At 61.9% G+C, this 115,343-nt stretch carries 115 protein-coding genes (2 of these 115 running past the window's edge); 29 read left to right on the plus strand and 86 right to left on the minus strand.

Features of this window, described 5'->3' with window-relative positions; genetic code table 11:
* Positions 1–1,223 carry the 3' portion of a serine/threonine protein kinase gene (locus tag J5M73_RS12415; protein WP_102863976.1) on the plus strand. 76 nt of this gene lie to the left of the window's left edge, so the window shows 1,223 of its 1,299 coding nt (coding positions 77–1,299); the start codon falls outside the window, past its left edge; its stop codon occupies positions 1,221–1,223.
* Positions 1,216–2,004 (plus strand): VacJ family lipoprotein, encoded by a 789-nt coding sequence (locus J5M73_RS12420; protein ID WP_102863977.1) that lies wholly within the window; start codon positions 1,216–1,218, stop codon positions 2,002–2,004. The genes J5M73_RS12415 and J5M73_RS12420 overlap by 8 nt, the downstream gene beginning before the upstream one ends.
* Positions 2,005–2,055: 51 nt before the next feature.
* Here J5M73_RS12420 and J5M73_RS12425 read toward each other — a convergent pair whose 3' ends face one another.
* On the minus strand, positions 2,056–2,979 hold the full coding sequence (locus J5M73_RS12425; RefSeq protein WP_102863978.1) for a DUF808 domain-containing protein: 924 nt from the start codon (positions 2,977–2,979) through the stop codon (positions 2,056–2,058).
* Between the two features lie 168 nt (positions 2,980–3,147).
* Here J5M73_RS12425 and J5M73_RS12430 point away from each other — a divergent pair, with 168 nt between their 5' ends.
* On the plus strand, positions 3,148–3,756 hold the full coding sequence (locus J5M73_RS12430; protein WP_102863979.1) for a TetR/AcrR family transcriptional regulator: 609 nt from the start codon (positions 3,148–3,150) through the stop codon (positions 3,754–3,756).
* Positions 3,757–3,906: 150 nt separating this feature from the next.
* On the opposite strand, the gene J5M73_RS12435 is transcribed toward J5M73_RS12430, so the two are convergent.
* The gene (locus tag J5M73_RS12435) at positions 3,907–4,347 is read right to left on the minus strand and encodes a heme-binding protein (RefSeq protein WP_102863980.1); all 441 of its coding nucleotides are present in this window, start codon (positions 4,345–4,347) and stop codon (positions 3,907–3,909) included.
* 268 nt (positions 4,348–4,615) lie between these two features.
* Here J5M73_RS12435 and gcl point away from each other — a divergent pair, with 268 nt between their 5' ends.
* The 8 genes from gcl (at position 4,616) to J5M73_RS12475 (ending at position 14,136) form a co-directional block, all read left to right on the plus strand.
* Positions 4,616–6,391: a glyoxylate carboligase gene (gene gcl, locus J5M73_RS12440; protein WP_102863981.1), complete on the plus strand. Its 1,776-nt coding sequence runs from the start codon at positions 4,616–4,618 to the stop codon at positions 6,389–6,391.
* Between the two features lie 146 nt (positions 6,392–6,537).
* Entirely contained in the window at positions 6,538–7,320 is a 783-nt protein-coding gene (gene hyi / locus J5M73_RS12445; protein ID WP_102863982.1) for a hydroxypyruvate isomerase, read from the plus strand.
* Positions 7,321–7,444: 124 nt separating this feature from the next.
* A complete protein-coding gene (locus tag J5M73_RS12450; protein WP_102863983.1) occupies positions 7,445–8,338 on the plus strand; it encodes a 2-hydroxy-3-oxopropionate reductase in 894 nt (297 codons plus the stop codon).
* 153 nt (positions 8,339–8,491) lie between these two features.
* A complete protein-coding gene (locus J5M73_RS12455; RefSeq protein ID WP_102863984.1) occupies positions 8,492–9,772 on the plus strand; it encodes a glycerate kinase in 1,281 nt (426 codons plus the stop codon).
* Positions 9,762–11,177, plus strand: coding sequence for a pyruvate kinase (gene pyk / locus J5M73_RS12460; protein ID WP_102863985.1), 1,416 nt, complete (start codon positions 9,762–9,764; stop codon positions 11,175–11,177). Before J5M73_RS12455 ends, pyk begins: the two co-directional genes overlap by 11 nt.
* A 100-nt stretch (positions 11,178–11,277) precedes the next feature.
* Positions 11,278–12,198 carry an urea transporter gene (locus tag J5M73_RS12465; protein WP_207815731.1) on the plus strand — a complete coding sequence of 307 codons (921 nt, stop codon included), beginning with the start codon at positions 11,278–11,280 and terminating at the stop codon, positions 12,196–12,198.
* 21 nt (positions 12,199–12,219) lie between these two features.
* On the plus strand, positions 12,220–13,044 hold the full coding sequence (locus tag J5M73_RS12470) for an ion transporter (protein WP_102863987.1): 825 nt from the start codon (positions 12,220–12,222) through the stop codon (positions 13,042–13,044).
* Between the two features lie 90 nt (positions 13,045–13,134).
* A complete protein-coding gene (locus J5M73_RS12475; protein WP_058433729.1) occupies positions 13,135–14,136 on the plus strand; it encodes a sulfate ABC transporter substrate-binding protein in 1,002 nt (333 codons plus the stop codon).
* A gap of 63 nt (positions 14,137–14,199) precedes the next feature.
* Here the strand turns inward: J5M73_RS12475 and J5M73_RS12480 are convergent, their stop codons facing one another.
* Positions 14,200–14,649, minus strand: coding sequence for a Rid family hydrolase (locus tag J5M73_RS12480; protein WP_102863988.1), 450 nt, complete (start codon positions 14,647–14,649; stop codon positions 14,200–14,202).
* Between the two features lie 346 nt (positions 14,650–14,995).
* On the opposite strand from J5M73_RS12480, the gene J5M73_RS12485 reads away from it, so the two are divergent.
* Positions 14,996–16,204 carry an MFS transporter gene (locus J5M73_RS12485; RefSeq protein WP_102863989.1) on the plus strand — a complete coding sequence of 403 codons (1,209 nt, stop codon included), beginning with the start codon at positions 14,996–14,998 and terminating at the stop codon, positions 16,202–16,204.
* A 78-nt stretch (positions 16,205–16,282) separates the two neighbouring features.
* Entirely contained in the window at positions 16,283–17,167 is an 885-nt protein-coding gene (locus J5M73_RS12490) for a LysR family transcriptional regulator (RefSeq protein WP_102863990.1), read from the plus strand.
* Positions 17,168–17,177: 10 nt separating this feature from the next.
* Here the strand turns inward: J5M73_RS12490 and J5M73_RS12495 are convergent, their stop codons facing one another.
* The 11 genes from J5M73_RS12495 to ccmA all read right to left on the minus strand — a co-directional run bounded on the left by J5M73_RS12495 (position 17,178) and on the right by ccmA (position 25,833).
* Positions 17,178–18,320 (minus strand): hypothetical protein, encoded by a 1,143-nt coding sequence (locus J5M73_RS12495; protein ID WP_207815733.1) that lies wholly within the window; start codon positions 18,318–18,320, stop codon positions 17,178–17,180.
* A gap of 138 nt (positions 18,321–18,458) precedes the next feature.
* Positions 18,459–18,866: a hypothetical protein gene (locus J5M73_RS12500; RefSeq protein ID WP_102863992.1), complete on the minus strand. Its 408-nt coding sequence runs from the start codon at positions 18,864–18,866 to the stop codon at positions 18,459–18,461.
* Positions 18,867–18,880: 14 nt separating this feature from the next.
* Positions 18,881–20,086, minus strand: coding sequence for a c-type cytochrome biogenesis protein CcmI (ccmI, locus tag J5M73_RS12505; RefSeq protein WP_102863993.1), 1,206 nt, complete (start codon positions 20,084–20,086; stop codon positions 18,881–18,883).
* Positions 20,079–20,552: a cytochrome c-type biogenesis protein gene (locus J5M73_RS12510; RefSeq protein ID WP_102863994.1), complete on the minus strand. Its 474-nt coding sequence runs from the start codon at positions 20,550–20,552 to the stop codon at positions 20,079–20,081. The genes ccmI and J5M73_RS12510 overlap by 8 nt, the downstream gene beginning before the upstream one ends.
* Complete coding sequence (locus tag J5M73_RS12515) at positions 20,549–21,085, minus strand: DsbE family thiol:disulfide interchange protein (protein WP_060838164.1); 537 nt, start codon at positions 21,083–21,085, stop codon at positions 20,549–20,551. The genes J5M73_RS12510 and J5M73_RS12515 overlap by 4 nt, the downstream gene beginning before the upstream one ends.
* Positions 21,082–23,070: a heme lyase CcmF/NrfE family subunit gene (locus tag J5M73_RS12520; protein WP_207815735.1), complete on the minus strand. Its 1,989-nt coding sequence runs from the start codon at positions 23,068–23,070 to the stop codon at positions 21,082–21,084. Before J5M73_RS12520 ends, J5M73_RS12515 begins: the two co-directional genes overlap by 4 nt.
* Positions 23,071–23,073: 3 nt before the next feature.
* A complete protein-coding gene (gene ccmE / locus J5M73_RS12525) occupies positions 23,074–23,529 on the minus strand; it encodes a cytochrome c maturation protein CcmE (protein ID WP_102863996.1) in 456 nt (151 codons plus the stop codon).
* Positions 23,526–23,702, minus strand: coding sequence for a heme exporter protein CcmD (gene ccmD, locus J5M73_RS12530; protein WP_011060018.1), 177 nt, complete (start codon positions 23,700–23,702; stop codon positions 23,526–23,528). Before ccmD ends, ccmE begins: the two co-directional genes overlap by 4 nt.
* Positions 23,699–24,454, minus strand: a complete 756-nt coding sequence (locus tag J5M73_RS12535; RefSeq protein ID WP_102863997.1) for a heme ABC transporter permease — start codon at positions 24,452–24,454, stop codon at positions 23,699–23,701. The genes ccmD and J5M73_RS12535 overlap by 4 nt, the downstream gene beginning before the upstream one ends.
* A gap of 78 nt (positions 24,455–24,532) precedes the next feature.
* Positions 24,533–25,201: a heme exporter protein CcmB gene (gene ccmB, locus J5M73_RS12540; RefSeq protein WP_102864110.1), complete on the minus strand. Its 669-nt coding sequence runs from the start codon at positions 25,199–25,201 to the stop codon at positions 24,533–24,535.
* A complete protein-coding gene (gene ccmA / locus J5M73_RS12545; protein WP_102863998.1) occupies positions 25,198–25,833 on the minus strand; it encodes a cytochrome c biogenesis heme-transporting ATPase CcmA in 636 nt (211 codons plus the stop codon). Before ccmA ends, ccmB begins: the two co-directional genes overlap by 4 nt.
* A 196-nt stretch (positions 25,834–26,029) precedes the next feature.
* Between ccmA and J5M73_RS12550 the strand changes: the two genes are divergently transcribed.
* Together J5M73_RS12550 and J5M73_RS12555 are read left to right on the plus strand one after the other, a co-directional pair.
* A complete protein-coding gene (locus tag J5M73_RS12550; RefSeq protein ID WP_207815736.1) occupies positions 26,030–27,613 on the plus strand; it encodes a flagellar hook-length control protein FliK in 1,584 nt (527 codons plus the stop codon).
* Complete coding sequence (locus J5M73_RS12555; RefSeq protein ID WP_207815740.1) at positions 27,610–27,939, plus strand: EscU/YscU/HrcU family type III secretion system export apparatus switch protein; 330 nt, start codon at positions 27,610–27,612, stop codon at positions 27,937–27,939. Before J5M73_RS12550 ends, J5M73_RS12555 begins: the two co-directional genes overlap by 4 nt.
* A 59-nt stretch (positions 27,940–27,998) precedes the next feature.
* On the opposite strand, the gene J5M73_RS12560 is transcribed toward J5M73_RS12555, so the two are convergent.
* The 64 genes from J5M73_RS12560 to J5M73_RS12875 form a co-directional block, all read right to left on the minus strand.
* Entirely contained in the window at positions 27,999–28,391 is a 393-nt protein-coding gene (locus J5M73_RS12560) for a DUF2802 domain-containing protein (protein ID WP_102864001.1), read from the minus strand.
* Entirely contained in the window at positions 28,392–28,874 is a 483-nt protein-coding gene (locus J5M73_RS12565) for a chemotaxis protein CheW (RefSeq protein WP_011060011.1), read from the minus strand.
* Positions 28,875–28,953: 79 nt separating this feature from the next.
* A complete protein-coding gene (locus J5M73_RS12570) occupies positions 28,954–29,856 on the minus strand; it encodes a CheW domain-containing protein (RefSeq protein ID WP_207815741.1) in 903 nt (300 codons plus the stop codon).
* An 84-nt stretch (positions 29,857–29,940) separates the two neighbouring features.
* On the minus strand, positions 29,941–30,729 hold the full coding sequence (locus tag J5M73_RS12575) for a ParA family protein (protein ID WP_102864003.1): 789 nt from the start codon (positions 30,727–30,729) through the stop codon (positions 29,941–29,943).
* 50 nt (positions 30,730–30,779) lie between these two features.
* Positions 30,780–31,664 carry a flagellar motor protein MotD gene (gene motD, locus J5M73_RS12580; RefSeq protein WP_102864004.1) on the minus strand — a complete coding sequence of 295 codons (885 nt, stop codon included), beginning with the start codon at positions 31,662–31,664 and terminating at the stop codon, positions 30,780–30,782.
* 2 nt (positions 31,665–31,666) lie between these two features.
* Entirely contained in the window at positions 31,667–32,407 is a 741-nt protein-coding gene (locus J5M73_RS12585; RefSeq protein WP_102864005.1) for a flagellar motor protein, read from the minus strand.
* Positions 32,407–33,522, minus strand: a complete 1,116-nt coding sequence (locus J5M73_RS12590) for a chemotaxis response regulator protein-glutamate methylesterase (protein WP_102864006.1) — start codon at positions 33,520–33,522, stop codon at positions 32,407–32,409. The genes J5M73_RS12585 and J5M73_RS12590 overlap by 1 nt, the downstream gene beginning before the upstream one ends.
* A 47-nt stretch (positions 33,523–33,569) precedes the next feature.
* Positions 33,570–35,843, minus strand: coding sequence for a chemotaxis protein CheA (locus tag J5M73_RS12595; protein ID WP_207815743.1), 2,274 nt, complete (start codon positions 35,841–35,843; stop codon positions 33,570–33,572).
* Between the two features lie 12 nt (positions 35,844–35,855).
* On the minus strand, positions 35,856–36,644 hold the full coding sequence (locus J5M73_RS12600) for a protein phosphatase CheZ (protein ID WP_102864008.1): 789 nt from the start codon (positions 36,642–36,644) through the stop codon (positions 35,856–35,858).
* A 30-nt stretch (positions 36,645–36,674) separates the two neighbouring features.
* The gene (locus tag J5M73_RS12605) at positions 36,675–37,046 is read right to left on the minus strand and encodes a chemotaxis response regulator CheY (RefSeq protein WP_003183998.1); all 372 of its coding nucleotides are present in this window, start codon (positions 37,044–37,046) and stop codon (positions 36,675–36,677) included.
* A gap of 165 nt (positions 37,047–37,211) precedes the next feature.
* Positions 37,212–37,952: an RNA polymerase sigma factor FliA gene (gene fliA / locus J5M73_RS12610; protein ID WP_011060003.1), complete on the minus strand. Its 741-nt coding sequence runs from the start codon at positions 37,950–37,952 to the stop codon at positions 37,212–37,214.
* The gene (gene fleN, locus J5M73_RS12615) at positions 37,949–38,779 is read right to left on the minus strand and encodes a flagellar synthesis regulator FleN (protein WP_016963180.1); all 831 of its coding nucleotides are present in this window, start codon (positions 38,777–38,779) and stop codon (positions 37,949–37,951) included. The genes fliA and fleN overlap by 4 nt, the downstream gene beginning before the upstream one ends.
* Before the next feature lie 118 nt (positions 38,780–38,897).
* Complete coding sequence (flhF, locus tag J5M73_RS12620; RefSeq protein ID WP_102864009.1) at positions 38,898–40,220, minus strand: flagellar biosynthesis protein FlhF; 1,323 nt, start codon at positions 40,218–40,220, stop codon at positions 38,898–38,900.
* An 11-nt stretch (positions 40,221–40,231) separates the two neighbouring features.
* Positions 40,232–42,361, minus strand: a complete 2,130-nt coding sequence (flhA, locus tag J5M73_RS12625) for a flagellar biosynthesis protein FlhA (RefSeq protein WP_102864010.1) — start codon at positions 42,359–42,361, stop codon at positions 40,232–40,234.
* Positions 42,362–42,643: 282 nt separating this feature from the next.
* A complete protein-coding gene (gene flhB / locus J5M73_RS12630; protein WP_102864011.1) occupies positions 42,644–43,819 on the minus strand; it encodes a flagellar biosynthesis protein FlhB in 1,176 nt (391 codons plus the stop codon).
* Positions 43,820–43,822: 3 nt separating this feature from the next.
* On the minus strand, positions 43,823–44,605 hold the full coding sequence (fliR, locus tag J5M73_RS12635; RefSeq protein ID WP_102864012.1) for a flagellar biosynthetic protein FliR: 783 nt from the start codon (positions 44,603–44,605) through the stop codon (positions 43,823–43,825).
* 4 nt (positions 44,606–44,609) lie between these two features.
* On the minus strand, positions 44,610–44,879 hold the full coding sequence (fliQ, locus tag J5M73_RS12640; protein WP_102864013.1) for a flagellar biosynthesis protein FliQ: 270 nt from the start codon (positions 44,877–44,879) through the stop codon (positions 44,610–44,612).
* Between the two features lie 24 nt (positions 44,880–44,903).
* The gene (gene fliP / locus J5M73_RS12645) at positions 44,904–45,653 is read right to left on the minus strand and encodes a flagellar type III secretion system pore protein FliP (RefSeq protein WP_102864014.1); all 750 of its coding nucleotides are present in this window, start codon (positions 45,651–45,653) and stop codon (positions 44,904–44,906) included.
* Positions 45,653–46,093, minus strand: coding sequence for a flagellar biosynthetic protein FliO (fliO, locus tag J5M73_RS12650; protein WP_102864015.1), 441 nt, complete (start codon positions 46,091–46,093; stop codon positions 45,653–45,655). The genes fliP and fliO overlap by 1 nt, the downstream gene beginning before the upstream one ends.
* Complete coding sequence (gene fliN / locus J5M73_RS12655; protein WP_102864016.1) at positions 46,094–46,555, minus strand: flagellar motor switch protein FliN; 462 nt, start codon at positions 46,553–46,555, stop codon at positions 46,094–46,096.
* Between the two features lie 55 nt (positions 46,556–46,610).
* Complete coding sequence (gene fliM / locus J5M73_RS12660; RefSeq protein ID WP_011059984.1) at positions 46,611–47,579, minus strand: flagellar motor switch protein FliM; 969 nt, start codon at positions 47,577–47,579, stop codon at positions 46,611–46,613.
* Positions 47,580–47,588: 9 nt separating this feature from the next.
* Positions 47,589–48,089, minus strand: coding sequence for a flagellar basal body-associated protein FliL (gene fliL / locus J5M73_RS12665; protein ID WP_102864017.1), 501 nt, complete (start codon positions 48,087–48,089; stop codon positions 47,589–47,591).
* A gap of 155 nt (positions 48,090–48,244) precedes the next feature.
* Complete coding sequence (locus J5M73_RS12670) at positions 48,245–49,648, minus strand: flagellar hook-length control protein FliK (protein WP_207815744.1); 1,404 nt, start codon at positions 49,646–49,648, stop codon at positions 48,245–48,247.
* 98 nt (positions 49,649–49,746) lie between these two features.
* Entirely contained in the window at positions 49,747–50,091 is a 345-nt protein-coding gene (locus tag J5M73_RS12675) for an Hpt domain-containing protein (RefSeq protein WP_102864019.1), read from the minus strand.
* Between the two features lie 30 nt (positions 50,092–50,121).
* Positions 50,122–51,828 carry a fused response regulator/phosphatase gene (locus J5M73_RS12680; protein WP_207815745.1) on the minus strand — a complete coding sequence of 569 codons (1,707 nt, stop codon included), beginning with the start codon at positions 51,826–51,828 and terminating at the stop codon, positions 50,122–50,124.
* 5 nt (positions 51,829–51,833) lie between these two features.
* Entirely contained in the window at positions 51,834–52,139 is a 306-nt protein-coding gene (locus J5M73_RS12685; RefSeq protein WP_011059979.1) for an STAS domain-containing protein, read from the minus strand.
* Between the two features lie 87 nt (positions 52,140–52,226).
* The gene (gene fliJ, locus J5M73_RS12690; protein ID WP_102864021.1) at positions 52,227–52,676 is read right to left on the minus strand and encodes a flagellar export protein FliJ; all 450 of its coding nucleotides are present in this window, start codon (positions 52,674–52,676) and stop codon (positions 52,227–52,229) included.
* 6 nt (positions 52,677–52,682) lie between these two features.
* Positions 52,683–54,041, minus strand: coding sequence for a flagellar protein export ATPase FliI (fliI, locus tag J5M73_RS12695; protein WP_102864022.1), 1,359 nt, complete (start codon positions 54,039–54,041; stop codon positions 52,683–52,685).
* Complete coding sequence (gene fliH, locus J5M73_RS12700) at positions 54,031–54,867, minus strand: flagellar assembly protein FliH (RefSeq protein ID WP_102864023.1); 837 nt, start codon at positions 54,865–54,867, stop codon at positions 54,031–54,033. The genes fliI and fliH overlap by 11 nt, the downstream gene beginning before the upstream one ends.
* A 9-nt stretch (positions 54,868–54,876) precedes the next feature.
* Positions 54,877–55,896 (minus strand): flagellar motor switch protein FliG, encoded by a 1,020-nt coding sequence (fliG, locus tag J5M73_RS12705; protein WP_011059975.1) that lies wholly within the window; start codon positions 55,894–55,896, stop codon positions 54,877–54,879.
* A complete protein-coding gene (fliF, locus tag J5M73_RS12710) occupies positions 55,889–57,676 on the minus strand; it encodes a flagellar basal-body MS-ring/collar protein FliF (RefSeq protein WP_102864024.1) in 1,788 nt (595 codons plus the stop codon). The genes fliG and fliF overlap by 8 nt, the downstream gene beginning before the upstream one ends.
* A gap of 15 nt (positions 57,677–57,691) precedes the next feature.
* Entirely contained in the window at positions 57,692–58,018 is a 327-nt protein-coding gene (fliE, locus tag J5M73_RS12715) for a flagellar hook-basal body complex protein FliE (protein WP_102864025.1), read from the minus strand.
* 129 nt (positions 58,019–58,147) lie between these two features.
* Positions 58,148–59,554, minus strand: a complete 1,407-nt coding sequence (locus J5M73_RS12720) for a sigma-54 dependent transcriptional regulator (protein WP_102864026.1) — start codon at positions 59,552–59,554, stop codon at positions 58,148–58,150.
* Between the two features lie 5 nt (positions 59,555–59,559).
* The gene (locus J5M73_RS12725) at positions 59,560–60,753 is read right to left on the minus strand and encodes an ATP-binding protein (RefSeq protein ID WP_162884116.1); all 1,194 of its coding nucleotides are present in this window, start codon (positions 60,751–60,753) and stop codon (positions 59,560–59,562) included.
* Positions 60,754–60,881: 128 nt separating this feature from the next.
* Positions 60,882–62,357 (minus strand): sigma-54 dependent transcriptional regulator, encoded by a 1,476-nt coding sequence (locus tag J5M73_RS12730; RefSeq protein WP_011059970.1) that lies wholly within the window; start codon positions 62,355–62,357, stop codon positions 60,882–60,884.
* A 170-nt stretch (positions 62,358–62,527) separates the two neighbouring features.
* Positions 62,528–62,824: a flagellar protein FliT gene (locus J5M73_RS12735; protein WP_102864028.1), complete on the minus strand. Its 297-nt coding sequence runs from the start codon at positions 62,822–62,824 to the stop codon at positions 62,528–62,530.
* Between the two features lie 11 nt (positions 62,825–62,835).
* The gene (fliS, locus tag J5M73_RS12740; RefSeq protein WP_102864029.1) at positions 62,836–63,231 is read right to left on the minus strand and encodes a flagellar export chaperone FliS; all 396 of its coding nucleotides are present in this window, start codon (positions 63,229–63,231) and stop codon (positions 62,836–62,838) included.
* A 129-nt stretch (positions 63,232–63,360) separates the two neighbouring features.
* A complete protein-coding gene (gene fliD / locus J5M73_RS12745; RefSeq protein ID WP_102864030.1) occupies positions 63,361–64,806 on the minus strand; it encodes a flagellar filament capping protein FliD in 1,446 nt (481 codons plus the stop codon).
* Between the two features lie 82 nt (positions 64,807–64,888).
* The gene (locus J5M73_RS12750; RefSeq protein WP_102864031.1) at positions 64,889–65,260 is read right to left on the minus strand and encodes a flagellar protein FlaG; all 372 of its coding nucleotides are present in this window, start codon (positions 65,258–65,260) and stop codon (positions 64,889–64,891) included.
* Positions 65,261–65,333: 73 nt separating this feature from the next.
* Positions 65,334–66,185, minus strand: coding sequence for a flagellin domain-containing protein (locus J5M73_RS12755; protein WP_102864032.1), 852 nt, complete (start codon positions 66,183–66,185; stop codon positions 65,334–65,336).
* A gap of 243 nt (positions 66,186–66,428) precedes the next feature.
* The gene (locus J5M73_RS12760) at positions 66,429–66,698 is read right to left on the minus strand and encodes a hypothetical protein (protein ID WP_102864033.1); all 270 of its coding nucleotides are present in this window, start codon (positions 66,696–66,698) and stop codon (positions 66,429–66,431) included.
* Positions 66,695–67,984, minus strand: coding sequence for a 6-hydroxymethylpterin diphosphokinase MptE-like protein (locus J5M73_RS12765; RefSeq protein WP_102864034.1), 1,290 nt, complete (start codon positions 67,982–67,984; stop codon positions 66,695–66,697). Before J5M73_RS12765 ends, J5M73_RS12760 begins: the two co-directional genes overlap by 4 nt.
* An 82-nt stretch (positions 67,985–68,066) precedes the next feature.
* Positions 68,067–68,993 carry a ketoacyl-ACP synthase III gene (locus J5M73_RS12770; RefSeq protein ID WP_102864035.1) on the minus strand — a complete coding sequence of 309 codons (927 nt, stop codon included), beginning with the start codon at positions 68,991–68,993 and terminating at the stop codon, positions 68,067–68,069.
* Positions 68,994–69,224: 231 nt separating this feature from the next.
* Positions 69,225–70,277 carry a pseudaminic acid synthase gene (pseI, locus tag J5M73_RS12775; RefSeq protein ID WP_102864036.1) on the minus strand — a complete coding sequence of 351 codons (1,053 nt, stop codon included), beginning with the start codon at positions 70,275–70,277 and terminating at the stop codon, positions 69,225–69,227.
* The gene (gene pseG, locus J5M73_RS12780) at positions 70,270–71,775 is read right to left on the minus strand and encodes a UDP-2,4-diacetamido-2,4,6-trideoxy-beta-L-altropyranose hydrolase (RefSeq protein WP_102864037.1); all 1,506 of its coding nucleotides are present in this window, start codon (positions 71,773–71,775) and stop codon (positions 70,270–70,272) included. Before pseG ends, pseI begins: the two co-directional genes overlap by 8 nt.
* A complete protein-coding gene (gene pseF / locus J5M73_RS12785) occupies positions 71,772–72,479 on the minus strand; it encodes a pseudaminic acid cytidylyltransferase (RefSeq protein ID WP_102864038.1) in 708 nt (235 codons plus the stop codon). Before pseF ends, pseG begins: the two co-directional genes overlap by 4 nt.
* A complete protein-coding gene (gene pseC, locus J5M73_RS12790) occupies positions 72,476–73,648 on the minus strand; it encodes a UDP-4-amino-4,6-dideoxy-N-acetyl-beta-L-altrosamine transaminase (RefSeq protein WP_102864039.1) in 1,173 nt (390 codons plus the stop codon). Before pseC ends, pseF begins: the two co-directional genes overlap by 4 nt.
* Positions 73,645–74,646 carry a UDP-N-acetylglucosamine 4,6-dehydratase (inverting) gene (gene pseB / locus J5M73_RS12795; RefSeq protein ID WP_102864040.1) on the minus strand — a complete coding sequence of 334 codons (1,002 nt, stop codon included), beginning with the start codon at positions 74,644–74,646 and terminating at the stop codon, positions 73,645–73,647. Before pseB ends, pseC begins: the two co-directional genes overlap by 4 nt.
* Before the next feature lie 10 nt (positions 74,647–74,656).
* Positions 74,657–77,590, minus strand: a complete 2,934-nt coding sequence (locus tag J5M73_RS12800; RefSeq protein WP_207815746.1) for a TIGR00180 family glycosyltransferase — start codon at positions 77,588–77,590, stop codon at positions 74,657–74,659.
* A 51-nt stretch (positions 77,591–77,641) separates the two neighbouring features.
* The gene (locus tag J5M73_RS12805; protein WP_102864042.1) at positions 77,642–78,379 is read right to left on the minus strand and encodes a cephalosporin hydroxylase family protein; all 738 of its coding nucleotides are present in this window, start codon (positions 78,377–78,379) and stop codon (positions 77,642–77,644) included.
* A gap of 20 nt (positions 78,380–78,399) precedes the next feature.
* A complete protein-coding gene (locus J5M73_RS12810; RefSeq protein ID WP_207815747.1) occupies positions 78,400–79,470 on the minus strand; it encodes a class I SAM-dependent methyltransferase in 1,071 nt (356 codons plus the stop codon).
* Positions 79,460–80,317, minus strand: coding sequence for an NAD(P)-dependent oxidoreductase (locus J5M73_RS12815; RefSeq protein WP_102864111.1), 858 nt, complete (start codon positions 80,315–80,317; stop codon positions 79,460–79,462). The genes J5M73_RS12810 and J5M73_RS12815 overlap by 11 nt, the downstream gene beginning before the upstream one ends.
* A gap of 5 nt (positions 80,318–80,322) precedes the next feature.
* Positions 80,323–81,549 (minus strand): class I SAM-dependent methyltransferase, encoded by a 1,227-nt coding sequence (locus J5M73_RS12820; protein WP_102864044.1) that lies wholly within the window; start codon positions 81,547–81,549, stop codon positions 80,323–80,325.
* On the minus strand, positions 81,546–82,106 hold the full coding sequence (gene rfbC, locus J5M73_RS12825; protein ID WP_102864045.1) for a dTDP-4-dehydrorhamnose 3,5-epimerase: 561 nt from the start codon (positions 82,104–82,106) through the stop codon (positions 81,546–81,548). The genes J5M73_RS12820 and rfbC overlap by 4 nt, the downstream gene beginning before the upstream one ends.
* Positions 82,103–83,185 (minus strand): CDP-glucose 4,6-dehydratase, encoded by a 1,083-nt coding sequence (gene rfbG, locus J5M73_RS12830; protein ID WP_102864046.1) that lies wholly within the window; start codon positions 83,183–83,185, stop codon positions 82,103–82,105. The genes rfbC and rfbG overlap by 4 nt, the downstream gene beginning before the upstream one ends.
* A complete protein-coding gene (gene rfbF / locus J5M73_RS12835; protein WP_102864047.1) occupies positions 83,167–83,940 on the minus strand; it encodes a glucose-1-phosphate cytidylyltransferase in 774 nt (257 codons plus the stop codon). The genes rfbG and rfbF overlap by 19 nt, the downstream gene beginning before the upstream one ends.
* Before the next feature lie 270 nt (positions 83,941–84,210).
* Complete coding sequence (locus J5M73_RS12840) at positions 84,211–87,783, minus strand: glycosyltransferase (protein WP_102864048.1); 3,573 nt, start codon at positions 87,781–87,783, stop codon at positions 84,211–84,213.
* A 121-nt stretch (positions 87,784–87,904) separates the two neighbouring features.
* The gene (locus tag J5M73_RS12845; protein WP_102864049.1) at positions 87,905–89,473 is read right to left on the minus strand and encodes a flagellar hook-associated protein 3; all 1,569 of its coding nucleotides are present in this window, start codon (positions 89,471–89,473) and stop codon (positions 87,905–87,907) included.
* 13 nt (positions 89,474–89,486) lie between these two features.
* Positions 89,487–91,538: a flagellar hook-associated protein FlgK gene (gene flgK, locus J5M73_RS12850; protein ID WP_102864050.1), complete on the minus strand. Its 2,052-nt coding sequence runs from the start codon at positions 91,536–91,538 to the stop codon at positions 89,487–89,489.
* A gap of 10 nt (positions 91,539–91,548) precedes the next feature.
* Positions 91,549–92,814 (minus strand): flagellar assembly peptidoglycan hydrolase FlgJ, encoded by a 1,266-nt coding sequence (gene flgJ / locus J5M73_RS12855; protein WP_102864051.1) that lies wholly within the window; start codon positions 92,812–92,814, stop codon positions 91,549–91,551.
* Positions 92,815–92,824: 10 nt separating this feature from the next.
* The gene (locus tag J5M73_RS12860; RefSeq protein ID WP_016963126.1) at positions 92,825–93,934 is read right to left on the minus strand and encodes a flagellar basal body P-ring protein FlgI; all 1,110 of its coding nucleotides are present in this window, start codon (positions 93,932–93,934) and stop codon (positions 92,825–92,827) included.
* Positions 93,935–93,949: 15 nt separating this feature from the next.
* A complete protein-coding gene (gene flgH / locus J5M73_RS12865) occupies positions 93,950–94,645 on the minus strand; it encodes a flagellar basal body L-ring protein FlgH (protein ID WP_102864052.1) in 696 nt (231 codons plus the stop codon).
* A gap of 61 nt (positions 94,646–94,706) precedes the next feature.
* Positions 94,707–95,492 (minus strand): flagellar basal-body rod protein FlgG, encoded by a 786-nt coding sequence (gene flgG, locus J5M73_RS12870; protein ID WP_102864053.1) that lies wholly within the window; start codon positions 95,490–95,492, stop codon positions 94,707–94,709.
* Positions 95,493–95,537: 45 nt separating this feature from the next.
* Positions 95,538–96,278 (minus strand): flagellar basal body rod protein FlgF, encoded by a 741-nt coding sequence (locus tag J5M73_RS12875; protein WP_102864054.1) that lies wholly within the window; start codon positions 96,276–96,278, stop codon positions 95,538–95,540.
* A 332-nt stretch (positions 96,279–96,610) separates the two neighbouring features.
* Here J5M73_RS12875 and J5M73_RS12880 point away from each other — a divergent pair, with 332 nt between their 5' ends.
* Together J5M73_RS12880 and J5M73_RS12885 are read left to right on the plus strand one after the other, a co-directional pair.
* A complete protein-coding gene (locus J5M73_RS12880) occupies positions 96,611–97,477 on the plus strand; it encodes a hypothetical protein (RefSeq protein WP_102864055.1) in 867 nt (288 codons plus the stop codon).
* Entirely contained in the window at positions 97,474–98,196 is a 723-nt protein-coding gene (locus tag J5M73_RS12885) for a TylF/MycF/NovP-related O-methyltransferase (protein WP_102864056.1), read from the plus strand. The genes J5M73_RS12880 and J5M73_RS12885 overlap by 4 nt, the downstream gene beginning before the upstream one ends.
* Before the next feature lie 54 nt (positions 98,197–98,250).
* On the opposite strand, the gene J5M73_RS12890 is transcribed toward J5M73_RS12885, so the two are convergent.
* Positions 98,251–99,813 (minus strand): sigma-54-dependent transcriptional regulator, encoded by a 1,563-nt coding sequence (locus J5M73_RS12890; RefSeq protein ID WP_102864112.1) that lies wholly within the window; start codon positions 99,811–99,813, stop codon positions 98,251–98,253.
* Positions 99,814–100,118: 305 nt separating this feature from the next.
* On the opposite strand from J5M73_RS12890, the gene phhA reads away from it, so the two are divergent.
* The 6 genes from phhA (at position 100,119) to J5M73_RS12915 (ending at position 104,447) form a co-directional block, all read left to right on the plus strand.
* A complete protein-coding gene (phhA, locus tag J5M73_RS12895) occupies positions 100,119–100,910 on the plus strand; it encodes a phenylalanine 4-monooxygenase (protein WP_102864057.1) in 792 nt (263 codons plus the stop codon).
* Positions 100,911–100,979: 69 nt separating this feature from the next.
* Complete coding sequence (locus tag J5M73_RS12900) at positions 100,980–101,336, plus strand: 4a-hydroxytetrahydrobiopterin dehydratase (protein WP_102864058.1); 357 nt, start codon at positions 100,980–100,982, stop codon at positions 101,334–101,336.
* A complete protein-coding gene (locus tag J5M73_RS12905) occupies positions 101,336–102,526 on the plus strand; it encodes an amino acid aminotransferase (protein ID WP_102864059.1) in 1,191 nt (396 codons plus the stop codon). Before J5M73_RS12900 ends, J5M73_RS12905 begins: the two co-directional genes overlap by 1 nt.
* A gap of 202 nt (positions 102,527–102,728) precedes the next feature.
* A complete protein-coding gene (locus J5M73_RS32060) occupies positions 102,729–102,860 on the plus strand; it encodes a hypothetical protein (RefSeq protein WP_258009278.1) in 132 nt (43 codons plus the stop codon).
* Positions 102,861–102,947: 87 nt separating this feature from the next.
* Complete coding sequence (locus J5M73_RS12910) at positions 102,948–103,130, plus strand: hypothetical protein (RefSeq protein WP_102864060.1); 183 nt, start codon at positions 102,948–102,950, stop codon at positions 103,128–103,130.
* A 117-nt stretch (positions 103,131–103,247) separates the two neighbouring features.
* Complete coding sequence (locus J5M73_RS12915) at positions 103,248–104,447, plus strand: MFS transporter (RefSeq protein ID WP_102864061.1); 1,200 nt, start codon at positions 103,248–103,250, stop codon at positions 104,445–104,447.
* Here the strand turns inward: J5M73_RS12915 and arfB are convergent.
* The gene (arfB, locus tag J5M73_RS12920) at positions 104,444–104,857 is read right to left on the minus strand and encodes an alternative ribosome rescue aminoacyl-tRNA hydrolase ArfB (protein ID WP_065363350.1); all 414 of its coding nucleotides are present in this window, start codon (positions 104,855–104,857) and stop codon (positions 104,444–104,446) included. The two genes, J5M73_RS12915 and arfB, sit on opposite strands and share 4 nt — an antisense overlap.
* 201 nt (positions 104,858–105,058) lie before the next feature.
* Positions 105,059–106,480 (minus strand): amino acid permease, encoded by a 1,422-nt coding sequence (locus tag J5M73_RS12925; protein ID WP_102864062.1) that lies wholly within the window; start codon positions 106,478–106,480, stop codon positions 105,059–105,061.
* A gap of 1,027 nt (positions 106,481–107,507) precedes the next feature.
* Between J5M73_RS12925 and J5M73_RS12930 the strand changes: the two genes are divergently transcribed.
* Positions 107,508–107,645, plus strand: a complete 138-nt coding sequence (locus J5M73_RS12930; RefSeq protein ID WP_162884115.1) for a hypothetical protein — start codon at positions 107,508–107,510, stop codon at positions 107,643–107,645.
* 63 nt (positions 107,646–107,708) lie between these two features.
* On the plus strand, positions 107,709–108,674 hold the full coding sequence (locus tag J5M73_RS12935; protein WP_110652179.1) for a leucyl aminopeptidase: 966 nt from the start codon (positions 107,709–107,711) through the stop codon (positions 108,672–108,674).
* Between the two features lie 155 nt (positions 108,675–108,829).
* Here J5M73_RS12935 and rluB read toward each other — a convergent pair whose 3' ends face one another.
* From rluB to J5M73_RS12960, 5 genes are all read right to left on the minus strand, one after another.
* Positions 108,830–110,020, minus strand: coding sequence for a 23S rRNA pseudouridine(2605) synthase RluB (rluB, locus tag J5M73_RS12940; RefSeq protein WP_102864064.1), 1,191 nt, complete (start codon positions 110,018–110,020; stop codon positions 108,830–108,832).
* A gap of 259 nt (positions 110,021–110,279) precedes the next feature.
* Positions 110,280–111,287: an SMC-Scp complex subunit ScpB gene (gene scpB / locus J5M73_RS12945; protein ID WP_207167254.1), complete on the minus strand. Its 1,008-nt coding sequence runs from the start codon at positions 111,285–111,287 to the stop codon at positions 110,280–110,282.
* Between the two features lie 12 nt (positions 111,288–111,299).
* Positions 111,300–111,998: a ScpA family protein gene (locus tag J5M73_RS12950; RefSeq protein WP_170001339.1), complete on the minus strand. Its 699-nt coding sequence runs from the start codon at positions 111,996–111,998 to the stop codon at positions 111,300–111,302.
* Between the two features lie 120 nt (positions 111,999–112,118).
* Complete coding sequence (locus tag J5M73_RS12955; RefSeq protein ID WP_102864113.1) at positions 112,119–112,748, minus strand: L-threonylcarbamoyladenylate synthase; 630 nt, start codon at positions 112,746–112,748, stop codon at positions 112,119–112,121.
* Between the two features lie 13 nt (positions 112,749–112,761).
* Complete coding sequence (locus tag J5M73_RS12960) at positions 112,762–113,622, minus strand: PHP domain-containing protein (protein ID WP_102864067.1); 861 nt, start codon at positions 113,620–113,622, stop codon at positions 112,762–112,764.
* Between the two features lie 87 nt (positions 113,623–113,709).
* On the opposite strand from J5M73_RS12960, the gene J5M73_RS12965 reads away from it, so the two are divergent.
* From J5M73_RS12965 to J5M73_RS12980, 4 genes are all read left to right on the plus strand, one after another.
* Positions 113,710–114,306: a septation protein A gene (locus J5M73_RS12965; RefSeq protein ID WP_102864068.1), complete on the plus strand. Its 597-nt coding sequence runs from the start codon at positions 113,710–113,712 to the stop codon at positions 114,304–114,306.
* A 1-nt stretch (position 114,307) separates the two neighbouring features.
* Positions 114,308–114,607 (plus strand): YciI family protein, encoded by a 300-nt coding sequence (locus J5M73_RS12970; RefSeq protein WP_102864069.1) that lies wholly within the window; start codon positions 114,308–114,310, stop codon positions 114,605–114,607.
* Positions 114,608–114,717: 110 nt separating this feature from the next.
* Complete coding sequence (locus tag J5M73_RS12975; protein WP_102864070.1) at positions 114,718–115,128, plus strand: translation initiation factor 2; 411 nt, start codon at positions 114,718–114,720, stop codon at positions 115,126–115,128.
* Positions 115,129–115,135: 7 nt separating this feature from the next.
* Positions 115,136–115,343: the beginning of a response regulator transcription factor gene (locus J5M73_RS12980; RefSeq protein ID WP_102864071.1), read on the plus strand. 470 nt of this gene lie beyond the right edge of the window; the window shows 208 of its 678 coding nt (coding positions 1–208); the start codon lies at positions 115,136–115,138; the stop codon falls past the right edge of the window.

Consider the following 115,343-nt stretch of genomic DNA (forward strand, 5'->3'; position numbering starts at 1 on the left):
ACCCGGCCAGCTATGGCTACCCGTTGACCAACCCCTTTGAAGCCACCATCGCCACCACCCCCCCGGAGTTGCGCCCGGAACTGCCCGCCAACGATGACATCCGTCAGTCCGACTACAGCCTGAACCTGCGGCCGGAGCGCGAGTTCATCCTCCCGGACAATTTCTGGGCGGTGAAGAAGCTCACCTACCGCATCGCCACCCAGGACCACGCCGCGCCACTGATCTTCCTGATCGCCGGCACCGGCGCGCGCTACGACAGCAGCCTCAACGAGTACCTGAAGAAGCTCTACTACAAGGCCGGCTACCATGTGGTGCAGCTATCCTCGCCCACCAGCTTCGACTTCATTACTGCCGCCTCGCGCTTCGCCACCCCCGGGGTGAGCCAGGAAGACGCCGAAGACATGTACCGGGTCATGCAGGCCGTAAGGGCCCAGCACCCCAAGCTGCCGATCACCGAGTTCTACCTCACTGGCTACAGCCTCGGCGCCCTGGACGCGGCGTTCATCAGCAAACTGGATGAGACCCGACGCAGCTTCAACTTCAAGAAGGTGCTGCTGCTCAACCCGCCGGTCAACCTCTACACCTCGATCACCAACCTCGACAAACTGGTACAGACCGAGGTCAAGGGCATCAACAACAGCACCACCTTCTATGAACTGGTGCTGGGCAAGCTGACCCGCTACTTCCAGCAGAAGGGCTACATCGACCTCAACGACGCCCTGCTCTACGACTTCCAGCAGTCCAAGCAACACCTGACCAACGAACAGATGGCCATGCTGATCGGTACCTCCTTCCGCTTCTCGGCAGCAGACATCGCCTTCACCTCGGACCTGATCAACCGCCGCGGCCTGATCACCCCGCCCAAGTACCCGATCCGCGAAGGCACCAGTCTTACCCCGTTTCTCAAGCGCGCCCTGCAGTGCGACTTCGACTGTTACCTGACCGAACAGGTGATCCCGATGTGGCGCGCCCGCACCGACGGCGGCAGCCTGCTGCAACTGATCGACCAGGTCAGCCTCTACGCCCTGCAGGACTACCTCAAGGCCAGCCCGAAGATTGCCGTGATGCATAACGCCGATGACGTGATCCTCGGCCCCGGCGACCTGGGCTTCCTGCGCAAAACCTTTGGCGACCGCCTGACCGTCTACCCCCATGGCGGGCATTGCGGCAACCTCAACTACCGCGTCAACAGCGACGCCATGCTGGAGTTCTTCCGTGGCTAAACATCTCCTGCTTATCGCTGCGTTGCTCTGCGCAGGCTATGCCCAAGCCGACAACAGCAAGGCCCACACCCCCACGGTTCAGGACCCCGACGGCTTCACCGAGCCGTTGAAGAAACTCAAGTTCAACCCGGGGCTGGACCAGCGCGAGTTCGAGCGTTCGACCCTAAATGCACTGAATATCTATGACCCGCTGGAGTCATGGAACCGCCGGGTCTACCACTTCAACTACCGCTTCGATCAGTGGGTGTTCCTGCCGGTGGTGGACGGTTATCGCTATGTGACCCCGAGTTTCCTGCGCAGCGGGGTCAGCAACTTCTTCAATAACCTCGGCGACGTCCCGAACCTGATGAACAGCCTGTTGCAGTTCAAGGGCCAGCGCTCAATGGAAACCACCGCGCGCCTGCTGCTCAACACCACCATCGGTGTTGCCGGCCTGTGGGACCCGGCGACCAAGATGGGCCTGCCGCGCCAAACCGAAGACTTCGGCCAGACCCTGGGCTTCTATGGCGTGCCCGCGGGGGCCTATCTGGTGCTGCCGATCCTCGGTCCGTCGAACCTGCGGGACACCGCGGGGCTGGCGGTGGACTACACCGCCGAATCGGCGATCAACTTCCTCAACGTCTCGGAAGTCAGCAGCAATCACCCCGAGATCTGGGCGCTGCGTGGTGTCGACAAGCGCTACCAGACCAGCTTTCGCTATGGCCAGCTGAACTCGCCGTTTGAATACGAGAAGGTGCGCTACGTGTACACCGAATCACGCAAACTGCAGATCGCCGAGTAACCTGCTGTACCGGTTGCCGACCGCAAGAGCGGCAACCGGCTGACTCGGATCTCAGCCGCGCAAGGCGCGCCAGCCTTTGCCCAGTAGCGTCACGGCCAGCAGTACCAGCCCACCGGCAATGATCCCAGCCACGGCATTGAGCAGGGTCGGCATGATCACCGACACCGGGCCCATGACGGCGGCACTCCGCTCGGCCAGGCCCTCGATCAGATGGTGCACGGCAGGTACGCCGTGGGTGAGGATGCCGCCGCCCACCATGAACATCGCCGCCGTGCCGATCACCGACAGACTCTTCATCATCCACGGCGCCGCTCGCAGGATGGCACCACCGATGCGTTTGGCCAGAGCGCCCGGTTTCTGCGCCAGCCACAACCCCAGGTCATCGAGCTTGACGATGCCCCCCACCAGACCGTAGACGCCAACGGTCATGACAATCGCAATCCCCGAGAGCACCACCACCTGCTGGCTCAGAGAGGCGCCTGCCACCGTGCCCAGAGTAATAGCGATGATTTCCGCGGAAAGGATGAAGTCGGTACGAATCGCGCCCTTGATCTTGTCCTTCTCAAAGGCCACCAGATCCACCTGAGGGTCTGCCAGCGCCTGCAAGGTCCGCTCATGTTCGGCCGCATCGTCGCCGTGGGGCAGGTACTTGTGCGCCAGCTTCTCGAAGCCTTCGAAACACAGGTAGGCCCCGCCGATCATCAGCAACGGCGTCACCAGCCAGGGCGCCAGGGCACTGATGGCCAGCGCCGCCGGCACCAGGATCAATTTGTTGCGAAACGAGCCCTTGGCCACGGCCCAGACCACGGGAATTTCCCGCTCCGCGCGAACCCCGGAAACCTGCTGGGCATTGAGCGCCAGATCGTCGCCCAATACTCCGGCGGTCTTCTTCGCCGCCATCTTGGTCATCAAGGCTACGTCATCGAGAACTGCGGCGATGTCGTCGATCAAAACCAGCAAACTGCTTCCTGCCATGGGCCAGGCTTCCCTGCGTGAAATAAGGCGCGCAGCATAGCGCGTCAAAGGCCGGACAAGCGAGATGTCAGAAGCAGGAAAACCGCGGCCAACGGGCATTCTTGAGCCCCTCGCGACCCCGGTGCTACCATGCGCAACCGCCCGAACAGGCAAGGAATCCCCCGGTTTATGAGCACCATCCGCGAGCGCAATAAAGAACTGATCCTGCGGGCCGCCAGTGAAGAGTTTGCCGACAAGGGCTTTGCAGCGACCAAGACCAGCGACATCGCCGCCAAGGCCGGGTTGCCCAAGCCCAACGTCTACTACTACTTCAAGTCCAAGGAAAACCTCTACCGCGAGGTGCTGGAAAGCATCATCGAACCGATCCTCCAGGCTTCCACTCCGTTCAATGCCGACGGCGTACCCAGTGAAGTGCTCAGCGGCTACATCCGCTCGAAGATCCGCATCTCCCGCGACCTGCCTTTTGCCTCCAAGGTGTTCGCCAGCGAAATCATGCACGGCGCGCCGCACCTGAGCCCGGACCAGGTGGAACAGCTCAACGCCCAGGCCAAGCACAACATCGAATGCATCCAGACCTGGATCGATCGCGGCCTGATCGCCCCGCTCGACCCCAACCACCTGATGTTCAGCATCTGGGCCGCGACCCAGACCTACGCCGACTTCGACTGGCAGATCTCGGTGGTCACCGGCAAGAGCAAACTTGACGAAGACGACTACGAAGCCGCGGCGCAGACCATCATCCGCCTGGTGCTCAAAGGCTGTGAACTGGATCGCTGATCGCGTTTCGGCCCCTTCCCGTGCATTTGTGTTGTTGCTGCAAACTGCGCACAGGAATATCAAGACACCAGCAAGGTCCTGCGGACCTTTTCGCAGCCTCGCGGGCTCGGCAGCGGCTACGGGCCAGGGCCGGGCCCGCGAGGTTAAGGGCTAAGCGCTGACGCCGGCGTCAGCCGCCAGGCCCTGAGCCTCGATCGCGCTGATCGCGCATTGCTCATCGATGTCCGAGGTATCGCCACTGATGCCGATCGCTCCCAGCACCGCCCCCGCCTGATCCCGAATCAACACCCCGCCCGGCGCGGGCACCACGCTGCCCTGTCCCAGGCCATTCAACGCACCGATGAACGCCGGGCGCTGCTGCGCATCCAGCGCCAGCAGGCGCGAGCCCTTGCCCAGGGCTACCGCGCCCCAGGCCTTGCCGATGGCGATCTGCGGACGCAACAGGCTGGCGCCATCCTCCCGTTGCAGGGTCACCAGGTGCCCGCCGGCATCCAGCACCGCGATGGTCAGCGGGGCCGCGTTGATCTTGCGCCCCGCATTGATGGCCTGATTGGCCAGGTTGACTGCGACTTTCAAGGTTAAAGCGCTCATGGGTGCCGTCCTTATCTTGTTATTGAGAAAGCCTGGTGGAAGCTTCTTGCAGGAGAAGTCCGATACAGCAAATAGAACACAATGAATTTATTTTTTGTATACAATAATTCGAGAAAGGTAGCTCATGCGACAAAAGGACGCCGGTTTATAGGGCCCCATCGAAAGCCGCTACCGTTCAAGAAAATGGATTGACCTGCGCCATCCGCCGTGAATACACTTTGCGCAAAACCACTTGTATACAATTACAAAACGCAAGAGGCACAAAACCATGAGCAAAATGAGAGCAATCGAAGCCGCCGTTCTGGTGATGCGCCGTGAAGGGGTCGATACCGCTTTTGGCATCCCGGGTGCCGCCATCAACCCGCTGTATTCCGCGCTGCAGAAGGTCGGAGGCATCGATCACGTCCTCGCTCGCCACGTCGAAGGCGCCTCGCACATGGCCGAGGGCTACACCCGCACCAAGGCCGGCAACATCGGCGTGTGCATCGGCACTTCCGGCCCGGCCGGCACCGACATGGTCACCGGCCTGTACAGTGCCTCGGCCGACTCGATCCCGATTCTCTGCATCACCGGCCAGGCGCCCCGGGCCCGCCTGCACAAGGAAGACTTCCAGGCCGTGGACATCACCAGCATCGTCAAGCCGGTGACCAAGTGGGCCACCACCGTGCTGGAACCGGGCCAGGTGCCCTACGCCTTCCAGAAAGCCTTCTATGAAATGCGCTCCGGCCGTCCTGGTCCGGTGTTGATCGACCTGCCGTTCGACGTGCAGATGGCGGAGATCGAATTCGACATCGACGCCTACCAGCCACTGCCCCTGGCCAAACCGGCGGCCACCCGGCTGCAAGCGGAAAAGGTTCTGGCCCTGCTGGACCAGGCCGAACGCCCGTTGCTGGTAGCCGGTGGCGGTGTGATCAACGCCGATGCCAGCGATCTGCTGGTGGAGTTCGCCGAACTGACCGGCATTCCAGTGATCCCGACCCTGATGGGCTGGGGCACCATCCCTGACGATCACCCACAGATGGTGGGCATGGTCGGCCTGCAGACCTCCCATCGCTACGGCAACGCCACCCTGCTCAAATCCGACACGGTGCTGGGCATCGGCAACCGCTGGGCCAACCGCCACACCGGCTCGGTGGACGTCTACACCGAAGGCCGCAAGTTCATCCACGTGGACATCGAGCCAACCCAGATCGGCCGGGTATTCACTCCGGACCTGGGCATCGTCTCCGACGCTGGCAGCGCCCTGACCGTGCTGCTGGAAGTGGCTCGCGAATGGCAGACCGCCGGCAAGTTGAAAGATCGCAGCGCCTGGCTGCATGACTGCCAGCAGCGCAAGGCCAGCCTGCATCGCAAGACCCACTTCGACAACGTGCCGGTCAAGCCGCAGCGCGTGTATGAAGAGATGAACCAGGTCTTCGGCAAGGACACCTGCTACGTCAGCACCATCGGCCTGTCGCAGATTGCCGGTGCGCAATTCCTCCACGTCTACAAGCCACGCCACTGGATCAACTGCGGTCAGGCCGGCCCATTGGGCTGGACCATCCCCGCCGCCCTCGGCGTGGTCAAGGCCGATCCGAACCGCCAGGTGGTGGCCCTGTCCGGCGACTACGACTTCCAGTTCATGATCGAAGAGCTGGCAGTAGGAGCACAGTTCAACCTGCCGTACATCCACGTGGTGGTGAACAACTCCTACCTGGGGCTGATCCGCCAGGCCCAGCGCGGCTTCGAGATGGACTACTGCGTGCAGCTGTCCTTCGACAATCTCAACGCGCCGGAGCTCAACGGCTACGGCGTGGACCACGTCGCGGTCGCCGAAGGCCTGGGCTGCAAGGCCCTGCGGGTGTTCGAACCCAAGGACATCCAGCCGGCCCTGCGCCAGGCCCAGGAAATGCTCCAGACCTTCAAGGTACCGGTGGTCGTGGAGATCATCCTGGAGCGCGTGACCAACATTTCCATGGGCACCGAAATCAACGCGGTCAACGAGTTCGAAGACCTGGCGCTGGTGGGCAACGACGCCCCTACCGCCATTTCCCTGCTCGACTAAACCCTGTAGCCGCGCCCCCAGGCTGCCATCAGGTTCGCAGAACCTGGCCGGGTCTGCCCCGCACCCTCTTCAAGAGGCACTGCCGGGGCAACTCGACTGCAGCCTTGGCCTGCTCTACAGGCTTCACCGATTCACAGGAGACCACCATGCCGCGTTTTGCCGCCAACCTGTCCATGCTGTTCACCGAACAGGACTTCCTCGCTCGCTTCAAGGCCGCCGCCGATGCCGGTTTCAGCGGCGTCGAATACCTGTTTCCCTACGAATTCAGCTCCGCCGAGATCAAGGCACAACTCGATGCCCACGGCCTGACCCAGGTGCTGTTCAACCTGCCCGCCGGCGACTGGGGCAAGGGTGAGCGCGGGATCGCCTGCCTGCCCGACCGGGTCGAGGAATTCCGTGCCGGCGTCGACTTGGCCATCGCCTACGCGCAGGTCCTGGGCAACACCCAGGTCAACTGCCTGGCCGGCATCCGTCCCCAGGGGGCTGACGCCGCGCTGCTGGAAAAGACCTTCGTCGCCAACCTCAAGTACGCCGCCGACAAACTGCAGGCGGTCGGCATCAAGCTGGTGATGGAAGCCATCAACACCCGCGACATTCCCGGCTTCTACCTCAACAACACCGCCCAGGCGCTGTCGATCCGCGAACAAGTGGGCAGTGCCAACCTGTTCCTGCAGTACGACATCTATCACATGCAAATCATGGAAGGTGACCTGGCGCGGACCATGGCCAACCACCTCAGCCAGATCAACCACATCCAGCTGGCAGACAACCCTGGACGCAACGAACCCGGCACCGGCGAGATCAACTATCGCTTCCTCTTCGAGCACCTGGACAGCATCGGCTACCAGGGCTGGGTCGGCTGCGAGTACAAACCGCTGACCACCACCGAAGCGGGCCTCGGCTGGCTGAAAACCCACAACGCAATCTGAACCTGGACCTGCGTAGGAGCCGGCTTGCCGGCGAACAGGCCCGCAAGCCTTGCAGCGGCCCTTGCGGCCACCTGCGCTGGCCAGCCAGCTCCTGCAAGGTCCGTTTGAATAGAGGATTTTTATCATGGCTAAAATCGGATTTATCGGCACCGGCATCATGGGTCATCCCATGGCGGCAAACCTGCAGAAAGCCGGCCACTCCCTGCTGCTCTCGGAACACCACGGCAAGGCCCCGGCCGACCTGATCGCCGCCGGCGCGGTGGCCCTGGCCTCGCCCAAAGAAGTGGCCCAGGAAGCCGAATTCGTCATCATCATGGTGCCCGATACCCCTCAGGTCGAAGACGTGCTGCTGCGTGCCGACGGCGTTGCCGCCGGGATCGGCAAGGGCAAGATCGTCATCGACATGAGCTCCATCTCCCCCACCGCGACCAAGGCCTTCGCCGCCAAGATCAACGAGAAAGGCGCGCAGTACCTGGACGCACCGGTATCCGGCGGTGAAGTCGGGGCCAAGGCCGCGACCCTGAGCATCATGGTCGGCGGTGACAGCCAGGCCTTTGAGCGCGCCTTGCCGCTGTTCCAGAGCATGGGCAAGAACATCACCCTGGTGGGGGGCAACGGTGACGGTCAGACCGCCAAGGTGGCCAACCAGATCATCGTCGCCCTGAACATCCAGGCCGTGGCCGAAGCCCTGCTGTTCGCCTCGAAGAACGGTGCCGATCCGGCCAAGGTGCGTGAAGCGCTGATGGGCGGTTTTGCCTCCTCGAAGATCCTCGAAGTGCACGGTGAACGCATGATCAAGGGCACCTTCGATCCAGGCTTCCGCATCAACCTGCACCAGAAGGACCTGAACCTGGCCCTCAGTGGCGCTCGCGAGCTGGGGATCAACCTGCCCAACACCGCCAATACCCAGCAAGTGTTCAGCACCTGCACCGCTATTGGTGGCGGCAACTGGGACCACTCGGCCCTGATCAAGGGCCTGGAACACATGGCCAACTTCTCGATCCGCGATAAGCACTAAGCAGCATCCGTAGCCGCTGCCACAGGCGGCGCCAAGGTTCGCAGGAAACGCCTCACGGCGGGCCAGGGACAGGCCCTGCTGACCTTGTCGCCGCCTGAGGTGGCGGCTACACCCGTTTCAAGCCCCCCATAACAAGAAATCCGGGAGCCCGCCATGTCGGTCGATCCGCAACAATTCCTCCGAGAGCTGTTCGCCACAGCCATCGACGCCGCCCATCCGCAACAGGTTCTCGAAGCCCATCTCCCCAGCGACCGCAGCGGCCGCGTCATCGTCATCGGTGCCGGCAAGGCAGCGGCGGCCATGGCCCAAGTCGTGGAACGCAGCTGGCAGGGCGACGTCTCCGGGCTGGTGGTTACCCGCTACGGCCACGGCGCCCCGTGCACCAAGATCGAAGTGGTCGAGGCCGCTCACCCGGTACCCGACGCGGCCGGCCTGGCCGTGGCCAAGCGGGTACTGGAGCTGGTCAGCAACCTGTCAGAACAGGATCGGGTGATTTTCCTGCTGTCCGGCGGCGGTTCGGCGCTGCTGGCCCTGCCCGCCACGGGCATCACCCTGGCCGACAAGCAGGCCATCAACAAGGCCCTGCTGAAATCCGGCGCCACCATCGGCGAGATGAACTGCGTGCGCAAGCACCTCTCGGCGATCAAGGGCGGACGCCTGGCCAAGGCCTGCTGGCCGGCCACGGTCTACACCTATGCCATTTCCGACGTCCCTGGCGATCTGGCCACGGTCATCGCTTCCGGCCCCACAGTGGCCGATCCGAGTACCTCGGCCGAAGCCCTGGCGATTCTCAAGCGCTATGCCATTGAAGTACCCGCAGCAGTACGCAACTGGTTGCAGAACCCCGACTCGGAAACCGTCAAGCCCGGCGACCCGTGCCTGGAACGCAGCCACTTCCAGTTGATCGCCCGCCCCCAGCAATCCCTGGAAGCCGCCGCGGTCAAAGCCCGCCAGGCCGGCTACAGCCCGCTGATCCTCGGCGACCTGGAAGGCGAATCCCGGGAGGTGGCCAAGGTTCACGCCGGCATCGCCCGCCAAGTGGCCTTGCACGGCCAGCCCCTGGCGGCGCCCTGCGTGATCCTTTCCGGTGGTGAAACCACGGTTACCGTGCGCGGCAAAGGTCGCGGCGGCCGCAACGCCGAGTTCCTCCTGAGCCTCACCGACAGCCTCAAGGGGCATCCCGGGATCTACGCCCTGGCCGGCGATACCGACGGCATCGACGGCTCCGAAGACAATGCCGGGGCGATCATGACCCCGGACAGCTACGCTCGGGCTGCGGCCCTGGGCCTGAGCGCCAGCGACGAGCTGGACAACAACAATGGCTATGGCTACTTCGCAGCCCTGGACGACTTGATCGTCACCGAGCCGACCCGTACCAACGTCAACGACTTCCGCGCCATCCTGATCCTCGAGAACCCCAAACATGACGCCTGACAAGAAAGTCAAAATCCTCGCCACCCTGGGGCCGGCCACCGACAGCATCGAGGACATCCGCGAACTGGTGCAGGCCGGCGTAAACATCTTCCGACTCAACTTCAGCCACGGCAGCCATGCCGACCATGCCCAGCGATATGAGTGGATTCGCCAGATCGAACGCGAGCTGAACTACCCCCTGGGCATCCTCATGGACCTGCAAGGACCGAAACTGCGGGTCGGCACCTTCGCCGAGGGCAAGGTGCAGTTGGTACGCGGCCAGGCCCTGCGCCTGGACCTGGACCCGACGCCGGGGACCGCCCAGCGGGTCAACCTGCCACACCCGGAAATCATCGCGGCCCTGGAGCCCGGAATGGACCTGCTGCTGGACGACGGCAAGCTGCGCCTGCGGGTCATCGCCAAGCACGCGGACGCCATTGAGACCACCGTGCTCAATGGCGGCGAACTGTCGGACCGCAAGGGCGTCAACGTGCCCCAGGCCGTGCTCGACCTCAGCCCGCTGACCGCCAAGGACCGCCGCGACCTGAGCTTCGGCCTGGAATTGGGCGTGGATTGGGTGGCGCTGTCCTTCGTGCAACGTCCGGAAGACATCCGTGAAGCCCGCACCCTGATTGGCGACAAGGCCTACCTGATGGCCAAGATCGAAAAGCCTTCCGCCGTGGCCCAACTGCGGGAAATCGCCGAACTGAGCGACGCGATCATGGTGGCCAGAGGTGACCTGGGGGTGGAAGTCCCGGCGGAAAGCGTGCCGCAGATCCAGAAGAACATCATCAGCACCTGCCGTCAGCTGGGCAAACCCGTGGTGGTCGCCACCCAGATGCTGGAGTCCATGCGTTTCTCCCCGGCGCCCACCCGAGCCGAGGTGACCGACGTCGCCAATGCCGTGGCCGAAGGCAGCGATGCGGTGATGCTCTCGGCGGAAACCGCCTCCGGGGAATACCCGCTGGAAGCGGTGCAGATGATGAGCAAGATCATTCGCCAGGTGGAAGCCGGCCCCGACTACCAGACTCAACTGGACGTCAGCCGCCCCCAGGCCGAAGCCACGGTATCCGACGCCATCAGCTGCGCGATCCGCCGGGTGTGCAGCATCCTGCCCGTGGCGGTGCTGGTGAACTACAGCGAGTCCGGCAGTTCCACCCTGCGTGCCGCCCGGGAACGTCCTTCGGTACCTATCCTCAACCTGACGCCGAACCTGCAGACAGCGCGCCGCTTGAGCCTGGCCTGGGGTGTGCACTCGGTGGTCAATGACCGCTTGCGCCAGGTGGACGAGGTCTGTGCCACGGCCCTGGAAATCGCCCAGGCCCAGGGCCTGGCCAAACGCGGGGATACCGTGGTGATCACCACCGGCGTGCCGTTCGGCCAGCCGGGAACCACCAACTCCCTGCGCGTCGAAACCCTTCTCTGACCCGCAGCAGCGCCCGCGACCTGCAGCGAGCCTCCCAAAGAGGATGCCGCTGGGGTCGAACGCTGCGGTACGACAACCACCGCATTCGCCGACTCTCGTCATGCCTGCACAGTCTTTCAATGCCTTCTGCCCCGACTGGGCCACTGCCTTGCTCAACGGTTTCAGTCAGATTTTCCTCCAGCGCCACCCGCTGTGCGGCCTGCTGTGCCTGCTGGCGATCCTGATCAGCGCCCCGGCCCTGCTCGGGGGCGCCCTGCTGGGTGCCCTGGCCGGCCTGCTCACCGCCCAGCAACGGGGCTATGCCAAGGCCGACCGGCAAGCCGGACTCTTCAGCTATAACGGCGTGCTCCTGGGCCTGCTGCTGAGCCTGTACCTGCCCTGGTCGGTGCTGCTGCCGCCGCTGATCATCGCCGCCGCCGGCCTCAGCGCGATCGTCACCCAGCAATGGCTGAAACGGGCCCGCAGCCCCGCCAGCCTGCCGGCCTACACCGCGCCCTTCGTGGGCCTGGGCTGGCTGTTGCTGAGCCTGATGGAACCCATGCAATCCATGCCCCAGGCGGTGCCCGGCCTGTCCCTGTGGAGCCTGCTGAGCGGACTGTTCCAGGGCCTGGGCCAGATCATGTTCCTCAGTCAGCCACTGGCCGGGCTGCTGATTCTCCTCGGCCTGCTGCTGGCCAACCGCCGCGCAGCGACCTGGGCCCTGATCGGTTCCGCCAGCGGCCTGGCCTTGACACTGCTGCTGCATGAGCCCGGCCGTGCCCTACTGGGTCTGGGCGGCTACAACTGCGCACTGGTGGCCCTGGCCCTGGGCCAAGGGGCCCGACGTCCGTGGCGGCCACTGGCAGGGATGAGCCTGGCGCTGCTGATCACCCCGGGCATCGTCGCCCTGGGGCTAGCGCCCCTCACCGCCCCCTTCGTCCTGGCCTGCTGGCTGATGCATGTCGCCACCCGGGTCCTGGGGCCAGCGCCTGGGGACCACGCACCTTGCGCTCCCCCGGCAACTCCCCCTAGGCTTCGCTGATCTTTGATTCAGGCGACTCCCATGGTTAACCGCGACAACTGGCGCCAGCGCCTCTACGTGATGATCTTCCAGACCGATACGGTGGCCGGAAGACGCTTCGATACGACCCTGCTGCTGATCATCCTCGCCAGCCTGGTGATCGTGATCCTCGACAGCATCGACGAGGTGCACAGCAACTACGCCGACGTCCTGGCGTACATCGAATGGGGCTTCACCCTGATCTTCCTCATCGAGTACGGGCTGCGCCTGTATTGCTCCCCCAAACCCCTGCGCTATGCCTTCAGCTTCTATGGCCTGGTGGACCTGCTGGCGATCGTCCCCGGCATCCTCGCCCTGTACTACAGCGACGCCCAGTACCTGTTGATCATTCGTATCATCCGCATGCTGCGGATCTTCCGCGTGCTCAAGCTGTCGCCCTACCTGAAACAGGCCCATTACCTGCTCGATGCCCTGCGCGGCAGCAAGCAGAAGATCCTGGTGTTCCTGCTCAGCGTCTGCACCCTGGTCACGGTGTTCGGCACCCTGATGTACGTGGTGGAAGGCCCGGAACATGGCTTTACCAGTATCCCCAAGGGCATCTACTGGGCCATCGTCACCCTGACCACCGTGGGCTATGGCGATATCGTGCCCAAGACCGTGATCGGCCAGATGATTTCGTCCATGGTGATGATCACCGGTTACTCGATCATTGCCGTGCCTACCGGGATCTTCACTGCGGAGCTGGCCAGCGCCATGCGCGGCGAACAGCTCAAGCACGACTGCCCGGTGTGCCGCAAGAACAGTCACGAACCGGCCGCGGCCTTCTGCTCGCGCTGTGGCAACGCGCTGTTCAAGAAAATGGAATAAGCAAAGTACTTTTTAATCTTTAAAGAGATATAGCGCCCCGGCTATAGTCGGCGGCAAATTGCCTTCACTCTCGAACAAAAGGAATGCGCAGTGAAAAAACTCTTCAGCGCCTCGCTTCTGGCCGCCGGCCTGGCCCTGGGCAGCGTCGCCCAGGCCGCACCGACCCTGCTCAACGTGTCCTACGACGTGATGCGCGACTTCTACAAGGACTACAACACTGCCTTCCAGAAACACTGGAAAGCCGAGCACAACGAAAACATCACCCTGCAGATGTCCTTCGGCGGCTCCAGCAAGCAGGCGCGCTCGGTGATCGACGGCCTGCCGGCGGATGTCATCACCATGAACATGGCCACCGACATCAACGCCCTGGCGGACAACGGCAAACTGGTGCCGGACAACTGGGTAACGCGTCTGCCGAACAACAGTGCGCCCTTCACTTCGGCCACCGTGTTCATCGTGCGCAAAGGCAACCCCAAGGCCCTGAAAGACTGGCCAGACCTGCTCAAGGATGGCGTGCAAGTGATAGTGCCCAACCCCAAGACCTCGGGTAACGGCCGCTACACCTACCTCTCGGCCTGGGGCTACGTGCTGAAGAACGGCGGCGACGAGAACAAGGCCAAGGACTTCGTCGGCAAGCTGTTCAAGCAGGCCCCGGTACTGGACACCGGTGGCCGCGCCGCCACCACCACCTTCATGACCAACCAGATCGGCGACGTGCTGGTGACCTTCGAGAACGAAGCGGAAATGATCGCCCGCGAATTCGGTCGCGATCAGTTCGAAGTGATCTACCCAAGCGTCTCCGCTGAAGCCGAGCCGCCGGTGTCGGTGGTGGACAAGGTGGTGGAGAAGAAAGGCACCCGCGCTGCGGCCGAGGAATACCTGAAGTACCTGTGGTCGCCGGAAGGCCAGGAAATCGCCGCCAACAACTACCTGCGCCCACGGGACCCGAAAGTCCTGGCCAAGTACACCGACCGTTTCCCGAAAGTCGACTTCCTCTCGGTGGAGAAGACCTTCGGCGACTGGCGCAGCGTGCAGAAGACCCACTTCAACGACGGCGGGGTCTTCGACCAGATCTATACCAACGCCAAGTGACGCTGGTAGCCCGATAAAAAAAGCGACCGTGAAGGTCGCTTTTTTATGCCGCCGATCAGGGAGTCACAGAGCCCGCGCAGAACTGAACTGCGCGGCTTCGGCCGCCTGATAACGCTCATCCAGCACCGCCTCCGCCTCGACTTCGATCAACCACTCCGGCAACGACAGCCCGCTGACGATGATCCATGAGGACGCCGGTGGCTGGCTGGCAAAACGCTCGAGCAATACCGCGCTGATGTGCTCCTGCTGATCCCGCGCCGCTTCGGCGATGTAGATCCGCAACATCACCACATCCGCCAGTTGACCTCCCGCCTCGGCCAGAACCTTCTCGATATTGTCGAAGGCCTGCTCGGTCTGCTGCCGCAGGCCCGGTCCTACGGTGCGCTCCTGCTCATCCACCCCGACCTGACCGGACAGCAGCAGGCGTCGACCGCCGCGCACCTCCACCGCCTGGCTGAAACCGTATTGCAGGGAATTGAACACACTGGCTGGGTTGAACGTTGACTTTTCCATAAGGGACTCCCACCGCACTGAACGACCGGAAACCCTAAACCAAGGCCTCAGCGACTTCCACTGCTAGCGCCGCGCAGCAACATTTGGCAACGCAAGCTTCAGCGCGGGGTTGCCAGCCTTGAGCAGGCTGCCCCCAGGGCCCTGAAGACCATGAGCATGCTATCGAACAAGATGTAAGTAAATGTATCATCAGCCCTCGGCAGCGGCACGCCCCGGCCATCTCCAGAGCCTCATGACTCAGCGATTTATTCCCAACAGGAATGAATGCTATCGCCCCGCCCTCTCTACTGAGTGACCGCGCGGTCTCTTAACCTTGTTCCATCCTTTCGCCGCCAAGAGAAACCTGATGACTTCCACGACCCAGGTGCTGCCCGCCAGCAACGTGACAATGACCCGAGGCATGGTGCTGCTGTTCGCCTTCTGCTGCGGCGCCATCGTCGCCAACATCTATTACGCACAACCGATCATCGAGCTGATCGCACCGGACCTGGGCCTGTCCAGCTCCATCGCCAGCCTGATCGTTTCTCTGACCCAGATCGGCTATGCCCTGGGCCTGTTCTTCCTGGTGCCCCTGGGAGACCTGCTGGAAAACCGTCGGTTGATGATCATCACCACCCTGGTGGCCATCGCCAGCCTGCTGGGGGCTGCCTATACCCAGCAGCCCAACGTCTTCCTCCTGGTATCGCTGCTGATCGGCTTCAGCTCGGTGTCGGTCCAGATCCTCATTCCCCTGGCTGCGCACCTGGCCCCCGAGGAGTCCCGAGGACGAGTGGTGGGCGGCATCATGGGCGGCCTGCTGCTGGGCATTCTCCTGGCCCGCCCGGTGTCCAGCGTGGTGGCCGATCTCTTCGGCTGGCGCGCAATGTTCATCGCCGCCGCCGTGCTGATGGCCGGCATCAGCCTGGTATTGATGCTGACCATACCCAAGCGTCAGCCGGCCCACAGCGCCACCTACGGCCAACTGCTGCGCTCCCTGGGCGGCCTGCTGCGCCAGCAGCCGGTCCTGCGCCAGCGAGCCTTCTACCAGGGCTGCATGTTCGCCACCTTCAGCCTGTTCTGGACCGCCGCGCCCCTGGAACTGGCACGGCATCACGGCCTGTCACAAAGCCAGATTGCGATCTTCGCCCTGGTGGGCGCCATCGGCGCCATCGCCGCCCCCATCAGCGGACGCCTCGCGGATGCCGGCCATACCCGCATCGCCTCGCTGCTGGCCATGCTCCTGGCAGCCCTGAGCTTTATCCCGACACTGATCCATCCCGCCTACAGCGTCATCGGCCTGGCAGTGACCGGGGTGGTCCTGGATTTCTGTGTGCAGATGAACATGGTGCTCGGCCAACGGGCGGTGTATGCCCTGGACGCCCACAGTCGCAGTCGCCTCAACGCGCTGTACATGACCAGCATCTTCATCGGTGGCGCCTTCGGCTCGTCGATTGCCAGTGCGGTGTACGAACATGGCGGCTGGCTGGGAGTGGTGCTGGTGGGCAGTGGGTTTCCACTGCTGGCCCTGCTGCGCTTCCTGCTGGTGGCGGACAACCGCCGCGCGGCCCGCGCCTAGGCCGTGCGCCCAGGACCCGGTGAACGTTTTGGCGCACACTGCTCAAGTGCCCCCTTCTCAACCCAGCAAGGACAACCGATGGACCGCCTGGCCGCGATGGAAACCTTTGTACATGTGGTGGAAAGCGGCTCCTTCTCCGCTGCCGCCCGGCGTCTGAACCTGGGTCAGCCCGCCGTATCGAAAAGCATCGCCCAACTGGAGGCCTATCTGCAGGTGCGGCTGTTGCTGCGCTCCACCCGCGGCCTGAGCCCCACCGAAGCCGGCCTGGCCTTCTTCGAACGGGCCAAACGCACCCTGGAGGAAGCCAGCGAAGCGGAAAATGCCGCCCGGGGCTCGGCCTCCCAGTTGCGTGGCACCTTGCGCATCTGTGCGGCGGTGACCTTCGCCCGCCTGCATATCATTCCTCACCTGGGGCCCTTTCTGGAGCAGCACCCCGAGTTGCAGATCGACGTAGTGATGGATGATCACACCATCAATCTGGTGGAGGCGGGAGTCGATGTCGCCTTGCGCATGGGCAGCCTCGCCGACTCGACCCTCATCGCCCGCCAGATCGCCGAGTGCCCGCGCCTGCTGCTGGCCACTCCCGAGTACTTCGCCGAGCACGGCGAGCCGCAGCATCCCGGTGAACTGACCGGGCATCAAGCGGTGATCTACAGCCGGGGGCCCGGTAATCTCTGGCACTTTTCCCAGGGCGACGACGAGCAACGGGTAAGTGTCAGTGGCAGGGTTCGAGTGAATGCCGCAGAAGGCTTGCGCGAATCGGTACTGGCCCACCAGGGGCTGGCAATGGCCTCGCAATGGATGTTTGCCCCGGAGCTGGCCAAGGGTGCGGTCAAGGCCGTGCTCACGGATTGGCAACTGCCCCGGCAACAGCTGTGGGCTGTGTTTCCCGGCGGGCGCCTGGTGAGTGCCAAGGCCCGGGCGTTCGTGGACTATGTGGAGCAGTTGCTGGAGCGTCTGTGAAACCCCGGCCTCAGATCCGCTCGCGCACCAGCACTTCGATATTCGCCGCCTCACCCCAGCGCCGCAGCCGGTCGATCAGGCTCAGGTCGGTTTCACCCACCAGATACAGGACGTCGATGGTCTGGATCGCGGCCCACTGGACGAACTCACTGCTGTCGAACTCGCCAAGACTGGCGAGCTGGAACTCGTTCTCGTAGAAACCCGGGATCACCGGGACCGGGGTGTCCTGGGGGCTGGCTCCGGCAATGAACGGGCAGGACAGGTGCACCACGCCCCATTGCGCCACACGCCAGTTCCTCAGGGCTTCGTCCAGGCGCGCGCGGGCACCGCGGACAAAGCCCAGGCCGTCGATCACTACCCGCCGGTTGACGATCAGCCACAGCTTGCGCCGGCGCGGCGCCTTGAGCAGTACCTCGCCGGTCACCTTGGACGCCCGCAGCGCCAGGGCGATCACCAGCAGCAAAGGTGCGCAGTAGCCATAGAGTCTCTCGGTATGACTGGCCTCGGTCAGGCCATGCAGTCGGTGTACCTCGGCCCGCTGGTGCTCCAGCTCACTGAAGGTGTCCCCCAGACGCTGCAGCCATTGCTGCACCAGCGGCGCTGAATACTCACCACGAAGGTCGCCCAGGGCTTGCTGCACCTTGATCACGGCCAAAGCCGAAAGACGCCCATCGGCAGAACGCTCCAATGTGCTAAAGCGTTCGCACAGGTTGCTGACCTGGGCGGCATCCTGGGGCTCATGCAGCTCCTGCGCCGCCTTGCAGTGAGCGCTGCCGAGCATGTCGTCGATCTCGGCCAGCACTCTGCGCTGCGCTGCGTCCCGGGCGCTTTGTGCCAGCTGGTAGTCACTCTGGAACCAGTCCACCCGCACCGCCTGGGTGGCGCTGATCAGGGCCAGGGCAGCCAGCAGCAACCAGCCGTAGTCGACTTTCTTCCAGCCGACCTCCCCCAAGCGAAAAACCGAGATCAAGCTCCAGCAGAAGAAGTAGTACATGAAGGCGAAGGCCACCAGCAGGTACACCGGTGCCAGGGACAGATAGATAAGCTCCGGCACGTCCGCCGGCCCCAGACCGTACAACAGCAACAGGACGCAGACCACGGCCAGCCAGAACAGCATCGGCGCGACATAGGGTTTGTTCAGGTCTTTCTTCATCGGGCGCTCAACGGCTGATACTCAGGAACACCCCGCTGTATCGGCCAGCCTGGGCAGGGCTTAAATAATCCGCTGACCATGGCAAGGCCGGCGCCGGCTCTGGCCCGCGCCTTTGCTGTCAGTCGATGGAGTTGAAAATTACTGGAACTGACGCCCCAGCCCTGCGGGTACACCATGGATGTCGGTGTCTTCCCAGGGACCGTCGGGGCTGATGGAGCGGCTCCAGCCGTTGTTCCAACGGTAATAGGTGCGTTGGCGATAGAAGGTGTTGCTCTGGTTATCCAGCACATAGACCCCCAGCCGCGCATCCCAGTGACTGTGCCCGCCGGGTGGCGGAGCAAAGCTCGCGGAGGTGCGTGGCAGGGGCTTGGCGGCGGGAATCGGCGCCCCGGGCTTGCCTGGCGCGGGAGCCGTGGACGGGGCCGGGCGCGTGCTCGGCCCCGCAGGCGGGATGGGTTCAGAGGAGGTCGGCGCCGGCCGGTGGACCGTACAAGCACTCAACCCCAGGACCAGTGACAACAGGGTGATACGAGCGATGGCGGTCATGGCGGCTTCTCTGATTATTGATCCGGACTGTCGATGGTCAGCTGTTGCGCGGCCGTGGTGCTGCTGGGCAGAGGCTGGCTCTGCCCGATCCACTCACCGGCCGTTGGCTGACCGGCACGGGAAATGCGCGCAACCAGTTGGACTTCAGGGAAGTTCGACAGTTTCAACTGCGGCATCATCGCGTCGCTATCCCCCAGCTCCACAGTGGCCGGCAGGTCGGCGACGGTCAGGCGCTTGGCCGCCAACGGCGCGGGCGGGCCCTGGGTGGCACGGGCGAAGATGAACACGCTGTCACCCGGCTGGACCTTGGCCTTGAGCTCCGCCGCCAGATCGACCCGGACCTTGAGCAAGGCGCCCTTGGCCTTGACCGCAGGCTCGGCCGCGACCTTGCCACCGGCCGCCAGCAGTTTTTCGCTGGCGCGATCAATGCCTCCCTGCAGCGCGGCACGGGAATTGTCCTGCGGCGGCAGTTGCGCCTGCAGGCGCTTCCAGTAATCGATGGCCTCCTGGAAACGCCCGCCTTCGAAAGCGGCGATACCCAGCAACCCGAGACTGGTGACTTCGTTGGGATCGGCCTTCAACGCTTCATCGGTCAAGCCCTGGACCTTGTCCGACCATTGCTTGTTATCGGCGAAGTATTGAGCCTGGGCCCACTGCCCCAATAGCTCGGGCTGGCGTCCGGCCAGGGCCACGGTACGCTCGAAGATCTTCGCCGCGTCCGCTGGACGGTCCTGGGCCATGTAGGTACGCCCAAGGAAATACAGGCCCTCGGCAGAATCCGGCTGGGCCGCCACTGCGCGCTCCAGGCGCCGGGTCATTTCTTCCATGGACTGCGGCGCCTGGGCGAACTCCCGGGTCAGCTCGACCTTGTCGCTGGCACCAAAATGCAGATACAGACCCAAGCCCAGCACCGGTACCAGCAGCGCCGCCAACAGCGGCAGCGGTTTGCCCAGACGCGAGGTCCGCACTGGGCCGCTGCCTTCGGTGTCCGCCAGCAGTTCCCGGGCCGCTTCCGCACGCCCCGCGTCCATCTGCTCGGCACTGAGCACGCCTTGCGCTTGCTGGCCATGCAGCTCGGCCACGCGCTCTTCATAAAGCGCCACGTTCAGCGCGGTACGATCCTCCTCACGTTGGGCACGACGCTCACGCAATACCGGGATCAACAGGAAACTCAGGGCGATCAGGAGCAGCAGGCCCGCTGCAAGCCAGAAATCAATCATGGGGGGTTTTATCCAGCAGTTGGTCGAGGCGCTGACGCTCTTCGACGGAAAGCGTGTTCGGGCTGTCGCTGCGTTCGACGCGACGACGCCGGACTATCACGGCAATGATCACCAGCCCGCCCAGCAACAGGCCGGCAGGACCGAACCAGAGCAAGGCGGTCTTGCCGGTCAGGGCCGGCTTGTAACGCACGAAGTCACCGTAGCGATCCACCATGAAGTCGATGATCTGCTGATTGTCCTTGCCCTCGCCGAGCATGCGGAAAATCTCCTTGCGCAGGTCGGCGGCAATCGGTGCATTGGAATCGGCGATGTCCTGGTTCTGGCACTTGGGGCAGCGCAGTTCCTTGGTCAGCTCGCGAAACCTTTCGCGGTCGGTGTCATTGGCGAACTGGTAGGTATCGATGGCAGCGTGGGCCACGCCAGCGATGCTCAGGCCCAGGATGGCGGCGGCTAACCAGCGCTTCATGGTTTGGCCTCGTCTACCAGGGCCTGGTACTTGGCCGCCAGCTGTTCGCGCCACACCACTTCGTCGATCACCCCGACGAACTTGTCACGGATGATGCCCTTGGCATCGATGAAGAAGGTTTCCGGGGCGCCATAGACACCCAGATTGAGCCCCAGGGAGCCCTCCTCGTCACGCACATCCAGCAGGTAGGGATTGTGGAACTCGGCCAGCCACTTCAGGGCGTCGGCATTGACGTCCTTGTAGTTGATGCCGTAGATCACCACGCCCTTCTCGGCCAGCTTGTTCAGCACCGGATGCTCGACCCGGCAGGAAATGCACCAGGTGCCCCAGACGTTGACCAAAGCCGGCTTGCCCAGCAGGTCAGCGCGGGTCAGGGTCTTGTCGCCCTGCACCGACGGCAGGGAGAACTCCGGGAACGGCTTGCCGATCATCGCCGACGGCAGCTCGGCCGGGTCCAGATACAACCCGCGATAGAGGAACACCGCCACCACCAGGAACACTGCCAGGGGCAACATCATCATCCAGCGTCTCATGCGGCGGCTCCTGTCATGCCCAGCGCTTCGCGCACGCGGCTTTTAACCTTGACCCGATAACGCCGATCCATCGCCGCCAGCAAGCCACCGAACCCGGTGAGCAGGCCGCCGAACCAGATCCAGCGCACGAACGGCTTGACGTGTACCCGCACCGCCCAGGCGCCATCACCCAGGGATTCGCCCAGGGCGACATACAGGTCACGGGTGAAACCGGCATCGATGCCGGCTTCGGTCATCATCGAACTCTGCACGGTGTACAGGCGTTTTTCCGGGTGCAGCACCGCCACTTCCTTGCCGTTGCGCACCACACGCACAGTGCCCTTGTCGGAAGTGAAGTTCGGCCCTTCGAAATGCTTGGCGCCTTCGAAGACGAACTGATAACCGGCCAGTTCCATGGACTCGCCTGGCTCCAGGCGCAGGTCGCGCTCGGCGCTGTTCTGGCTCGACAGCACCACGCCCAGGGCGCAGATCGCAATGCCCAGGTGCGCCAGCTGCATGCCCCAATAACTGCGAGTCAGGCTTGGCAGGCCCTTGATCAGGCCCTTGTGGCGGGTCTTGTCGAAGATGTCACGCACCCCGGCCAGCAGCACCCAGGCCGCCAGCAAGAAGGTCGCCAACACCGCCCAATTGAAGTCGCCGTAGGCAATGCCGGCCACCACGGCCAGGGCCACGCTGCCCAGCAGCACCGGACCGAGCATGCCCAGCAGCCATTTCACCGGGGTGTCTTTCCAGCGCACCAGCACGCCCACCGCCATCACCACCATCAGCAGGGCCATCAGCGGAATGAACAGCGCATTGAAATACGGCGGGCCCACTGACAGCTTGGCCCCGGTCAGGGCATCCAGCACCAGCGGATACAGGGTGCCCAGCAGGATCATCGAGGACGCCACCACCAGCACCAGGTTGTTGCCCAACAGCAGGGTTTCCCGGGACCACAGGTTGAAGCCCACATGGCTCTTGACCACCGGCGCCCGCAGGGCAAACAGGGTCAGGGAGCCCCCCACTACGAACAGCAAGAAGATCAGGATGAACACGCCACGCTCAGGGTCCGAAGCGAAGGCGTGCACTGAAGTCAGGACCCCGGAGCGCACCAGGAAGGTCCCCAGCAGGCTCAGGGAAAACGCGGCAATGGCCAGCAGCACGGTCCAGCTCTTGAATACACCGCGCTTTTCCGTCACTGCCAGGGAGTGGATCAAGGCCGTGCCCACCAGCCAGGGCATGAAGGAAGCGTTTTCCACCGGGTCCCAGAACCACCAGCCGCCCCAGCCCAGCTCGTAGTAGGCCCACCAGGAGCCCAGGGTGATACCGATGCCAAGGAAGGCCCAGGCGACGATGGTCCAGGGCCGCGACCAGCGAGCCCAGGCAGCGTCCAGGCGACCGCCCAGCAGCGCGGCAATGGCAAAGGCAAAGGCCACCGAGAAACCGACGTACCCCATGTACAGCATGGGTGGGTGGACGATCAGGCCGATGTCCTGCAACAGCGGGTTGAGGTCACGACCGTCCGCCGGTACCTGGGGCAGGATTCGCGAAAACGGGTTGGAGGTCATGATCAGAAACAGCAGGAAGCCGGTGCTGATCATGCCCATCACCGCCAGCACCCGGGCCAGCATCACTTGTGGCAACTGGCGCGAGAACACCGACACAGCAAAGGTCCAGCCCCCGAGGATCAGCGCCCAGAGCAGCAGCGAACCTTCGTGGGCGCCCCACACGGCGCTGAACTTGTAGTACCAGGGCAAGGCGCTGTTGGAGTTGCTGGCGACATAGGCCACCGAGAAATCGTCACTCATGAAGGCGTAGGTCAGGCAGCCGAAGGCGAATACCAGGAACGCGAACTGGCCCCAGGCTGCTGGCTGGGCCAGGCTCATCCACAGGCGGTCGCCGCGCCAGGCACCCAGCAATGGCACCACCGCCTGGACCAGGGCAAAGCACAGGGCGAGGATCATCGCCAGATGACCGAGTTCAGGAACGAACAGTGCGGAACTCATGGCTTAACCCTCTTTCGCTGGTGTCGGTGCCGACTGGCCGCTGTCTTGCAACGCCTTGGTGACTTCCGGCGGCATGTATTTCTCGTCGTGCTTAGCCAGCACTTCATCGGCCACCACCACGCCATCGGCGTTGAGCTTGCCCAGGGCGACAATGCCCTGCCCTTCGCGGAACAGGTCCGGAAGGATGCCGCGGTAGGTGATGGTCACTGACTTGTTGAAGTCGGTGACCACGAATTTGACGTCCAGGGAGTCGGCGGAACGTTGCAGGGAGCCGGCCTCGACCATGCCGCCAGCGCGAATCCGCGTGTCCAGCGGTGCCTCGCCATTGGCAATTTGGGTCGGGGTGTAGAACAGGTTGATGTTTTCCTTCAGCGCACTGAGGGCCAGGCCGACGGCAATGCCGACGCCCACCAGGATCGCCAGGATGATCAAAAGACGCTTTTTACGCAGCGGATTCACTTACCGTTCTCCCGGCGCAGACGACGCGCCTCTTGTTGCAGATAACGCTTGCGCGCCAGGATCGGCGCCACCAGCTCACGAGCCAGGACGACCAGGCAAATGCCATAGGCCGACCAGACGTAGAGGCCGTGATGGCCCATGGCGAGAAAATCGCTGAAGGATGCAAAGCTCATTGTGCGGTCTCCAGGCTGCGTTGGACTTCGGCCTTGACCCAACTGGTGCGGGCTTCGCGCTTGAGCACCTCAAGGCGCATGCGCAGCAACAGCAGCACGCCAAAGAAACAATAGAAACCCAAGGACGTCAGCAGCAGCGGCAGCCACATTTCCACCGGCATGGCGGGCTTTTCGGTGAGGGTGAAAGTCGCCCCCTGGTGCAGGGTGTTCCACCACTCCACCGAGTATTTGATGATCGGGATATTCACCACGCCGACAATCGCCAGCACCGCGCAGGCCTTGGCGGCGCTGTCACGATTGCTGATGGCGGCATTGAGCGCAATCAGACCTGCGTACAGAAACAGCAGGATCAGCATCGACGTTAGTCGCGCATCCCAGACCCACCAGGAACCCCAGGTCGGCTTGCCCCAGATCGCCCCGGTTACCAGGGCCAGGAAGGTGATCGAATGCCCGATGGGCGCCGCGCATTGCAGGGCGACATCGGCCAGTTTCATTTTCCACACCAGCCCGACCACACCGCACACGGCCAGCATGACGTAGCAGGACTGGGCCAGCATCGCCATTGGCACATGGATATAGATGATGCGAAAGCTGTTGCCCTGCTGGTAATCCGGTGGCGCAAAGGCCAGGCCCCAGACGACGCCGATACCGATCAGCAACACGGCGGCGACGCTCAGCCAGGGCAGCAGCTTGCCGCTGATGCCGTAAAACCATTTAGGCGAGCCGAGCTTATGAAACCAAGTCCAGTTCATTCATTGCTTCCATCACGGTTGCTCTTCGCGTTCACGAACAGCCAGGGTCTTTACTGGTTAAAAAACAACCAGACCTCATTATTCGCCGACGCTGATCTTCAGGCCAGCAGCTATTGCAAAGGGTGTAAGGGTCACTGCCAGGGCGGTCAGGCTCCCAAGCCACAGCAGATAACCTGTCGCCGGCATGCCCTGTAGTGCCGCCTGCAGGGCGCCACTGCCGAGAATCAACACCGGGATGTACAGAGGCAGGATCAGTAACGCCAGCAGCAAGCCTCCACGCTTCAACCCCACCGTCAATGCTGCGCCCACTGCGCCCAACAGGCTCAGCACCGGAGTGCCCAGCATCAATGAAGCCAGCAACACCGGCAGGCAGGCGGCAGGCAAGCCGAGCATCAAGGCCAGCAAGGGTGCAAGCAATACCAGTGCCAGGCCGGAAAAGGCCCAGTGTGCCAGTACCTTGGCCAAAACCAGAAGAGGCAGGGGGTGCGACGAAAGGACCCACTGTTCAAGGGATCCGTCCTCGAAATCACTGCGAAAAAGCCCGTCCAGCGAGAGCAGGACGGACAATAAGGCCGCTACCCAGACCAACCCGGGAGACAAGGTTTGCAACAGATTTGTCTCAGGTCCCACGGCCAATGGGAACAGTGCAACGACGATGGCGAAGAACACCAGGGGATTGGCCAACTCCGCCGGGCGTCGGAACAGCAAGCGCGCTTCACGGGCCAGCAATTGGGCAAAGACGCTCATGCCGCCCACCGCCCCAGATCCAGATCGCGGTAGCCGGACGGCATACGGGTCAGCGTGTGGTGAGTGGTCAGGACCACCATGCCGCCACGTTCACAATGATTGGCCAGGTGCTCCTCGAGCTGTGCCACCCCCTGTTTGTCCAGGGCGGTAAAGGGCTCGTCAAGGATCCACAGCGGCGGGTCGTCCAGATACAGCCGGGCCAGGGCCACACGACGCTGCTGGCCGGCAGACAGGGTGTGACAGGCGACGTCCTCGAAGCCGCGCAGGCCGACGGCCGCCAGGGCCTGCCAGATAGCGTCGCGCGTTGCCGACTGGTGCAAGGCACAGAGCCAGTTGAGGTTTTCCTCGGGGGTCAGGACATCCTTGATTCCGGCGGCATGGCCAATCCACAACAGATTGCGCGCCAGTTCGGCGCGCTGGGCATGCAAGGGCTGGCCATTGAGCAGCACCTGACCGCTGGTGGGTTGCATCAGGCCAGCGAGCAAACGCAGCAGGCTGGTCTTGCCACTGCCGTTGGGGCCACTGATCTGTACCATGTCTCCGCCGGTCAGACGCAACTCCAGGTGTTCAAACAGCATCCGCCAGTCGCGCTCACAGGCGAGTGCTACGGCTTCGAGAAGAGGGCTGGTCAAGGGATGGTGGGCCTTTACGGGTTCAAGTCGGCAGTGGAGCGGCCGTTAAAGGGATGCAGGATAAATGCATTGGCGGCCTGTTCTAGAGAGCTGCGTCAAACATTTGCAATGTTTTCCCCACTCCCCCAAAGACGGGCGGCATTATACATGCGAAGCCCTACTCTCAAGAGGGCTAATTTCCACAGGTTGTGTCCGAATGACTGGCGAAATAAACATCCTGCCACTGCCCCAGGCGCCCGCTCCCGGCCCCTCGCGCCCTCAGCCGATCAGCGGCGAATTGCTCAAGCTGGTGCCGCCACTGGAAGGCCTGATTGCCGCCGGTCAGAGCGCCAAGGCTGAAGTGCTGTCGCTCAAGCAGACCGACCAGACCTTCCAGCTGCTGCTCAAGGTGACCCTGGACAACGGCCGGCAAACCACCGTGCAAGCCACCAGCAGCCAGCCCTTGCCCCAGGGCACCAGCCTGGCGGTGATCCAGCCTTCGGCCGGCAACCTGGCGATCACCGTGCAGCAGGCCATCGCCTCCAGCGTCGCCGCCCTGACGCGCCTGGATACCAGCCAACTGCCCGCCGGCACCCTGCTCCAGGGCAAGGTGCTGACTACCCAGCTCCTGCCCCAGGGCAGCAATCAGCCGGCGATCTACCGTTCCCTGGTGAGCCTGCTCAACACCGCGCAAAGTGGCGCCACCTTGAGCATCGACAGCCCGCAGCCGCTGCGTATCGGCAGCCTGCTCAGCGCCCAGGTCTCGGATGCACAGACCCTGAACTTCGTCCCTCTGGGCAACCGCCAGGAACAACTGGCCATCGCCGCACAACTGGCCAGCCAGCAAAGCCGCCAGGGTTCCCTGAACGGATTGATCAACCTCCTGCAGAACCTGCCCGCCGACAGCGAACTGACCACTTCCTCCGCCGACCTGCGGGCCGCCGTGGAGCGCTTGCTGGCCGGCCTGCCGGACCATCAACAGTTGAGCACCACGCGCGGCGTGGCCCAGGCTCTGCTGGGCAGCGGCCTGTTTCTGGAAGCCAAGCTGCTGGCCGGCACCAATCCCGGTCAGACGCCAGACCTGAAGGGCGACCTGCTGCGCCTGATCGCCCAGTTGACCCCGGGGCTGCCCTCCTCCAGCAGCTTCAATGCGATCATCGCCGCCAACACCCTGGCGCAATCGCTGCCGAGCTTCGTGCGCAGCGCCCTGGGCACCCTCGGCCAGGTCAGCGCCAAGACCTCACCCAGCGGCTTCCCGCTGCCGGAGCGTCTGCTGCAAAGCCTGGAAGGTGAAGGCGATCTGCAACAGTTGCTGCGCCTGGCCGCCGCCGCGGTATCACGCCTGCAGAGCCATCAACTGGCGAGCCTGGAACAGAGCGGCCAGACCGACGATGGCCGGCAACTGACCACCTGGCAGCTGGAAATTCCCATGCGCAACCTGCAGGACATCGTGCCCTTGCAGGTCAAAATGCAGCGCGAAGAAGCGCCGGAGCCTGAGCCGCAACAAAAACGTGAAGAGCGAGAACCCAAGCAGGCCTTGTGGCGGCTCGATCTGGCCTTCGACCTGGAGCCCCTGGGCCCTTTGCAGGTCCAGGCACAACTGACTCAAGGTCGGCTGTCCAGCCAGCTGTGGGCCGAACGCCCCTACACCGCGAGCCTGATCGAAAGCCACCTGGGCAACCTGCGCGAACGCCTGCTGGCTTCAGGGCTGGATGTCGGTGACCTGGACTGCCACCTGGGCATCCCGCCCCAGGGCCCGCAAACTCGATTGGAACAACGCTGGGTCGACGAAACCGCATGAAACACACACCTCCTCCACGCCAGGCCATTGCCCTCAAGTACGACGGCCAGCAAGCCCCGACCCTGACCGCCAAGGGCGACGATGAACTGGCCGAAGCCATCCTGAAGATCGCCCGGGACTATGAAGTGCCGATCTATGAGAATGCCGAGCTGGTGAAGCTGTTGGCGCGCCTGGAGTTGGGCGAGAGCATTCCACCGGAGCTGTACCGGACCATCGCCGAAATCATCGCCTTCGCCTGGAACCTCAAGGGCAAGTTTCCGGCCGGGCATGATCCGCATCAGGTGGGACTGGAGAAAGACATCACCGAGCGCGGTGACGATTATTGAAGAGAAGCCGCGGCAAGCGCTAAGTCGCAAGCTTCCCTCGGGAAGCTTGCGAATTGTGGCTAGCCTTTGTGCAGCTTGCTGACCAGCTCCGCCTCGGCCTGGGTCAGGCCGCAGGACTGGGTCAGCTCGTCGACACTGGCGCCCATGCCCACCAGGCGCGCGGCCTGGGCGAAGGACAGGCTGGAGGGGTCACGCTGCTCCAGTTGGGCCAGTTTGTCCGGCAACGGCGCCACCACCGCTCGCAGCTCATGCAGATCCTCACCCATGCGCACCGTACCGCTCTGGTAATGATCGACGCGCTTGGCCAGCTCCTTGATCCGCTGGTCACGCACGGCATCGCCTTCGGCCTGCTGGGCGGCGATCTGCCGCTGATTGCGGGTGTACGACAGGAATAGCGCCACAGTGGCGACCCAAAGGATCGCCAGGACAATCACCGCTACCTCGAGGATCAATCAGATACTCTCCAGTTCCGACCATTCCTCTTCGCTCATCATCTTGTCCAGTTCAACCAGAATCAGCAGTTCGCCGTTCTTGTTGCAGACACCCTGAATGAACTTGGCCGACTCTTCGTTACCGACATTCGGCGCGGTCTCGACTTCCGACTGACGCAGGTAAACCACTTCCGCCACGCTGTCGACCATGATCCCGACCACTTGCTTGTCGGCTTCGATGATGACGATCCGGGTGTTGTCGTTGACTTCGGTCGGCACCAGGCCGAAACGCTGACGGGTGTCGATCACGGTGACCACATTGCCCCGCAGGTTGATGATCCCCAGCACATAGCTGGGAGCACCCGGTACCGGAGCGATCTCGGTGTAGCGCAGGACTTCCTGGACGCGCATCACGTTGATGCCGTAGGACTCGTTATCCAGCTTGAAGGTGACCCATTGCAGGATCGGATCTTCGGAACCCTGTGCAGACGACGACTTATTCATACCCTGACCCCTCAAAAAACCGTTGAAAACGGCGTGTGTTCTGTGTGGCCACGTCCGACGGACATAGCCTGTTGTTGGTTTACTTCGGCTTGTGGGCCGCTTGACTGATAGCCATCTGCTTGGCGCCGCCGGTGGCAATCAACTCGGCCAGTTCAGCAACGTCAAGCAAGGCGCACATATGCTCAATCACCGTGCCGGCCAGCCACGGACGCTGGCCACGATGACTGCGCCACTTGATTTCGTTGGGGTCCAGGCGCAGGGAGCGACTGACCTGATGCACTGCCAGCCCCCACTCGTAGCCCTGGACCGAGATCACATACTGCAAGCCCTGGCGAAAATCATCACGGTAGCGATCCGGCATGACCCAGCGAGCGGTATCCAGGACTTTCAGATTACCGGCCTGGCTCGGCAGGATGCCGAGGAACCATTCCGGTTGGCCGAACAGCGGTGTCAGCTCCTGCCCTGCCAGGGAATAGATCGACCCCAGGCACACCAACGGCACTGCCAGGGTCAGGCCGGCGACATCGAACAACAGGCACTCGAAAGGTTCGGCCGCCCAGCTGGGACGGTCGCTACCGGAAACCGGAGGCGGTGTATTGTTCGGCGGCAGATGAACTTCCACCAGTGGCGGCACCAGGGCCTGGAGCATCGGCACCACCGGCGAGATCGAGCTCGGCAAGGGTTCCGGCGCCTCCATTACCGCAGGTGCAGGTGCAGGTGCAGGTGCAGGTGCAGCATCCCGGACAGCAGGTGCCGCCTGGTGCTGGGCCTGTGCGTCCCGCGCCTGTTCTTCCAACACTGCAGCCTGGAACTCATCCAGCACTTCGCTGGAAGCCTGGGACATTACCGGCGGGACCGGCGGAGCAACCTGGACCGGAGGCTCCGGTAGCTGTTCCTCTTCGGTAGCATCCTGCAGCAAAGCGTCCAGGTACGATTGCAGCGCCAGCTGAGGCCGGCTCTTGATATCCAGAGGACGGTTCATGAGGATGCCCACGCAAAAACCCCGATACAGTGATCTGTAGGGGTTATCGGCCGAGCAGTCGAGTGACTTGAATAGCGCTTCACGTCAAGCCACCTGCGCCACGAGTTGTTGGGCCAGCAGATGCTTGAGCAAGGCCTTGTAGGCCAGTACACCGCGGCTCTTGCCATCGAACTGAGATGGGGTGACCCCTGCCCGGCTGGCATCCCGCAAGCGGGTATCCACCGGGATATAGCCCTGCCAGATTTCGTCGGGAAACTTGTCCCGCAGGATCCGCAGAGTGCCCAGGGAAGCCTGGGTCCGGCGGTCGAACAGGGTCGGCACAATGGTGAACGGCAGCGGCTGCTTGCGCGAGCGATTGACCATCGCCAGGGTGTTGACCATGCGCTCCAGCCCCTTGACCGCCAAGTGCTCGGTCTGCACCGGGATCACCAACTGCTGGCTGGCCGCCAGGGCGTTGACCATCAACACACCGAGCAGCGGTGGGCTGTCGATCACCGCGTAATCGAAGTCCTGCCACAGCTGTGCCAGGCTCTTGGCGATCACCAGGCCCAAACCACTCTGCCCCGGTGACTGACGCTCAAGGGTGGCCAGGGCGGTGCTCGACGGCAACAGTGAAATGCGCTCATGGCTGGTGCCCAGCAACAACTGGCCCGGCAGGTCCTGGGGCACATTGCCCTTGTGCAGGAACAGGTCGTAGCTGCTGTGCTCCAGGCTGTCCGGGTCATAGCCGAAGTAGCTGGTCATGGAACCGTGGGGGTCGAGATCGACCACGACCACGCGCTTGCCCGCCTCGGCCAGCAAACCGGCTAAAGCGATGGAACTGGTGGTTTTACCGACACCACCCTTTTGATTGGCAACTGCCCAGACTCTCATTCGGTTTGTTCCTCCCGCCCGGCCACAGCGGGGCGAGACATAGCGCTAAGTTATAAAGCAGGTGACGGAGAATTGACGGCGCTTCCCTGTACCGGCGTTTTCACTGGGGTTGGTGCAGTTTGTGTGCCAGCACGCTTGAGTGCCGCATCCGGTGTCGCGTTGGCGGTTCCGGTACCGGTCAGGCTGCGACGCACATCCAGGTTGCGCGATACCACCAGCACCACCCGGCGATTGCGTGCCCGGCCTTCGGCGGTGGCATTGTTGGCCACCGGCTGGAACTCGCCATACCCCACCGAAGCCATTCGCGCGGGGTTCACCCCCTGCATCGCCAGCATCCGCACGATGCTCGCCGAGCGGGCCGAAGACAACTCCCAGTTGGTCGGGTACTGCGCGGTCTGGATCGGCAGGTTGTCGGTGAAGCCTTCGACATGAATCGGGTTGTCGAAGGGTTTGAGGATCTTCGCCACCTTGTCGATGATGGTGAACGCCTGATCGCTGGGCATGGCATCGCCGCTGCCGAACAACAGGCTGGAGTTGAGTTCGATCTCCACCCACAACTCATTGCCACGAACGGTCATCTGGTTGGAGCTGATCAGGTCGCCAAAAGCGGCGCTGATGTCGTCGGCGATGCTTTTCAGCGGGTCACTGCCACCGGAAATCCCGGCGTCGGTCTGCTCGCTGTCCTTGACCAGCGGCTTGGCCGGGGTCACGGTCTTGGGCCGCTCGTCACCGATGGGAATCGGCTTGAGACTGCGATCGGAGTCGGTGAAGACCCCGATCAAGGCTTCGGAAATCACCTTGTACTTGCCCTCGTTGATCGAGGAGATGGAGTACATGACCACGAAAAACGCGAACAGCAAAGTGATGAAGTCGGCGTAGGAAACCAACCAGCGTTCGTGGTTGACGTGTTCTTCTTGCTGGCGACGACGAGCCATAATCAGTCCATGAAGCCTTGCAGCTTCAACTCGATGGAGCGAGGGTTTTCGCCTTCGGCAATCGACAGAATGCCTTCGAGCAACATTTCCCGGTAACGGGACTGGCGCAAGGCAATGGCCTTGAGCTTGGCCGCGATCGGCAACAGCACCAGGTTGGCGCTGGCCACACCGTAGATGGTGGCGACGAAGGCCACGGCAATACCACTGCCCAACTGCGATGGATCAGCCAGGTTGCCCATCACGTGGATCAGGCCCATCACCGCACCGATGATGCCGATGGTCGGCGCATAGCCGCCCATGCTTTCGAAGACCTTGGCAGCCTCGATATCCCGGCTTTCCTGGGTGTAGAAGTCCACTTCAAGGATGCTGCGGATGGCTTCCGGCTCGGCACCATCGACCAACAGCTGCAAGCCTTTGCGCGAATAGGTGTCAGGCTCGGCGTCCGCCACACCTTCCAGGCCCAGCAGACCCTCCTTGCGCGCGGTCAGGCTCCAGTTGACCACCCGATCGATGCCCCCGGGCAGGTCCACCCGAGGCGGAAACAGAATCCACACCAGGATCTGCATGGCTCGCTTGAAGGCACTCAACGGCGACTGCAGCAAGGCCGCGCCGATGGTGCCGCCGAGCACGATCAGTGCCGCCGGGCCATTGGCCAGGGCCGACAGGTGACCCCCTTCCAGGTAGTTGCCGCCAATGATGGCGACAAACGCCATGATGATCCCGATTAGGCTGAGCACATCCATCAGAGACAGGCCTCGACCAGATGCCGGCCGATGTCGTCCAGGCTGTACACCGCGTCCGCCAGATTGGCTTTGACGATGGCCATGGGCATGCCATAGATCACGCAGCTGGCTTCATCCTGGGCCCAGACCGCGCTGCCGCCCTGCTTGAGCAGGCGGGCGCCTTCGCGACCGTCGGCGCCCATGCCGGTGAGGACCACCGCCAGAACTTTGTCGCTGTAGGACTTGGCCGCAGAACCGAAGGTGATGTCCACGCACGGCTTGTAGTTCAGACGCTCATCGCCAGGAAGAATCTTCACCGCGCCACGACCGTCGATCATCATCTGCTTGCCGCCCGGCGCCAGCAGCGCCAGGCCTGGACGCAGGATGTCGCCATCCTCCGCTTCCTTGACGCTGATCCGGCACAGCTTGTCCAAACGCTCGGCAAAGGCCTTGGTGAAGGCCGCGGGCATATGCTGAATCAGCACGATAGGTGCCGGGAAGTTGGCCGGCAGTTGGGTCAGGACCCGCTGCAGCGCCACCGGGCCACCGGTGGAAGTACCGATCGCCACCAGCTTGTAGGCCTTGCGCTTGGGCGCTGGCGATGCCGGGCCGGCAGCCGGTGCAGGAGCACGGACAGGAGCAGGCGCAGGCGCCGGACGACTGCCGCCAAAGCTCGACGGCGCCGGAGCCGGTGCAGCCGGTTGCGGCGCCGGGGCGCTGTAGCTGCTGAAACGGCGATTACTGCGCGAAATGCTGTGGACTTTCTCGCACAGCAGTTGCTTGACCTTCTCGGGATTGCGCGAGATGTCTTCGAAATTCTTCGGCAGGAAATCCACAGCCCCGGCATCCAGCGCATCGAGGGTCACTCGAGCGCCTTCGTGGGTCAGGGAAGAGAACATCAGGACCGGCGTCGGGCAGCGCTGCATGATATGCCGCACTGCGGTGATGCCATCCATCATCGGCATCTCGTAGTCCATGGTGATCACGTCCGGCTTGAGGGCCAGGGCCTGATCGATCGCCTCTTTACCATTGGTCGCCGTACCGACGACCTGGATATTCGAATCCGCTGAAAGAATTTCCGAGACGCGGCGGCGGAAAAAACCCGAATCGTCCACCACCAGGACTTTGACTGCCATAAACACTCCGTTAGGTGGGGCGAGGCCAACCGCCCCTCCCCGCCGAATCAAATACGCCGTGCGGCGTAACGCTTGAGCATGCTCGGAACATCGAGAATCAGAGCGATGCGGCCGTCACCGGTAATGGTGGCGCCGGACATGCCCGGGGTTCCCTGAAGCATTTTGCCCAAGGGCTTGATGACCACTTCTTCCTGGCCTACCAGTTGATCGACGACAAAACCGATCCGCTGGGTGCCCACCGAAAGGATCACTACGTGGCCTTCACGCTGCTCTTCATGAGCCGCGGAACTGACCAGCCAGCGCTTGAGGTAGAACAGGGGCAATGCCTTGTCACGCACGATCACCACTTCCTGGCCATCCACCACATTGGTGCGGGACAGGTCGAGATGGAAGATTTCGTTGACGTTGACCAGCGGGAAGGCGAACGCCTGGTTGCCCAGCATCACCATCAGGGTCGGCATGATCGCCAGGGTCAACGGCACCTTGATGACGATCTTCGAACCCTGGCCCTTGGTCGAGTAGATGTTGATCGAGCCATTGAGCTGGGAAATCTTGGTCTTCACCACGTCCATGCCCACGCCACGGCCGGAGACGTCGGAGATCTCGGTCTTGGTGGAGAAGCCCGGGGCGAAGATCAGGTTGTAGCACTCGGTGTCGCTCAGGCGGTCGGCCGCGTCCTTGTCCATCACGCCGCGCTTGACGGCAATGGCTCGCAGAACGTTGGGGTCCATGCCCTTGCCGTCGTCGGAAATCGACAGGAGGATGTGGTCACCTTCCTGCTCCGCCGCCAGCACCACTTTGCCGCCACGGGCCTTGCCCGAGGCTTCGCGCTCTTCCGGCGACTCGATGCCATGGTCCACCGCGTTGCGCACCAAGTGCACCAGCGGATCGGCCAGGGCCTCGACCAGGTTCTTGTCGAGGTCGGTTTCTTCCCCCACCAGCTCCAGGTTGATCTCTTTCTTGAGCTGTCGGGCCAGGTCGCGAACCAGACGCGGGAAGCGCCCGAACACCTTCTTGATCGGCTGCATGCGGGTCTTCATCACCGCGGTCTGCAGGTCGGCGGTCACCACGTCCAGGTTCGACACGGCCTTGGACATGGCTTCGTCGCCGCTGTTGAGCCCCAGGCGCACCAGACGGTTACGCACCAGCACCAGCTCGCCCACCATGTTCATGATTTCGTCCAGGCGCGCAGTATCGACCCGCACCGTGGTTTCTGCTTCGCTGGCAGGCTTTTCCGCTGGTGGCGCCGCTGCGGCACGAGCCGATGCCGGCGCTGCAGCCGCTGCCGGTTTTGCCGCCTCGGCCTTGGCTTCGGGCTTCTTCGCCACGGGCTTGGCGACGGCGGTGCTGGTTGCAGCAGCCGGTGCCGCAGCAACAGCCGCTGCCGGTTTGGCCGCACCCGGAGCCTCAGAGAACTTGCCCTTGCCGTGCAGCTCATCGAGCAGGGATTCGAATTCGTGATCGGTGATCAGGTCGCTACCGGCTGCGGCGGCGCTTGGCGCCGGCGCGGCAGGCACCGCGGCCACTGCTGACTCCAGTGCGTCCACGGCAAAGTTGCCCTTGCCATGCAACTGGTCCAGCAGGGCTTCGAATTCGTCATCGGTGATTTCGTCGCCAGCCGCGGCAGCACCAGCGGCAGCAGGAGGCGCTGCGGGAGCTACAGCATCGGGTGCGAACTGCCCCTTGCCATGCAGTTGGTCCAGCAGGGACTCAAACTCGGCATCGGTGATCTCGTCGCTGGCAGGCTCACCCTCGACCACCGGTGCGGCAGCAGGCGCAGCCTCGGCGTCGGCCTTGGCGGCATTCAGCGAGTCGAGCAAGAGTTCGAATTCGTTATCGGTGATATCCCCTGATGGGGCCTCAGCCTCGGGCTCAGGCTCGACAGCGACTTCGGCCACTTCTTCGACCGCCGGCGCTGCAGGTTCGGCACCGGCAGGCTCAGCGAGGCGCGCCAAGGCGGCCAGCAGCTCAGGTGTCGCGGCAGTGATTTCGGTGCGCTCACGGACCTGGCTGAACATGCCGTTCACCGCGTCCAGCGCCTCGAGCACCACGTCCATCAGCTCCGAATCGACCCGTCGCTCACCCTTGCGCAGGATGTCGAAGACGTTCTCGGCGATGTGGCAGCACTCCACCAGCTCATTGAGCTGGAGGAAGCCGGCGCCCCCTTTAACAGTGTGAAAACCGCGAAAAATTGCATTGAGCAAGTCCGCATCATCTGGCCGGCTTTCCAGCTCGACCAGTTGTTCGGACAGTTGCTCTAGAATCTCGCCGGCCTCAACCAGGAAATCCTGAAGGATCTCTTCATCGGCGCCGAAGCTCATTAATGGGTGCTCCTAGAATCCAAGGCTGGAAAGCAAATCGTCTACATCGTCCTGACCGGACATAACGTCTTCCCGTTTATCGGCATGAATCTGCGGACCTTCACCCTTGGCGAGATGTTTTTGCGGATCTTTTTCAGCGAGGATCGATTCACGGTCATGTTCGATGCCAGCGAAACGATCGACCTGACTGGCCATCAAGACGAGTTTGAGCAGATTGCTCTCGACTTCCGTGACCAACTGGGTCACACGCTTGATCACCTGACCGGTCAGGTCCTGGTAATCCTGCGCCAGCAGAATGTCGTTGAGGTGGCCCGAGACGGTGCGGGTTTCCTGCTCGCTACGCGTCAGGAAACTGTCGACCCGGCGTGCCAGTTCGCGAAACTCTTCAGCGCCGACCTCGCGCCGCATAAAGCGCCCCCAGTCTGCGCTCAAGGCCTGGGCTTCAGTGCTCAGGCCATTGACCAACGGAGTGCTGATCTCCACCAGATCCATGGTGCGGTTGGCGGCGGCTTCCGTGAGCCGGACCACATAGGACAGGCGCTCAGTGGCATCCGTGATCTGTGAAACTTCCTCGGCTTGCGGCATGTGCGGGTCAATCTGGAAATTGACGATCGCGCTATGCAGCTCGCGGGTGAGCTTGCCCACTTCCTGATACAGGCCGCGGTCACGGGTCTGATTGAGCTCATGGATCAATTGCACCGCTTCGCCAAACCTGCCCTTTTCAAGGCTTTCGACCAGTTCCAGCGCATGTTTTTTCAGGGTCGACTCAAAGTCGCCCAGTGAAGATTCGTTATGCTCCATAGCTCCCCCGTGGCGGAATGGCTACGTACATCAACCGATGCGTTCGAAGATCTTTTCGATCTTCTCTTTCAACGCCTGAGCCGTGAATGGTTTGACGACATAGCCGTTTACGCCGGCCTGGGCCGCTTCGATGATCTGCTCGCGCTTGGCTTCAGCAGTCACCATCAATACCGGCAGGTGCTTGAGTTTTTCATCGGCCCGCACGTGGCGCAGCAGGTCGATACCGGTCATGCCCGGCATGTTCCAGTCCGTTACCAGAAAGTCGATGCTCCCGCTGTTGAGTACCGGAATGGCAGTAGTGCCATCGTCGGCCTCGACCGTGTTGGTGAAACCCAGATCACGCAACAGGTTTTTTATGATCCGCCGCATCGTTGAAAAGTCATCAACGATGAGGATTTTCATGTTCTTGTCCAATTCGACCTCCAAGCAGTCTTAAACGCATCCAGCACCTGAACGCGCCATTCAATCAATTCGGCATAACACACAACGACTGCATGGAGCACATACTGCAAGACCGGTGCAGCGCTTGCTTCACCGGTCCTGATCGCAGTGTCCCCACACTGCCTGTCAGCGCGCTCGCCACTCCCCCAAACGCCCCCGCAAGCGGGCTGCGCACTGGCTGTGTAACTGGCTGACCCGCGACTCGCTGACCCCCAGGACCTCACCGATTTCCTTGAGGTTCAGCTCTTCGTCGTAGTACAGCGCCAACACCAGTCGCTCGCGCTCCGGCAAATTGGCAATCGCATCCGCCAACGCAGCCTGGAAGCGTTCATCCTCCAGGTCCCGTGACGGCTCGAGATGAGCACTGGCGCCATCCTCATGCAGCCCTTCATGTTCGCCGTCCTGCAACAGATCGTCGAAACTGAACAGGCGGCTGCCCAAGGTGTCGTTCAAAATCCCGTAATAATCGTCGAGACTCAATTGAAGTTCGGCCGCAACTTCGTGATCTTTAGCATCGCGACCGGTTTTAGCTTCAATTGCGCGAATGGCATCACTGACCATGCGCGTATTACGGTGCACCGAACGCGGTGCCCAATCGCCTTTGCGAACCTCGTCAAGCATCGCCCCTCGGATACGGATACCCGCGTAGGTTTCGAAACTCGCCCCCTTGCTCGCGTCGTACTTGGTCGACACTTCGAGCAAACCGATCATTCCGGCCTGTATCAGGTCTTCCACCTGAACACTGGCCGGCAACCGCGCCAGCAGGTGATAGGCAATACGCTTGACCAGTGGCGCATAGCGCTCGATCAATTCGTATTGGCTGTCACGTGCCGACTTCTTGTAGAGGTTGTAGCCGCTGGCAGTCATAGCACCGGTCCCGCTGTTTGATGCACTAGGCGCTCGACAAAAAACTCCAGATGCCCGCGTGGGTTCGCCGGCAACGGCCAGGTATCGACTTTTTGCGCGATGGCCTTGAACGCCAATGCACACTTCGAACGAGGAAAGGCTTCATAGACCGCACGCTGCTTTTGCACGGCCTTGCGTACGCTTTCGTCGTAGGGAACTGCGCCGACGTATTGTAAGGCCACGTCCAGGAAACGATCCGTGACCTTGGTCAATTTTGCAAACAGGTTGCGCCCTTCCTGAGGACTCTGGGCCATGTTGGCCAAGACCCGGAAACGGTTCATGCCGTAATCGCGGTTGAGCAACTTGATCAGCGCGTAGGCGTCGGTGATGGAGGTCGGTTCGTCGCAGACCACCAGCAACACTTCCTGGGCTGCGCGGACGAAACTGACTACCGAGTCACCAATGCCCGCAGCAGTGTCAATCACCAGCACATCGAGATTGTCACCGATGTCGCTGAAGGCCTGGATCAGGCCCGCATGCTGGGCAGGACTCAGGTGCACCATGCTTTGGGTGCCCGAGGCGGCCGGAACGATGCGAATGCCGCCAGGCCCCTGGAGCAGCACGTCGCGCAGCTCACAGCGCCCTTCAATGACATCCGCCAGGGTGCGTTTGGGGGTCAGACCCAGTAGGACATCGACGTTGGCCAGTCCCAGATCGGCGTCCAGCAGCAAGACCCGCCGACCGAGCTCAGCCAGAGCCAGGGACAAGTTCACTGACACATTAGTCTTGCCGACGCCACCTTTGCCGCCGGTCACCGCAATCACCTGTACGGGATGCATGCTGCCCATGTTCTTTCTTTACCTTGTCTTACTTAGACGGGGCCACATAACTGGCTGCGCGTTCACCATTGGAACAATGCATGGCAGACCATCGATGTAGATACACTGCAATCTATTCATGTCTACCTCAGCCGACCCGCTTGGTCGGGCTGTGATAGAGGTCAGCGAACATGTCGGCCATGGCTTCTTCGCTGGGTTCTTCCTGCATCTGCACACTGACAGCACGACTCACCAACTGGTGGCGGCGAGGCAGATGCAAATCGTCGGGAATCCGTGGGCCATCGGTGAGATAGGCCACTGGCAATTCGTGACTGATGGCCAGGCTCAAGACCTCGCCAAGACTAGCTGTTTCATCCAGTTTCGTGAGGATGCAACCGGCCAGACCGCAGCGCTTGTAGCTGTGGTAGGCAGCCGTCAGCACCTGCTTCTGGCTGGTGGTGGCCAGCACCAGGTAATTCTTCGCCCGAATCCCACGACCGGCCAGGCTTTCCAGTTGCATGCGCAACGCCGGGTCGCTGGCTTGCAGGCCGGCGGTGTCGATCAACACCACGCGCTTGCGCAGCAGCGGGTCCAGGGCTTGAGCCAGGGACTGACCAGGATCGACATGGGTCACCGACACATTAAGGATGCGCCCCAGGGTCTTGAGCTGCTCCTGGGCGCCAATACGGAAGCTGTCCATGCTCACCAGAGCAATGTTCTGTGCGCCGTACTTGAGTACATAGCGCGCTGCCAGCTTGGCCAGGGTGGTGGTCTTGCCCATGCCGGCAGGGCCGACCATGGCAATCACGCCCCCCTCTTCGAGCGGCTCGACTTCCGGGGTCTGGATCATCCGCGCCAGGTGCGCCAGCAACATGCGCCAGGCCTGGCGGGGCTCGTCGATTTCGCTGATCAGTGCCAGCAGGTCGCGCGCCAGCGGGCCGGACAGGCCGATGCGCTGCAGGCGACGCCAGAGGTTGGCCTGCTCAGGGCGGCTGCCCTGCAACTGGCTCCAGGCCAGGGAGCCCAACTGCACTTCCAGCAGCTCACGCAGACCGTTGAGTTCGAAACGCATGGAGTCCAAGGCCCGGTTATCGGGCGCCGGAGCAACAGGAGCCGGGGCCGGACGCGGACGCTCGGTCAGGGTCGGCTCGATCAGCGGCTCGGCGGCAGTCAACGGCAGACCGGCGAACAACTGGCGATTGGTGATCGAGGCACTGTCGCCCTCGCCCCGCAGGCTCAGTTCGGCCTGGGCGGTGACGATACGCGACTGGGTCTTGCGCAACTCGTCTTCAAGTTCCATGTTCGGAACCCGCGGCGACAAGGCTGACAACTTGTAATCCAGGGCAGCCGTCAACTCGACGCCCCCGGCAATCCGCCGGTTGCCGATGATGGCGGCTTCAGCGCCCAACTCATCACGAACCAGTTTCATGGCCTGACGCATATCGGCGGCGAAAAAACGCTTAACTTGCATAACCCACTACCTCAGCCGTTGGGCCCTACTGTCGCAACGATGGTCACTTGCTTGTTGTCGGGAATTTCCTGGTACGCCAGCACATGCAACCCGGGAACGGCGAGACGCCCGAACCGCGAGAGCATGGCGCGGACCGGACCCGCTACCAACAGAATCACCGGTTGACCTTGCATCTCTTGACGCTGCGCCGCTTCGATCAGCGAACGTTGCAGCTTTTCAGCCATGCTTGGCTCCAGCAGAACGCCTTCTTCCTGGCCTTGTCCTGCCTTCTGCAAACTGCTGAGCAAAATTTGTTCCAACCTTGGCTCCAAGGTAATCACAGGCAGCTCAGACTCAGTACCTACAATGCTTTGGACGATGGCGCGAGACAAGCCGACCCGAACCGCGGCAACCAAAGCGGCAGTATCTTGACTCTTGGCGGCATTGTTGGCGATCGCCTCGGCAATGCTGCGGATGTCCCGTACCGGCACCTGTTCAGCCAGCAGCGCCTGCAACACCTTGAGCAACTGCGACAACGACAGCACACCCGGCACCAACTCCTCCGCCAGCTTCGGCGAACTCTTGGCCAGCACTTGCAGCAGCTGCTGCACCTCCTCGTGACCAATCAGCTCGCTGGAGTGCTTGTACAGAATCTGGTTCAAGTGGGTGGCGACCACGGTACTGGCGTCCACCACGGTGTAGCCCAGGGACTGCGCCTGAGGCCGCTGGCTGATTTCGATCCACACCGCCTCCAGGCCAAAGGCCGGGTCACGGGCCGAGATACCGTTGAGGGTGCCGTAGACCTGCCCGGGGTTGATCGCCAGTTCGCGATCCGGATAGATCTCGGCCTCCGCCAGGATCACCCCCATCAGGGTCAGGCGATAGGCACTGGGGGCCAGGTCCAGGTTGTCACGGATATGCACAGTGGGCATAAGGAAGCCCAGGTCCTGGGACAGCTTCTTGCGCACACCCTTGATCCGCGCCAGCAGTTGCCCGCCCTGGTTGCGATCCACCAAAGGAATCAGGCGATAGCCAACTTCCAGGCCGATCATGTCGATCGGAGTCACATCGTCCCAACCCAGCTCCTTGGTCTCCATGGCCCGAGCCGGAGAAGGCAGCAAGTCTTGCTGACGCTGGACTTCTTCCTGAGCCTTGACCTTGACCAGGTTCTGCTTTCTCCAGAGCAGATAAGCCGCACCACCGGCCACTGCCGCCAGACTGAGGAAGGAGAAGTGCGGCATGCCCGGCACCAGCCCCATCACCGCCATCAGGCCCGCAGCCACTGCCAGCGCCTTGGGCGAAGCGAACATCTGCCGGTTGATCTGCTTGCCCATATCTTCGGAGCCCGAAGCACGAGTCACCATGATGGCGGCCGCGGTGGACAGCAGCAGCGATGGCAACTGCGCCACCAAACCGTCACCGATGGTCAGCAAGGCATAGACCTTGCCGGCGTCGGCAAAGGTCATGTTGTGCTGGAAGATACCGACCGCCATGCCGCCGATCAGGTTGATGAAGAGGATCAGCAGGCCGGCGATGGCGTCGCCGCGAACGAACTTGCTGGCACCGTCCATGGAGCCGTAGAACTCGGCCTCCTGGGCCACTTCCAGACGGCGCAGCTTGGCCTGATTCTGATCGATCAAGCCGGCGTTGAGGTCGGCGTCGATGGCCATCTGTTTGCCGGGCATGGCATCCAGGGTGAAGCGCGCGCTCACCTCGGAAATCCGTCCGGCACCCTTGGTCACCACCACGAAGTTGATGATCATGAGGATCGCGAAGACCACGATACCCACGACATAGTTACCGCCGATCACCACCTCACCGAAGGCCTGGATCACCTTACCGGCGGCGGCATGGCCTTCCTGACCGTGGAGCATCACCACCCGGGTCGAGGCCACGTTGAGTGCCAACCGCAACAAGGTGGCTACCAGCAGAATGGTGGGGAACACCGCGAAATCCAGTGGCCGCAGGGCGTACACACAGACCAGCAGGACTACGATCGACAGGGCGATGTTGAAGGTGAAGAACACATCCAGCAGGAACGCCGGTACTGGCAGCATCATCATGGCCAGCATGACCAACAGCAGCACAGGTACACCCAGGTTGCCTCGACCGAGGTCAACCAGGTTACTGCGAGCCGTGTTGATTAACTGAGAGCGATCCACCGATTTACCCCGTTCCGTAAAGCAAACTTTTGACGCCTGAAGCGGCTCGGGGCTGCTACTGCAAGAAGCCTTCCAACTTTGCCAAAGCGGCGCAATCCCGCCCTTGACCAGGAAGAACCGGGCTACCGGCGAACAAGATCGCGGGACCACCATTGCCGACTAGCGAAGCGCCCTGGGTCAGCTGCAAGAAACAAGGTTACAAGGCGAAATAATGGCAATTAGCCATTTTTCTGACGAAAGCAGGACGCACTCATTGGCAAGCCAGGCCCTGCATACCTACAGCTACAGGGGCTCGATGGGGCCGCCCGAGGATTGCTTGCCGCCAGTGTCGCGCCGCAGATCTGCCGGAATCGGCAAGTCCTTGAGCGGGTCCGGACGCTTGCCCTTGCCCGCGCGGTGCTGGCGGATCTGATAGACGTAGGCCAGGACCTGCGCCACCGCCAGGTACAGGCCCGCAGGGATTTCTTCTTCAAGCTCAGTGGAGTAATAGATGGAACGCGCCAAAGCCGGCGACTCCAGCAGCATCACTTCATGGGCCACGGCAATCTCGCGGATTTTCAGGGCCAAGAAATCGCTGCCCTTGGCCAGCAACACCGGAGCCCCACCCTTCTCGGCGTCATACTTGAGGGCAACGGCGTAGTGAGTCGGGTTGGTGATCACCACGTCAGCCTCGGGGATTGCCGCCATCATCCGCCGCTGAGACATCTCGCGCTGGGTCTGGCGAATCCGCTGCTTGACCTCAGGACGACCTTCCTGGTCCTTGTGCTCGTCACGCACCTCCTGCTTGGTCATCAACAACTTCTTATGGGCCTGGTAAATCTGCACCGGCACATCCACCGCTGCGATCAGGATCAGCCCGCACGCCATCCACAACGTGCTCCAGCCCACCACCTGGACGCTGTGGATGATCGCCAGTTCAAGCGGTTCGTGGGCAATGCGCAGCAGATCATCAATGTCCGCCGACAGCACCGAAAGCGCCACGAACAGCACCAGGCCGAATTTGGCCAGGGCCTTGAGCAGCTCGATCAACGCATTGGTGGAAAACATCCGCTTAAGACCACTCGCCGGATTCATTCGACTGAACTTGGGCGCCAGACTCTTGCCCGCGAACAACCAGCCCCCGAGGGAAATCGGCCCGATGATGGCCGCCAGCAGCAAGGTCAGCAGCACCGGCTGCACCGCCAGGATGGCGATCTTGCCCGAGTGCAGCAGGTACTGCCCCATGGCTCCCGGGCTGAGCAGCACCTCCCGGGGCAAGGAGAAATTCAGACGCATGATTTCCAGCAGGTCCTGGGCCAGACCACCGCCATACACCAGCAGACCGCCCGCCCCTGCCAACATGACGGCCAGGGTATTGAGCTCCTTGGAACGGGCAATCTCACCCTTTTCCCGGGAGTCCTTCTTGCGTTTCTCCGTGGGGTCTTCTGTCTTGTCCTGACCGCTCTCGCTTTCTGCCATGGCTCAACGCGCCTTTGCCAGTTCGCGTAAAAACTGCAGGGCCTCGGAGGCCAGCGGTTGATACTGATTGAGAATGTCAGCCAGGCTGACCCAGACAATGCCCATGCCGAGCACCAGCGTCAGGGGAAAGCCGATGGAGAAGATATTCAATTGCGGGGCGGCTCGGGTCATCACGCCAAAGGCGATGTTGACCACCAGCAGCGCGGTGATCGCCGGCAGTACCAGCAACAGCGCAGCCCCCATGACCCAACCGAGCTTGCCCGCCAGCTCCCAGTAGTGGTTGACCATCAGGCCACCGCCCACTGGCAGGGTGGTGAAGCTTTCGGTAAGGACTTCAAAGACCACCAGATGGCCGTTCATGGCCAGGAACAGCAGGGTCACCAGCATGGTGAAAAACTGCCCGATCACCGCCACCGAGACGCCGTTGGTAGGGTCGACCATGGAAGCGAAGCCCATGCCCATCTGGATCGCCACGATCTGCCCGGCGACCACAAAGGACTGGAAGAACAGCTGCAGGGAAAACCCCAGCACCGCACCGATCAGAATCTGCTCGGCAATCAGCAGCAGGCCGCTGAGATCCAAGGCACGCACTTCGGGCATGGGCGGCAGGCCGGGGACTATGACCACGGTAATCGCCAGGGCGAAATACAAACGCACGCGACGCGGCACCAGAGTGGTACCGAATATCGGCATCACCATCAGCAGCGAAGTGACCCGGAACAGCGGCAGCATGAAGCTCGCCACCCAGGTACTGATCTGAGTGTCGGTCAGCGCCAACAGGGACATCGGCTCAGCCGATCAGCTGAGGAATACTGCCGTACAACTGACGGATGTATTCCATGAAGGTTTGCACCAGCCAGGGACCGGCGACAATCAGGGTCACCAGCATCACCAGCAAGCGCGGCAGAAAGCTCAGGGTCTGTTCGTTGATCTGGGTGGCCGCCTGGAACATGGCCACCATCAAGCCCACCAGCAGGCTGGGCACCACCAGCACTGCCACCATCAGGGTGGTCAGCCAGAGGGCTTCGCGAAACAGGTCTACCGCGACTTCAGGAGTCATTGTCGAGCACCCGCAAACAAGGTTTTAAACACCGCCGAAACTGCCTGCCAAGGTGCCGATGATCAGGGCCCAGCCATCCACCAGAACAAACAGCATGATCTTGAACGGCAAGGAAATGATCAGCGGCGACAGCATCATCATGCCCATGGCCATCAGCACACTGGCCACCACCAGGTCGATGATCAGGAACGGGATAAAGATCATGAAGCCGATCTGGAAGGCTGTCTTGAGCTCCGAGGTGACGAACGCCGGCACCAGGATGGTCAGCGGTGCCTGGTCGGGGCTGGCAATGTCGGTGCGCTTGGACAGGCGCATGAACAACTCCAGGTCACTGCTGCGAGTCTGCGCCAGCATAAAGTCCTTGATCGGCACCTGGGCCTTGGCCACCGCCTCCTGGGACGTGAGTTTTTCCGCCAGGTAAGGCTGCAAGGCATCCTGGTTCACCCGGTCGAACACCGGAGCCATGATGAACATGGTGAGGAACAGCGCCATGCCGGTGAGGATCTGGTTGGACGGCGTCTGCTGCAGACCCAGGGCCTGACGCAGGATCGAGAAAACGATGATGATCCGGGTGAAGCTGGTCATCAGCATGACGAACGCCGGGATGAAACTCAGCGCGGTCATGATCAGCAGGATCTGCAGGCTGACCGAGTATTCCTGCTGACCGTCGGCATTGGTGCCCAGGGTAATCGCCGGGATCGACAACGGGTCGGCCGCCAGCGCCAGCGGCGCCACCAGCATCAGTGCCAACGTCAAGATGATGCGCAACGGCATTACTTCTTATCCTTATGATCCTTGCCCAACAGCTCCATCAGGCGCTGGGCAAACTCGGGCGTCGCCTGCTCGGCACTGGGCACCTGCACCGGTTCTTTGAGTACATGCAGCGGGGTGATGGTGCCCGGGGTCAGGCCCAGCAGAATCTGCTCGCTGCCCACTTGCACCAGCACCAGGCGATCGCGCGGCCCCAGGGCCCGGGAGCCGATCAACTCGATCACCTGCCCCTTCCCGGCGGGACCGGCCTGCTGCACCCGGCGCAGCAGCCAGGCGAGGAAGAAAATCAGCCCGATCACCAGCAGCAGGCCCAGCACCAGCTGGGTCAACTGCCCACTGACGCTGCCCACTGCCGGGGCTGCAGCCGCAGCTGTCGCCGCCGACTCTGCAGCCAGGGCGCCCAGGGGCAAACCGAGCACGACCACGCCAAGCAGCTTGCTCACTTAGCGCAGCTTCTTGATGCGTTCGCTGGGGCTGATCACGTCAGTCAGGCGAATACCGAACTTCTCGTTGACCACCACCACCTCGCCATGGGCGATCAGGGTGCCGTTGACCAGCACATCCAGCGGCTCGCCCGCCAGGCGGTCAAGCTCGATCACCGACCCCTGGTTGAGCTGCAGCAGGTTGCGGATGTTGATGTCGGTGCTGCCCACTTCCATGGAGATCGATACCGGGATATCGAGAATCACGTCCAGGTTGGGACCGTCTAGCGTGACCGGCTCATGGCTCTTGGGCATGCTGCCGAACTCTTCCATCTGCAAACGCCCGGAGCCGGATGCGGCGCCTGCATCGGCGGCCAGCAAGGCGTCGATATCGGCCTGGCCGGCATCACCGGTTTCTTCCAGTGCAGCAGCCCATTCATCGGCCAGTGCCTGGTCGTCCTGGGAGTTAATTTCGTCAGCCATCTTGGGTCCTCGACGGGCAAAAATTCATTGAACAGCAAACAGGTTGGAGCGCCGCTCAACGGCGCTCGATCGGCTCGATCACTTGCAGCGCCAGGTTGCCCTTGTGGGAACCCAGCTTGACCTTGAACGACGGTACGCCGTTGGCACGCATGATCATGTCTTCCGGCAGTTCCACCGGGATCACATCGCCCGGCTGCATGTGCAGGATGTCCCGCAGGCGCAACTGACGACGGGCCACGGTGGCGCTCAGCGGCACTGCCACATCCAGCACGTCCTCGCGCAGGGCCTTGCTCCAGCGCTCGTCCTGGTCATCCAGGTCAGACTGGAAGCCGGCGTCGAGCATTTCGCGGATCGGCTCGATCATCGAGTACGGCATGGTCACGTGCAGGTCGCCGCCACCGCCATCGAGTTCGATGTGGAAGGTCGACACCACGATGGCTTCGCTGGGGCCGACGATGTTGGCCATGGCCGGGTTCACTTCCGAGTTTATGTACTCGAAGTTGACCGGCATGATCGCCTGCCAGGCTTCCTTCAGATCGACGAAGGCCTGCTCCAGCACCATGCGCACCACCCGCAGCTCGGTAGGCGTGAATTCACGCCCTTCGATCTTCGCGTGGCGGCCGTCGCCGCCGAAGAAGTTGTCCACCAGCTTGAACACCAGCTTGGCGTCGAGAATGAACAGCGCCGTGCCACGCAGCGGCTTGATCTTCACCAGGTTGAGGCTGGTGGGCACATACAGCGAGTGCACGTACTCACCAAACTTCATGACCTGCACGCCACCTACCGCCACATCGGCGGAACGACGCAGCATGTTGAACATGCTGATCCTTGTATAGCGGGCGAAACGCTCGTTGATCATTTCCAGGGTCGGCATGCGTCCGCGGACGATGCGATCCTGACTGGTCAGGTCGTAGCTTTTGACACTGCCGGGTTCGGCAGCATGTTCGGTCTGTACCAGACCGTCATCGACGCCATGGAGCAGCGCATCGATCTCATCCTGGGACAGCAGGTCCTGCACGGCCATGTCGTGTTCCTACTGCAGTACGAAGTTAGTAAAGAGCAACTGCTCGACCACTACTTTGCCCACCTCTTTCTGCGCCACTTCCTGGACGCTGGCAGTGGCCTTCTGGCGGAGCATTTCCTGGCCAACCGGAGTCGCCAGGGTGTCGAAACTCTGTCCAGAGAACAGCATCACCAGGTTGTTGCGGATCACCGGCATGTGCACTTTCAGCGCATCCAGGTCGGCCTGGTTGCGCGCCAGCAGGGTAATGCTCACCTGCATGTAGCGCTGACGACCGTTCTGCGTGAAGTTGACGACGAAGGCCGGGGCCATGGGCTCGTAGATCGCTGCCGGCTTGACGTTGCTGGCGGTTTCCGCAACCGGCGCAGGCTTGCTCTGAGCACTGTGCATGAAGTACCAGGTGGCGCCGACCGACAAGCCGATGGCCAGCAACAACGCCAGAACAATCAAGAGGATAAGCTTGAGTTTGCTTTTCCCTGCGGTGGGTTTTTCTGCTGCTTCGCTCTTCGCCATGCCAATAATCCGTCACTATTCGGGGGTTCACAGTCGCACGGCAAGGCAAGAGCAAGTGTTATGCCAGATTTGTCCGAAATGGGGGGATAAGCAGCGGGGAAGGAGAAGCAAGGGGCATGGCGAGCTCTCTCGGCCACGCCCCCTCTGTCACTCAATCAGGCGTAATAGTCCACAGCGCTGGTGCCAATCACGGTCTGCACCGGGGCAGCCACTTCAGCCACGCCATGGGGCAACTCTTCGTCGCCACCGTCCAGGCGCATGCCACTGGTGCTGGAACCACTCCTGCGGTTCTGCTCCTGTTGCGCCTGTTCCTGACCTTGCCAGCCGCGAGACTGGTCGGAAACGTTGACGTCCACCTGCCCCAACCCCTGCTGGTTGAACATGTCTCGCATACGGTGCATCTGCCCTTCCAGGGCTTCACGGACACCGGCATGGGCACTCATGAAGGTCACCTGGGTCTGCTGATCAGGAATCATGTGTACGCGAATATCCAGGCGTCCCAGCTCCGCAGGTTGCAACTGAATGTCCGCCGACCTGAGGTTGGCGCTGGACAGGTACATCACCCGATTGACCACTTCATCGGTCCAACCGCTCTGGTGCATGGCCAGCGGCTGGTTGACCGGCACCGCATTGGCGGTCTTCGGCGTCGCGGCCTGAGTCAGGGCCGCCAGACGATTGGCGAAATCATCCACCCGGGTATCGCTGGAAGCCCCCTTGAGGTCTTTCAGGCCGTCGGCAATCAGGCCAGTGAAGGCCTTTTCGCCGCCCTGCTCGGTACTGTTCTTGCTGGTGTGCTGCTCAAGCATGCCGGCCATGCCATTGGCGAAGTTCTGCGCCGACGTCAACTGACCGTCGGCATCGGCATTCGCGGGTGCAGCCTTGGGCTGAGACTGACTGGAAGCCGATACATGCCCGCCTTGCTCCATGGCCAGACGCAGCGCTGGCAAGGCATCCAGCGGATCAGCCTCAGGATCGAAGGCCTCCTTGGGCGGCTCCGCCACAGGCGCCACCGTCGGCACTACCGCTGCCACCACTCCAGCGGGCGGCGCCACGGGCACTTCCACCTGAGGTTGCGCAGCCACTACCGGCGGCGGCACTTCGGCGACCTGAGGTTGCGGCTGGATCGTCGGCAACAGACTCGGGTCCACCGGCGCCGGATCCACCGAGGCGTCGGCCTGCGTGGTATCGGCCGGCTTGTTGTCATCACTGGCGGCAGTGGCGGGCTTGCTGTCGCTGCTCACCGGCTTATCGGCAGGCAAGGTTTTGCCGCTATCGGCAACCGCTGGCTGCGGCGCGGCAGACTGATCGCTGGCAACATCCTTCTTCGGACTGTTGTCGACGCTCTTGTCCCGTACGGGCTTGGGCGAGTTGTCGGCGAGGGCCGGCGACTTGTTCTGCGGCTTGCTCTGAGACTCCTTGGCATAGAGCTGCGCGAAGCTGGACGCCTTGTCCCCAGGCTCGGCAACGCTTGCCAGAGGGCTGGCAGGGGCCGCTTGAGTCTTGGACTTAGCGTTGGCCTGAGCTGTGGCCTGAAGAAGCGAATTAGGGGTAACAGCCATGGGACAGTCTCCGCTGCACGGGGATCAAAGGTACAGTTCAGAGACTTGACTGCAAAGGTCGAGCCAGCTTTATCAACCCGCTGACAAAAGGTCGTTTCTCAGCAGTGGAAGCGCTGCAATTCCTGCTCGCACAAGCGCCGGACAATGGCGAACTCGCCATCGATCTCCCCCACCAGCTGGCGAATGCCATCAACGGCCGACTGTCCGGCCCGCACCTCAAGCTCATGACAGAGCTCAGCCAGGCGGATCGCCCCCATATTGCTGCTACTGCCCTTGAGACTATGGGCGGTCGCCACTAGCTGCAGAGCATCCTCGGACTTGCGCAACAGCCGCACTCGTTCCTCGGAGTCGCAGACGAAAGTGTCCAGCAGGACGGGGTATTCATCCTCCATGACCTCCTGCAATGCGTTGAGCACCGTGTGGTCCAGATGTATCTCAGCCACTTGTTCACTCCTTGATCAAGAACCCCAGGATTATGCCAGAGCCTCCCAGGAAAACTCCACGCAGACACTGCGCCCATCGTCCGCCCACTCCGCCTGGCGACTCATCTGTCGGATCAGGCTGACACCGCGCCCCGACAAGCGCCCGGTATCGTTGGGCCGAGCCAGGATCGCCGCGACATCGAAGCCCTCGCCACTGTCTTCGACCCGCACTATCAGGCGCCCTCCCGCCTCCAGAGGCTGCACCTGCAAATGCACCCGCACAAAGCCATCCTCTAGCTCCGCCAGCCTCACGGATCGCTCGCGGTAATAGCGACTGAAGCCCTCGGCATCCCGTTTAAGCCGGGAGTCGAGCTTGAGCACACCGTGCTCCAAGGCATTGGAATAGAGTTCGGCCAGCACGCTGTACAGAGCCCCGCTCTGGGAGCGCAGGCCGTGCACCTCCAGCAACAACTGCAACAGATACGGCAAAGGATTGAAGCGCTTGAGGGTAGCGGCGCGGAACTCGAAGCTCACCGACCAATCCAGCGGACAGGACTGGCCGCTGTCGGAGTACACCGGGGCCGGCGGCGCCAGCCTGGGAAATTCTGGCAAGCCGACTTCGACCATGCTCACATCGTCCCGGGCACTGCCACCAAAGTCCTCCAGGGCCTGCTGAATCTCCTCGAACAGTCGCTCCTGCTCGCGGTTGGCGGCAAACACCCGGTGCAACCGCTCCACACCAAACAACTCATCGGCGGTGTTGCAGGTGTCGATCACCCCATCGGACAGCAGGAATACCCGATCCCCCGGCGCCATGGGGAACACTTCAGTACGATCTTCGAAAGCCTCGGCACTCAGCACCCCGAGGGGCAGATGTCGCGCCACCAGGGGCGTACGCGCACTGCCGGCATGACGATACAGATACCCCTCGGGCATGCCGCCATTCCACACCTCCACTGACCGTCGCTGGGTACTCAGGCACAGCAGGGTCGCACAACAGAACATATCCACCGGCAGGATGCGCTTGAGCTTGGCATTCATCTCCCGCAGGGTTTCCGGCAGCCCGTAACCCTTGGCGGTCATGCCATAAAACACCTCGGCCAGAGGCATGGCCCCCACCGCCGCTGGCAAGCCATGACCGGTGAAGTCCCCCAACAGCACATGCATGTCACCCGCCGGGGTGTAGGCCGCCAGCAGCAAATCGCCATTGAACAGCGCGTAAGGCGACTGCAGGTAGCGGATGTTCGGCGCATCCAGGCAACCGGAGTGGGCGACCTTGTCGAACACCGCCTTGGCCACCCGTTGCTCGTTGAGCAAGTAATCGTGGTGACGAGTGATCTGGTCCCGCTGCGCCAGCACGGTTTCCTGCAGGCGCCGCAAACGGTCCATGGCGTTGATCTTGGCCCCCAGAATCACCGGGTTATAGGGCTTGGCCAGAAAGTCGTCGCCACCTGCCTCCAGACAGCGAGCCAGCGCCTCCCCTTCACTCAGAGAGGTGAGGAAGATGATCGGCACCAGGGTCTCGCCTGCCAGGGCCTTGATCCGTCGCGCCGCCTCAAAGCCGTCCATCACCGGCATCATCGCGTCCATCAGCACTATGTGCGGACGCTGCTGCTCGAACAACGCCAGGGCCTCGGCCCCATTACTGGCCGCCAGCACCTGGTGCCCCTGGCGCCGGATAATGCCAGACAGCAGCAAGCGGTCCGCCGCGCCATCTTCGGCGATCAGCACACACAGGGGCTCGGTCATCGAGCGCATACCGCTCAACTGATGTCGAAAAGCTTGTCGAAATTGGAGATGGCAAGGATCTTGCGCACATCCGAGTTGCTGTTGATCACCCGGACATCGGCATTGTCGCCACCGGCGTGATCACGCAACAGCAACAGCATGCCCAGGGCCGAGCTGTCGAGGTAGGTGGCTTCCTTGAGGTCCACCACAATGGACTCCGGCGTCCGGTTCAGGCGCTCATAGGATTCACGAAACTCCTGGTGGCGCCCGAAATCGAAGCGCCCCCTGATGGAAATCGTGAGTTTTTGTCCGTCCGGGGATATTTCTGTAACGACCGACATGTGACTGCTTCCTTGTCATTGACGACGTTTAAAAGGTTTAGCACCCACTGACCCGGCGAACAACCTGCGGACGAAAAATGAGCGCTCTCAATAAGGGTTCTGACGGGGCAGACGCTGGGAAAGTTCATCCAGCAGCTTCTGTTCGCGCTTGTCCTCAAGCGCTCGAGCCTCATCAATGTAACGCTGCACCAGCTTGCGCAGCCCTTCCACCCGGGCATAAGCCTGCTGCCAGGCCTCGCGCGCGCGATCGAGGTTGTTTTGATGCCAGGCAAGGCTTTGCCGCTGCTGGGCCACGGCGGTATCCAGCTGACTGAGAAAATACTGGTAGTTCATCAACCAGTGACCACTGACGCCGAGCTTGCCGCGCTCGACCCACTGCTCCTGGTAGTCGCCACGAAAACGCTCCAGGTCCCCGAGCTTGCTCTGGGCCACACGCACCTGGCCGTGAAAGTACTCCAGACGCTGGGCAGCGGTACGCTCGGCGTTTTCCGCCATGTCCACCACCGGCGCCAGACGCGCCGCACGGCTGTCGGCCATGGCCGGTTAGCCCCCCGTCGCTGGAGCGAAAAGCATTTCCAGGTGGGTCTGGCTATGACCCAGGCTGACGTTGTCGTTAAGGCCCTGGCGCAGGTAGGCAACCATCGCCGGCTGCAGGGAGATTGCGGTGTCGGTATCGCGATCGCCACCGGCGACGTAAGCGCCAACGCTGATCAAGTCCCGAGCCTGCTGATAACGCGACCACAACTGCTTGAAGTATTGCGCCCGAGCCATGTTGTCGGGGCTGATCACCGCCGGCATGACCCGGCTGATGGAGGCCTCGATATCGATGGCGGGATAATGCCCTTCTTCGGCCAGGCGCCGGGACAGCACGATATGCCCGTCGAGCACGCCCCGAGCCGAGTCGGCGATCGGGTCCTGCTGATCGTCACCCTCGGACAGCACGGTATAGAACGCGGTAATCGAGCCACCACCGGCCTCGGCATTACCGGCCCGCTCCACCAGCTTGGGCAGCTTGGCGAACACCGAAGGCGGGTAACCCTTGGTGGCCGGCGGCTCGCCAATGGCCAGAGCGATCTCCCGCTGGGCCTGGGCGAAACGGGTCAGGGAATCCATCAGCAACAGGACGTTCTTGCCCTTGTCGCGAAAATACTCGGCGATCCGCGTGCAGTACATCGCCGCCCGCAAACGCATCAACGGCGCATCGTCCGCTGGCGAAGCCACCACCACTGAACGCTTGAGCCCCTCTTCACCGAGAATGTGCTCGATGAACTCCTTGACCTCACGCCCCCGCTCGCCGATCAGCCCGACCACGATGATGTCGGCCTCGGTGAAGCGAGTCATCATGCCCAGCAGCACACTCTTGCCCACGCCGGTACCGGCGAACAGACCGAGGCGCTGGCCGCGACCTACCGTCAATAAACCGTTGATGCTGCGAATGCCCACATCCAGCGGCTGGCTGATGGGGTCGCGCTTGAGGGGGTTGATGGTAGGACCGTCCATCGGCACCCAGTCCTCGGCACGCATGCCGCCCTTGCCATCCAGAGCGCGTCCGGCACCATCCAGCACACGCCCGAGCATGGCCATGCCCATGGGCAGGCGCCCGGTATCAGCCAGAGGGACAACCCGAGCACCAGGAGCGATCCCGGCCACGCTGCCCACCGGCATCAGGAACACCTTGCTCCCGGAAAAGCCCATGACTTCCGCCTCGACCTGAACCGGGTGATAGCTGTCATCGTTGATCACCAGGCAACGGGTGCCCATGGCGGCGCGCAGGCCCTCGGCTTCAAGAGTAAGGCCGACCATGCGCAGCAGGCGGCCTTCAAGAATCGGCTGACCTGGTAGCTTGACGGCCTCAGCGTAACCTTCCAGGCGCTTGCCGAAACTGGTGCGTTCAAGGCGCATCGGGGTGTTCCGCAGGCTCGGCCTGCTCTGGAACGCTGGACTCTGCAGCGTCGACATCCGGCGCCGACGGAGTCCTTGGGCCGAGGTCCAGGCTCAGGTCCGCAGCCGCCGGGTGCAGCGACTGCTCATGCAACTGATCGGACAGTTGATCCAAGGCCTGGGTGATCCGGGTTTCGATGCTGGCGTCGATGCGGCTGTGCTCGGTCTCGACTCGGCAACCTCCGGGTAGCAGCGCCTCGTCCTCGACGATGCGCCAGCTTTCCTCGTGCCGCTCGCGCAGGCTCTTGACCTGCTCGAAGTCTTGCGGATTGACATAAAGACGTACATTGCCAACCCCCAGCGGCAATAGCTTGAGGGCCTCGCGCATGACGTGTTCGATCTGACTGGAATCCATCACCAGCTCACGCTGGATCACCTGCCGGGTGACGTGCTTGACCAGATCCACCAGGGTTTGTTCGATCTGCGTATCTTGCTCGGCGATGGGCTCGAACAAATTGACCATCAACTGTTCGAGCGCCTGCAACTTGGCGACCAGGGCGACTTCAGCCTCCTGGCGAACCTTGAGCGTGGTGCTGTGGAAGCCTTCCTTCTCGCCGGTGGCGAAACCTTCGTTATAGGCTTCCTGGCGAATGCTCTCGAGCTCTTCCAGGGTCAGTGGCTGGACTTCTTCCAGCGGCACTTCCTCGATTTCTTCCGGCACCTCTTCAGGCTCCGGCTCAGGCTCGGGCGGCTCGGGATCGAAACTGGGCAGTGCCCAGACGTCAAAACCCTCGACGTCCCGGGCACGAATCAGTTCGCTTTGGGACTCATCACTGCTGGACGACATAAAGCGACCTTAGATCATTTCTTCGCCGCCCTTCCCACCGAGAACAATCTCTCCGGCTTCGGCCATACGGCGGGCAATAGTGAGGATTTCCTTCTGCGCAGTTTCCACGTCGCTGACGCGAACCGGGCCCTTGGCTTCCAGGTCGTCGCGCAGCAGCTCCGCCGCACGCTTGGACATGTTCTTGAAGATCTTTTCCTTGACCCCTTCGTCCGACCCCTTGAGGGCCAGAACCAGGACATCGGAAGACACTTCGCGCAACAGGGCCTGGATACCGCGGTCATCGACATCGGCCAGGTTGTTGAACACGAACATCAGGTCTTCGATCTGGCCAGACAGGTCTTCGTCGACTTCGCGGATCGAGTCCATGAGCTGGCCTTCAATCGAGCTGTCGAGGAAGTTCATGATGTCGGCTGCGCGCTTGATACCGCCCAAGGTGGTACGGGACGCGTTGGAGTTGCCGGAGAATTGCTTCTCGAGAATCTGGTTCAGCTCTTTCAGGGCCGCTGGCTGCACAGTATTGAGCGAGGAAACCCGCAGAATGATGTCCAGGCGCGCCTTGTGGTCGAAGTTGCCCAGCACTTCACCGGCCTGATCCGGATCGAGGTAAGCCACCACGATGGCCTGGATCTGCGGGTGCTCGTAACGGATCACGTCGGCCACGGCCCGTGGCTCCATCCACTTCAGGCTGTCCAGGCCACTGGTGTTGCCACCCAGGAGGATACGGTCGATCAGGCCGTTGGCCTTGTCTTCGCCCAGGGCCTGGGTCAGCATTTTGCGCACGTAGTCATCGGAACCGACGCCGAGACTGGTTTGATCGCCGACAATGTCGACGAACTCGCTCATCACCTGCTCGACCTGCTCACGGTGCACGTTGCCCATTTGCGCCATGGCCACACCCACACGCTGAACCTCTTTCGGCCCCATGTGGCGCAGCACTTGCGCGGCATCGGTGGAACCCAGGGACAGCAGCAGAATCGCGGCTTTGTCGACCCGGGTCAGTTTGGCGGTAGCGGCTCGGTTATCACTCATCTGCGTTAATCCACTCTTTCACGACCTGAGCCACACGACCCGGGTCTTCAGCCACCAGACTCTTGATTGCGTTCAACTGAGCGTCATAACCCTCGCTCGGGCTCGGCAGCAGAATGCTTTGCGGACCGCCCAGGCTGACGCGGTCGTTGGCCAGCTCGCCGTCCAGGCCGCCCATGCCGCCCAGCTCGACGTCGCTGCCCAGCCCTGCCAGTTCCTTGTTCTTGCCGCCGCCAGTGATGTTGTTGAGCACCGGGCGCAGCACGCCGAACACCAGCACCAGGATGAACAACACGCCCAGCACTTGCTTGACAATGTCCCAGAACCACGGCTGCGAGTAGAACGGAATGTCGGCGATCACTTCCCCACGCTCGGCGGAGAACGGCACGTTGATTACGCTGACACTGTCGCCACGGCTGGCATCGAAGCCCACTGCGTCCTGCACCAGACGAGTGAAGCGCGCCAATTCATCGGCGCTCCAGGGAGCGCGACTGGTTTCGCCGTTGGCCGGGTTGACCTTGACCTGATCATCCACCACCACCGCTACCGACAGGCGATTGAGACGCCCCTGCTGTTGCTTGGTGTGGCTGATGGAACGATCGAGCTCGAAGTTCTTGGTGGATTGTTGACGCTTGTCCGACGGGTACGGTGCCAGCATCGGCTGGCCGGTAGCCGGATCCATGATCTGCTGACCGTTGGCGTCCAACAGCGGCTGACCTGGCTGCACCATGCCCGCGGCGGCGGTAGCACCACCGGTGGTTTGCGGCGCCGAAGCCGGCGAAGGCGGCTGGTTGCTCAGAGCACCCGGAACGCCTTGCGGACCATTGCTGCTGGAGCGCTGCTCGTTGACCGACTGCTCGCTGCGCAAGGCCGGCTGGTCCGGGTTGAACTGTTCGGAAGTGGATTCAACGGCGCTGAAGTCGACATCCGCCGAGACCTCAGCCTTGTAACGATCGTTGCCCAGCACTGGCTGCAGGATGTTGTGCACCCGCTGGGTCAGCATGCCCTCCAGGCGACGACTGTAGTCGAACTGCTTGCCGGCCATGGTCAGCGCGGAGTTTTCCGCTTGATCGGAGAGCAGATTGCCCTTTTGGTCGACCACTGTGACTTGGGACTTGCTCAATTCGGGGACGCTGGTAGCCACCAGGTTAACGATGGCCATGACCTGGCCTGGCTCCAGGGAGCGGCCGGAATACAGTTCTACCAGCACCGAAGCACTGGGCTTGCGCTCGTCGCGCACGAACACCGAGCTTTTGGGAATCGCCAGGTGCACCCGGGCGCCCTTGACATTGTTCAGACTGGAGATTGTGCGGGCCAGCTCACCTTCCAGGCCGCGACGATAACGGGTCGCTTCCATAAACTGGCTGGTGCCCAGGCCTTGCTCTTTATCAAGGATCTCGAAGCCGACGTTGCCGTCACCCGGTGCCACACCGGCGGCAGCCAGTTTAAGGCGGGCACGAGACAGGTCATCGGCCTTGACCAGCAAGGCACCGGAGTTGGGCTCGACGGTGTAAGGAATGTCGGCAGAAGCCAGGGTGTCCATGACTTGCTTGGCGTCCATCCCGGCCAGGCTGCCGTACAGCGGCCGGTAATCGGGCTGCTGAGACCACAGCACCACGGCAAAGCCGATCGCCACGCTGGCGGCCAGGCCTACCAACAGGCCAACCTGACGCAGCATGGTCATCTGGGACAGGTTTTCCAGGAAGGACAAACCGAACAGCGGCGGTTTACCGTCTATCGGGGTGGCCTTGGCCGGTACGTTATCGGCGACTGCTTCTGCCATGACTCAATCTCGTCCTTAAACCGGCATCTGCATGATGTCTTGATACGCTTGAACCAGCTTGTTACGAACCTGGGTCAAGGCTTGAAAAGACACGCTGGCCTTTTGCGAGGAAATCATCACATCCGTCAGGTCCACACCGCTTTTGCCGATCTCGAAGGCACTGGCCAACTGATTGGACGCCTTCTGGGTATCGTTGACCTTGTTCACGGCCTGGCCAAGCATGTCAGCGAAACTGCTGCCGCTGACCTCTGCCACTGCGGCGGATTTAGGCTGCGACATCGCGTCCATTTGCATGGCCCGCATATCCAGCATCAACCGATTAAATTCAACACCTTGGCTCATGGTCTACTCTCTCTGACGACCCGCAATTTTTTGACGCTCACCGTGCGGTTAGTGAGGTGTTAGCAACAAGGGTGCCAGCTCCATGGCCCAACTCAACAAAAGCCCATCCAGGACTTTGAATATCAATCATCAGGTCGCAAACAGATAGGCCTCGACGTCCATTCCGGCGTCACGCATCTGCGCCAATTTGTAACGCAGGGTGCGCGGACTGATCCCCAGACGCTCCGCCGCCTCCTTGCGCCGCCCACGCTCGGAACGCAGGGTATCGATGATCATCTGAAATTCCCGGCGCCGCAGATCATCCCCCAGGCCACCCGACTCCTGAGGCACGCCCTCATCCTCGCCGACCACGCCGCGCAACGCCGACTGACCGGCAGGAGCCAGAGCCGGCAGGGGTGCACAGGCCACCGGCCCGGCCAGGCAGAAATCTTCCGGCTGGATCAGGCCGCCCTGCTGCAGGATCAATGCCCGCTGCAAAGCGTTGTCCAACTCCCGGACGTTGCCCGGCCATGGATAGGCCAGCAGACATGCTTGCGCCTCAGCCGAGAGCCTGGCGGCGGCATGTTTCATTTTATTGACGTGTTTGGCCAGCAGACGCTCGGCCAGCGGCAAGATATCGGCGGTACGCTCGCGCAATGGTCTCCAAGCCAGAGGAAACACCGAAAGACGGTAATACAGATCCTCGCGGAAGCGTCCGGCCGCCACCTCTCCTGCCAAGTCGCGGTTCGTGGTGGCCACTACCCGGATATCCAGAGCGATAGGTTTACGCGCCCCCACCCGTTCCACTTCACGCTCCTGCAACACCCGCAGCAACTTCGCCTGCAGCCCCAGGGGCATTTCGGAAATTTCGTCCAGGAGAATAGTGCCGCCGTCGGCCTGCTCGAACTTGCCGGGCTGCGCGGCGATAGCCCCCGTGAAAGACCCCTTCTCATGCCCGAACAGGGTGGCTTCGAGCATGTTGTCGGGAATCGCCGCACAGTTGATGGCGATAAAGGGCTGGGCACTTCGATGGGAATGCTGGTGGATGTAACGTGCCAGCACTTCCTTGCCCGTGCCGGACTCGCCGGAAATCAGCACAGTGGAATCACTACGGGCCACGCGCGCGGCCAGTTCCAGCAATTGCGCACTGGCCGGCTCAAAGGCTACAGGCCCCTCATCCTCGCCCGCCCCCAGGCAACCCAGGGCATGGCGCGCCACCAATTCCAGCAGGGCACGAGGCTCAAAGGGCTTGACCAGATAATCGGCAGCGCCTTGACGCATGGCCTCCACGGCTCGCTCGACGGCGCCATGGGCAGTCATCAGCAACACCGGCAACTGCGGTTGGCGGGCACGCAACAGACCCAACAACTGATGACCATCCATGCCAGGCATGTTGACATCGCTGACCACCAGGCTGAAGGACTCCACGGCAACCGCTTCCAGCGCCTCTTCCGCACTGCCGACCGCCTTGTAGTCATGGCCGGCCAGCAGCAGAGTGTCCGCCAGGGCCTCGCGCAACGCGCGATCGTCTTCAACCAGTAGAACCTTGATTGCCATTACCTTCACTCCACTCCATGAGCACTGGAGAACAGAGGCAATGTCACCAGCGCACAAGTACCGCGCCCAGGACGGGAACGCAGCGACAATTCTCCCTGATGCGCACGAGCCACCGCCTTGACCACCGTCAGGCCAAGTCCGGTCCCATTGGCCTTGGTGGTGAAAAACGGCTCTCCCAGACGCTCCAGCACCGCCGCATCGATGCCACTACCGCTGTCACTGATGCACAACCGCAGGGTGTCACCACGACTGTACAGGTGCACCTTGAGCCGCGCCGCGCCGGCACTGGCTTGCACGGCATTCTCGATCAGGTTGAGCAAGGCACCCACCAGGGTGTCGCGATTGCACAACAACTCTCCCTGATGACTGTCGCACTGCCAGCGCACGGCAACATCCTGGACATGGGTCAGGGCCGCGGCCTGCAGTGATTGCAGCAGCGACTTGGGAGTCAGGCGATCAGTGAGAGGCAGCTCACCACGAGCGAACACCAGCATGTCGCGCACCTGGTGCTCCAGCTCGTGCAGTCGCTCCTTGAGGCGCCCTGCGAAACGCTGATGAGTGGCCACTGGCAGTTCATGCTCGGTGAGGTGACTGGCATACAACAGGGCCGCCGAGAGCGGCGTGCGAATCTGATGCGCCAGAGAAGCGACCATCTTTCCCAGGGAGGACAGGCGCTCGTGACGGGCCAGTTGATCCTGCAGATGACGGGTTTCAGTCAAATCGTTAAGCAGCACCAGTTGCCCGGGTTCGGCATCCAGTGAGCGGGTAGCGATCGATAGGCGCCGGCCATCGCGCAGGGATATTTCATGACCGTCATCCTCGCGGGGAGCAAAGCTGCGGGCGATGATGTTGCGCCACAACTGCCCTTCCAGCGGCAGCCCCAGCAAATCACACGCCGCCGGGTTGGCCTCGCTGACGATACCCTGGCCATCAATGACGATGACGCCACCGGGCAACAGGTCGAGAAGGTTTTGCAGACGGTTGGCCAGACGCTCTTTTTCCGCCAGCTCCTGCATCCGCTGGGCACTGACCACAGCCAACTCGCCCTTGAGCTCAGTCACCCGAGCCTCAAGCATGCTGTAGGAGTCAGTAAGTTGGCTCGACATCTGGTTGAACAAGGCGAAGGCCTGCTCAAGACCCAGCCGGCTTGCCTGCTCTACGGACGACGATTGCCCCGAAGTATCAGGGACAGGAGACATCTGGGCGGCTTGGGGCATCGTGCTTTCTCGCGTGGCTGACCGTCAGTTAAACGGAACGTTGCAAGAGACTTAGCAATACCCGTGCCTAAAAAAAACCGCCCTTTTTTCAACAACTTGAAAAACAGGCGTCAATCATCCGCCTGTTCATCACCTTCACGACGACTCATGCCGTACTTGCGCATCTTCTCCACCAGGGTGGTGCGACGAATGCGCAGGCGTTCTGCGGCTCGAGCCACAATGCCATTGGCATCGTCCAGCGCTTGCTGGATCAGACCCTGCTCCAGGCTACCGAGGTAATCCTTCAGATCCAGGCCTTCCGGCGGCAGCATGGCGGTGGCAGCAAAGTCCGGCGCATGGCCATTGATCGCCACGCGCTCTTCCAGGTCACTGCGCAGACTGTCCACCAACTGCTCGTCTTCATCATCGACGTAGCGAAACTTCTTGGGCAGCTCGACCACACCGATCACGCCGTACGGATGCATGATCGCCATGCGCTCCACCAAATTCGCCAGTTCGCGGACGTTACCCGGCCAGCCATGCCGGCACAGGGACATAATGGCCGCGGAGTTGAAGCGGATCGAACCGCGTTTCTCATGCTCCATGCGCGAGATCAACTCGTTCATCAGCAACGGAATGTCTTCCACTCGCTCACGTAACGGCGCCATCTCGATGGGGAACACGTTGAGGCGGTAGTACAGATCCTCACGGAAACTGCCCACTTCAATCATGCTTTCAAGGTTTTTATGGGTGGCTGCGATGATTCGCACATCGACACCCTGGGTCTTGTTGCTACCTACGCGCTCGAAGGTACGCTCCTGCAGCACCCGCAACAGCTTGACCTGCATTGGCAGCGGCATATCACCGATTTCGTCGAGGAACAGGGTGCCACCGTTGGCCAGCTCAAAGCGCCCGGCACGACTGGTAATGGCCCCGGTAAATGCGCCCTTCTCATGGCCGAACAACTCGCTTTCCAGCAACTCTGCAGGAATGGCTCCGCAATTGACCGGAACGAATGGCGCGTCACGACGCTTGGAATGGTAGTGCAGGTTACGAGCTACCACTTCCTTGCCGGTCCCGGACTCACCAAGGATCAGCACGCTGGCATCGGTATCCGCCACTTGCTGCATCATCTGCCGCACGTGCTGGATCGCACGACTGGTGCCTACCAGACTGCGAAACAGGTTGGGTTCGCGGTGACGACCGCGCTCGCGGGCCTGATCGTACATTTCACGATAGACCTGGGCACGGTGCAGGGAGTCAAGCAACTTGCTGTAGCTAGGAGGCATTTCCAGAGTGGAAAGCACTCGACGACGCTGGTCTTCTGGCAAGTCGATAGAAGAATTTTCGCCCATTAACAAAACCGGAAGGAACTCATCCCAGGTTGAGAGTGTCTTTAACAGGCCCAAAAGCGCACCAGGAGCATTTACAGTCCCAATGAGGACGCAAATTACTTCACGACTTGACGACAAAGAGCCGACAGCCTGCTGCCAGTCATGGCTACCGCAGGGTAAATTTTCTTCACCGAGAAAATTTAAAATCACCGCCAAGTCGCGGCGGCGCACGCTATCGTCATCGATCAGCAGAATTTTGGTTTCACGCCACATGCAATAGCAACTTCCCTAGTCAACTCAATGCCCAGAATGAGGGGCAAGCTAGACGCGCTTTAGGCATTTTCTGCCTTATAGACGCCTGAAATCTGAAAACAGCCACTAGTTAAGTCAAAAATGCGTGCACAGTCAAATTTATGGCGCGCAACGTTCGGATTAACTCAACATTAACCGAACAAATGGTAAACCTTTGCTGCGTTCTGTGCTTGGGTGATCTGCGACATCTCGTCGACTATTGCCTGACGCTCACCGGTTGCCACCTCAAGCAGCTGCCGGTAAACACCCAGCAACTCCTCCAGATTGTCCCGCAAGGCGACCTCGTCAACCTGAGCCTCACCAAGCACATCTTCCATGCACGAACGGCAGGCAAGATCCAACTCGCCAATGGCTTGCCAGTTGCGCTCAGCCAAGGCACCAACCAGGGCTTCGCGGGTTTCTTCGATGCGTTGCAGGACAGCACTCATGGTGTTCCTCCTTAGAACTGCGGACCCGGTGCAGCGATGGCATCCCAGCCTTCCTTGACCGTACGCAGCAGATCAGCGACCTCATCGAGAATCTTCGGATCGGTCTTGATATTGGCTTCAGTCAGACGCTTCATCATGTAGGTGTAGAGACCATCCAGATCCCCCAGGGTATCCATGGAGTTTTCCAGGTCCAGCCCCTCACGCAAGCCACCGATGATGCCAATGGCCTTGCCGATGAACACGCCCTTGTTGGCGATATCCTTGCGCTCCATCGCGCCCTTGGCCTGCGCAATACGATCCAGACCGCCTTCCATCAACATCTGTACCAGACGATGCGGACTGGCTTCTGAGGTCTGTGCCTGTGCACCCACCTTCTGGTACTGCCGAAGGGCTAACATCGGATTCATGTGATACCTCTTCAAAAATCAAGGGTTCGTATAAGCAATGTATCGACGCAACGTCAAAAAACTTTAGATCAAATGCAAAAGCCCGGAGCGCTGAAAAAACGCTGCCGGGCTTTTGGCGCAGGCTGGATATTAGCCTTTTTTCTGTGCGTTCAACGCTTCGAACATCGACGTGATGTTACTGGCGGTGGCCTTCAACTTGCCCACCAAAGTATCCATGTCGTTGTACTTCTTGGTCAGTACCGCGGTCAGCGTCGCCACACGGCGATCCAGAGCTTCCTGCTGATCGCTGAGCTTTTTCTTGGTGATATCCAGGGTCTTGGTCCGAGTGGTGAGAATCCCCTCGGTCATACTGCCTACGCCCTGAGTGAACGGCTTGATAGCGGAAGTCATACGATCAAGCAGGCCCGGATTGGTGCCATCGCCGGAAAACAGCTTCTGCACCTCGCCACCGAGCTTTTTATCGGTCATGGCGGCAGTGAACTTCTTATCGTCGAAGTCCAGGGCGCCAGTCTTCTGGTTGGTGGTAATCCCCAACTGCGCCAGCACCGTCAACTTGTCACCCGCCCCCACTTCCGACAACGGCGCACGAATCGCCGCCAGAATCGAACGAGGCAGAGCGTCACCGGTCAACTGAGCTGGGACCGTCAGCTTGCCGTCGTCGTCCAGCGAGGGCTTGGTCAGGGTCGAAATACCATTGGCCACGGCGTTATAGGCATCGACAAACTTCTGAATCGAAGTTTTCAGACCTTCTGTATTGGTCGCAACAGTGATAGTGATCGGCTTATCGGTCTGTGTCGGGGCCAACAAGTTGAGCTTGAGACCGGAAACAGCCTGAGTGACGGTATTGGTCTTGCTGGTCAGTTGCATACCATCGATTTTGAAAACCGCATCCTTGGCCAGCCCACCAATGTTGCCCGATGCCGCGGCGCCCGCCCCCATGGATTGGGTGCCGTCAATTTCCAACCCGGCGATACCGCTGACAGAAATATCAGAGCCCGCACCGGTCTTGTCAGAGCCAATCACCAAACGCGAGCCGAACGAGTCAGTCACAATGTTGGCACTGATTCCGGACATGGCCATCTTGGAGTCGGCGTTGATCGAGTCACGCACCGACTGCAATGTCGCATTTGCGCCGATCGTCAGCGGATAGTTAATGCCATTTTGAGTGATGTTCAACGTACCACTCGGAATGGCACTGGTATTTCCTCCGGCAAAAGCCTTACTGGCCACTTTTGACGAAGTTGCAAGGTTGGACACCTCAACAGTGTATTTGCCAGCTACCGCATAGTTGTCGGCTGTGGCATCCACAATTTTATTGTCGCTGGAGGTCGCCGCAAAGCCGGCAAAGGAGGGATTGACCGAACTTCCAAGCCCTGTGACCGACAGGGTGCTCTGAAAAGTCGACAACAGCGATTGCAAGGTGCCGATACCGGAAATGCTCGCACTGTTGCTGGCAGTTGCACGGTCGATCTGACCCTGCTTGGCCGCTTTATCAGCCGCAACCAACGCCTTGACGATAGCACCGGTGTCGAGGCCGGAACCCAGACCGGTACCCGGTAGAATTGGACTTGCCATGTGTTTCTCCCTTCAGTGTGCCGCCGGACTTTTGACCACTACAACGTCCAAAAGAACACAGCAACAAGTTTCATGCCAGCTATCAGACTTTCGCGCTGAACAGCAGACTGCTGGCGTCATTCAAGCTATTGGCCAGTCTCAGCACTTCTTCGTTGGGGATCTGACGAACCACCTCACCCGAATCACTGGCAATCACCTTGACCACAACCTGGCCGGAGGGCTCGTCGATCGAGAACTCCAGATTACGCTTGACCGACTGGACGAATTTCTCGATTTCCTGAACGGCCATCTTCAACTTATCCTGCTCGGTCTGAGCGTCTTTCTTGCTGTCCTGACTGGCAACTTCAACCACAGCAGGCACCACCTCTCGAGGCTTCTCCACGGGCTTGTCAGCAACGGGCGTCACTGGCTTGGCCGCTGGATAAGACAAGTTCAGCTTCACGCTCATATCCATGTCCATCACCTCTTAAAGTAAAAAAGCGAGAGAGCACGACCAGCGCACTCCCCCGCCAAAGCTTAGCCAGCTATTACTGAAGCAGTTTCAGTACAGCGGATGGCAGTTGGTTGGCCTGGGCCAGAACTGCGGTCGAAGCTTGTTGCAGAGTCTGCTGCTTGGTCAGCTGGGCAGTTTCAGCAGCGAAGTCGGTATCTTGTACACGACCCAGTGCAGCACTGGCGTTTTCGTTGATGTTCTGCAGGTTGGAGATGGTGCTGGTCAGACGGTTCTGGGCAGCACCGAGGTCGGCACGGCTGGAGTTGATGGTCTGCAGCGCCTTGTCGATGGCGTCCATGGCAGCTTTGGTGCTGGCTTCAGCAGTGGTGCTGTCAGTACCGGTAATGGCGATGGTTGCGGAACCCACGCTCAGGGTTGCAGCGTCGAAGCCGCTGGCCAGAGTGATGGTGATCTGGTTGGTAGCGCCAGTGTTGGAACCAACCTGGAAGGTCATGGTGCCAGCAGTACCGTCGATCAGGTTCTTGCCGTTCAGGTTGGTCGACTTGGCGATACGGGTCAGTTCGTCCGACATCTGAGCAAATTCTTTGTTCAGAGCAACACGGTCTTGAGTACCGTTGGAGTCGTTTCGTGCCTGAACAGCCAGTTCACGCATACGCTGCAGGATGTTGGTGGATTCTTGCATCGCGCCTTCAGCGGTCTGGGCGATGGAGATACCGTCGTTGGCGTTCTTGATAGCCATGGTCTGACCACGGATCTGCGAAGTCATACGAGTAGCGATCTGCAGGCCGGCGGCGTCGTCTTTTGCACTGTTGATTTTCAGGCCGGAAGACAGGCGAGTCATCGAAGTCGACAGAGCGTCGGAAGCGCGGTTCAGGTTCTTCTGAACGTTCAACGACGTGACGTTAGTGTTTACTGTTAAAGCCATGACGAATTCCTCGTTGGTTGGGTACTGCGGCTTCCGGCCCTGGCAACCGCCGGGTAATGGCCTAGAGAACCTTCGTAATAGTTATCGTCGCCAATGCAAGTTGCTTTAGGGCTTTTTCAAAAATATTTGCCATCACCCTGCCACCCCTTGGAAAACAAGGGGTTAAGCCCATCAACAAGCGAAAAAATGACGCCAGAAAACCCACGCAAAAACCAACTTTGAGCCCTCAGATGGGATACCCCGTCAACCGTCGAGCCCAACCTGCAGCCAATCCAACATTTCATATTCAAGATAATCAGCCAGAGCCAACCAGTTCTGCATTTCCTGGCAGGCCAGCATCAGGCCCAGCAGCCGAGCCCAGTCCTGCTGAACCGAAACCGGCGCACTGTCCACCCACAACTGTATGGGCTCGAACAACTCCACCATGCCCCCTACAGCTTCTACATCCCGGCCCAGCCGGAACAGATCGGCAACTTCCCGCGCACGATCAAACACAGGCTCAAGTCGCGTCATTGAACAAAGTCCCCATGGAAGGTGGTGCCCAGGATCATCGCGCCACTGCGACTGGTATTGAAGAACGCCACTTCAGGCCGACTCGCGATGTAACGCTCCAGCTCGCACAGATAGCTGCGAAAGTTGAGCTGAGTCTTGACCCGCTGCCCGTAACCGTCCATCACCCAATGCCGGGCCACGTCGGCCTGAGGCCCGAGATCACCGTCCTGCCAACCGGCGTGAGTACGATTCTGAGGAAAAGCGAAATCAGCACCAAACAGAGTGATCCGCCTGCCTCCCATCTTCACCGCGAGATCCACGGCCGGATGAATCACGCTGCCTCCGGCATGCAACTGCGCCCGCGGCAACCGCTGGCGCAACGCCTGGAATACCGGACTGGAGGAATAGCCCACATACCGCGGCCCTTGCCACCCTTCAAGAACCAGCGGATCCGCCAGGGGCATGTAGACCAGGACGACGCCCTCACTGCCCTGGCCCGGCAGGTGACGCGTGGAGATTCGCTGATCGATACTGACCACCAGGTCCACCCGGATGCCTTGCTTGAGCAGAGGCAGATAGGCTGTATCCACACAGATCAACAACGGCCGCTCAGGTTGTCCGGCCACGGCCCGCAATGCCGGGTAATGCTGCTCCAGACTTGGTCCCGTAGCGATCACGAACACCTCGCGCCCAGGATGAAGATCGAACAGTTCGGCAACATCTCGATCTGCCCGAACCCAAGGTTCGATGGTGGCCAGACGCGCGGCGATATCCGGCGTATCGGCCGAGAACAGACGATTGTTGAAGGACAGATGGGTCTCGCTGATCAGCCGATCACGAATCTTCGCGCTGTAATCATCGGCCAGCACCAACTCGGCTGGCAGGGCAAAGAACGGCAGTTGAATCTCCGGCAGATCGCCGGCATACAGCAACTCGACCCGAGGATCGGCCAGCCAGTCCTGCTGATCAAGTAGTTGCAGCACCAGCCTGAACACCGCGCCATTGAGGATGTGCACGTACAGGCGCTTCAGCTCCGGCCGCTGGAGCAACGCCCGTTGCAGATCCCCCAAGCCACAGCCGTACAGATGCAGGACCGGCGCCTCAGGCAGGCTGGCGGCCTGGGTATGCGCCTCACGGGTGCGATCATGACGACTGGTGAGCTGAATACCTGCAATGCTCAGGGTCGAGCCCAGCCCCTCAACCAGATCGGCCTGCAGCGCACCACTGTCTTCAGCCAGTAGCCGCTCCAGCAGCACCGGCCAGCGCTCGCCCAAAACCCGGGCATTGTGTTCCAAGCTGTCGCTCATGCTGCCTCGCTTATCACTCGCGCAAAAAAATAGCGCTCAAGATTACACCTTGAGCGCTACGTGTGCCGCTGAACGCTGAGCGTCAGGAGCGATAGATGATCGCCGACCCCCAGGACAAGCCAACGCCGAAACCACTCAAGGCAACGCGCTTCCAGCTGGAATCGAACATGTGTTTTTCCAGCAACAGCGGAATGCTCGAGGAAACCGTATTACCGGTTTCCACCATGTCCTTGATGAACTTGTCCGGATCGCCCTCAAAGCGCCGGGCCACGGCGTCGACAATGGCCGCACTGCCCTGGTGAATGCAAAACGCATCGATATCGTCCGGCTGCAAGCCCGACTCGGCCAGCAACTCGTGCAGGTGGGCAGGCACCTTGAGCAGCGCGAAGTTGAACACTTGGCGGCCATTCATGAAGAACACGCCGTCGCTGACTTTCAGGTGCGGAGCACCGGAGCCATCGGTGCCGAACTTGGCCTTGCCCAACTGCCAGGTCGCGCCCTCGCCCAGCCAGGTGGCAGTGGCGGCATCGCCGAACAGCATGGTGGTGTTGCGGTCTTCGGGATCGACGATCTTCGAATAGGGATCGGCGGTCACCAACAGGCCGTTCTTCAGGCCCGCAGCTTCCATGAAGCCCTTGATGGCGTAGATACCGTAGACATACCCGGAACAGCCCAGCGAAATATCGAAAGCCGCCACTGTGGTCGGCAGTCCCAGTTTGTCCTGAACGATCGCGGCAGTGTGAGGCAGCCCCTCCTCGTCACCGTTCTGGGTGACCACGATCAATACGTCGATAGCTTCACGCTTGAGTTCCGGGTTGCTGGCGAACAGGGCATTGACCGCTTCGACACACAGATCGGAAGTCTCTTGCCCGTCGTCTTTGCGCGGCAAAAAAGCAGAACCAATCTTGCCCAGGATGAAATCTTCATCCTTGGCGAATTTTGCACCTTGTGCGTAATTGTCCACGCCGGCTACAGGCACGTAGCTCGCAATGCTTTTTATGCCAATCATTACGGCTTCCCAATAATAAACAGCTCAATACCCCCGCTCAGTCACTGAGCAGGGGCTGCCGAAAGAAACACAGATACTTGCGCCGAACACAACGGCATCGGGAAGAACCAAGGGCTATCACGGGTCCTGTCACGCAGGGCTGGCGCCATCTTCCCGGGCAATACAATACAGTGAAGATGCACGTTATGACTCACAGGTCACGCTATTTTGCCGAATCAGCCACACAAAGGCCTATTCGATGAGCGCCCAGTCCAGTGCCGTGCCGCGCTTGAGGGCCTGACGCGCACGACGGCCGAGCAGCGCATCGTAGTGCTTGGGAGCCAGCCCCAGCCCGGGACGGATTGCCCGCACGTTGTCGGCACTGAACAGCTCCCCGGCCTGCATGTCCCGGGTGACATACAACGACCGACGGTACATCAGCGACTTGCTCTCGGCCTGAGTAGCGCCATAGCGCACTTGCCCCATGGCCTGCCAGGCCCGCTCGGTTTCCACCACCAGGCTGGCCAACTCCCCTGGCTCCAGGGAAAAACTGGCGTCGACCCCACCGGCCGAACGGTCCAGGGTGAAGTGCTTTTCGATCACCGTGGCGCCCAGGGCCACAGCAGCCACCGAGACCCCAACCCCCATGCTGTGATCGGACAAGCCCACCTCACAGCCGAACAGTTCCCGCAGATGAGGAATAGTCAGCAGGTTGCTGTTGGCCGGCGAAGCCGGATAGGTGCTGGTGCACTTGAGCAATACCAGATCCCGACAGCCGGCCTGCCTGGCGGCCTGCACGCTTTCGTCCAGCTCGGCGATGCTGGCCATGCCGGTGGAAATGATCAGCGGCTTGCCGGTGGCAGCGACCCGGCGAATCAGCGGCAGGTCGGTGTTCTCAAAACTGGCGATCTTGTAGGCCGGAACGTCGAGGCTCTCGAGAAAGTCCACCGCGCTCTCGTCGAACGGTGTGGAAAACGCCAGCATGCCCAACTCACGTGCCCGAGCGAAGATCGGCTCGTGCCACTCCCATGGCGTATGGGCACGCTGGTACAGGTCGTATAGCGATGAACCGGCCCAAAGACTGTCCGGGTCCTTGATGAAAAACTCGCCCTGATCCAGGTCCAGGGTCATGGTGTCGGCGGTGTAGGTCTGCAACTTCAGGGCATGGGCCCCGGCCCTGGCTGCGGCCTCGACAATCTGCAGGGCCACATCCAGCGACTGATTATGGTTGCCGCTCATCTCGGCGATGATCAACGGCGCCGCACCCGCGCCCACGCAGCGCGAGCCGATCTTGAAACTAGTCATCCAGATGTTCCTTCAACACACGGGTGAATTCACAGGGCGCCTGGCAATAGCCGGCCCGGCGAAACAATGTCAGCGAAACCTGATTCTCTGCCAGCACCCTAGCCCCCAGACGCTGCACATCGGGCCAATGGCGCATCAGCCAAGCCTCGCCCTGCTCCAGCAGCGTCCGCCCCCAGCCCAAGCCCAGGTGCTCGGCAAACAGGTAGATCGACACATCCACCTGAACGCCTTGGCGGTCATAGCGCAGCACCCCCACGGCCCCCGCGGCTGTTTCCGCTATCAGCAACAGCCGTTGCGGATCTCTCACAGCGGCCTCCAGCCAGCGCACATGGTCCGGCCACTCAAGCGCCTCAGGCTGCAGGGACCAACGCCTGACAGGCTCAGCATTGCGCCCGTCGAACAGTAGCCGGGCATCCTCCACAGTCGCCGGACGCAAGCGCAGTACCGCAGTGAACAACGCCGCCGCCACTCGCTGCACGCCCCGACCATCCACCAGCTCGCGGGCCCGGCGAGACAGGCTATGCCGCAGCCCCGGATTGCCCAGCAACAGGCTCAGGGCCTGGCGCACCTGCTCCACGCTGACCTGCTCACAGGCCCCCAGGTACAAGTGGGCACCCGCCTCGGCCAGCAACCGGGCATTGGCCTCCTGGTTAGCGGCCACGGTGATGCACAGCGTAGGCACGCCCAATACCGCCCGCTCCCAGCTGGTACCGCCTCCCGCGCCCAGGCACAGGTCGGCCTCGGCCAACAGCCCGGCAAAATCCTTCACATAGCTGTGCAGTCGCCAGTGCGGCCGTTCGGCAGCCAGGGCCTGCATGGCCTGCCAGTCCGGGTTGCCGCTGCCGGCGACGAAGTCCACCTGCAGATCGTGAAATTCCAGCAGCGCCAACATGGCCTTGTGGGTCTGACCGGCGGCATCGAAGCCGCCGAAGTTCACCAGCAAGCGCCGCGCCTGTGGCCGGATCGATATCGGTGGACGGCGGAACTCTTCGCGCAGCAAGGCGTAGTGCGGACCGAACAGGGTCCGGCACGACGCATCGTGCAATCCGGAATAAGCCTGGGCACTGCCGCTGAAATTCTGGTCCAGCAACAGGTCCACGGCATGCTTGCGGTTGGCCAGATCATCGATCGCGGCAATCCTCGGCGCCCATTGGCGAGCGGCGCTCTGCCATTGATGATCAAGGCCGTAATGATCCACCAGCACCCAGTCGAAGGCCGGCTGAGAGGCCAATGCCATCTGCAGCGCGGTAATGTCCGCCTGCCAGGGCAAGGGCGCCTCGATTCCCAGTTCTGGATGCTCGCCGACGTAGCACTCTGGCAATTCAAAGGCCTGGAAGCCCTCGGCCCGCAGCGCCTCCAGGCGATGACCGGGCAGACGCCGACAGGCGAACGCCACATCAGCGCCCTGACGGCGCAGTTCCTGGGCCAGGGTCAGGCAGCGGGCCACGTGGCCACTGCCGATGGCCGGCGACGCGTCGGCGCGAATCAGCACCCTCACTCCAGCTCTCCTGCGGCCTTCAGCGCGGCATACAGGTATTCAGCTCGCTGCCAGTCCTCTTCGGTATCGATGTCCTGCACCAGATGACGGGGCAGGATCACCGGCAGGCTGCGGGGCGAGAACAGCACCTCCCCCTCCAGCCAGGCCTGGCTCCTGCCCCAGTAGAACTGCCCGGCATCCTGATAGGCCGGTGGCAGATCCTGGGAACGGCTCTGGCGAAATTCCGGGTACAGGGCATTGAGCGCCCCTTGCTCATCGAGAGTCAGCGCCCGCTGCACGGGAAAGCCGAAGCTGCATACCGAGAAGGCGAACGCCTTGTCCGGGTGCTGCACCAGCGTCTCCAGCCCCTGGCGCAGATAACGCACCTGCAGCAAGGGCGCGGTGGCGTAGATACAACACGCGTACTCAAACACCTGCCCCTGCTCCTGCAACGCCTGCAGGGCATGGACAATCACCGCTGCCGTGCCGGTGAAGTCATCTGCCAGGGACTGCGGCCGAATAAACGGCACCTCGGCGCCACAGGCGAGCGCCAGTTCGGCGATCTCTGGATCGTCGGTGCTGACCACCACTCGCTGGAACAATCCGCAACTCAATGCCTTGTCGATGGAGCGAGCGAGCATCGGCACGCCGTCAAAGGCCCTGAGGTTCTTGCGCGCGATACGCTTGCTGCCGCCTCGGGCAGGAATGATGGCGATTGCGCTCACGATATTGACGGCTCCTGAATCCAGCGTCGCACCTGCTGGACAACATAGTCCTGCTCGCTGTCACTCAACCCGGGATAAATCGGCAGGCTGATGGCTTCTGCGTAATAGTGCTCAGCCTCGGGAAAGTCCCCCTGGGAGAAGCCCAATGCCTGGTAATAGGGCTGCAGGTGCACCGGAATGTAATGCAGGTTGACCCCGATTCCCGCCTCACGCAGCCCCTCGAAGACCTGCCGATGGGAGCGCTGCAATCCGTCGAGCTGCAAGCGCACCACATACAGGTGCCAGGCTGACTGCGCATCAGCCTGAGCCTTGGGCAGCGTCAACGGCAAGTCCTGCAACAGCTGCTGGTATCGGGCTGCCAGGTACTGGCGTCGCGCTACAAAGCCATCCAGTTTTTTCAACTGTGACAAGCCCAGCGCCGCCTGAAGATCGGTCATTCGATAGTTGAAGCCCAGCTCCACTTGCTGGTAATACCAGGGACCATGGCTGGCCTCACTCATCTGTTGCGGATCACGGGTCATACCGTGGCTACGCAAGCGCCGTAAACGATCCGCCAACTCAGGACGATTGGTCAGAACCATCCCTCCCTCGGCACTGGTAATGATCTTCACCGGATGAAAGCTGAACACGGTCATGGCGGCAAACTCGCCGCACCCGACAGGCCGGCCGGCATAGCGCGCACCCACCGCGTGAGAGGCGTCCTCGATCACGGTAAAGGCATAACGCTCGGCCAGTTCCGCCAACTGGCGCATGTCACAGCTCTGTCCGGAAAAAGCCACCGCCACCACCACCTTGGGCAGGCGCCCCATGGCCTGGGCAACCTGCAGCTTGCCAGCCAAGGCCTCGACATCAAGATTCCAGGTCTGCGGATCGATATCGACAAAATCCACATCCGCGCCGCAATAACGCCCGCAGTTGGCCGAAGCCAGAAAAGTGTTGGGGCTGGTCCACAGCCAATCGCCTGGCCCCAGGCCGGCCGCCAGGCAAGCAATGTGCAAGGCCGCCGTGGCATTGCAGACGGCCACCCCATAGGCTGCTTCGCAACGGACCGCCACGGCCTGCTCAAAGGCATCTATGGTGGGCCCCTGAGTCAGCCAGTCGGACTGCAGGACGGCCAGAACCGCATCAATATCGGCCTGATCCACGCTCTGGCGGCCGTACGGAATCATGCCGAAATCCCGTCATGCAACTCGGCAATCTGCCCCACCGAGAGAAAGTGCGGATTGGTATCGGAGCGGTACTCGAAATCCTCGGCGACCGAAACGCCCCTCTCCCCGAGCCCATCAACGGCAAAATCGACATTGACACTGGTGAAGCGAATGGACGGTTGAATCGTGTAGTGATCGGCAAACTCCAGGGTCATGCGCGCATCATCCAGAGGCACCATCAACTCATGGAGCTTCTCCCCAGGACGGATGCCCACCTGCTTCTGCGGCAGATGAGAGGCCATGCCCGACGCCAGATCGACAATGCGAATCGAGGGAATCTTGGGCACGAAGATCTCACCGCCATGCATACGGGCAAAGCTGTCCAGAACAAACTGCACGCCGTGATCCAGCGTGATCCAGAACCGCGTCATGCGCTCATCGGTGATCGGCAGTTCCCTGGCGCCCTCGGCAATCAGCTTGCTGAAGAACGGCACGACCGAACCACGGGAGCCGGCGACATTGCCGTAGCGCACCACAGCAAACCGGGTTGGCTGCTCACCGGCAATATTGTTCGCCGCCACAAACAGCTTGTCCGACAGCAGTTTGGTGGCGCCGTACAGGTTGATCGGGCTCGCCGCCTTGTCGGTGGACAAGGCCACGACCTTCTTCACCCCGTTGTCGATGGCCGCGGCAATGATGTTCTCCGCACCATTGACGTTGGTGCGAATGCATTCCGTGGGGTTGTACTCGGCAGCCGGCACCTGCTTCAGGGCGGCAGCATGGATCACATAGTCGATGCCACGCATGGCTTGGCGCAAACGCTCGGCATCACGCACATCGCCGAGAAAATAACGCATGCAGGGGGCATTGAAGGTTTGCTGCATTTCATACTGTTTGAGTTCGTCACGGGAAAACACCACCACCCGCTTGGGCTGATACTGCTCCAGCAGACGACGAATGAAATTGCGCCCGAACGAACCGGTGCCACCGGAAATGAAAATCGACTTGCCGTTGAACATGACTGAATCCTTATCCGAGCAACTGGGTCCAGTTGACCGCACTGGCAGCACCCAGGGCAAAACCCTTGCCGCTCAACGCCAGGTTCTGGTTATAGGCAATATCCTGGGCAAAGCGTGCCGCCCATTTGTCTTGCAGGGCCGCGGCCGCCTGTGGGTGTTGCGGCAACGTCCCCGGATGCTGCACCTGGGCCTGGGGCGTCAGTACCGTGAGGTAACCGGCATCGGCCACTTTCAGGCACAGGTCGACATCGGCGAAAGCCTGGTCGAAATGCTCTTCATCCAGCCCGCCCACCGCCTCGAACAGCGCTTTGCCGATCATCAGACAGGCACCGGACACCGCTGAATAATTCTTCTCCACCCACAGGCTATTCATGTAGCCCGCAGCCTCCTTGGTCTCACCGGCGAAGGCCGCACCCAGGTGGCCGTCGAACCCCAGGATCAGCCCGGCCTGGGTGGTCACGCCGTTTTCGTTCACCAGCTTGGCGCCAACAATCCCGACTTCCGGACGTTGAGCCTGGTTGAGCAAGCTCTCGATCCAGTTGGCGTTGACCACCTCAGCATCGGCCGCAAGCAGCACCAGGTACTCGCCCCGAGCTTCACGGCACGCCATGTTGAACAAGGCCGAAGCGCTCAGGCGTTGGCCGCTGCGCAACACACGAATGCGCTCGCCGCGGCCTTCCAGGCTGGTCAGCCAGCTGTCGAGCTCGACACTCTGGTTGTGGTTTTCGGCGATCAGCACTTCATAGCGCTGGTAGCGGGTGCGCTGCAGCACGCTGACCAGGCAGCGTTGCAACTCGGCGAAATTGTCCTGGCTGGGCAGGATGATCGACACCAGAGGGCGCTCGGCGTGCTGATACTCGATCTGGTAGGTACCCGGCTGCGCCGAACCGACCTGAGCGCGATAACCTCGTGCGGCCAGGTGCCGGGTCAGCACCTGCCGCTCTTCGGCGTCAGCCTCATCCCCCGGGGCCTGACAAATCAGCAAGGGCTCGGCCAGGTGGGCCAGACCGGACAGGCCACCGTCCTGGATCAGGCGCAGCAACAGGTCCAGCTCCAGCGCCTGCTTGAGCTCACGGGAGAAACCACCAGCCTGCAACACAGTCTCGCGGTCCAGCAACCAATGCCGGGCCATCAGCGCCGGTGTGCCTTGCAATTGATCGAGGTTGACCCCGGGGCGGAACACCGAAGTCAAAGTGGCATCGGCACGGCGCTGGATCTCGTCCATGGCCACGGCACGAATGCCTTCGGCGCCGAGCAATTCCAGGCTCGCCCGCAGCAGGCCGCTGGCGGTGAACTGATCACCGGCCTCGGCCAACAGCACCCAGTCGGCACGGGACTGGGCCATGGCCTGATTGAGGCGCTCGACGTAGTTGTTTTCCGTGACCTTGACGAAATGCAAGGTGTCCTGGGCCGTGGTGGTGGCCGGCAGCTCGCCCGTGGTGAACACCACCAGTTTGAACGCCTTGTAATGACCGGCCAGCAGGCTGTCGAGCGTGGCCTGCAACTTGACCAGGTCAGCGTCCAGGTCCAGCAACAGGATCTGCACCTGCGGGCCTCCGGCATGACGTGCCAGGTGCGCAGCGATGGCACTCAGCTGTGTCGGCTCCGGAGCACGGGCCTCGAGCCATTTGAGCAAGCGTCCCGACTCGGTCGCGTTGAACAGCGCACGACTGTCCGACCCCGGTACCGACGCCAGGCGCTCGGCCCAGGCCTGCAGCTTGCGCGCCTCCTCGGGCTCGTCGCTGTCTTGCATCGACTCGGCCAGGCGCTTGACCACCTCGCGGTTGAACAGGTTCAGGGTCAGCGCTTCCCACAACCGGGCGCGCAAGCTCTCCGGTGTGTCGTTGGGATGAACCCGCATCAACTCTTCCTGACGCAGCAACACACCCTCCAGCTCTTTGAGCTGCAGACGCCCGGTGGGCATGGCATGCATGAGGAATTCCAACTCGGTCAGCAGATCGAACATCGGCTGGTTGTAGAACGGCATCTCGACGAACTGCTCGGGACCGAAGGAGCGTACCGGCTCGGCCCCGACCTCGACCCAGGCCGAACGAAAGATCGCCGTGCCCTTGAGGGAACGTCCGCTGAGCAAGCAGTCGGCCATGGCGGTGAAACTGTCCAGGGCGATCTGCTTCACCTGCTCGGGGTCCCGACCACTGAAACCGGTGGGCAGCGAGGCGAGGAACTCGGCGAACGCCTCACGCTGGGCCACCGATTGCGCGTCCTTGTAGGTCAGCACCGTCAGCACATTGGTGTTGTGCTCCGAGGCCCCGTAGTTGGCCTCACGCACGGCAAACGGAATCGGCAGGATCCGCGCCTTGGCGCAGGCCAGCAGGAAGAAGGAATGACCGATTTCCTGCCATTCGAAACTCACCCCTGGCGGCAGCAGCTCATACCACTGGCGCAGCAGGTCGGTGCGGGTTACCGCATAGAACGGCGGCAGGAAATGCCCCATGAAGTTCATCACCCGATCCTGGGCATCATCGGCGTCATAGTCCTCCATGACCCGGCGATCACGGCGGTAGTAATTGGTTTCCGAAGCCCGGGCCAGGTACATCATCCCGTAGCCATGGCACAGCCCGTAGTCGGGATGGGCCTCAAGAAACTCCAGGGAGCTGGTCAGCGCATCATGGAGGAGAAAATCGTCATCGGCAGCGAACGCCATGTAGGGCGTGGTCACCAGGCTCATGCCGTAGGTCAGCTTGTCCTGCAGCCCCTTGTAGCCGAACTGCGGCAGATGCCGATAGTCGACCTGGGGATAGAGCTGCGCCAGGGACTCATCCGCCTCCAGCGACGAATCCAGTACCAGGATCGAGCACGGATAGGTGCTGTAATACTGCAAGGTGCGCCGCATGAACGCTTTGCGGTTGTGGGACAACAGCACAAGGGTGAAACGCTCACTCAGGGGTGCTTTGTCATTCATTGCTTTGTCTCCAACCCACATAGGTACTTCCCCACAACCGGCCAAACGCCTTGAACCTGCAACCATTGATAGTTAACGAACCCGACGCAGGTAACCGTCCGGCGCCACGGTGATCAGCAACTTGTTCTGCATCTGATAGTCGATCTCGAAATCGCGGTTCTCCTCCAGATAGGCCCAGACTGCGGTTTTCGGGTTGTCACCCGGACCCCACGGACGGTCCGGGAAGAACTCCGGCGGCATGTCCTCGACCACGGTGTCCATGACCACGCAGTAGCTGTCCACCGACACCAGCGGCGCATACAGACGCAGCTCTTCGAGCACGTGCTCGTGGGTATGGTTGGAGTCCAGGACCAGAATCACCTTCTTGCCGGCGGCTGCAGCCCGTACCTGCTCGGCGATGGCCGGGTCGATGCTCGAACCTTCGATCATGCGGATCCGCTTGCTCATCGGATGCTGCTCGATGGCTTCGCGGTTGTGCGGGCGGATATCCAGGTCGATGCCCAGCACTTCGCCATGGCCCTGCAACTCCAGCAGCGAGGCGTAGTAGATGATCGAGCCGCCGTGGGCGATACCGCATTCGATCACCAGGTCCGGCTTGACCTGCCAGATGATCTCCTGCATCGCCATCATGTCCTGGGGCAGCTGGATGATCGGCCGGCCCATCCAGGAAAAGTGATAGCTGTACTTGTGGGTCGCGGACTCGTTGAAAAAGTCACGGGCCAGGCCCTTGAGTTTCTCATCCTGGCCCTGGGCGCTGATCTGCGCCTGGCATTCTTGTTCAAAGGCTTGAATGACGTTGTGCTCGGTCATGTTCGGTTCTCAATGGCAAATTAGCTGAACGAAGCGCTGTCGACGGCGTGATAGACATAACGGCCGTCGGTCATGCGCTTGATTTCTTCGAGGTAGTTGGAATTCATCACGAACAGGTTGGCGCCTGCCGGCAGTGCCTCCATGGCTTCTTGTGGCGATGACACACGCATGCCACTGAGCGGCAGGTACCGGCCCTGTTTGGCCGGGTTGATATCGACGACCTGATCCACCACCACACCCGCGCGTTGCAGGAACAGCGAATAGATCACGCCCTTGGACGACGCGCCCCAGATCCCGGCAGCGGTGTGCGGCGCCGAGCCGATGATGCGTTTGGCGCACTCGATGCTGGCGGTGAAATCCGCCGGCATCTGCAAGGGCTGGATCGGCGCCGGCAACGACGACGTCAAGCTGCCCAGGTCCGCCACCACGTACAGGTACTGGCCGCCGAACAGATGCCCGGCCTCGTGCACGGTGCCGAACATGCGCTGCAGGTCCTCGAGGCGGAAGTAGTTGACGTGCTCATAGAACACGTCGAACCAGGCGCGATGCTCGAGAATCCAGTCGAAACACGGCACTTCGATATAGATCTGCCCGCCCTGGTTGGCATCGGCAATCTCTGCCAGAAAGGCCAGCGGATCAGCAATATGCTCCAGCACATGACGCAGCACGATGGCCTCGGCAGCCAGCCCCAGGCCTCGGGTGAAAGGCGCCTTGATCACCTCGGGGTTGGTCCCCTCGTAGGCCGGGTCGATGCCGGTGATGGCATAGCCCTCACTGCGCAGCAGTTCGAGGAAATAGCCCTTGCCGCAACCGACCTCGATCAGCTCGCGCCCCTTGAAGTGCCGGGCGATGATGCCCTCTACATCCATCAGGTGCTGCTGGAACTGCGCCGAATGGGCCTGTTCGTTCTGGTAGTCGCTGTCGTAGCTGAGCTTGTCGGCATCGAAGGCCTGATTGAAGATCAGCCCGCTCTTGAGATCCTGCACCAGCACGATGTCCGCAGACGCCGAGGCGCGGGCACTCTGGGCATCGGCGAAGGTACGGTTCTGCAACACCGGCAAGTCGGCGACCCGATACAACTCATGCGCCATGTTCGGCTCCTGTTATGTGCAGCAAGCGCTGGTTCAAGCCCCAGAACGCCATGGGTTCGTAGTCCGGGTACGGGTAATGCCCCAGGTTCAGGCGAATCGCCGAACCGCGCTGGGCGATGCGCTGTTCCACCAGGGAACGCACGGCTATTGGCCGGCCGCTGGAGCAATTGACCACCCCGGAAAACGTCCGCTGGCGCAGCAGCGCCGCGAGGTAGCCGGCCGCTTCTTCGATGGCCAGGTAGTCCCGCAGCTGCTCGCCGCCGGACATGTCGAACACTTCGTCACCGGCGTCGATGGCCCGATCCAGTGCCGCCAGCAAGCTCTTGGGATTCTGTCCGGAGCCATGCAGGTAGAACAGCCGCGCCCACTGCAAGCTGAAGGGCAACTGCTGCTGCAGGGCCTGGAGGAACAGGTGCAGGCTGTGCTTGGCCAGGCCGTAGGGATTGCCTGGACGAGCCTCGGCCTGCTCTGTCAAAGGTCCGCTCTGCATGCCGTACTCGAAGCAGGTGCCGGTGACCAGCACCTGGCTCACACCCACCTCGACCACCGCCTTGATAAAGCGATAGTCGGCCATCAGGTTGTGCTCCAGGTGAAACAGCGCCTGGTAGTTCGGCAATCCGGGCCAGGCCAGATGGGCCAAGGCATCGACCCCGTCCACCAGGGCCGCGATATCCAGCTGCGGGTCATGCACATCCAGCGCGCGAAACTCTACCGCGTCGAACCAGGGCATCTGCCGCGCCTTGTCCAGATCCCGGGCCAGCGCCCGGACCCGGCAACCCCGGGCCAGCAAGGCCGCGACCAGATGCCGGCCGACAAAGCCGGTGGCGCCGGTGACCAGCACCGTCATGCCCTTCACAGCAGCTTCAACTCGGGCACGGCAATCACGAAACGCCCGCCCCATTGCCGCACCTGGGCCAGTTGCTCGCTGACTTCGCCCAACAGGTTCCAGGGCAACACCAGCACATAGTCCGGCTGCTCCTGGTCGATGCGCTCGGGCGCCACCACCGGGATGCGACTGCCCGGCAGGAACTTGCCCTGCTTGTGCGGGCTGGCGTCGGCGACCCAGGCCAGCAAGTCGGCCTTGACCCCGGCGTAGTTGAGCAAGGTATTGCCCTTGGCCGCCGCGCCATAACCCACCACGCGCTTGCCTTCGGCCTTGGCCTGGAGCAGGAAGCGCAGCAGCTCGTGCTTGATCCGCTGCGCGGCTGGCGCCAGGGTCTGGTAGTACTCGGGCGTGTTCACCCCGGCGCGCTGTTCCAACAGCAACTGCTGCGCCACGCTGTCTTGCACCGGCCGGCGCGAGCCGTCGATGCGCTGCACGAAGACCCGTAGCGAACCGCCATGGGTGGCCAGGGTCTGGACGTCGAAAACTTCCAGGCCGTTGCGTTGGCACAGGCTCAGGACGGCGGTCAGCGACAGGTAGGAATAATGTTCGTGGTACAGGGTGTCGAACTGCTGCCCGGCCATCAGGGTCAGCAGCTGGGGAAACTCGAACGTCGCCACCCCCGTCGGCTTGAGCAAAGTCGCGAAACCGCAGAGGAAATCGTTGATGTCCGGCACATGGGCCAGCACATTGTTGGCCGCCATCAGGTCGGCGGCCCAGCCCTCCTCCAGCAACTGCGCGGCAGTGCCACGGCCGAAGAACAGCTCGCGGATCTGCAACCCCTTGGCCCGCGCCGCCTGGGCGGTGCTGCGGGTCGGCTCGACCCCCAGGCAGGGAATGTCACGCTGGGCCACGTACTGCAGCAGGTAGCCGTCGTTGGCCGCCACTTCCACCACCCGGCTCCGGGCGTCCAGGCCGAAACGCTCGACCATCTGCGCCACGTAGTCCCGGGCATGCTGCAGCCAGGTGCTGGAGAACGAACTGAAGTAGGCATAGTCGGCGTCGAACAGGTGGTCGGCGCGGGTGTAGTCCTCGGTCTGCACCAGCCAGCATTGCTGGCACACCTGGACCTTGAGCGGCACCCACTGCTCGGCCTGATCCAATTGCTCGGCCCGCAGGTAGGCGTTGGATGGCGGCGAGGTGCCCAAGTCGATCAGAGGCAGGCTCAGGCATGCGCCACAACCGCGGCAATTCATAGTCTTACTCCAGCGAAGGCAGCATCGAGCAAGGGGTGGCTGGCATCCCGGGTCGACAGATTATTGACAGGCAACGGCCAGTTGATCGCCAGTCGCGGGTCCAGCACCGACAACCCGGCCTCGTGCTCGGGGGCATAGTCGGCGCTGTGCAGGTAGAGCAACTCGGCATCGTCGCTCAGGGCCTGGAAGCCATGGGCGAAACCCGCCGGCAGCAACAGGCTGCGCCCATCGCCGCCACGCAGGTGCTCGGCATGCCAATGCAAAAAAGTCGGTGACTCGGGGCGCAGGTCCACCGCCACATCCCAGACTTCGCCGCGCAAGCAACTGATGAGCTTGGCTTCGGGCCGGGCGGCGGTCTGATAGTGCAAGCCACGCACGCTGCCCTGTTCGCGGGTGCAGGAGTGGTTGATCTGGCGAATATGGAAGGGCTGGCCAAAGGCGCTAAGGCTGCCTTCGCAGAACAGCCGGGAGAAATGCCCGCGCTGATCTTCGAAGCGTTTGTGGCGCACCTCGAACAACCCGGCCATTGGCAGAGCCAGGACCTGGAACTCGCTCACAGCGCCCCCCGGTACAGGTTCAACTGCCCAAGGGTCACGGCACGCATGTCCGCGCCGCTCTTCCAGGCCAGGTGCCAGTCCAGGGTCTGCGCCAGGCACTGTTGCAGCGTCCAGCGAGGTTTCCAGCCCAACAGCTGGCGCGCACGACTGCTGTCCAGACGCAGCAGGCCGGCTTCGTGCAGCTCACTGGGTTCGATTCGCAGGCCCGGGGCCTCAGGCCATTGCCGGGCCAGCAGTTCCACCACTTCACCGACGCTGCACATGTCCTGTTCACCGGGCCCGAAGTTCCAGGCACCGGCGTATTGCGGGCCGTTCACGTACAGGCCGGCTGCCAGTTGCAGGTAACCGGCCAGGGGCTCCAGAGCGTGTTGCCAGGGGCGTACCGCCTGGGGATAACGCAAGGTCACCGGCTCGTCGGCCGACCAGGCCTTGAGCACATCGGGAATCAACCGCTCGGGGGCGAAATCGCCACCGCCCAGCACATTGCCGGCACGGGCCGTGGCCAGGGCCAGGCCGTGCTCGGCATAACGCTCGGCAGCAAAGAAGGATGAGGCATAGGACTGGGCCAGCAACTCGCAACAAGCCTTGCTGCTGCTGTAGGGATCATGGCCGCCCAAGGCTTCGTTTTCCCGATAGGGCCACAGCCATTCCTGATTGGCGTAGACCTTGTCAGTGGTCACCAGGACGCAGGCACGGACCCCACCGACCTGACGGATCGCTTCCAACAGGTTGAGGGTGCCCATGACGTTGCTTGAGTAGGTTCCCAGCGGATCACGGTAAGCCTCGCGCACCAGGGGCTGAGCCGCCAGGTGCAGGACGATTTCCGGCTGCACCTGGGCGATCAGCTCCAGCAGGCTACCCAGGTCCCGCAGGTCGCCACGATGATCGTCGACACCTTCGGCCACCCGGGCCAGTTCGAACAGGCTCGGCTCGGTCCCCGGGTCCAGGGCGAATCCGCTGACCTGAGCCCCCAGGCTTTGCAGCCACAGGCTCAGCCAACTGCCCTTGAAACCGGTATGGCCGGTCAGCAGGACCCGCTTGCCACGCCAGAATTCCTGGCTCAGTCCCATTGCTTCCACGGGGCCTCCCCGCTTTGCCAGAGCTGCTCCAGATGATTCTTGTCCCGCAGGGTATCCATGGACTGCCAGAATCCCGAATGCTCGTAGGCGCTCAGTTGCTGATCCTTGGCCAGTTGGATCAGCGGCTCGGCCTCCCAGGTGGTGCTGTCGCCATCGATGTAGGACAGCACCTTGGGCGACAACACAAAGAACCCACCGTTGATCCAGCCACCATCGCCACGGGGTTTCTCGGTGAAGCCCAGGACCTGGTCGCCATCGCGATCCAGGGCGCCATAGCGGCCCGGGGGCTGCACGGCCGTGACCGTGGCCAGCTTGCCGTGGGACCTGTGGAAATCCACCAATGCACCGATATCCAGATCGGATACGCCATCGCCATAGGTGAAGCAGAAAGCCTCGTCTTCCTGCAGATAACGTCCGGCCCGGCGCAAGCGTCCGCCGGTCATGGTTTCCTCTCCAGTGTCGATCAGCGTCACGCTCCACGGCTCGCTGTAATTCTGATGCACGTCCATGCGGTTGTTGCGCATGTCGAAGGTCACATCCGAAGTGTGCAGGAAGTAGTTGGCGAAGAAGTCCTTGATCGCGTAGCCCTTGTAGCCCAGGCAAATCACGAAGTCATGAATCCCGTGGGCGGAATACTGCTTCATGATGTGCCAAAGAATTGGCTTGCCACCGATCTCGATCATGGGCTTGGGCTTGAGGTGGGACTCTTCGCTGATTCGCGTACCCAGTCCACCTGCCAGAATTACTGCCTTCATCGCTGTCCTCTTGCTCTTCGCGGGCCAGCCCAGCCCTTTCAGGACTGGCACGGCGCCAGATGCAGATCATTCATCGCAACCAAAGGGGCCCTTGCACTGCGCCGCAGTGAAGGATTTATGGCGATTTGCCGAGGACTTGCAGGAAGTGCGCCAATTGCGTGCGCGGCGCCCGCAGGCGCCGCAGAAGACAGCGAGAGCAACCACCCGAACGGAGGATTGCCCAACATCCCGGCCAACGACGATGGCAATCGCCGGCCGGGGGGAGGACGATCAGTCCGCCAACCATCCCCACAGCCAGTGCCGCAGGTTGTCGTCGCGCAGCATGAAGTCGCGATGCACCGCTTCTCGCAGTTCATCCCCCATGCGGTAGCTGGCTGCCGGGTCGGACAGGTGCATGCGGATCGCCTGCAACCATTCCTCGGTGCTGTTGCTGCGGACCTTGGTGCAAGGCAGGAAACCGCGATAGGCCTCGGTGTCGGTGCAGATCACCGGGTAACCGCAGGCACCGTATTCCAAGAGCCGCAGGTTGCTCTTGCAGTCGTTGAAGATATGAAACTCCAGCGGCGCCAGCGCCAGATCCAGGTTCAGGCTGGCCAGCTTGAACGGATAGCTCTGCAGGCTGGTGAGCGAGTGAAATTCGTGTACGTAAGGACGCAGGTCGTCAGGGCACATGCCAAAGAATACCCACTCGACCTCGTTCGCCAGCTCGCGCACCACCTCGGCGATGATCTCCAGGTCGCCGGTATGGCTGGTGCCACCGCCCCAACCCACCCGCGGCTTGCTGGAGGTACCACGACGACTGGTCAAACTGGCCCAGGGGTCCAGCGCCAGCATGTTGGGCACCACGCGAATGTCGCTGTGCATGCTCGACAGGGCATCGGCCAGGGGCTGGGTGGTCACCACCACGCGATCACACAAGCCGATGCCTTCGCGCAGCATCTGCTCGGTGTTCACCGGCTTGTTCCGAGCGTGGGTGTTCTTCTTCGGCGCACTGACGATGTAGTCGTCGAGCTCGAAGACCCGCAGGGCGCTGGAGTATTTTTTCATCCGCAGAATGTCACTGGCCGCCCCTTCGCTGTAGCGGCACTGCAGGATGATGGTATCCGGCGACAGGCGCTCGATGTCCGCCGTGGACGGCGACTCGTAGGCCACCCGGGCAATCACCCGCCCCGCTTCTTCCAACGCCGTCAGGGGACCGGTCACCCGGTAATGCCCGACCGCGGAACTGTTGACCGGCAAGCCGAGGATCAAGGGCAAGGCGCGACTGCAGAACGGATTCCAGTTGTTGCGCAAGGAAGGCTCCAGACTGAAGCTGGAGTAGCCCAGGCTCAGGGCCGGGTTATAGGCCGGATCGCGAGCGATCTTCGCCATCCACTGCTGATAGAAGCGCTCCTGCTCGGCCTCGCGGGCCAGCTGCCGCTCGCTGTCATCACCGGCAGGCGACGCTGGCCGCAGCATCAGGGTGGCGTGAGGCGTCCAGACCACCAGATAACCGTTGCGGTCGACCCGCAGGCACAGGTCGGTCGCCCCCAATTCGTCGGCGAAGGCCTGCTCATCCAGGCCGCCCAGGCTGTCGAAGACCTCCTTGCGTACCATCAGGCAATCGCCACTGACCGCACTCCAGTTCTGTGCCACTTGCAGCCGTTGCATGTAGCCCCGGGCGTCCATGGCTTCGCCGACAAAGGGCGAACTCGCAGGCCCGGCCATGCCCAGCACCTGGCCGGCATGGAGAATGGAGCCATCGGTGGCCAGAATCCGCGCCCCCACCACGCCCACCTCCGGACGCTGGGCCTGATTGAGCAACTCATCCAGCCAGTCGCCGCTACAGATCAGCGCCCCCGGATTGAGCAGCAACAGGTAGTCGCCACGCGCCTGGCTCGCCGCACTGTTGATCAGCGCAGCCTGGCTGTGCGGACCGACATAAGGCAGAACCCGCAGCATCGCACCACCCAGCTGGGCCATGGCCGCCAGCCAGTCGGCCATGGCCGGGTCGCGACTGCCGGCATCCACCAGCACAATTTCGTAGTGGTTGTAGGCCGTCTGCTCGATCAGGCTTTCAACGCAGCGCTGCAGGGTCGCCAGGGAGTCACCGCACGGCAGGATGATCGACACCAGCGGCCGGCTGCCATGCAGGTAATAGATCCGATTGAGCAGGGGCAGGTCATCGTGAACAATCCGGTGTTCCACACCGATCCGCTGCAGATGCGCGGCCACCAGCCCTTCACTGGCCTCGATCACCTGGGGCCGGGACAGCCACTGGGCGAAGCTGAACTCGGACTCCAGCTGGATATCGGCAATGTGCTCGATGGTCCGGGGCCCCGCCGCCTCCACCATCCGCCATAGAAGATCATGGGGCGCCAGTTCGCCATGGAGCGGATCGAACCCGCCTTCGGCCATGAAGCGCTCGCGGGAAAAAGCCAGGGCACGACCGACATAGGGATAGGAGCGCATCAGGTCGAGGTTGAAGTCAGGCTTGAACACCGGCTCCGACGACTCACCCTCTACCAGCGCGCCTTCATCACTGTAGGCACAGAGCATGGCCGGGGTATTGGCGATGCGTTCGGCAAGGATCAACAGCGCCGACTCCTGCAGGCGATCACCGGCCTGCAGCAGATAGAACCAGTCGCAACCTTCCAGCTGCGGCACCAGCTCATTGAGCTGCTGCACCCAGTCGCCTCGCAGAGGCTGGTGCAGAACCCGGTCACGCACCTGCTCCTCGCCCACCGACAACACCAGCACCGCGGCAGGCGCGAACAGCTGGCCATCAATGCTCTCCAGAGTCCGGGCAAGCGCTTCGCCATCGCCCTCGAAGTCAAGGACCACCGGCACCAGTTGCACCCGCCGCGGCCAGCTGTCGATGCGCTGAGGCATCAGCCGCTGCTCCACCGCCGAGAACTTGCGTACCGACAGCCACTCCCGATAGAAATCCTCGTAACTGATGCTCTCGCCACCCACCCGACCATCGACCACGGTACTGCGGTTGCCCAGCACCCGGGTCACGCACAGCTCCTGCCAGTTGCGCGGCTGCCCGGCCTCCCGAGCCATATCGACATACCGCACCCAGCCTGCCGCCGGCGCCGACTCGCCACTGCGTGCGGCCAGCATCTGCACCAGCCACTCCCACTCACTGCGTGCCTGCTTGAGCATTTCCGGGGTAGCGCTCAGGCGCCCCGGGTACAGGCGTTCGCAACTGAGCACCGTCACCAGCGCCGCAAGATTGCCACGGCGCATCAGGCAGATGAACAGGGCGAAATCCAGCAGCGCGACAAAACCCGCGCCCTCCTGGATCAATGCCGGCAGCAGCTCCAGCACATCGGCACGACGCATCAGCGCCGAGCTGAAGTTGCCGATGAAGTTGCGTGGCGTGCTCTCGAAGATCGCCAGCATATCCTCGCCTTTGAGCACGGCATCGTTGTAGGTAAAGCGGCAGTTGTCGACCCGCGGCGGCAGGATGAAATTCCCAGCGTCACTGAATACCCGCAGCGCACACACCAGATTGACATCCGGATTGTCGATCAGCACCGGCGCCTGCAGGGCGATGCTGGGTGCAAACAGCCGATCGTCATCACACAACACCTTGATCAGCTCGCCACGCGCCTCTTCAACACAGCGCAGAACGTTCTTCTGCAGCCCAAGGCGTTGCGGGTTGCGCAGGTAACGCACAGGGTGCGCAGGCTCGACCACGGCTTCAACGATACGCTGGATCTGATCGTCGGCACTGTCGTCGCAAATGACGATTTCCAGGGGCTGGTAGGTTTGGGCCAAGGCACTGTCGAGGGCCTGGCTGAAGAAGCGCGGGTTGAAGGCGGGGATAACGATGCTGACTAGAGGGGCTTGGTTCACGGTTGCAAACTCTCGAGCGGCGAGCCCTGGCCAGAAAGACCAGGGCTGCAGAACCGCTTAAAAAAGACGGCTGACGGCTCGACGGTCATGGCGTTCGAGCCGCAGCTCGAACGCCATGTTCTCAGACCTTGTTGAACAGGCCGAGCTGAGTGATCTTGCTGAAGGCCAATTGCGAGGCCTGCAACATGGTCTGCTGCAGGGTCAGGCGGGTCATGACTTCGGCCGGGTCAGAGTCACTGATGGCAGAACGGGTGGTGACGTTGGCTGCCGCCAGACTTTCGTTGATTTCGTTCTGGGTGGCCAAAGCCGAACCACGACCACCGATGGAGCTGATGCCGATGGACAGCTGATCGACACCACTGGCCAGGTTGGCCATGCCCGACGCAAGGTCGGCCAACTGCTTCTGGGTTGCCAGGACGTCACCGTCAGTGGGTGTGTTCAACGCGTTTTTCAACTGACTCACGGTGTCCAGGATGTTCTGGGTTTCGTGGGTGTTCACCGCCACGCTGAACTGATCGTTGGCGGCCGGCGAAGGAGCGCCCGTCAGGGTGAAGCTCACGCCTGCCGCAGTGGCGATATTGCCCGGCCCTACCACACCCGAAGACACCGGTTTGCTGTCTGCCGTCAGCGGCGCGGCATACAGATCGAAATTGGTGGCGCTGGTGAACTTGAGCACGGCAGAGCCACTCGGGAACGTCGAGTTGTAGGCCACCGGATCAGTCACGCTGGCGGCCGAGACCTGAGTCATGCTCGGGTTGCCCGGAGAACGCGCAACGTTGAAGGTGTCCGGCTTCGACGCCAATGTAAAACTGTGCCCCGGCAGCACCGCGCCAGCGACATCGCCGGACTTGAGATTGACGTTCAGGTTCAGATCGACACCACGGAAACTCACCGTCTGATTCGGCGAAGTACCGATCACCCCGCCCTTGCTGGCCTCAGCCGTCACATCGTTGCCGCTGCCATCGAGGATCTGCAACTGGGTGCCGCTGACGAACGACACGGTATAAGGCTCGCCACCGCGGAACTGGCTGTTGTAGGTGCCGCTGTTGGTCATCTGGCCATTGGACAGGGAAACCCGTCCATCATCCACCACCGGCGAAGTCATGGTGACCTGGCTACGACTGGTGTTGAGCGCCTGCTGGAACACATCCCAACCGGTGCTGTTGGCAGCCATCATCATGGTGTCGCCCACCGGCAGCTTCAGGCTGCTCTGGTCACCGTTGTAACTGTAGGTGCCATCAGAGTTGCGGCTGAACGGCGGAACGTCGTCCTTGGAGCCGCCAAAGAGGTACTTGCCGTTTTCGTCCTGAGAGTTCATCAGGCTCAGCAGTTGCTCTTCGATCTGCCCCAGCTCGGCAGCATTGGCCTGCCGGTCGGCATTGGTGTATCCGGCGCTGCCGGCGCCGACGGCCAGTTGCTTGGCCCGGTCCAGAACGTTGTTGATGCTGGTCATCACCGACTCGGCCTGGCCCAGGGAAGCCTTGATCGAGTTGCTGTTGGCCTTGTACTGATCAAGCAGGGAAGCCTGCTGACCCAGCTGCAGCAAACGGGCAGCGCCCACCGGATCGTCGGCGGCAGTCTTGACCCGGACCAGGCTGCTGGCCTCTTCGCCACTCTTGATCGCGTTGGAGAAGTTCTTCTGATAGTTGGCAGCCGAAGTCTCGTAATACTGGGCGGTGGAAATGCGCATGGGCTACGACTCCTTAAAGGCTGTTGATCAGCGTGCTGAAGGTTTCCTGCGCAGCCTTGATGATCTGCGAAGACGCGGTGTAGTACTGCTGGAACTTGACCAGGTTGCCGGTCTCATCGTCCAGGTTGACGCCGGACAGCGAGTCACGGGCACCCTTGGCGTTGGCCAGGATGGAACCGTTGGCAGCACTGTCGAGCTTGGCCTGGCTGGCCTTGGCGCCGACGTTCTCGATCAGCTTGCCGTAGGCATCCACCAGGGTGATGCCCTTGCTCGCCGAACCGGTGTCCACGGTCTGCTTGGTCTGCAGCCCCGACAGCGCCAGGCCGTTACGGTTATCGGAAGAGCCGGCGCCATTCACCGAAATGTTCATGTTGTCGCCGGCATTGGGCGAACCGGCAACGGTCATCTGCACCGTGAAGGTCTTGGTCACAGGTGGCACGCCGCCGTCAGTGATCGGGTTACCGCTGGCATCGAGCATCTTGATCTGCAGGTTCAGGACATTGCTCTGCCCTGGCACGATGGAGCCGCTGCCCATCTTGACGCCCTTGGCGTCAAAGTAATCGTAGGTCTGGCTGCCGCCGGACGCCGCATTGAACACCACCTTGACCGGGCCGGAGTTCTTCAGGGCGGTCTGCATTTCCAGCTTGCTGGCTGCATCGTAGTTGTTGATCGGCACCGCCAGGGACGGCTGCGCAGAGATGCTCAGGGAGCTCTTGACCCCGGCACCGATCTCGGCCTTCAGCGGCGCAGCCAGAGCCAGGCGCTTGGCGTCAGTCATTTCCGTCTGGATGGTGGCTGCGGCATTGCGGGTCGGGGTGATCTTGAAGCTGTCACCGGCGGCCACCGTGCCATTGAGATTCAGCGAGAAACCGTCGATCACGGGTGCCGGGCTGGTCGTGGTGCTGAAGGTGCCCATGTCCTTGCCGTCGGAACGCTTGACGGTGTAATCCGTGGCACTGCTGAAGGTCACGGTGTAGTCGCCGGTGCTCAGCTTGCCGGTGTCCTTGATGGTCACATCGAAGTTGCCCGAGCCCGCGCTGTTGGCGGCGCTGGCCATACTGCGCTGACTGATCATCCGCAGGCTGTTGATGTCGTTGAACAGGTTGCCGCCAAACTCACCGTTCTTGTCGATACCCTGGGCCATCTGGCTGTTCATCTGGTCGGCAACCACCAGGGCCACGCGCCCCAGTTCATTCATTGCCGGGTCCAGCACTTCACTGCGATAGCGCAACAGGCCACCAATCTCGCCACCGGTGGTGACGTTGGTGATGTCCACGGTGCTGGTGCCGCGATTGAGCTGCAGCATGGAGCGCGTCGGGTCGTTCTTGCCCTGCACCACTTCCAGGGTGTTGGCGGAGTTGCCCATCACCAGCGGCTGGCCACTGCCCAGGTACAAGTCGAGGCTGGAACCACGCTCCGACACCTGGACGCCGATAAAGGTCGAAAGCTGGCGCACGGTTTCGTTACGGGCATCCAACAGGTCGTTGGGCATGCCGTTGCCATTGGTCGACAGTTCGGAAATCTTCTGGTTGAGCTGGGCGACGGTATTGGCCAGCTTGTTGACCTGGTCGGCCATGCTCGCCATGTTGCCGTTGATGTTGCTGTTCTGTTCGTTGAGCTGGCTGGACACCGAGTTGAAACGGTTACTCAAGGCCTGGGTGTCGCTGAGCAGCAACTGCCGAGAGGCTTCATCGGTAGGCTTGGCGTTGAGGTTCTGCAGCGAGGCGAAGAATTTGGTCAGGGCGCCGTTCATGCCGGTGCCGTTGTCCGACAGCAACTGGTCGACCGGGCTGATCTGACTCTGGTAGGCCGCGACGTCACTGTTCAAGGACGTGGCGGTGCGCAACTGGGCATCGAGGAAGCTGTTGTACACCCGGCGTACGTCCGCCAGGGTGGTACCGGTGCCGATGAAGACATTGCCGAATTGAGCGGAGGCCTTGGTGCCCTGCACGGTCTGCTGCCGCGAGTACCCGGCGGTGTCGGCGTTGGCAATGTTGTTACCCGTAGTCACCAACGACGTTTGGCTGGCGGCCAGCCCCGACATCCCAATATTGAGCAAACTCATGATTCAGACCTTATAAATTCGTGGAAACGCCCGCCGCAGCGTAGCTCTCGTAGTTCTTCATCTGCTTGGCTATCTGCGAAATCTTGCTAGCGTAATCCGGGTCCGTTGCATACCCGGCTTTTTGCAACTCGCGAACAAACTGTTCTGGTTTATCGGCAACCTTCAGCACTTCTTGATAGCGATTATTGCTCTGCAACAAGGTCACCAGATCGTGGAAGCTGTCCTGGTAGGAATCATAGGAACGGAACGCCGCCGTCTCCTTGACCATCTGTCCATCGCGGAACTCGCTGGTGATCGCTCGGGCCTGAGCGCCCTGCCAACTTTTGTTGGCCTTGATGCCGAACAGGTTGTGACTGCTGCTGCCATCCTGCTGACGCATGACCGATTTACCCCAGCCGGTTTCCAGCGCGGCCTGGGCTACCAGATAACGCGGATCGATACCGATGCGCTGGGCCGCCTGCTGCGCCATCGGCAACATGGTGGCGACAAAATCATCTGCGGAACTGAAGGCGCGCTTGGCCGGCGCCAGCGGTGGCTGAGCCATGGCCCGGCCATACACGCGCATCTTGCCCTGGGACGCGGCGTAGCCCTGGTTGACCCGCCACTCGCCACGCAGCACCGCATCGGCGGCTGCGCTATTGCGGGTGGGCGCAACGTTCTGGGTAGAAGCGTCAGCAGTCGCACCGGCCGAAGGCACGATACCGGTCAACAGGCGATCGGTAAGCTTGCTCGGCAACGACAGGCGCCGTTGATTGAGCAACGCCATATCGTTATGCGACACCGTGCTGCGCAACGGGTCCTGGGCACGCGAGGCCCACATTGGACGCTGACCATTGACCCGGCTCAACGGACCATCCTGGGCGGTGGTACCGGCGGCAATCGGGGTCGGAGTCGCCACCGGCGCCGCGGCTGTCAAGGCCGTATGGGTCGCGCCCGGGTTGGCCGGTTTGTTCTTCATCATCTGGCGCATCAGCACATTGGCCAGGCCGATACCGCCACCCTCACGAGACAGGGATACCGCCAACTGCTGGTCGTACATGTCCTGGTACTGCTTGGCGGCCGGGGTATTGAGCGGGTTGTCCTGGGCAATGACATCAGTGGCCTTGCGCATGGACTTGAGCATTTCATTGAGGAACAGCGACTCGAACTCCTGCGCCACTTTGCGCACGTTGGCTTCGCCGTTCTTGTCGCCGACCTTGAGTTGCTGCAGGCGATTGAGGTCGGAGTAAGACCCGGAATCGCCGCTGCCAATCAGTCCACTCTTACGAATATCCATGGCGCTCACCTCAAATCACGATCAGGTCGGCCTGCAAGGCGCCGGCCTGTTTCAAGGCTTCGAGGATCGCCATCAAGTCACCCGGCGCAGCCCCGACCTGGTTCACCGCACGGACGATCTCATCCAGGGTGGTGCCCGGGCCGAACTTGAACATCGGCTTGGCTTCCTGCTGGGCGTTGACCCGCGAACGCGGCACCACAGCGGTCTGGCCATTGGACAGAGGGCCGGGCTGGCTGACGATCGGGTCTTCGGTAATGGTCACGGTCAGGCTGCCGTGGGTCACCGCCGCCGGCGACACCTTGACGTTCTGGCCAATGACGATGGTGCCGGTACGGGAGTTGATGATGACCTTCGCCACCGCCTGCCCCGGGTCGACTTCCAGATTCTCCAGGATCGACAGGTAGTCCACGCGCTGGCTTGGGTCCAGAGGCGCGGTGACCCGGATCGAACCGCCATCAATGGCCTGGGCCACGCCCGGGCCGAGCATGTCGTTGATCTTGTCGACAATGCGCTTGGCGGTGGTGAAGTCCGAACGATTGAGGTTCAGGGTCAGGCTATTGCCCTGGTTGAAACCGCTGGGCACGGCGCGCTCCACCGAAGCACCACCGGGAATCCGCCCGGCAGATGGCACGTTGACGGTGATCTTCGAGCCGTCACGCCCTTCAGCGTCGAAACCGCCCACCACCAGGTTGCCCTGGGCAATGGCGTAGACGTTGCCGTCGATCCCCTTGAGCGGGGTCAGCAGCAAGGTGCCGCCACGCAGGCTCTTGGAGTTACCGATGGAGGACACGGTGATGTCCACCTGCTGACCCGGCTTGGCGAATGCCGGCAGATCGGCGCTGACCGACACCGCCGCGACGTTCTTCAACTGCACGTTGCCGGAGCCGGCCGGCACCTTGATGCCAAACTGCGACAGCATGTTGTTGAACGTCTGCAGAGTGAACGGGGTCTGGGTCGTCTGGTCGCCGGTGCCGTTAAGCCCGACCACCAGGCCGTAACCGATCAATTGGTTGGAACGCACGCCGGAAATACTGGCAATGTCCTTCAACCGCTCGGCCTGGACGCCAAGGGAAGTGGACAGCAACAACGCCGCCGCCATCAGGTGCTTGAAGTTGAACATGAGGCTTCTCATCACCTAGAAAGGGAACAGCGGACTGAGGAAGAAACGATCGAACCAGCCAGGCTGGTTAGCATCGGCAAACGAGCCGGTACCCGAATAGGTAATGCGGGCATCTGCGACCCGGGTCGAGGAGACGGTGTTGTCGGTAGCGATATCGTCTGCCCGTACCAGACCGGCGATCCGCACCAGTTCGTCACCGGTGTTGAGCGTCATCCACTTCTCGCCGCGCACCGCGATGATGCCGTTGGGCAATACATCGGCCACGGTGACGGTGATCGAGCCGGTCAGGCTGTTGCTCTGCGCGGCCTTACTGTCGCCCTTGGTGGCGCGATTACCGCTGTAGCCGGCATTCAACGTCAGGTCGCCATCGCTCAACGGGTTGTTGACATTGGGCACAGCGCCAAACAGCGAGGTCAGGCCGATGCTGTTGGAGCTGGTCTTGTTCAGGGCCGAGTTGGCGCCCTTGCTGGCGCTGGTCCGCTCGTTCAGGGTGATGGTAATGATGTCACCCACCCGGAACGCCTTGCGGTCGCTGTACAGGTTCTGCTCAAAACCGGCCTGGTAGATCGAGCCGTTGTTGGACGCGGAAGGCAGCGGCGTGCGCGGCAACACCGGGGCGTAATAAGGGTCATTGGGCTTGGGCGGCGGAGCAACACAGCCCGCGAGCACGGCACTCCCACTCAGCGCTAGAACACACATAAACCGATTCATGACCCTTCCTCACGATGTTGCCGGTGCGCCACTTCAGACCCGTGGCGACCTCAAGACTTGATTACAGCTTCTGCGTAATGAACGAGAGCATCTGGTCCGCAGTGGAGATCACCTTGGAGTTCATCTCGTAGGCCCGCTGGGTGGTGATCATGTTGACCATTTCCTCAACGGTGCTGACGTTGGACGCTTCCAGGGTGTTCTGCAGCGTGGTGCCGAAGCCGTTAAGGCCCGGGGTACCAATTTGCGGCGCGCCACTGGCGGCGGTTTCCAGGAACAGGTTGTTGCCCTGGGACTGCAGGCCAGCCGGGTTGATGAAGTCGGCGGTTTGCAGGTTACCGATCACCTGGGAAGCCGGGTTGCCGGCGATGGTGATGGATACGGTGCCGTCCTGACCCACGGTGAAGGTCTGTGCGTCGTTGGGCACAACCACCGCAGGCTCCAGGGCAAAACCGCTGGCAGTGACGATCTGACCATCGGAATTGAGGTGGAACGTACCGTCACGGGTATAGGCCGTGGTGCCGTCGGGCTGCAGGATCTGGAAGAAACCACGGCCATTGATGGCCAGGTCCAGAGGCTGCTCGGTGGTCTGCAGGCTGCCGGCAGTGAAGTTCTTCTGGGTCCCGACAATGCGCACGCCGGTACCGACCTGCAGGCCGGTTGGCAGTTCGCTGTCCTGGGTCGACTGGGCACCGGGCTGGCGCTTGATCTGATACAGCAGGTCCTGGAACTCGGCGCGATCACGTTTGAAACCCGTGGTCGAGACGTTCGCCAGGTTGTTGGAAATAACACTCAGGTTGGTGTCCTGGGCGGACAGACCGGTTTTGGCAACCCATAGAGCCGGAAGCATTCGATTCTCCTCTCGCGCCTGTTTTACGGCGCTAGATACTGGTAATTAGCTGATCTGCAAGACCCGAGCCATGGCCTGGTCGTCTTCTTTGGCGCTGTTCATCATCTTGACGTGCAATTCGAATTGGCGGGACAAGGCCAGCACCGCGGTCATTTCTTCCACGGCGTTAACGTTGCTCGACTCCAGGAAACCCGAGACCAACTGCACATTGGCATCGGCAGGGGCCGGCTGGCCGTCCTTGGTCTTGATCGACCCATCCAGGCCCTTGGTCAGGTTCTTGATATCCGGATTGACCAGCTTGATGCGATCGACCTCGGCCATGACCCGCGGACCTTCACCCATGGCACGAATGCTGATGGTGCCGTCCTGGCCGACTTCGATCTTCTGCTCTGGCGGCACGGCGATAGGACCGCCATTGCCCATGACCGGCATGCCATTGCCCGCCCGCAACACGCCCAGAGCGTCAACATTCAAGCTGCCGGTGCGCACATAGCTTTCGCTGCCATCGGGGCTCTGCACGGCGATCCAGCCCTTGCCGCTGACGGCCACGTCCAGGTCACGACCGGTTTCCACCATGGAGCCGGGAGTAAAATCCGTTGCCGGCCGCTCCCCCATGGCAAAGGCCCGCGCCGGAAAACTGTCACCAAACACCGGCATCGCGCGCGCCTGCTCCAGGTCGCGCTGAAAACCGTTGGTGGAGATGTTCGCCAGATTGTTGGCATGAGCCTTTTGCGCCAGAGCATTCTGGCTGGCGCCGGTCATTGCCACATAAAGGTACTTGTCCACAATCGTTCCTCATCTGCCGGACGTTTGCCGCCCCACACTGTACTGAGCATGGCGTAAGCAATTTCTACACCAACTTTAACTTCCAGCAGCGCTCCCCATGCAGGCCGGGGCTTTGCCGCGAGCAACGGGTTTTTCTGGGCGGAATGAGAGACGAAAAAACGGCGGACTTATGCCGCTAACGGCAAGTCTCGGTCCCATGACCCGGGTCCGCTCCGCACTCGGGCTGGACACTTTGTGAACGGATCTTGCTAGGCACAGTGACTGGCTATCGCAACTTCAGTTTGCGCAGGGGTGGCCGACACCTAAGCCAGTGACTGCCAAGGAGAACCACTTTGAACCTGTACCTCAATCAGCTGCGCAAGACAGCTGACTTCAAGGAAGCCATCTATTCCGGGGATATCTTCCTGGACACTGACCTGGCCACCGCAAAAGAACTCTGCGGGTACGCCAAGGAAAGCATCACCGCGGCATTCGATGGCGAAACCAACCACCAGGCTCTGCACACGATGATGCCGGTAGAAGAGTTCGTCAGCCGGGTTACCCGACTCAAGGGCCAGTTCACCAACAGCCAGCGCGTCAAGGATCTGATCCTTGGCTTCATTCACGAGATCGGCATCGATCCTCGGGACTACATTTTCGACGTACCGCGCCTGCGGGTCGTGCCCAACTACGACTACCTGCACGCTGGCGTCAGCTACGCCTACAAGCCTCATCGCGACAGCTGGTACGGCAGCGTGGATTGCCAGATCAACACCTGGATGCCGGTCTACACCATCACCTCGGACCAGACCATGATGATCAACCCCAGCTACTTCGAGAAGCCGGTGGCCAACACCTCGAAGGACTGGAGCCTGAAGGACTGGATCAGCAACCAGCGGCACAAGGCCAAGGACAACCTGACCGAAGAAGTACGGGTCCACCCGGTGCCCCTGGGGGAGATCGACGACAGCTCTGAACTGCGCATCGCCGGCAACTCAGGCGAGATGCTGGTGTTCTCCGGCTCGCACCTGCACGGCACTGTCCCCAACCGTACCGACCGCACCCGCTTCAGCGTGGACTTCCGCCTGATGCACCTCGAAGACCTGAAACACAACCGCGGAGCCCCCAACGTAGACAGCGCCTGCCCCGACGTCGGCTCCGGCTTCAAAGACTACTTCCACGCCCACGACTTCTCGAATTTCCAAGGATTCAAGCCATGACCAAACGTCGCCTTACCCCCGCCGAAGCCCAATACAACGAAACCCGCGCCGGCGTACTCAAGCGGGTCGACGCCGAGTACGTTGCCGACGCACCCTTCGTCTTCGCCAACCGCATCAACGTCACCGCCGCGCTGTCGCGCATGGAGCTGTTCAAGAAGGTCATGGATGTGCCCGGGGCGATCATCGAGTGCGGCGTGTACAAGGGCAACTCGCTGATGCTCTACATGCACCTGTCGATGATCCTCGAACCTTATGCCATCAACCGCTCCATCGTCGGCTTCGACACCTTCGAAGGCTTCACCAGCATCAACAAGGACGAGGACCCGGCCGACATCAACGAAAGCATGTTCTCCGACACCGACCAGTCGCTGATCCAGGACATGATCGATGCCAACGACCTGCTGCGTCCGGTGAACCGCATCCCGCGCTGCGAGCTGGTCAAGGGCGACATCTGCAAGACCGCGCCGGAATTCGTCAAGTCGCGTCCGGACCTGGTAGTGGCCATGCTGATCCTCGACACCGACCTGTACGAGCCCACCAAGGTCGCCCTGGAAACCTTCCTGCCGTACATGCCCAAGGGCGCTATCGTGGTTCTCGACGAAGTCGCCTACCGCAACTTCCCGGGCGAAACCAAGGCCCTGCGCGAAGTGTTCGACATGAACAAGATCGAACTCAAGCGCCTGCCTTTTGACTCCTGTGTCGGCTACTTCCATATCTGAAGACAGCCAGCCCCGAGCCAAACGAAAAGCCCCGCTTCATAAGCGGGGCTTTTTTCATTCCGGCGACTCCTTGCCAACCTCGTACTGGCGCAACTTGTTGGCGATGGTGGTATGGGAAACCCCCAGGCGCTTGCCCAGTTGCCGACTGCTGGGATGCTCGGCATAGAGACTTTCCAGCACCGCCTTTTCAAAGCGACCGACAATCTGCTCCAGGCCGCCTTCCAGGGAAAAGTCCCCCAGGGGCTGGCGCGCGCCATAGTCCGGCAGACGGATATGCTCGGCCTTGACCGTGCCGCCATCACACAGCGAGACCGCCTGGAACAGCACGTTCTCCAACTGCCGGACATTGCCCGGCCAGTGATAGTGACTGAGGCGCTCCATGGCCGCCGGAGCCAGCCGTGGCAGCGCACAACCGATCTGGCGACTGGCCTGATCGAGGAAGTGCTCCACCAGGGGCGTCAAACCGTCGAGGCATTCGCGCAGCGGCGGAATATGCAGGGACAGCACGTTGAGTCGGTGGTACAGGTCCTGGCGAAACTCGCCCCGGGCACAGAGTTCGGACAGATCCACCTGAGTCGCACAGATCACCCGCACATCCAGGTACACCTCCTCGTCACTGCCGACACGGCGGAAGCAACCATCCTGGAGGAAGCGCAGCAACTTGACCTGCAGGCGCGGGCTCATTTCCCCCACACCATCGAGAAACAGCGTGCCGCCGGCCGTCAGTTCCAGCAGCCCGAGCTTGCCCTCGGCGCGAGCCCCTTCAAAGGCCCCGGGGCCATAGCCGAACAGCTCGGTCTCGGCCATGGATTCCGGTAGCCCGGCGCAGTTCAGAGCCATCAGCGGCGACTGGCCCCGAGGGCTGGCCAGGTGGCAGGCGCGGGCCAGCAACTCCTTGCCGGTGCCGGTCTCGCCTTCAATCAACAGGGGCGCATCCAGGGGCGCCATGCGCCGGGCTTCCCGCACCACCGCTGCCATGACTTTCGAACTCTGGAAAATACTGTCAAAGCCCCGCAACTCCTGCTTGCGCACATTGTAGATACGCTCACCAACCCGATCCGCCCGGTGCAGAGTCAATACCGCACCGGCCATGGCCTCGCTGTCATCGTGCTCGGATTGCAGCGGGGCGATGTCCGCCAGAAACACGTCGCCCTTGACCTTGACCCGCAGCCCGTTGATCCGCGACTGGTTGGCCCGCACCAACTCCGGCAAATCGAAGTCCTCGGCGTAGCGTGACAGCGGAATCCCCGGCACCTCATCCACCCGCACGCCCAGCAACTGCGCTGCCGCTCGGTTGGCGGCCACGATGGAGCCGCCCATGTCGATGGACAGCACCGGGAACTCCAGGGCACCCAGCAGCGCATTGAGCTCCATGTGCCGACGCTCGCTGGGCATCAGCCCGACCCTTTTGACGCCAAACACTCCGGCGATGGATTCGAACTTGGGGCGCAATGCCTGGAACTGCAGGTTGATCAGGTTCGGACAGTGCAGATAGATGGCGTTGCCATGTTCGCCCCCCACCTCGCCCCGGGCCACGTTGATCCCGTATTCCACCAGCAGATTGAGGATGTCCCGCAGGATGCCGATGCGGTTCTGGCAGTGAACTTTGATACGCATGAAGAAAGGCCCGAAGCGGATAGTGGAGGGCATAAACGCCGAAAATCGACGCTTTTGACGTCGGCACTTGCAAACTTTCTGCTGGGTGGCGCAGATAATCGTCAAGATTATGTGACAGCAAAGGGCTTTTTCAAACCTGAAAAGCCACAATACTTGGGCGCCCCGGGCAAAACCGTAACGATTAGTTTACAAATTGGCGTCCTACCCCCCTCCATCAGCGCCTGTCAGCTGCTGCAAAGCGTCGCACCCTGGGGTATCACTGGGGTCACCCATAACAAGAACGCATCCCCTGGCAGGAGAGCAGCATGAAGCAGACGCAGTACGTGGCCCGCGAGCCCGACGCGCAAGGTTTTATCGACTATCCACCCGAAGAACACGCGGTGTGGAACACCCTGATCACGCGCCAGTTGAAAGTGATCGAGGGGCGCGCGTGCCAGGAGTACCTGGACGGCATCGACAAGCTCGGACTGCCCCACGACCGCATCCCGCAGTTGAGTGAAATCAACAAGGTCCTCGGCGAAACCACGGGCTGGCAAGTGGCCCGGGTGCCGGCACTGATTCCTTTCCAGACCTTTTTCGAACTGCTGGCCAGCAAGCGCTTTCCGGTGGCGACCTTCATTCGTACTCCTGAAGAGTTGGACTACCTGCAGGAACCGGACATCTTCCACGAGATTTTCGGCCACTGCCCGCTGCTGACCAATCCCTGGTTCGCCGAATTCACCCACACCTACGGCAAGCTCGGCCTGCAAGCCACCAAGGAAGAGCGCGTTTACCTGGCGCGTCTGTACTGGATGACTATCGAGTTCGGCCTGGTGGACACCCCGGACGGGCGACGCATCTACGGCGGCGGCATCCTCTCCTCGCCCAAGGAAACCGTCTACAGCCTGTCCGAAGAGCCGGAACACCAAGCCTTCGATCCGCTGGAAGCCATGCGCACGCCTTATCGCATCGACATCCTGCAACCCATCTACTTCGCCCTGCCCAACCTCAAGCGCCTGTTCGACCTGGCCCATGAAGACATCATGGCCCTGGTCCACCAAGGCATGCAGCTGGGCCTGCACGCCCCCAAGTTCCCGCCAAAACCCAAGGCGGCCTGAGCAGCCCGCCCTCGCGGGCGGCTGCGAAAGATAGTAACTTCCAACAAGAATCGAACTCAGGAATACACCATGACCGCTCTGAACCAAGCCCATTGCGAAGCCTGCCGCGCCGATGCCCCTCAGGTCAGCGACGAAGAACTGCCGCTACTGATCAAGCAGATCCCCGACTGGAACATCGAAGTTCGTGACGGCGTGATGCAGCTGGAAAAAGTCTTCCTGTTCAAGAATTTCAAATTCGCCCTGGCCTTCACCAATGCCATGGGCGAGATCTCCGAGGCCGAAGGCCACCACCCGGGCCTGCTCACCGAATGGGGCAAAGTCACCGTGACCTGGTGGAGCCACTCGATCAAGGGCCTGCACCGCAACGACTTCATCATGGCCGCCCGCACCGACGAAGTGGCCAAGACCGCAGAAGGACGCAAGTAATGCATTTTGATGCCATCGGTCGCGTACCCGGCGATCCGATTCTCGGCCTGATGGAGGCCTACGCCAACGATCCCAATCCGCGCAAATTCGACCTCGGCGTGGGGGTCTACAAGGATGCTCAGGGCCTGACGCCGATCCCGCAATCGGTGAAGCTGGCGGAGCAGCGCCTGGTGGATCGCCAGACCACCAAGACCTACATCGGAGGCCACGGCGACGCGGCCTTCGGCAAGGTGATCAATGAGCTGGTACTGGGCAGTGATTCGCCACTCATCGCCGCGCAGCGCGCCGGTGCTACCCAGACCCCGGGAGGTACCGGCGCCCTGCGCCTGAGCGCCGACTTCATCGCCCAGTGCCTGCCGGGCCGCGGCGTTTGGTTGAGCAACCCGACCTGGCCGATCCACGAAACCATCTTCGCCGCAGCCGGGGTCAAGGTCAGTCACTACCCCTACGTGGGCAGCGACAACCGCCTGGACGTCGAGGCCATGCTGGACACCCTGAACCGGGTGCCCGAAGGCGACGTGGTGCTGCTGCACGCCTGCTGCCACAACCCCACCGGCTTCGACCTGAGCCAGGCCGACTGGCAACGGGTGCTGGAGGTGGTGCGCAAGCGCAACCTGCTGCCGCTGATCGACTTCGCCTACCAGGGCTTTGGCGACGGCCTGGAACAGGATGCCTGGGCGGTGCGGTTGTTCGCCGCCGAAGTGCCGGAAGTACTGATCACCAGTTCCTGCTCGAAGAACTTCGGCCTGTACCGCGATCGCACCGGGGCCTTGATCGTCTGCACCCGGGACGCCGAAAAACTCCTCGACGTGCGCAGTCAACTGGCCCATATCGCCCGTAACCTGTGGTCCACACCACCGGATCATGGGGCCGCAGTAGTCGCCACCATCCTCGGTGACCCGGAGCTGAAAAGCCTCTGGGCCGACGAAGTGGAAGCCATGCGCCAGCGCATCGCCCAATTGCGCGCCGGTCTGCTGGAAGCCTTGCAGCCCTATGGACTGGCCGAGCGCTTCGCCCACATCGGCGTGCAACGCGGCATGTTCTCCTACACCGGCCTGAGCCCGTCTCAGGTCAAGGAACTGCGTGAACACCACAGCGTGTACATGGTCAGTTCCGGCCGGGCCAACGTGGCCGGGATCGACGCTTCGCGCCTGAGCCTGCTGGCTGAGGCGATCGCTCGGGTCGTCTAAAAGCAGAGCGCGTGCTTGCCGGCGCGGGAGGCCCTGAGGGTGCCTTCGCCGGCAAGCCGGTTCCTGCCGCCGCTTTGTCCTTTCATCCCGAAATCGCGATAAAAATCTTTTTGTCATTTCCAGTGCTGTATCCTGCCCAGGCTTTTTAAAAGCGCGGACCTACCCAGCGATTTAAAAAACAGACTTTGCGAGGAGCAACGACATGCATGAGATCCCGAATCTCCCCTTCCCAAGCCTGCACGAAACTGAGCAGACAACCACGCCACAAGCCAGTGCCGAAAAGCCTGTAGTGCAAGAAGCCGCCGACAGCCGCAAGGCCGACAGCGAAGACTGAAAAGAGCTGTAACCAGACCGTGTGGAAAGCGCTACTCAAGCGCTTTCCACACCGCCTGAATCTTTCCCCCCGAGCCCCTGCCGAACCATGACCGACTCCTTCAGCGAAACCCAAGCCAGCGTACTGCTGGGTACTGCGGAAAAAATGATCGAGATCTGGAATCGCCTCAGCCCGGAAAAACAGGCCGCCCTGCTGGCCCGTTTCGGCACCCAGGAAAATGCCCTGGCCGCTCTGGTCACCACTCAGCTGCTGAGCGCCAAAGACGCCTGACTCAATCCCTCAACCAGGGACGTTCTGAACAACGCGTCGATTTCTGCCCCTGCATCCCCGTCCACATCGGTATCATAAGCAGCCTATCTATTGAGCTGTCGCAGTGGACCCATCCCCATGCCAGATACCCAGCGCCCCTTGACGGTCACGCTGCAAGTCGTCTCCATCGTCCTGTTCACCTTTATTGGCTACCTGAATATCGGCATTCCCCTGGCGGTACTGCCAGGCTACGTCCATAGCGACCTGGGGTTTGGCGCAGTGATCGCCGGCCTGGTGATCAGCGTGCAATACCTGGCCACCCTCCTCAGCCGCCCCTACGCCGGACGCATCATCGACAACCTGGGCTGCAAGCGCGCTGTCATGTACGGCCTGGCCGGCTGCGGCCTGAGCGGCGTGTTCATGCTGCTTTCCACCTGGCTGCAGGGTCAGCCGACCCTGAGTTTGATCAGCCTGCTGATCGGCCGCCTGGTACTGGGCAGCGCGGAAAGCCTGGTGGGTTCGGGGTCGATTGGCTGGGGCATCGGCCGGGTCGGCGCACAGAACACCGCCAAGGTGATTTCCTGGAACGGCATCGCCAGTTATGGCGCCCTGGCCATCGGCGCGCCCCTGGGGGTTTGGCTGGTCAATCGCCTGGGCCTGTGGAGCATGGGGGTAAGCATCATTCTGCTGGCGGTGCTCGGCCTGCTACTGGCCTGGCCAAAACTCGCCGCGCCGATAGTCGCCGGGGAACGCCTGCCGTTCATCCATGTGCTGGGCAAAGTCTTCCCTCACGGTTGCGGCCTGGCCCTGGGCTCCATCGGCTTTGGCACCATCGCCACCTTCATCACCCTGTACTACACGACCCAGCACTGGTCCAACGCGGTGCTTTGCCTGAGCCTGTTCGGCGCCAGTTTCATTGGTGCACGCCTGCTGTTCGGCAACCTGATCAACCGCCTCGGCGGCTTTCGCGTGGCCATTGCCTGCCTGTCGGTGGAAACCCTCGGCCTGCTCCTGCTGTGGCTGGCCCCCGATGCCCACTGGGCCCTGGCCGGCGCGGCCTTGAGCGGCTTTGGCTTCTCCCTGGTGTTCCCGGCACTGGGCGTGGAGGCGGTCAATCTGGTGCCGGCCTCCAGCCGTGGCGCGGCGGTGGGCGCCTACTCGCTGTTCATCGACCTGTCTTTGGGCATCACCGGACCACTGGCCGGGGCGATTGCCGGCGGTTTCGGCTTTGCCTCGATCTTCCTGTTTGCCGCCATCGCCGCGTGCTGCGGCCTGCTGCTGAGCCTGTACCTGTATCACCAGGCCCCCAGGCAGCGTAAGGAACGTTCAAACCGCTAGAAGTCCACTTTGCCGCGGCCAGCCTTGATGCTGCCGCGCTTGGCCTTGGTCTCCAGGCGGCGCTTCTTCGAGCCCAGGGTCGGCTTGGTGGGGCGGCGCTTCTTTTCCACCTTGACGGCGCTGAGGATCAGCTCGGTGAGACGCTCCAGGGCATCGGCGCGATTCTGCTCCTGGGTGCGGTACTGCTGGGCCTTGAGAATGATCACGCCGTCACTGGTGATGCGACTGTCGCGCAGCGCCAGCAGGCGCTCCTTGTAGAAAGGTGGCAGGGACGAGGCCGGAATGTCGAAGCGCAAATGCACTGCACTGGACACCTTGTTGACGTTCTGACCACCGGCGCCCTGGGCGCGAATGGCGGTCAGCTCGATCTCGGCATCCGGCAGATGCACGTTGTTGGAAATCACCAGCATGGAACAGGAATCCGTCTTCAGGGCGCACAGGATACCCCCATTCCCCACGCTCTTGCGGACCTGTTCGCTGGCAAGCCAGCGCCTGCGACAGGCAGCTCCCACGCAGGAGCCGACTGGCCGACGAAAGCGGTCTCGCTCCCACAAAGATCACAGGCATGAAAAACCCGGCCGGAGCCGGGTTAGTCATTGCCAAGGCCGCGCTTACTTCAGCGCAGTACTGGCTGCTTGCAGCGAGTGCTGAGCACTGCGCTTGTTCTTGATCAGGTAGCAGACCCACATGAACACCACCCACACCGGGATCGCGTACACCGAGATCTGAATGCCTGGAATCATCAGCATGATGCCGAGGATGAACACCACGAACGCCAGGCAGACATAGTTGCCGTAGGGGTACCACAGCGCCTTGAACAGCGAGGTCTGGCCGGTACGGTTCATGTGCTGGCGGAACTTGAAGTGCGAGTAGCTGATCATGGCCCAGTTGATCACCAGGGTCGCCACCACCAGGGACATCAGCAGCTCAAGGGCGTGCTGGGGAATCAGGTAGTTGAGCACCACGGCAACGAAGGTCACCACCGCCGAGGCGAGGATCGACAGCACCGGCACACCGCGCTTGTCGATCTTGGCCAGGACTTTCGGCGCATCGCCCTGCTCGGCCATGCCCAACAGCATGCGGCTGTTGCAGTAGGTGCCGCTGTTGTACACCGACAACGCCGCGGTCAGGACCACGAAGTTGAGGATGTGCGCTGCCGTGTTGCTGCCCAGCATCGAGAACACCTGGACGAACGGACTGCCGCTGTAGGCATCGCCAGAGGCATTCAGGGTCACCAGCAGGGTGTCCCACGGGGTCAGCGACAGCAGCACCACCAGGGCGCCGATGTAGAAAATCAGGATGCGGTAGATCACCTGGTTGATGGCCTTGGGGATCACGGTTTTCGGCTTGTCGGCCTCGGCTGCAGTGAAGCCGAGCATTTCCAGGCCGCCGAAGGAGAACATGATGATCGCCATGGCCATCACCAGTCCGCTGACGCCGTTGGGGAAGAAGCCGCCATGGGACCAGAGGTTGCTCACCGATGCCTGCGGGCCGCCGTTCCCGCTGACCAGCAGGTAGCTGCCCAGGGCGATCATGCCGACGATGGCCACCACCTTGATGATGGCGAACCAGAACTCGGCCTCGCCGAACACCTTGACGTTGGCCAGGTTGATGACGTTGATCATCACGAAGAACACCGCCGCCGAGGCCCAGGTCGGCACCTCCGGCCACCAGTAATGCACATACTTGCCGACCGCGGTCAGTTCCGACATGCCCACCAGGATGTAGAGAATCCAGCAGTTCCAGCCGGAAAGGAAACCGGCAAAGCCGCCCCAGTACTTATGGGCGAAGTGACTGAAAGAACCGGCCACCGGCTCTTCAACGATCATCTCGCCCAGCTGGCGCATGATCATGAAGGCGATGAAACCGCAGATGGCGTAACCGAGGATCATCGACGGACCGGCGGATTTGAGCACCCCGGCCGACCCCAGGAACAAACCGGTACCGATCGCGCCACCCAGGGCGATCAGTTGAATATGGCGATTTTTCAGGCCGCGTTTCAGCTCGCCCGAATGCGAGTTTTGTCCACTCATGAAAAGGTTCTCACGCAAGGTTTGATGATGTTTGCAAGACGTTGCCGCCCGGTGAAGGCTTAAGCGGCGCGGAGCAAACCCCAGCGCAGGCACCCGAAGTTCAGCGTTTTTCTAACGGTCATGCGTCACCTGTTTGTTTTTATCTGTGACGAAATCGAACCCACCACGCTCGTGACGCGGCGGAGTGAACAAGGTGGATAACCTTGAGTTTATTGGCCCGGCAGCAGTGTCTTCAGCGCCCTGGGAGCAGGCTGAAACACGCGGCGCAGACGCAAAGTGCGCGGGTACGCAGTTGGGTCACAGTTAAAACGCCGCGCATTGTACACCCCTGACCCCCTGCCGCCAGACACCGCTGTATCAGCGTGCCGGTAACCGGGATCCTGAGGGGCCAGCTCGATGCTCAGCATCGGCGGCGCAACGTTGGACGGACCGAGTGGGGTCGTCGATGAAGGTGCGATGACCATCGCCCTTCGAAGGGTGTCGGTGAAAGTCGGTTACGGCGTTCATTGCGCCTCCTTCTTGTTATGCACCTGTACGCAGGCAGGTGTGCATCTCACCTGCCTTGGCGCCCTGGAACAAGCGGGCCAGAGCTCTGGCAAGCGGATTAACCGATGCCCGGCGGCAGCTTTTCCTTACAGCGTCCGGGCCTTCGCCGATTCAGGGCGAAACACGGAGGATTTCGTAATATTTTCTTTACAGTGCGTAACGTGAATTTGCCAAACCAGATCAATGAGCGCGGCGACTGCAAATTGACGCGCACGCCATCCCACATCGGAAAAAGCCTTAGCTTTTTGTTTTCAGGTGATAAATTTCCGCTCTTAAAATAGAAAATAAAGTTCAGTAGAAAATAATCTAATTATTTTTTTGCACTTCAAAATCCCCTGAACTAGGTTTCCAGCCACTTGCCGGATGCCTCATCCGACAAGTACGAGGAGTGGATGAGCAGCCCTCGCAACCATCCCGTTCGCCGCTGTTGATCCGTTCCGCCAATGGACTGCTGTGCCCTATGTCATCTAGGAGAGTCACCATGCAAACACTGGAACAAGACCTGGAAACCGAACTGCAACTGGACGATTGGTTCGAAGCGGCAACCCACGATGCGGCCGTGGAAATGATGCAGGCCGAGGCGGTGGTACCGTTCGGCACGGCGATGTGGCCGATGTAAGGCGCCCGGACCGGAGCAGGCCTCGCGCCTGCCCCGGTCACCTTTGTCCTCCAGGGAGGTTTTATGGACCAGACCCGCGCCATCCGCCATTTCCTGTACTACCTCGAACGCCATCCGGCCTTGAGCGGTGCCCAGGCATCGAATGTGGTGATCGGCCATACCGCCGACTACCAGGCCATGGCCAACGCCATCATCGAACAATCGCGCCAGGCCACCCCCCTGACTGTCAGCGCCCTGCGCCTGGACCTGGAGCCGGCCGAACGCCTCGCCCAGGCGATCATCGACTGTGACCTGTACATCTTCTTCTACGACTCCTCGACCCTGCCCCAGCCACGCCCCGATGGCCCGGAATTCCTCCGCCCCCTGCATGGCCTGATGGCCGAACACTGGAAGAAGTCCCTGCTGTTCAAGGATTACGGCGACTATTTCTACGACACCTTCAGCGTCGAGCCACAACGTATCGCCGACCTCAACGCCACCTTGATCCGGCGCCTGTCCCACGCCAGCACCCTGAGCTTCAGCGATCCCCAGGGCTCGTATTTCGAGGCGCCCCTGAACAGCGTGAAGAAGTGGACCGACATCAACGGCGTGGGCAATTACGACCTGGCACCGGGTGAGATCGCCACCCACAGCGATGCAATCAATGGCCATGTGAAATTCCTCGGCACCTTCCTCAGCACCATCCCCTTTGCTCGCAAATACGGGGTGCTGCAGACTCCGCTGGAGCTGTGGATCGAGAACTCCAGCATCCGCCAGGTCGCCACCCAGGTGCCCGGGCTGGCCAATGACTTCAACAAGTACCTGGACGCCAACCCGTCGAACCGGCGTATCGAGGAGCTGGGGATCGGCACCAACGAAGGCATCAAGTCCTTGTACGGACGCAACTCCGGCTTTGAAGAGCGTCATTGCGGCCTGCATCTGGGGCTGGGAGGCGGGGCCAAGGGCAGCCACCACCTGGACCTGATCTTCAGCGCCGGCGTGCTGACGGTGGACAACAAACCAGTGTTCGATGGCCAGTTCGCCTTTTAACCTCTCTTGATACGGGAACCGGCTTGCCTCGGCGAAGGCGATCATGAGCCTTGCCCAAGGCTTGAGAGCCTATTCGCCGGCAAGCTCCGACGAAGCACCGGGCAAAAAAAAACGCCAACCCGAAGGTTGGCGTTTTTTTGTCTGCGGGCCGAGGCTTATTCCGGCTTGCGACGACCGAAGCCAGGACGCTGGCCGCTACCGGCCGGGGCGCCACGGCGCTTGCCGGACGGTGCGTCCTTGTCCAGCACCAGGCTTGGGCGCTTGGACTTCGGTGCCGGCTTGGCTGGACGCTTGGTGTCCGCCGGACGCTCGGCTACTGGCGTACCACGGCCGCTTGCCGGACGCGGTGCACGTGGCGCGCGCTCGCCATCCTGACGGGCCGCCGGCTTGCGCCCTGGACGCTCGCCCTCGATCTGCGGCTCGCGGGACACCCGCGGATTGGCCGGTGCGCCATTGGCCGGACGCAGGGTGCGTACACGCTCGCTTTTGCCCACCGGACGCGAGGATTTACGCTGCATGCGCTCCAGCTTGTCCTTGGACTTGGCGTTGAGCTGTGGCAGCGCCACCGGGGTCAGGCCGACTTCGGCGCTGAGCACGTCGACTTCGTACTGGCTCATTTCGCGCCAGCGGCCCATGGGCAGGTCGGAGTTGAGGAACACCGGGCCGAAACGCACGCGCTTCAGTCGGCTCACCACCAGGCCCTGGGACTCCCACAAGCGACGCACTTCACGGTTGCGGCCTTCCATCACCACGCAGTGGTACCAGTGGTTGAATCCTTCGCCGCCGGGCGCCTGCTGGATATCGGTGAACTTGGCCGGGCCGTCTTCGAGCATGACGCCCGCCTTCAGGCGCTCGATCATCTCGTCATCGACTTCACCACGCACGCGCACCGCGTACTCGCGGTCCATTTCGTAGGACGGGTGCATCAAGCGGTTGGCCAGCTCACCGTCGGTGGTGAACATCAGCAAGCCAGTGGTGTTGATGTCCAGGCGGCCGATGTTGATCCAGCGGCCTTCCCGCGGACGCGGCAGCTTGTCGAACACGGTCGGACGGCCTTCCGGGTCGTCACGGGTGCAGATCTCGCCGTCGGGCTTGTTGTACATGATCACGCGGCGCACCGATTCGGCGGCCTCTTCGCGCTTGATCACCTTGCCATCGATGGAAATGGCGTCATGCAGGTCGACGCGCAGGCCGAGGGTGGCCTCTTTGCCGTTGACCTTGATCCGGCCCTGGCTGATCCAGGCCTCGACGTCGCGGCGCGAGCCGACGCCGATGCGGGCGAGGACTTTCTGCAGTTTCTCGCCGGCTGGACGGATTTCCTGGTCGTTCTGATCGGTATCGCTCATCTGGGCACCTCCCGGTGTAGCGCTTCAGGCTAGAGCGGCCTGAAGACGTGAAAACAGGTTCTGTGGCGAAGGGATCGCCAAAGGGTCGCGAATCATACGCTCATGGCGGCGATTGCGCATCACAGACTAGTTGATAAGTCGCCGCCCGGGCTTTTTTCCGCCCGCCGGCGCCCCTTCTGCGCAAGCCGGCTTGCCGGCGAAGAGGCCCACACGCCTTGCACCTAAGCGGCCGACACCTTCATTGGCCAGCCAGCTACGGTCAGTCGTCCAGCAGACGGCGTTCGTTTTCGATCGCTTCGGCCAGGGCCAGGGCTTCGGCCTCTTCTTCACTCAAGTCCGGCGCCGAAGGCTCCAGGGCCGCAACGGCAGCCAGCAACTTGGCTCGGGCCTCGGCAACGCCGAGCACATCGTCCTCGGCGTCAAGCAGCGGCTCCTCTTCGGGCTCGACCGCCAGTTCATCGGTGTCATCAGAGTTGTCATCAGGGACGGCAGCCTCGGTTTGCCCCTCAGGCTGATCGAACACCGGCTCCGGGTTCTCTGGCTCAACCGCGCCATCACGATGCAGGTCGTCGAAGTCGGTCTTGATTCCCTCCTCCATGGAGTCCAGCTCCAGCAACAGGCTATGGAAGCTGGTTTCTTCCTTGGGTTCCTCAGGCTCGGCGCTGGCATCGGCCAACTGCTGCAGGTGCTCGGGCACCGGCGCATCGTCGAACTCCAGCACCGGCTCGGCCTCGATCTCCCGCAATTCGGCCAGGGGCGGCAGGTCATCGAGGTTCTTCAGGTTGAAATGGTCGAGAAACGCCTTGGTGGTGGCGAACATCGCCGGTTTGCCCGGCACATCGCGGTAACCCACCACCCGAATCCACTCGCGTTCGAGCAGGGTCTTGACGATGTTGCTGTTGACCGCCACGCCGCGCACATCCTCGATCTCGCCGCGGGTGATGGGCTGGCGGTAAGCGATCAGGGCCATGGTTTCCAGCAGGGCACGGGAGTAGCGCTGCGGGCGCTCCTCCCACAGGCGGCCGACCCAAGGCGCGAACTTTTCACGGATCTGCAGGCGATAGCCGGAAGCCACTTCCTTGAGCTCGAAAGCCCGACCTTCGCAGGATTTGCCCAGCAGGGTCAGGGCCTTCTTGAAGACGGCCGGGTCCGGTCGCTCGGCTTCTTCGAAGAGCTCGAACAGGCGTTCCAGGGACTGGGGTTTTCCCGAGGCCAACAGAAAGGCTTCGAGCAGGGGCGCCAGCTCGCGGGGTTCATTCAGGTTCATGATTTAAGCTCGTTATTCGGCTCGCGCCCGTACGTGGATGGCCGCAAAGGGCTCATTCTGCACCAGCTCGACCAGGGATTCCTTGACCAGTTCGAGGATCGCCATAAAGGTCACCACCACTCCCAGGCGCCCCTCTTCTGCGGTGAACAGCTCGACAAAGGGCACGAAGCCACCGCCTTTGAGCCGCTCCAGCACATCACTCATGCGTTCGCGAGTGGACAAGGCCTCGCGGCTGACCTGATGGCTTTCGAACATGTCGCCACGGCGCAGCACCTCGGCCATGGACATCAGCAACTCTTCCAGGGCCACATCCGGCAGCAGCTTGCGCGCCCGGGCCTCCGGGGCATCAAGCTTGGGCACCACCACGTCGCGGCCGACCCGGCTCAGGCCGTCGATGCCTTCGGCGGCCGCCTTGAAGCGTTCGTACTCCTGCAGGCGGCGAATCAGCTCGGCCCGGGGATCATCCTCTTCTTCCTCGATCTCAGCAGAGCGCGGCAGCAGCATCCGCGATTTGATCTCGGCCAGCATCGCCGCCATCACCAGGTACTCGGCGGCCAGCTCCAGGCGCACCGACTGCATCAGCTCCACATAGCCCATGTACTGGCGGGTGATTTCCGCCACCGGGATGTCGAGGATGTTGATGTTCTGTTTGCGGATCAGGTACAGCAGCAGGTCCAACGGGCCTTCGAAGGCCTCGAGGAAGACCTCCAGTGCATCCGGGGGGATGTACAGGTCCAGGGGCATTTCCATGACCGCCTGGCCGTAGACCATGGCGAATGGCAGCTCCTGTTGGGCGCCGGCCTGCTCGTCGACGGTTTCCAGTACGGACATCTAGGCCTCGGCCATGAACGGCGCAGGGTCGCCGCAACCGACGCGAATCACTTCCGGTTCACCATCGGCCAGGCTGATCACCGTGGAGGACTCGGTGCTGCCAAAGCCGCCGTCGATGATCAGGTCCACCTGATGCTCCAGCAGCTGGCGCATTTCATAGGGGTCGCTCAGAGCCTCGGTATCGCCGGGCATGATCAGGCTGACGCTCATCAGTGGCTCACCCAGCTCGGCCAGCAGCGCCAGGGCAATAGGATTGCTCGGCACCCGCAGGCCGATGGTGCGGCGCTTGGGATGCAGCAGCAGGCGCGGGACTTCCCGGGTGGCGTTGAGAATGAAGGTGTAAGGCCCCGGCACATGAGCCTTGAGCAGGCGGAAAGTGCCAGTATCGATCTTGGCGAACAGCCCCAACTGCGACAGGTCACTGCAGATCAGCGCAAAGTTGTGCTTGTCGTCCAGTTGACGCAAGCGCCGCACTCGTTCGATCGCGCCCTTGTCACCCATCTGGCAGGCAACGGCGTAGGACGAATCCGTGGGATAAATCACCACGCCACCGCCGCGAATGATCTCGACGGCCTGTTTGATCAGACGTGGCTGTGGGTTTTCCGGGTGGATCTGGAAAAATTGACTCACTGTCTCTACCTGTTCAGGCGGCAATAATTGGCTCATGTTTGAACCGACACCAAAGTGGCGGCAGGTCCTCCGGAACCGGACGATACTCGCCGATCTCGGACCAGCCTCCTGGGCCATGAAAGTCACTGCCAGCGCTGACCAGCAGTCCGAATTCACGAGCAAGGATAGCCAAACTGCCCACTTGCTCTGCAGGTTGGTGGCCATTGACTACTTCGATTGCATGGCCGCCGGCTTGAATATAGTCGGCAATCAAGCGACGGCGCTTGCTGCGGGTGAAATCGTAATGCCAGGGATGGGCCAGACTGACCCAGGCCCCCGCCTCGCGAAGGGTGCCGACGGTGTCTTCCAGTGTCGGCCAATGCTGTTTGACGTCTCCCAGCTTTCCCGCCCCCAGCCATTTGCGAAAAGCTTCGGCACGATCCTTCACAAAACCGGCACGTACCAGATAGTCGGCAAAGTGCGGCCGCGCCGGGGCATTGCCACTGTCCCCCAACTCCTGCTGGATCGCCCTGGCGCCTTCCAGCGCCCCGGGCATGCCCTTGAGGGCCAGCTTGCGGCTGATCTCCTCGGAGCGCAGCCAGCGCCCCTCGTGCAGTTTGTCGATGGCCGCCACCAGAGCCGGGGCCTGGGTATCGAATCCGTAGCCCAGCACATGAATAGTGGCGCCGCCCCAGGTGCAGGACAGCTCGACGCCGTTGACCAACTGCATGCCCAGTTGCGCCGCTGCCTGACGGGCCTCCGCCAGGCCTTCGAGGGTGTCGTGGTCGGTCAAGGACAGGATTCGCACGCCTCTCTCGTACGCACGCGCAACCAGAACCGCAGGCGCCAGGGCGCCGTCGGAGGCCGTGCTATGGCAGTGCAAATCAACATTCACAGGACGATAAAACCTCAAGTCAGCTGGCGCTTTCGCTACCAAGGATGTTTGTTATTATGCCGCCACATCCTGCTTCTGGCTGCCACTGTGAAACAATTCATCGACTTCATCCCGCTGTTCCTGTTTTTCATCGTCTACAAAATCGATCCCCGGATCGTCGACCTTGCCGGTCACGAAGTCAGCGTGGGCGGTATCTACAGCGCCACCGCAGTACTGATCATCAGCTCCCTGGTGGTTTACGGCGCACTGTTCATTTCCCAGCGCAAACTGGAAAAAAGCCAATGGCTGACCCTGATCGCCTGCCTGGTCTTTGGCAGCCTGACCCTGGCCTTCCATAGCGAGACCTTCCTTAAATGGAAGGCGCCGGTGGTCAACTGGCTATTCGCCCTGGCCTTTGCCGGCAGCCACTTCATCGGCGATCGCCTGTTGATCAAGCGCATCATGGGCCATGCCCTGACCCTGCCGGACCCGGTGTGGACCCGCCTGAACATCGCCTGGATCGCCTTCTTCCTGTTCTGCGGCGCCGCCAACCTGTTCGTCGCCTTCACCTTCCAGAGCATCTGGGTCGACTTCAAGGTCTTCGGCAGCCTGGGCATGACTGTATTGTTTCTGGTGGGCCAGGGCGTCTACCTGTCGCGCCACCTGCATGACGCTGATCCCACCACCCCGAAAACCGAGGACTGACATGCTTTACGCAATCATTGCCACAGACGTCGCCAACTCCCTGGAAAAACGCCTGGCCAACCGGCCGGCGCACCTGGAACGGCTGCAAGTGCTCAAGGACCAAGGGCGTGTGGTGCTGGCCGGCCCACACCCGGCGATCGACAGCAATGACCCTGGCGCCGCCGGCTTCACCGGCAGCCTGATCGTCGCCGAGTTCGACTCCCTGAGCGCCGCCCAAGCCTGGGCCGACGCCGACCCCTTCGTGACCTCCGGCGTCTATGCCCATGTGCAGGTCAAGCCGTTCAGGCAATCGATGCCGTAAATCCTCCCTGACGCGATGAACCTTCACGGTTCATTGCGTTCTCAATCGCTCATTATTCTCGTTTGACGGCCGACAACCTGCCCAACACTCGATTGGAATCAGGAGTTTCGATGCGCCAAGGTCCGCTGTGCCTGCTGTTGGTCATGTTGTCGATCGGGGCTCCGGCCCTTGCCGAGGAAACCCAGGAAACCGGCCATTCCACGCCGCTGTCCCTGAGCGCCGGCAGTCAGATCACCGAGTTGCAGCAACGCTTGAAAGAAAGCGAACGCCTGCGTGAAGAGCTGAGCAAACAACTGCAGAGTGCCGATGCCGAACGGGAAAGCCCGCAGCTGACCCGCTTGCGCCAGGAGAACCAGCGCCTCAAGCTGCAACTCAAAGAGGCCCAGGCCAACCCGGCGCCACGCCTGCTGACCGACCAGCAGCAATGGTTCGTCACCGGCGGCGGCGTGGCCCTCATCGCCCTGCTCTGCGGTATCTTTGCCAGTGGCGGACATCGCAAGCGTCGACAATGGCTAAATTGAGTGATTCATGAGCGACCTGTTACTGATTGATGACGACCAGGAGCTGTGCGAGCTCCTGAGCAGCTGGCTCGGCCAGGAAGGCTTTCAAGTGCGGGCCTGCCACGATGGCCTGAGCGCACGCCGGGCCTTGTCGGAAATGGCCCCGGCTGCCGTAGTCCTGGACGTGATGCTGCCCGACGGCAGTGGCCTGGAGCTGCTCAAGCAACTGCGCAACG

The sequence above is a fragment of the Pseudomonas sp. 50_B genome (assembly GCF_017491625.1).
Lineage (GTDB): Bacteria > Pseudomonadota > Gammaproteobacteria > Pseudomonadales > Pseudomonadaceae > Aquipseudomonas > Aquipseudomonas danubii.

Coding starts and splice junctions, on each gene's coding strand:
- J5M73_RS12490 (WP_102863990.1), top strand. CDS start 16,283: ATGGACCGCCTGGCCGCGATGGAAACCTTTGTACATGTGGTGGAAAGC.
- J5M73_RS12425 (WP_102863978.1), bottom strand. CDS start 2,979: ATGGCAGGAAGCAGTTTGCTGGTTTTGATCGACGACATCGCCGCAGTT.
- fliL (WP_102864017.1), bottom strand. CDS start 48,089: ATGGCGAAGAGCGAAGCAGCAGAAAAACCCACCGCAGGGAAAAGCAAA.
- J5M73_RS12515 (WP_060838164.1), bottom strand. CDS start 21,085: ATGAGACGCTGGATGATGATGTTGCCCCTGGCAGTGTTCCTGGTGGTG.
- J5M73_RS12670 (WP_207815744.1), bottom strand. CDS start 49,648: ATGGCTGTTACCCCTAATTCGCTTCTTCAGGCCACAGCTCAGGCCAAC.
- flhF (WP_102864009.1), bottom strand. CDS start 40,220: ATGCAAGTTAAGCGTTTTTTCGCCGCCGATATGCGTCAGGCCATGAAA.
- J5M73_RS12820 (WP_102864044.1), bottom strand. CDS start 81,549: ATGAATTGCCGCGGTTGTGGCGCATGCCTGAGCCTGCCTCTGATCGAC.
- J5M73_RS12520 (WP_207815735.1), bottom strand. CDS start 23,070: ATGAGTTCCGCACTGTTCGTTCCTGAACTCGGTCATCTGGCGATGATC.
- J5M73_RS12510 (WP_102863994.1), bottom strand. CDS start 20,552: ATGAAGCGCTGGTTAGCCGCCGCCATCCTGGGCCTGAGCATCGCTGGC.
- ccmD (WP_011060018.1), bottom strand. CDS start 23,702: ATGAGCTTTGCATCCTTCAGCGATTTTCTCGCCATGGGCCATCACGGC.
- J5M73_RS12500 (WP_102863992.1), bottom strand. CDS start 18,866: ATGACCGCCATCGCTCGTATCACCCTGTTGTCACTGGTCCTGGGGTTG.
- J5M73_RS12935 (WP_110652179.1), top strand. CDS start 107,709: ATGGACCAGACCCGCGCCATCCGCCATTTCCTGTACTACCTCGAACGC.
- J5M73_RS12565 (WP_011060011.1), bottom strand. CDS start 28,874: ATGAATAAGTCGTCGTCTGCACAGGGTTCCGAAGATCCGATCCTGCAA.
- pseB (WP_102864040.1), bottom strand. CDS start 74,646: ATGTTCAACGGCAAGTCGATTTTCATTTCCGGTGGCACCGGTTCGTTC.
- J5M73_RS12900 (WP_102864058.1), top strand. CDS start 100,980: ATGACCGCTCTGAACCAAGCCCATTGCGAAGCCTGCCGCGCCGATGCC.
- J5M73_RS12585 (WP_102864005.1), bottom strand. CDS start 32,407: ATGGATGTGCTCAGCCTAATCGGGATCATCATGGCGTTTGTCGCCATC.
- fliM (WP_011059984.1), bottom strand. CDS start 47,579: ATGGCCGTGCAGGACCTGCTGTCCCAGGATGAGATCGATGCGCTGCTC.
- J5M73_RS12750 (WP_102864031.1), bottom strand. CDS start 65,260: ATGGATATGAGCGTGAAGCTGAACTTGTCTTATCCAGCGGCCAAGCCA.
- J5M73_RS12975 (WP_102864070.1), top strand. CDS start 114,718: ATGCGCCAAGGTCCGCTGTGCCTGCTGTTGGTCATGTTGTCGATCGGG.
- rfbF (WP_102864047.1), bottom strand. CDS start 83,940: ATGAAGGCAGTAATTCTGGCAGGTGGACTGGGTACGCGAATCAGCGAA.
- J5M73_RS12915 (WP_102864061.1), top strand. CDS start 103,248: ATGCCAGATACCCAGCGCCCCTTGACGGTCACGCTGCAAGTCGTCTCC.
- ccmB (WP_102864110.1), bottom strand. CDS start 25,201: ATGAGCGTCTTTGCCCAATTGCTGGCCCGTGAAGCGCGCTTGCTGTTC.
- motD (WP_102864004.1), bottom strand. CDS start 31,664: ATGGCTCGTCGTCGCCAGCAAGAAGAACACGTCAACCACGAACGCTGG.
- J5M73_RS12470 (WP_102863987.1), top strand. CDS start 12,220: ATGGTTAACCGCGACAACTGGCGCCAGCGCCTCTACGTGATGATCTTC.
- J5M73_RS12590 (WP_102864006.1), bottom strand. CDS start 33,522: ATGGCAGTCAAAGTCCTGGTGGTGGACGATTCGGGTTTTTTCCGCCGC.
- J5M73_RS12680 (WP_207815745.1), bottom strand. CDS start 51,828: ATGCGCTCGATGACCGAGCCCCTGTGTGTGCTGATCGCCGAAGATGGC.
- J5M73_RS12430 (WP_102863979.1), top strand. CDS start 3,148: ATGAGCACCATCCGCGAGCGCAATAAAGAACTGATCCTGCGGGCCGCC.
- fliD (WP_102864030.1), bottom strand. CDS start 64,806: ATGGCAAGTCCAATTCTACCGGGTACCGGTCTGGGTTCCGGCCTCGAC.
- flgK (WP_102864050.1), bottom strand. CDS start 91,538: ATGAGTTTGCTCAATATTGGGATGTCGGGGCTGGCCGCCAGCCAAACG.
- J5M73_RS12605 (WP_003183998.1), bottom strand. CDS start 37,046: ATGAAAATCCTCATCGTTGATGACTTTTCAACGATGCGGCGGATCATA.
- pseC (WP_102864039.1), bottom strand. CDS start 73,648: ATGATTCCGTACGGCCGCCAGAGCGTGGATCAGGCCGATATTGATGCG.
- J5M73_RS12725 (WP_162884116.1), bottom strand. CDS start 60,753: ATGTCTCCTGTCCCTGATACTTCGGGGCAATCGTCGTCCGTAGAGCAG.
- J5M73_RS12800 (WP_207815746.1), bottom strand. CDS start 77,590: ATGTGGGTTGGAGACAAAGCAATGAATGACAAAGCACCCCTGAGTGAG.
- hyi (WP_102863982.1), top strand. CDS start 6,538: ATGCCGCGTTTTGCCGCCAACCTGTCCATGCTGTTCACCGAACAGGAC.
- J5M73_RS12455 (WP_102863984.1), top strand. CDS start 8,492: ATGTCGGTCGATCCGCAACAATTCCTCCGAGAGCTGTTCGCCACAGCC.
- fliG (WP_011059975.1), bottom strand. CDS start 55,896: ATGAGTGATAACCGAGCCGCTACCGCCAAACTGACCCGGGTCGACAAA.
- J5M73_RS12770 (WP_102864035.1), bottom strand. CDS start 68,993: ATGATTGGCATAAAAAGCATTGCGAGCTACGTGCCTGTAGCCGGCGTG.
- J5M73_RS12885 (WP_102864056.1), top strand. CDS start 97,474: ATGACCAAACGTCGCCTTACCCCCGCCGAAGCCCAATACAACGAAACC.
- fliN (WP_102864016.1), bottom strand. CDS start 46,555: ATGGCTGACGAAATTAACTCCCAGGACGACCAGGCACTGGCCGATGAA.
- J5M73_RS12570 (WP_207815741.1), bottom strand. CDS start 29,856: ATGAACCGTCCTCTGGATATCAAGAGCCGGCCTCAGCTGGCGCTGCAA.
- J5M73_RS12815 (WP_102864111.1), bottom strand. CDS start 80,317: ATGACGGTGCTGGTCACCGGCGCCACCGGCTTTGTCGGCCGGCATCTG.
- J5M73_RS12685 (WP_011059979.1), bottom strand. CDS start 52,139: ATGTCGGTCGTTACAGAAATATCCCCGGACGGACAAAAACTCACGATT.
- J5M73_RS12805 (WP_102864042.1), bottom strand. CDS start 78,379: ATGACCGAGCACAACGTCATTCAAGCCTTTGAACAAGAATGCCAGGCG.
- J5M73_RS12970 (WP_102864069.1), top strand. CDS start 114,308: ATGCTTTACGCAATCATTGCCACAGACGTCGCCAACTCCCTGGAAAAA.
- fliF (WP_102864024.1), bottom strand. CDS start 57,676: ATGGCAGAAGCAGTCGCCGATAACGTACCGGCCAAGGCCACCCCGATA.
- pyk (WP_102863985.1), top strand. CDS start 9,762: ATGACGCCTGACAAGAAAGTCAAAATCCTCGCCACCCTGGGGCCGGCC.
- J5M73_RS12930 (WP_162884115.1), top strand. CDS start 107,508: ATGCAAACACTGGAACAAGACCTGGAAACCGAACTGCAACTGGACGAT.
- J5M73_RS12860 (WP_016963126.1), bottom strand. CDS start 93,934: ATGTTCAACTTCAAGCACCTGATGGCGGCGGCGTTGTTGCTGTCCACT.
- gcl (WP_102863981.1), top strand. CDS start 4,616: ATGAGCAAAATGAGAGCAATCGAAGCCGCCGTTCTGGTGATGCGCCGT.
- J5M73_RS12575 (WP_102864003.1), bottom strand. CDS start 30,729: ATGAGAGTCTGGGCAGTTGCCAATCAAAAGGGTGGTGTCGGTAAAACC.
- J5M73_RS12910 (WP_102864060.1), top strand. CDS start 102,948: ATGACCGACTCCTTCAGCGAAACCCAAGCCAGCGTACTGCTGGGTACT.
- J5M73_RS12485 (WP_102863989.1), top strand. CDS start 14,996: ATGACTTCCACGACCCAGGTGCTGCCCGCCAGCAACGTGACAATGACC.
- fliE (WP_102864025.1), bottom strand. CDS start 58,018: ATGAGCCAAGGTGTTGAATTTAATCGGTTGATGCTGGATATGCGGGCC.
- fliR (WP_102864012.1), bottom strand. CDS start 44,605: ATGTCCCTGTTGGCGCTGACCGACACTCAGATCAGTACCTGGGTGGCG.
- J5M73_RS12495 (WP_207815733.1), bottom strand. CDS start 18,320: ATGAAGAAAGACCTGAACAAACCCTATGTCGCGCCGATGCTGTTCTGG.
- J5M73_RS12735 (WP_102864028.1), bottom strand. CDS start 62,824: ATGAGTGCTGTCCTGCAACGCATCGAAGAAACCCGCGAAGCCCTGGTT.
- flgJ (WP_102864051.1), bottom strand. CDS start 92,814: ATGGATATTCGTAAGAGTGGACTGATTGGCAGCGGCGATTCCGGGTCT.
- J5M73_RS12755 (WP_102864032.1), bottom strand. CDS start 66,185: ATGGCTTTAACAGTAAACACTAACGTCACGTCGTTGAACGTTCAGAAG.
- fliJ (WP_102864021.1), bottom strand. CDS start 52,676: ATGGCCGACAGCCGTGCGGCGCGTCTGGCGCCGGTGGTGGACATGGCG.
- J5M73_RS12450 (WP_102863983.1), top strand. CDS start 7,445: ATGGCTAAAATCGGATTTATCGGCACCGGCATCATGGGTCATCCCATG.
- J5M73_RS12535 (WP_102863997.1), bottom strand. CDS start 24,454: ATGAACTGGACTTGGTTTCATAAGCTCGGCTCGCCTAAATGGTTTTAC.
- fliQ (WP_102864013.1), bottom strand. CDS start 44,879: ATGACTCCTGAAGTCGCGGTAGACCTGTTTCGCGAAGCCCTCTGGCTG.
- J5M73_RS32060 (WP_258009278.1), top strand. CDS start 102,729: ATGCATGAGATCCCGAATCTCCCCTTCCCAAGCCTGCACGAAACTGAG.
- scpB (WP_207167254.1), bottom strand. CDS start 111,287: ATGAACCTGAATGAACCCCGCGAGCTGGCGCCCCTGCTCGAAGCCTTT.
- fliA (WP_011060003.1), bottom strand. CDS start 37,952: ATGACTGCCAGCGGCTACAACCTCTACAAGAAGTCGGCACGTGACAGC.
- J5M73_RS12600 (WP_102864008.1), bottom strand. CDS start 36,644: ATGGAGCATAACGAATCTTCACTGGGCGACTTTGAGTCGACCCTGAAA.
- fliI (WP_102864022.1), bottom strand. CDS start 54,041: ATGCGCCTTGAACGCACCAGTTTCGGCAAGCGCCTGGAAGGTTACGCT.
- J5M73_RS12925 (WP_102864062.1), bottom strand. CDS start 106,480: ATGAGTGGACAAAACTCGCATTCGGGCGAGCTGAAACGCGGCCTGAAA.
- J5M73_RS12810 (WP_207815747.1), bottom strand. CDS start 79,470: ATGGCGCATGAGTTGTATCGGGTCGCCGACTTGCCGGTGTTGCAGAAC.
- J5M73_RS12720 (WP_102864026.1), bottom strand. CDS start 59,554: ATGGCAATCAAGGTTCTACTGGTTGAAGACGATCGCGCGTTGCGCGAG.
- fleN (WP_016963180.1), bottom strand. CDS start 38,779: ATGGGCAGCATGCATCCCGTACAGGTGATTGCGGTGACCGGCGGCAAA.
- J5M73_RS12760 (WP_102864033.1), bottom strand. CDS start 66,698: ATGACGCGACTTGAGCCTGTGTTTGATCGTGCGCGGGAAGTTGCCGAT.
- fliS (WP_102864029.1), bottom strand. CDS start 63,231: ATGAATCCGATGTTAGCCCTTCGGCAGTACCAGAAGGTGGGTGCACAG.
- J5M73_RS12890 (WP_102864112.1), bottom strand. CDS start 99,813: ATGCGTATCAAAGTTCACTGCCAGAACCGCATCGGCATCCTGCGGGAC.
- ccmI (WP_102863993.1), bottom strand. CDS start 20,086: ATGATTGATTTCTGGCTTGCAGCGGGCCTGCTGCTCCTGATCGCCCTG.
- fliP (WP_102864014.1), bottom strand. CDS start 45,653: ATGCCGTTGCGCATCATCTTGACGTTGGCACTGATGCTGGTGGCGCCG.
- fliH (WP_102864023.1), bottom strand. CDS start 54,867: ATGTCGTCCAGCAGTGATGAGTCCCAAAGCGAACTGATTCGTGCCCGG.
- J5M73_RS12765 (WP_102864034.1), bottom strand. CDS start 67,984: ATGAGCGACAGCTTGGAACACAATGCCCGGGTTTTGGGCGAGCGCTGG.
- J5M73_RS12905 (WP_102864059.1), top strand. CDS start 101,336: ATGCATTTTGATGCCATCGGTCGCGTACCCGGCGATCCGATTCTCGGC.
- flgH (WP_102864052.1), bottom strand. CDS start 94,645: ATGAATCGGTTTATGTGTGTTCTAGCGCTGAGTGGGAGTGCCGTGCTC.
- J5M73_RS12845 (WP_102864049.1), bottom strand. CDS start 89,473: ATGCGCATTTCCACCGCCCAGTATTACGAGACTTCGGCTGCCAACTAT.
- rluB (WP_102864064.1), bottom strand. CDS start 110,020: ATGAGCGATACCGATCAGAACGACCAGGAAATCCGTCCAGCCGGCGAG.
- J5M73_RS12595 (WP_207815743.1), bottom strand. CDS start 35,843: ATGAGCTTCGGCGCCGATGAAGAGATCCTTCAGGATTTCCTGGTTGAG.
- J5M73_RS12730 (WP_011059970.1), bottom strand. CDS start 62,357: ATGTGGCGTGAAACCAAAATTCTGCTGATCGATGACGATAGCGTGCGC.
- J5M73_RS12480 (WP_102863988.1), bottom strand. CDS start 14,649: ATGGAAAAGTCAACGTTCAACCCAGCCAGTGTGTTCAATTCCCTGCAA.
- phhA (WP_102864057.1), top strand. CDS start 100,119: ATGAAGCAGACGCAGTACGTGGCCCGCGAGCCCGACGCGCAAGGTTTT.
- J5M73_RS12435 (WP_102863980.1), bottom strand. CDS start 4,347: ATGAGCGCTTTAACCTTGAAAGTCGCAGTCAACCTGGCCAATCAGGCC.
- flhB (WP_102864011.1), bottom strand. CDS start 43,819: ATGGCAGAAAGCGAGAGCGGTCAGGACAAGACAGAAGACCCCACGGAG.
- flgG (WP_102864053.1), bottom strand. CDS start 95,492: ATGCTTCCGGCTCTATGGGTTGCCAAAACCGGTCTGTCCGCCCAGGAC.
- pseI (WP_102864036.1), bottom strand. CDS start 70,277: ATGACTAGTTTCAAGATCGGCTCGCGCTGCGTGGGCGCGGGTGCGGCG.
- J5M73_RS12555 (WP_207815740.1), top strand. CDS start 27,610: ATGAAACACACACCTCCTCCACGCCAGGCCATTGCCCTCAAGTACGAC.
- J5M73_RS12550 (WP_207815736.1), top strand. CDS start 26,030: ATGACTGGCGAAATAAACATCCTGCCACTGCCCCAGGCGCCCGCTCCC.
- arfB (WP_065363350.1), bottom strand. CDS start 104,857: ATGCTGGTGATTTCCAACAACGTGCATCTGCCGGATGCCGAGATCGAG.
- J5M73_RS12465 (WP_207815731.1), top strand. CDS start 11,278: ATGCCTGCACAGTCTTTCAATGCCTTCTGCCCCGACTGGGCCACTGCC.